Origin of the sequence: Gordonia mangrovi, assembly GCF_024734075.1 — a bacterium.
Classification (GTDB): Bacteria; Actinomycetota; Actinomycetes; order Mycobacteriales; family Mycobacteriaceae; genus Gordonia; species Gordonia mangrovi.
In genome coordinates this window covers 400,473-514,088 of sequence record NZ_CP102850.1, presented here as the reverse complement: position 1 = coordinate 514,088, position 113,616 = coordinate 400,473, and the positions used below count along the sequence as shown (strand labels likewise).

Below are 113,616 nucleotides of genomic sequence, written 5' to 3'. Positions count from 1 at the left end.
GACCCGAAAACACCTCAAGGTGCTCGAGCGGGCCTTCTTCGAGGAGAACCTCGCCACCGACAAGATCAAGCGCAACAAAACGTTCCGCGCCAAGATGAGCGCCCTGGAGATGATCTACCAGCGACCGCGGTCCGAAGAGCGTGACTACGCCTACCGGTCGTTCCGTCGGCGGGAGGGCAAGGGACTGCGCAAGTTCGCCACCTGGTGTGCGCTGGCCGAACACTTCGGCACCGACAGTCCCAAGTGGGCGACGCGCCTGCGTGACCGCGAGTACGTGAAACGCAAACGCCGTGACCTCGCCGATCGCGTCGACTTCTACATGTGGCTGCAGTGGATCTGCGATCAGCAACTCGCGGCCGCCCAGCGCGCCGCCCTGTCGGCGGGGATGCGCATCGGGATCGTCGCCGACCTCGCGGTCGGCGTTGCGCGCCACAGCGCCGACGTGTGGATGCTCGGCGACGTACTCGCCCGCGGCGCGACGGTCGGGGCGCCACCCGACGGCTTCAATCAACAGGGGCAGAACTGGGATCAACCGCCGTGGGATCCGCGCCGCCTGGCCGAGGCCGGCTACGAGCCGTACCGCGACATGCTCCGCACCGTGCTGCGCCACGCCGGCGGGCTGCGGGTCGACCACATCCTGGGTCTGTTCCGACTCTGGTGGATTCCCGACGGCAAGAGCCCGGCCGACGGCACCTACGTGCACTACGACCATGACGCGCTGATCGGCATCCTGGCGTTGGAAGCCGAACGGGCCGGGGCCGTGGTGATCGGTGAGGACCTGGGGGTGTTCGAACCCTATGTGCAGGAGGCGCTCACCGCGCGTGGGATTCTCGGTACGTCCATTCTGTGGTTCGAACACGGTCCCGACGCACCGGTACCGCCGGAGGACTACCGGCAGCTGTGTCTGACGTCGGTGACCACGCACGATCTGCCACCCACGGTGGGCTATCTCGCCGGCGATCACATCGAGTTGCGTTCGCGATTGGGTTTGCTGGAAACCGGTGAGGCAGCCGAGCGGGCCCGCGATGAACGTGACCGTGACGCGGTGCTCGACCTGGCCCGCAGCCGCGGATTGCTGGCACCGGACACCGCGTTGACCGGCCCCGACACCGTCGAGGCGCTCTACCGGCTCATCGCGCAGACGCCGTCGGTGCTGCTGAGTGTCGCGCTCGTCGATGCGGTGGGGGAGCGGCGGATTCAGAACCAGCCGGGCACCGATTCGTCGCAGTATCCGAACTGGTGTATCCCGCTCGCCGACGAGAACGGCGAGGTCGTCCTCGTCGAGGACCTGCCCAGCAACGCCCGCTTCGCGAGTCTGGTGGCCGCGTTGGCGGAGCAGGGTGTCGGGTCGCACTGATCCCATCTTGTGCGGTGCGGTGCGGTGCGGTGGCTACCGCTGGCGTGGTCGCCGCCCGGATCGCACGGCCACCACGGTGAGCACCAGGGCGATGAGGGCGAGTACCCCGACGGCGATGTTGAAGCCGACGCCGGCGGTGCGCAGGCCCCACTGGGCCGCGGCGAATCCCTGGCCGACGATCGGGATCGAGATCGCCACATAGGCGACCACGAAGTATGTCGAGGTGACCTCGGCGCGGCGGTTGGTCGGGGCCGCCGCGACGACGGCGGCCAGGCCCTTGCTGAATGAGAGCCCCTGACCGACACCGCTGATGATCGCGCCGATGAACAGCAGGACCAACGACGCGACCAGCAATCCGACCACCAAGACCGCCATACCGACGACCAGGATCGCGCACCCGACGATCAAGGACCGCTCGGTGGGTTGGGAACGACCGACGATCTGGGTCAATGCCGAGGTCAAAAACAGCACCGCCACCAGGAGGCCGGCGACCGCGTGGCTGCTGATGCCGAGGACCTGCGACACGAATGACGGCGTCACGCCGGTGAAGGTGCCCATCACCGCGAAACCGGCGAAGGCCGCGATGGCGGCTCGGAGGAAGACACCGCGCACCTCGGCGGGAACAGACAGTCGTTGCAGGCTCAGGTGCGCGTCGGCGCGCACGTCGACCGGTTCGGTGATGAACCAGATGCCGACGAGCACCGGCACCAGCAGCACCAGATCCAATGCGAACGGAAGGCGAAGCGGAGCCGGGGCGAACTGGGCGAGCAGGCCGGCGATCAGCGGCCCCATCCCCAAGCCCCCGATGTTGGCGGCGGTGGCGATGGCGGGCGCGCGGCCCTGCCACCGTGGCGGTGCCAGTTCGATCACCGCTGCGGTCGCGGCGCCGGCGTAGATCCCGGCCGACAGGCCGGAGAGGATTCGACCGATCATCAGCTGCCAGACGGGGCCTGCGGTGAGGAACACCACGGCGCTCACCGCCGACAGCAACGCGCCGACGAGCAACAGCGGTCGCCGTCCCACGACATCGGACCAGCGTCCGAAGACGATGAGGGCGAAGATCACCCCCGCCGCATAGATCGCGAAGATCACCGTGGTGGTGAGGACACCGAAACCCAGCTGCTCCGAGTAGATGGCGTAGAGCGGGGTGGGCAGGGTCGTACCGAGCATCACCACCGCGAAGGCGAGGGCGGCCGCGGCGAACGATCGTCCCCGCGAGTCGATTCGTTCATCGGCTGGGGGCGTCTGCATACGGCTGCGCCCGGTCTGCGACATGACTGTGCCAGCGTCGCATCCGCCGGCGGTATTCCCCGCGTCGGCCGAGCCAGACGACGGCGCCGGTAAAGTCCGGTTCTCCCGGTTGTCGGGCGCCCCTTCCCGGCAGCACTCGCGACGACCGGTGGGTAGTCAGGCCGCGCCCGACGTGCCCTCCTCGTCGGGATAGGCCGCCATCATCAACGACGCGACCGCGGTGAGCGCCTCCGTCCAGGCGGCGGTCATCTCCGGTGTCCATCGCGGGCCGCCGATCTCCGACATCGCGGCGATCATGCACTCGGCGACCGCGCCGTACATCGGCCCGGTCACACCCAGTTCGGCGTGCCGACGACCGAGCGTGCCCAGGGTCGACTCCAGCCACTGGGGATCCTCGAGATGATCGATCACCGCGATGATCGCCGTTCGCAACATCGCCGCCTGCGGGCGCATGCCCCGACTGAACATCGGCTGCACCTCGGGATACCGGGCGAACAGCACCTCGTAGAACCGGACGGTGAGCCCGTCGTCGGGAAGGTCGACCAGCGCAAGGCTGCGTTCGAGAAGATTCTTGTCCATGGGCCGATGGTGGTGAACCGCTGTTACCGGGCAATTACCGCAGCGGCACAAGGTGTCGCGGCACGGTAACGCCAACCTCACAGTCGCCGCCGCCCCGATGTGTGCCGGGGCCTGGTCTCGCGCAGCTCCGTCGATTAGTGTTTCCAGCAGTAACACCCACATGGTCACGCCCAGATCGACGACTCGACCCGAGGGGGTGCGGATGGCGGTGGCGGGGACGACGCAGCCCGACCACGACGTGGTGATCGTCGGTGCGGGTTTCGGTGGCCTGGGCGCCGGGATCGAGTTCAAGCGCCTCGGTGTCGAGAACATCGCTATCCTCGAACGCGAACGGGATCTCGGCGGCACCTGGCACGTCAACCACTATCCGGGCCTGGCCGTCGACATCGCCTCGGTCACCTACTCGTACTCGTTCGAACCCAACCCGTACTGGTCACGACTGTTCGCCCCGGGAGCCGAACTCAAGCGGTACGCCGAACATGTCGCCGACACCTACGACCTCAAGCGCCACATGGAGTTCGCCACCGCGGTGACCCACGCGCAGTGGGAGGAGCACGACAATCTGTGGCGGGTGGGCACCGACGACGGTGCGACGCGGACCTGCCGATACCTCGTCACGGCCACCGGATTCCTCTCCCAGCCGCACACCCCCGACTTTCCCGGCCTCGACGCGTTCGGCGGCACGATCATCCACACCGCCGCGTGGGACGACGGCCACGACTTCGCCGGCGAGCGCGTCGCGATCGTCGGTACCGGCGCCACCGCGGTCCAGCTGGTCCCCGAGATCGCTCGCCGAGCAAGAACTCTCACCGTATTCCAGCGCACGCCGATCTGGGTGGTGCCCAAACTCGACTTCCCCATCCCGAGGCCGGTGCAGAGGATCTTCGCCCGGGTGCCGGCCACCCAGCGCATCGCCCGGCTGATCAACACCACAGCCCTCGAGGCGCTGATGGTGTTCGGGGTACTGCACTTCAAGCAGTTCAGGGTCGGCAACCGGGGGGCCGAGATGTTGGCGCGTGCACACCTGCGGGCGCAGGTCCGCGATCGGCGCACCCGGCGCGCCCTGACCCCGAGCTACGATTTCGGCTGCAAACGGCCGACGTTCTCCAACAGCTACCTGCGTGCCTTCAACGATCGGCACGTCTCGCTCGAGACGAGTTCGATCGATCGGTTGGAGCCGGACGCCATCGTCACCGTCGATGGTGAACGCATCGAGGTCGACGCCCTGGTCCTCGCCACCGGCTTCGACCTCTGGGAAGCCAACTTCCCGGCATTCCGCATCGTCGGGCGCGGGGGCCGCGATCTCGGTGAGTGGTGGCGGGCGAACCGATTTCAGGCATACGAGGGCATCGCAATGCCGCGGTTCCCCAACCTGTTGTCGCTCAACAGCCCGTACTCCTACAGCGGGCTGTCGTACTTCACGACGATCGAAGGTCAGATGACGCACATCCGGCGGCTGTTCGGTGAGCTGCGTCGGCGCTCGGCCACGACCTTCGAGGTGACCGAGCAGGCCAACGCAGAATTCCTGGCGCGGGTGACCGAGAAGCTGGGATCGTCGGTGTTCTACAACGGTGACTGTTCGTCGGCGCGCAGCTACTACTTCAATCAGCACGGTGAGGCGGCGCTGTTGCGGCCGAGCTCCACCCTCGCAACGCAACGCGAGATGGATCGGTATCCGCTCGACGACTACGTGTACAGCTGATCTGCTGAGCGGGGATCACCCCACGTAACAGCACGCACGAGACAGCAGAACCGCCATATCCTTGTTCCATGCGTGCGTGGGAAGTGAGCGCTCCGGCGCCGATCGAGGACCGGCCACTACGGTTCGTCGATAAGGACCCGCCGAATGTGGGTGACGACGAACTGCTGGTTCGTGTGCTCGCATGTGGTGTGTGCCGTACCGATCTGCATGTGGCCGAGGGCGATCTGCCGGTGCACCGCGAACGGGTGACACCCGGCCACGAAGTGGTCGGGGAGGTGGCCGGCCTGGGCGGGGACGTCTCGGGCTTCGGCATCGGCGACCGCGTCGGCGTGGCCTGGCTGCACCGCACCGACGGTACCTGTGCCTACTGTCGCCGGGGCGACGAGAACCTCTGCCCGGCTTCGTCATACACGGGGTGGGACCACGACGGCGGCTACGCCGAGTTCACCACGGTGCCCGCGGCGTTCGCCTACCCGCTGCCGTCGGGTCTCGACAGCGTCGACGCGGCGCCGCTGCTGTGTGCCGGCATCATCGGATATCGCGCTCTCAAACGGGCGAGTCGGCCCGATCCCACAGCGGAATTCGGTTTCGCGATCCCGCCCCGCCTGGGTCTCTATGGGTTCGGTGGCAGCGCCCACCTGTGTGCGCAGGTCGCGATCGCGATGGGGGCTCGCGTGCACGTGATGACCCGGGGAGAACAATCCCGGGAGCTGGCGCGGCGCCTGGGGGCGGCGTCGGTGGGCGCCGCCGATGCCGTGCCACCGGAACCGCTGGACGCCGCCATCACGTTCGCGCCGGTGGGGGAACTGGTGCCGGTCGCCATGCGAGCCCTCGACCGCGGTGGCATCCTGTCCATCGCCGGTATCCACCTGAGCGACATCCCGCCGTTGAACTATGAACGAGAAGTGTTCTATGAGAAGGAGATCCGCTCGGTCACCGCGAACACCAGGGGTGATGGCCGGGAGTTCCTCACGCTCGCCGCACGCCACGGCGTCCGCGCGACGACGCACCCCTATCCGCTGTCGGCCGCGGATGAGGCGCTCGCCGACCTGAAGGCGGGCCGGTTCGACGGCGCCGCGGTACTCGTTCCCGACTGATCTGCGGTCGCCGGCTCTGGCTCGGCGGCCGGCGCTCGGTCACACCGGTTCCAGCAGCTCCGGTCCGTTGTTGGCGACCCGGTTGACCAGCGGGGCCACCTCGCGGATGTCGATCGCCTCGGCGATCGCCTCGCTCGGCGGCGAGAACAAATCGTGTGGCGCCGTATGGTCCGGATCGAGCCACGGACCCCAGTTCTCGAACGGCATGATCAACGGCATGCGGTCGTGGACATCGCGCAGATGGCCGACGGCGTCGGTGGTGAGGATAGAGCAGCTGAGCAAGGGCGGGTTGTCCCGCGCAGCGTCCTTGGGTCGCCACACCGACCACAGGCCGGCCATGAACAGGCGTGTCCCGTCGTGCGGGGACATGAAGAAGGGCACCTTGGTCGGTTTGCCCTTGGCGTCGGCGGGACCCTTCTTCCACTCGTACCAGCCGTCCATCGGCACCAGACACCGCTTGGACTTCACCGACGAGCGAAAGGAACTCTTCTCCGCGGCGCTCTCCGCACGGGCGTTGAACAGCAGCGGACCCTTGCCGACTTCTTTGGCCCACGGCGGGACCAGACCCCAGCGCATCGCCCGGATACGCAGCGCCGGGTCGTCGTCGGGGTCGTCGGCCGAGTGGCGCCGGACCACGGTCATCACCGTGGTGGTGGGGGCGACGTTGTAGTTCGGGCCGGGCGATCGACCGGAGGTGCTGCGTTCGGCCGGCACTGGGCGCCCATCCGCGGATTCGTCGTTCGCCGGTTCGTCGCCCGCCGTGCCGTCCTTGGCCGCCGGGTCGAGGGGGACCGGTACCTCGTTGATCGCATCGATCTCCGCGGCGAGTTTCGCCGGGTCGGTGGTCACCGCATATCGTCCGCACATGGTCTCCATGCTGGCACGAACTCTCGACACGGACCCATGACACGACACCGCTGACACAGCCACCCCGGTTCGCCCAACACCACCTTGCATCGGAAGGAAGGTGGTGTCGGCGAACCGGGGTGGCTGTCCCTCATACCGCGATCCCTTACACCGCGATGTCCGCGGTGACCGCTTTCGTGGCTGCGACGAGGTCCCCGGGCGCGAGTCCGATCTCCATCCCTCGCCGACCGGCACTGCAGTACACCGTCGACCAGTCGAGCGCGGATCGATCCACGACCGTGGGCAACGCCGTGCGCTGACCGAGCGGTGACACCCCGCCGAAGACGTAACCGGTCGAGCGGGTGACCGCCTTCTCGGCCGCCATCGCCGCCTTCGACGAGCCCGGTGCGACATCGGCCAATGCCGCCGCCGCCGCTTTCAGCGAGAGGCGCCGTGGTACCGGCACCACAGCGACTGCCAGTTGGCCGCCGAGATCGATCACCAAGGTCTTGAAGACCTGTTCAGGACTGATCCCGAGAGTGTCGGTGAGGGCAGCGACCGCCTCGGCCCCGTACGCGTCGCTGTTCTTGTCGTGTGTGTAGCGGTGCACGCTGTGGGTGATACCTGCGCGTTCGAGCGCGGTCACCGCCGGCGTTGCGGCCATCGTCTCGCTCCGTTCTGCTGACTGTGCTGCGGGATCCTTACATCGCTCGGAACATTTGCCGTGGACACGCTGTTGACGGATGTGACGACGACGCCCGCACCCATCGAGCGCGGCTCGTCACCTGTAGGTTCCCGACTCACACGGAAGGTCGAACAGCCAACATGAGTAGCACCGGTCTGGTCGAACCCACCAACGCGGTTCACGAGTCAGCATCCCAGCCGGGCGCCGCGCCCGCCGCGGCATCGGTAAACTGGTCCGACAGTGGGATCGTCGTCCCGGACACCCGATGGGTGCTGCGGGCACCGACGTGGGCCCCCTCGAATGCCGTCACCGAAGGGATCGTAGTGGCCGAACCCGAGTCGCGGGATCAGTCGCCCGCCGCCGCGTCCGAAGCGAACCCGACGCCTGATTCCGGGGTCGGGTCGCAGGCTCCGCGCCGAGCCGATCCCGCCGAGTCACCAGAGGCGTTGACTGATCGTTTCGAGCGCGATGCGCTGCCGCTGCTCGATCAGATGTACGGTGCCGCCCTGCGGATGACCCGCAATCCGGCCGATGCCGAAGACCTGGTGCAGGAGACCTACGTGAAGGCGTTCTCGGCCTTCTCCTCCTTCCGTGAGGGCACCAACCTCAAGGCGTGGCTGTATCGCATCCTGACCAACACCTACATCAACGGATATCGCAAGAAGCAGCGACAGCCCGCGCAGTATCCCACCGACGAGATCACCGACTGGCAGTTGGCGGCCACCGCCGAGCACTCGTCGACCGGACTGCGTTCGGCGGAGATCGAGGCACTCGAGGCCCTGCCCGACGACGACATCAAGGCCGCCCTGCAGGAACTCCCCGAGGACTTCCGCATGGCGGTGTACTACGCCGACGTCGAAGGGCTGCCCTACAAGGAGATCGCCGAGATCATGGACACGCCGATCGGAACCGTCATGTCCCGTCTGCATCGTGGCCGCCGCCAGTTGCGTGATCTGCTCGCCGACGTCGCCCGCGAACGCGGCTTCAACCGGGCGGCCCGCAACAAGGAGAGCGGGGTGGCCCGATGAGCGACGCACACCGTGGCACGCAGGGGAGCGGAGACATGGACCCGGAGTTCGTCGAACTCGACTGCTCCGCGGTGATCGCCGACGTCTGGCTGCTCCTCGACGACGAATGCGACACCGACGCCCGGTCGCGTCTGCAGGAGCACCTCGACAACTGCCCGTCGTGCTTTGCGCACTACGGCATCGAGCAGCAGATGAAGACCCTGGTCAATCGCAAATGCGGCGGTGACCACGCCCCCGAGGGATTGCGTGAGCGCTTGCGCGTCGAGATCCGGCGCACCGTCATCGTGCGGGAGGCGGGCCCGGAGTAGGCCGCAGGCCCGGTGCCATCCGCGCCGTCACCTGCCCACGGCGGTCGAGAGAACCCGGAAAAACGCCGAGAGCATCCACCCCGCACTGAGAAGTCACTCTCCGTGCCAACAGTGGATGCTCTCGGCGTTTTTCCGGGTTCTCTCGACGCGAAGCCGTCGCCTAACCCTGATCAAGCTCGCTACCCGAGTCGAAACTCAGGAGTTGGGACGCTTGCCGTGGTTGGCAGCGTTCTTCTTACGAGCGCGCTTCTTGCGTCCGCGCTTGCCCATGACGGACCTCCTTCGTACTGTGTGCGGGACCTATTCTCCCATGTGAGGCCTGCGTGATCACAATCGCCTGCCTTCGGCCCCTCGCGCTCGTCGGCTAGGTTATGGGCATGGCTGAAGACGTCGTGGCGGAGATCGTCGCCAGCGTGCTGGAGGTTCGTGCGAGTGCCGGGCAACAGGTCGACGTGGGCGACACCTTGGTTCTGCTCGAGTCGATGAAGATGGAGATCCCGGTACTCGCCGAGGAGCCGGGCATCCTGGCCGACGTCAAGGTCGCCGTCGGCGACGTCATCCAGGCCGGCGACATCATCGCCGTCTACGAGTGACCGGTGCAGACCCCGACCCCCGTCACCGACGTACCGCGCGGCTGAAGAGCGACCGTCATGTCGACGCTGTCCGATCTGCTCGCTGAGCACACCCAGCTCTCCGATGCTGCTGCCGCCCACCTGCAGCGTCTGGTCGCGGAGTGGCAGCTGCTCGCCGACCTGTCGTTCGCGGATCTGCTGATGTCGGTGCGGACCGAGAACGGCGACATGGTGACGGTCGCGCAATGCCGGCCGAACACCGCGTCGACCGTCTTCCCGAGTGACGAGGTCGGTTCGGTGGCCGACCGCTCGATGAATCCGCAACTCGACCGTGCCTTCTCCGCCGACCGGGTGCTACGCGACGAGGACCCGGAGTGGTTCGGTTCGGTCGCGATTCGCCGGGAGGCGGTTCCGGTGGGCTTTGCCGGCGCCGACGGGGCGATCGCGGTGCTCACCCGGGCGGTGGACCTGACCCATCCCCGGTTGCCGTCGCCGCTCGAGTTGGCGTATCAGGACTCGGCGAACGACCTGTGTCAGATGGTCGCCGACGGTACGTTTCCGCATCAGGAGGGCAACCCTCGTGGCCTGTCCACCCCGCGCGCGGGCGACGGCTTCGTCCGGATCGACGAGCATGGGGTGGTGGTCTATGCAAGCCCCAACGCACTCTCGGCGTTCCACCGGATGGGATGGAGCGCCGAACTCACCCAGACGCGATTGTCGGACGTGACCTCGGCGCTGTTGACCGACCGGTTCGAATCCGAGGACGTGGCCACGATGATCGACGCCGCGGCCGGGGTGACCGCGCCGCCGGTGGCGCCGTACCGCGATGTCGGGATGCGGATGGAGGCCGATGCCCGGCGGGCGACCGTGTTGATTCGCGCGGTACCGCTGCGTCCGCGGTCAGTCGACACCGGCGCGGTCGTGTTGATCCGCGACGTCACCGAGGTCAAACGCCGTGATCTCGCGCTGATCAGCAAAGATGCGACGATTCGCGAGATCCATCACCGGGTCAAGAACAATCTGCAGTCGGTGTCGGCGCTGTTGCGCCTGCAGGCAAGACGCACCACCAACCCCGAAGCGCGGGGCGCGCTGACGGAGGCGGTGCGCAGAGTGGCGTCGATCGCCCTCGTGCACGAACTGCTCTCCGGCAGCGTCGACGAAGAGGTCGATCTCGACGAGGTGGTTGACCGACTGGTGCCCATCCTGGTCGACGTCGCCTCGCGAGATGCGAGTGTGCAGGTGCGACACCATGATCGGCTCGGCGTGCTCTCGGCGGAGCTGGCGATGCCGTTGGTGATGGTGCTCACCGAACTGATCCAGAACGCCATCGAGCACGGCTTCGACGATGCCGGCACCGACAACGAGATCGAGATACGAGCGCAACGCGATGTCCGTATACTGCGTATCGCGATACGCGACAACGGTTTCGGCTTACCCGAGCATTTCGACATGACCACCTCGGATCGACTCGGACTGCAGATCGTGCAGACCATGGTGTCGATCGAACTCGGTGGAACCCTCCGTATGGGGGCCAATCCCGTCGGCCGGGGCGCCGAGGTCAGTGTGACGATTCCGCTTCGATGATCGCGGCGGCGCGATGGCCGCCGACATCGAGGACCTCCACAGACGAAGAGACCCGGCCGGGGCCGGGTCTCTTCGATGTCGCTTGTGCGACTCAGGCTGTGGCCCGTCAGACGCTGCTCCGCGTCCGCGTACGCGCGGTGCGCCGCTTGAGCGCGCGCCGCTCGTCTTCGCTCATTCCTCCCCAGACGCCTGCGTCCTGGCCGGACTCCAGGGCCCACGAGAGGCATTCGGCCGTGACGGGGCACCGGGCGCAGACGAGCTTCGCATCAGCGATCTGCGCGATGGCCGGGCCGCTGGTTCCCACCGGGAAGAACAGCTCCGGGTCTTCGTCGCGACAGATTGCTTTGTGACGCCAGTCCATTCCTTCTCCTTCAGGTGCTTGACGCACCACTCGACAACTACCAATGTCTGGTTTGTTGTGGCTGTAACCGCTAGTTCACGCGGACCCACCAAATGTTTCCGCACTGTTGCTTGTGAATACTTTCACGAATCCAGGCGAAGTCAATGGGGTTCCGTTAACACGTGTGCAATATCACTGTTGGGTGATCCTCCCCGAGGGGGGTGGCTGCACTCGGTTGCGCACCGATGTACTAGTCTACTCGGGTTTGCACTTTGGTGGTGTGATTTGCGCTGGTCGTCGAGAATAATCCCTGGTGGTCTTCGAGTCACTGCCAGTAGTCTGTGAGTCATGCCACGACGACGATGTTGATCCTCCTCATGCCGGCACTGCCGGAAACCGCGTACTGACGACTCGGCGCGACTGACCACGGCCGCGTCGGTCGCGGCGTTCGCCGAGGACGCCATACCCCTCTACCCGCTGTATGCGGTCATGTTCGCCGATCCCGACGTCGCCGGCGCCGGTCTCTCACCCGCCGCGATCTCGGTGCTGTTCATCCTCTGGTCGGCCTGCTCGTTCCTGTTCGAGATCCCGACCGGTATTCTCGCCGATCGCGTTCCGCGTCGCCGCCTGCTCGTGATCGGTCCGGTGTTGACCGCGGCGGGATTCGCCCTGTGGACCTGGTGGCCGTCATTTGCCTCATTCGCCACCGGATTCGTGCTCTGGTCGGCGGGATCGGCGTTGCGCTCGGGCACCATGCAGGCGCTGATCTACGACACCCTCTCCGCCCGCGGACACGCCGCACGCTATGCGTCCGTCTCCGGACGGCTGAGGGCCTTCGGCGCCGCCGGCGTGCTGCTGGGCACCGCATCGGCGGTCCCGCTGGCGGCGTGGGCCGGCTATCACGCGGCCGGTGCGGCGAGTGTGGTGGCCTGTCTCGTCTGCGCCGCCGCATCGTGGTCCCTGCCGGAGGACGCACCGCCCGGTGGCGGTGCAAGCGAGGGGGATCACTCGCACGGCGGACCGGCAACCGAGGCGGATGCCGTCTGGGCGGTACCGGCCGTCGCGATCCGCGCGGTGTGCGCCGACCGGGCTCTGTGCGGACTGTTCCTGCTGGTCATCGCGCTGACCTGGGTGTCTGCCCTCGATGAGTACCTCCCGCTGCTCGCCGACGAGATATGGCCGGCGGGTATGTGGGGGTGGGAGCCGGCCAGCGGGGTGGCCGTGCTGATGGTCGTGGTGGCCGTCGGGGATATCGCGGGTGGCTGGGCGGCGCGCCGTACCCGGGTCGAGGTGCTGACCGCGCGGCGGACGGCGCCGTGGCTGATCATCGGGGCGGTGGCGTTGGCGGTCGGTTCCGGGTCTGCCCATCCGGCGGGAATCGTGTTGGTGGCGTGTGCTTTCGCGATCTTCGGTTGGGCGTTCGTGATGACCGAGGCGCTGATGCAGCAGCGGGTGTCCGCCGATGTGCGGGCCACCACATCGTCGGTGGTCGGGGTCGGCGAGGAAGTGGTGGCCGTGGCGGCCTTCGGCTCCTGGGCGCTGGGATCGGGGTGGCTGTCCCCGTCGGTGTTGTTCGCGCTGGCGGCCGTGCCCTATGCGGTGCTGGGTATGGTGCTCGCCGGCGGCGTGGGTGCGACCACGGCCAGGGCGTCGGCGCGATACCCGAAATCCACCGAATGATGGGCGCCGATGTAGTCGCCGTCCATCTGGACGTCGACGGGTTCGTCGGCACGGAAACGCACCCAGGCGACGTCGTCGTCGCGGTGGAGATGGCGCGCCTTCGGGGTGCGATGGGTGAGCAGCCGCGCGGCCAGCGGGATGTTGCGCGCCACTCCCGTCGACGTCGCGGCGAACACTCCGAGTTGGGTGTCGAACCCGGTGGTCGGGTTGGTGCGGATCTCGAAGTCACCCAGATAGGTCCACGGGCTCGTGTTCGACACGAACGCGAACCGGACCCCGCTGATCGGATCGTGGCCGGGCAGGTCCACCGTGAACGATGACCGGTCCATGGCATTGCGCAGGAACGCGGCGACGGTCGTCCACAGATACCGCGTCGGAGTGGCCGGCTTGCCCGCGTGCCGCTTGTCCTCCATCGCATGGACGACGACGGCGTCCATCCCCATACCGGTGTTGAACAAGAACCACCGATCTCGGGTGTGGCCCAGGCCGATGCGCCGACACCGGCCCGATTCGATCAGGCCGCTGAGCTGTGCGGTTGCCGCGAGCGGGTCGGCTTCGATGCCGAGGGTCCGCGCGAACACGTTGGCACTGCCGCCCGGGATCACGCCGAGCGCCGGAAGCCGGTGCGTGGGGTCGGGGGTGGTGTCGGGTGGGCCGAGGATGCCGTTGACCGCCTCGTTGACCGAGCCGTCACCGCCGTGGACGAGCACCACGTCGATACCCTCGGCGACTGCGCGGGCGGCCAACTCCTGGGCATGGCCCCGATGGGTGGTGTGTTCGACGTCGAGGGCGAACCGTGAACTGAGCGTGTGCGCCAGGGCGTCGCGGCCGGCCGGGGTGGTCGCGGTGGCGAACGGATTGACGATGAGCATCATGCGCACGAGACCCCACGATATGGGGTCCGGGCGTGTGACGTGCACCCGCCCATCTCCCCGGCCGCGCGCCACCCATAGTCTGGAGTGGTGAGCAAGAAGCAGGGCGCCGGTCGTGCGGCAGGCGGGGACCGCCGGAGCGGGCCCGACCCGGTTGTGACGCAACGACCGCCGACCACCGTGCGCGCGGCCGGTGCGGTCACCGCGCTGGAGGGAGCCGTCGCCGTGATCGTCGCGGTGGTTCTCGCCATCCGCGAGGCGGCTGGTCATCAGGAAGCGTTCATCAGTGGCTATGGCACGGCCGCCTGGTTCGGCATCATCGGCGGCGGGGTGCTGATCGGCGGGATCGCGTTGCTGACCGGGCGCCGATGGGGCCGCGCGATCGCCGTCGTCGCCCAGATCCTGCTGTTGCCGGTGGCCTATGCGCTGCTGACCGACAGCAACCAGCCGTGGTTCGGCGTTCCGCTGGCGATTGCGGCGCTGGCCGTCCTGGTCCTGATCTTCAGTCCGGCGTCCACGCGGTGGCTGGTGGGCGAATACAGCGCCGACGACACCAGCGCACCGGAGGCCAAGCCGCGGCGGCGACGCTGACGCTCCCGGGAGGTCGGGCCATCGGAAACCCGGGGTGACGCTCGGCTCGGTTCGTGTCGGTCGGTAACGCGGGTAACCACGGACGCGACGGGTGATCGCCCGTACAGTTGAGGCCATGACCCGGATGCTGGCCATCGCGAATCAAAAGGGTGGGGTAGCCAAGACCACCACCGTCGCGTCGTTGGGTGCGGCACTGGCCGACCTCGACGTGTCGGTGCTCGTCGTGGATCTCGATCCGCAAGGCTGTCTTACCTTTTCGCTCGGACATGACCCCGACCAGCTGGAGTCGTCGGTGCACGACGTGTTGCTGGGCGAGGAGGAGATCGCCAACGTGCTGCTCGACACCGACGACAATGTGACGTTGTTGCCGGCGACCATCGATCTCGCGGGCGCGGAGGCGTTGCTGCTGATGCGGCCGGGACGCGAATACGCACTCAAGCGTGCGCTCGCCGAGGTCGCTCAGGACTACGACGTCATCCTGATCGATTGCCCGCCATCGCTGGGCGTGCTCACCCTGAACGGACTCACTGCAGCTGACGAGGTGGTGGTGCCGCTGCAGTGCGAGACGCTTGCCCACCGCGGCGTCGGGCAGCTGCTGCGCACGGTCAACGAGGTGCAGCAGATCACCAACCCTGGGTTGACGACGCTGGGTGCCGTGGCGACCCTGTACGACGCGCGCACCACCCACAGCCGCGACGTGCTCGGCGACGTGTCCGATCGCTATGACCTCCCGGTGCTGGACCCGCCGATTCCGCGGACAGTGCGGTTCGCCGAGGCGTCGGCATCCGGGACGTCGGTGATGCGGGGCCGGAAGAACAAGGGAGCCAACGCCTATCGTGGGCTGGCCGAGAACCTCTGGAAGCACTGGGAGGCCGGCACCCCCGTTCAGACGTTCGACACCGCCTGAGGTCGGGCCGGCTGTGTGTCGGGCGCTTCGCTGAGGTGCTTCTGCCGTGGAGCCCGGCAACTCAGCCGGGGGAGTAGGCCTGCACGATCGATCCCCACTGTTCGACGACGTCGGCTCCCAACACCCGCAGGCTCACCGGCTCGTCGCGCCGTCCGTCCCGCGGCAACGCCATCGCACGTAGCTCGCGCCCCGTGGCCGCGTCGCGCACGCTGACCCCGCCGGGAGTGGGCAGGAGAAGTTGACCGGCCATCACCTCTCCGGTGCCGATCGTGCCGGGGATCTGGTAGATGGGCCGCAGATCGGATGCGTCGAGCACCACGGTCGCCGCACCGGTGTAGAAGCTGGTCAGGCCGCCGCCGGTGACCACGACCCCGTCGCCGGGTGGCGATTGGGCCCCGTTGACGGTGTTGGTGGCGGTGGGCGCGCCGTCGGTGGAGAACTGTCGGATCGTCGGTGTCCGGTTGCCGTCGGGCGCCGGGGTGTCCGAGGAGGGCAGCGGGGGATCGGACCCGCCGTCGTAGACGGCGATGGTGGAACTGGTCATGGCGATCAGAACCGGCGGCGGCCCCGACGAACCGTCGGTGATGATCGAGGAACCGTACTGCTGGACGTCCTCGTCGTCGTCGAGGACGGCGCCGAGCACGGTCAAGCGGTAGCCCGGATCGTTCGCACAGCGCTCGATGACCGCGACGCGGCTGCCGCCGACCGCCGACGACAGCAACCGGCAGTCGGTCCGGCCCGGCTGCACGTCCGGGTTCACCGGCGCATCCACACGGCCGTATTCGATGCCGCGCACCAGATTCGATCCCCAGGTCTCCAACCGGGTCGGCCCCTGGGACACCACGTATCCGGAGTCCGACAGCAGTCGAATCCGATCATCGGCGTCGCTGCTGCGACTGCCCGCACGCTGTCCCGAGGAGGCGTCGAGCGCGGTGATCTCGCCGCAGCCACGGGAGTTGCGGTATGCGGCGAGCACCTTGTTGTTGCTCGCCGGCCACGCCGCAATCGCCCCACACAGGTCCAGGTTTCGGCTGTAGCGCCAGATCTCGCGACCGGTCCCCGGGTCGCGGCCCACCACGGTGCCGCCGTCGGCGGTCACCACGGTCGACTGCGCGACGGCAGGGGTCAGCGTTGCCGATGAGCGCGCCCGCCACGTCGGTGCGAACGCGGCGGGCACCTGGTCCGACGGGGCGACTTCGGGTACCGGCGCCGCGGCCTGCACACTCTCGGTCTGCCGGACCGGGCTGTTGGCCCAGACGAGCACTCCCGCGACGACGGCCACCACGACGATCGCCGCGGTCACCGCCAGATCGACGGGGGTACGACGCTCAGGTCGGATACGGGCCACGTGCCCTCCGGTCGCCGCGCGCCCGTCGACCGGCGCCGGAACGGATCACTCGGCTGCGGCCACGGTCGTGGTCTTCTCCGTCTGCTGCTCGCCGGACGCCGCGCCGCGCTTGGCGCCACCGCGACGGCGACGTCGCCGACGCGGCCGGTCGCCTCCGGCGGTATCGCCGCCGTTGTCGGTGGTGGCGTTCTTTGCCGCGGGCTTCTTGTTCTCGTTTCCGCCGGCGTCCGAGGTCTGCGCCGTGCTGTCGGCGGACTGGCCGCCGCGGGTACGGCGACGCACCCGGTCGGACTTGGGTCGTGACGACCGGCTACGCCGTTCCTCACGTTCGCCGGATGGCTTCGGCGCGGCGATGCGCCCGGTGGCCGATTCCGGGATCGAGAGTTCGGCGCGCAGATGCTCCGAGGTCGAATAGGTCTCCACCGGTTCGGGCACGTCGATACCCAATGCGGAGTTGATCAGCTCCCAGCGGTGCAGTTCGTCCCAGTCGACCAGGGTGATCGCGATGCCGGTACGGCCGGCGCGCCCGGTGCGGCCGATGCGATGCACGTAGGTCTTGTCGTCCTCCGGGCACTGGTAGTTGATGACGTGCGTGACGTCCTCCACGTCGATGCCGCGGGCGGCGACATCGGTGGCGACCAGCACGTCGATGTCGCCGTTGCGGAAGCGCTTCAGTGCCTTCTCCCGCGCCACCTGGCCGAGGTCGCCGTGCACCGCGCCGACCGAGAAACCGCGCTCGCCCAGGTCGTCGGCGACCTTCTGGGCCGTCCGCTTGGTCCGGGTGAAGATCATCGTGGCGCCGCGGCCCTCGGCCTGCAGGATGCGCGCGACGAGTTCCGCCTTGTCCAGGGCATGGGCGCGGTAGATGTACTGGGTGGTCCGTTCGTGCACGGCCGAGTCGTTGGCGTGCTCGGCGCGGATGTGCGTCGGACGATGCAGGAACGTGCGGGCCAGGGTGACGATCGGACCCGGCATCGTGGCCGAGAAGAGCATTGTCTGCCGCGGTGTGGGTAGGGCCGCCATGATCCGTTCGATGTCGGGCAGGAACCCGAGGTCGAGCATCTCGTCGGCTTCGTCGAGTACGAGGACGGCCACCTTGCCGAGGATGAGGTGACCCTGTTGTGCGAGGTCCAGCAGTCGCCCGGGGGTGCCGACGACCAGGTCGACACCGGACTTGAGGTCGGCGATCTGTGAGTCGTAGGGCCGGCCGCCGTAGATCGAGGTGATCTTCAAGGGTCGGGTCGTGCCGTCGGCGAGGGTGACGTCGAGCTTCTTGGCGGCGATCTCGAGATCGCCGGTCACCTGCAGACACAATTCGCGGGTCGGCACGATGACCAGGGCACGCGGAGTGTTGTCCAGCGGCCGCAGACCGGACGCCTCTGCCGTGGCGAGTCGGTGCAGCATCGGCACACCGAACCCGAAGGTCTTGCCCATGCCCGTGCGGGCCTGGCCGATCAGGTCGTCGCCGGACAGTGCCAGCGGCAGGGTGAGTTCCTGGATCGCGAACGTATGGGTCTTGCCGTCGTCGCCGAGTGCCTCGACGATGCTGTCGTGTACGCCGAGTTCGGCGAAGGTCGGGGAGGTGTGGGTTTCGTCGACGATCGTCGTCTGGACGTCGTCTCGGGATTCGGTCCCGGTGGTATTGCTCATGTGAGGTTGTATGCCTTTCTGCATTTCCCGCACGCACGAAAGGCACCACAGTGGGGTCGAGCGGTCTGCGCCGGAAGGACCCTGGTCGGGCCGCGTCGGTGGGTCCGGATGGACCACGCAAACCGCGTTCGGTGACTGTGTGTGGTGGCTCCGCTCGGGCAGCCTCGCCCGGCGACCAGTGCGCGCACATTGTCTGGTGACCGCGCGATGACCCGGACCGTTCCGCCCGGCCGTCGTGATGTCGCGGCAGGTCGGTTCGCCACCGAATCGTCATGAACGCGTCAGTGCACCGTTGTCGAGTGTACTTGGTGAACGCCGAGAGCCCGCATACCATCACCACCATGTCGACTGCGCCGCACCCGTCCGGAGTGTCCCCCGACCCTGCTGAAGCCGCCACGACCAGCGACGACGCGGCCGGCATCGGCAAGTTGTTCGCGGTCCTGCTGGCGGGTGAGTACGCAGCGTTCTACCGCCTCATCGACGAGTCCCGGATGGCGCCCGATGTGGCGAGCAAGGTGGCGATCGCGCGCATGGCGGCCTCGGAGATCAATCACTACGACACCTTGGCGGCACAGGTCACCGCGCACGGCATCGAGCCGACCGCGGCCGTCGAGCGCTACCGGTCGATCTTCGACGACTATCACCGCGTCACCACCCCGAAGACCTGGTACGAGGCGCTGGTGAAGGCCTATGTCGGCGACGGACTCGCGGCCGACTTCTACACCGAGGTCTCCGGGGTGCTGCCCGACCACGCGCAGGGTGTGATCCGCGAGGTGATGGCCGAGACCGCGAACTCCCGGTTCGCCCGCGAGCAGGTGGCGGCGGCGGTCGCCGCGGACCCGGCGCTGAGATCTCCGCTGACCCTGTGGGGGCGGCGACTGCTCGGTGAGGCGGTCACGCACGCCCAGTGGGTGCTGGCCGCCGAGGAGGAGGTCACCGACCTCCTGTTCGCCGGTTCGGCGTCGTTGCACGGGATCGCCGGCTTCTTCGATGCGATCACCTCCGATCACGCGACCCGGATGCGTGAGCTCGGCCTCGGCGAGTGAGACCGATCGCGCTGGACAGTCGGGAGGTTCCGCTGTGAGCGGAGCCGATGTCATCGGCGAATCGGCCTGATCTAGCCTGGATCAGCAGACAAGAAGTGCCGTGCGCGCGGTTGGACGCGGCGCGGCGTGTGACCTTCGGAAGGGTGGCCATGGCCGTTGAAGTGAAGATCGGTATCACCGACAGTCCTCGTGAGCTGTCCATCCAGACCACGCTCACCAGCGACAAGGCGTACTCGGAGGTCGAGGCGGCGCTGTCGGGGAGCGGACAACTGCTCGCGCTGACCGACGACAAGGGCGCGCGCTACCTCGTGCCGGTCACGAAGATCGCCTACGTCGAGGTGGGCAGCACCGAGAACCGGCGGGTCGGCTTCGTGGCCTCCTGACCGCTCGGGTCTGAAGCGCCCCCGAAATGCACCCGAGGGAGAACGGCCGTTGACACCCATGTCGATGCGTCCCCGCTCCGGGATTCATTCCTGGGGCGCTTTTCAGGGGCGCTCGTCGGAGTCGTCCTCACCGGCGGACGTGCCCTGCAGCGGCACATGGGACAGGCCGCCCCACAGCAGGGCGACGGTCGTATCCACCGCGGCCCGCTTGTCGACGGGGCGTTTGGCCTCGAGCCAGTAGCGGGCGTTGACCTGACTGGCGCCCACCAGCCCCGCCGCGAGCATCCGCGATCGGTAAGGATCGAGCCCGGAGTCGTGCATGACGAGTCCGTACACGGCATCCACGCACGCCTCGGTGGCGCCCTCCACCCGGCGGATCACCGCCGGGTCCTTCGCGTCCGAGGAGAAGATCAGTCGGTAGCCGGAGTTGTCCTGGTCGATGAAGTCGAAGAACGCCTCCACCGCGGCCCGTACCCGCTGCTTGTTGTCGGTGGTGGTCAACAGGGCGCGGTTGACATCGCTGACCAGTTTCTCGGCATGGGAGTCGACGACGGCGATGTACAGGTCGAGTTTCGACGGGAAGTGCTGGTACAGCACCGGCTTGCTGACGCCGGCATGCACGGCGATCTCGTCCATGCCGGCGGAGTGGTAGCCGCGCTCCACAAAGATCTCGCTGGCTGCGTCGAGCAGCTGCATGCGCCGGGCGCTACGCGGCAGACGCGTGTTGCGCGCGGCGCCGTTCGACGGGTTTGTGGTGGTCGACATGGGTAGAGCGTACTCGGGACGCAGCCGGCGTCACCGAGCCGTACGGGTGACCGCGACACTCCGTTCCACGTCTACACGTTTACCTGTGAGAAGGTTGAGCTGTGAGTCACCCAGGAGGCGGGCCGCACTCACCGAACCCCGGGGCCGGTGTGCCCGGCGCGAGCGGCGGGGGGATCGGGGACGGGCGCATGCGCACAACGAACATGGGGGCGGGTACGGGGGTTCCGGCGGAGCCGATGCGGACTCGACCGAAACCGGACCAGCCCCTGCGCGCCCGCTGGGATCCCACCGACGACAACGGTCGGATACGCGTCGATCGCGACGCTCAGCCCGAGCGCAAGAAGCAGAGCGCGCTGGGCCGGTTCGTCGCCACCTACGGGTGGCGCGCCTACGCCATCCCGGTGCTGGTCGTGTTGACCGTCGTCCTCGTCGTGGTCACCGTGCGGTCGGGCGATGACACCGCCTTCGTGCCCGCTGCGGACGTCAATCCCGACGCGGCCGCACGCAACACCGATGTGAGCAAGGAGACCGGACCGATCGGGGCGCCCACGGGAACCATCGAACCCGAATCGTTGCCTGCCGGGACCTTGCCCGACGGGGGGGCCTACACCGAACGGGGCCGTGAGGTCTATCACGTGGTGCCCGGAGCCGGGCGGCAGGTGGGCACGGGTGGGGAGGTGTACACGTACACCGTCGAGGTCGAGAACGGGCTCAACGCGCAGGACTTCGGCGGCGACCGGTCGTTCGCGAAGATGGTCGACGCGACGCTGGCCAACCCGCGGAGTTGGACCGGGGACGGGAAGGTCAGTTTCCGGCGGATCGACTCGGGTGAACCCGATTTGCGCATCACCTTGGCGTCGCCGGCCACCACCCGGGAGTTGTGTGGCTATCAGATCCAGCTCGAGACCTCGTGCTTCTACCCGCCGGAGGAGCGGGTGACCCTCAACGAGGCACGATGGGTGCGCGGGGCCATCTCTTATCAGGGTGATGATCTGTTGTATCGGCAGTACCTGATCAACCACGAGACCGGGCACGGCATCGGCTATGAGGCGCACGAGCCGTGTAAGGAGGACGGTGCGCTGGCCCCGGTGATGATGCAGCAGTCCTTCGGTGTGGCCAACAGCGAGATCATGGCGCTCGACCCCGACATGCAGGCAGATCGCGGCTTGGTCTGCAAGCCGAATCCCTGGCCGTTCCCCAACCTGTGAGTCGGCACGGTCGCGGCTGAGGAATGAGCGTGCCGCCGCGGCTGTTGACATCAGCAGATCGCACCCGAAATACGATGTACTGGAGGCGCCCGTGTCGTCCTTGCCCCCGCTGGTCGAACCCGCAGCGGAACTGTCCAATGAGGAGGTGGCCCGCTACAGCCGCCACCTGATCATCCCGGATGTGGGGATGGACGGTCAGAAGCGGCTGAAGAACGCCAAGGTGCTGGTGATCGGTGCGGGTGGTCTGGGATCGCCCACACTGCTGTATCTGGCCGCCGCGGGTGTCGGCACGATCGGCATCGTCGAGTTCGACGTGGTCGACGAGTCCAACCTGCAGCGTCAGGTCATCCACGGGCAGTCCGACATCGGCCGGCCCAAGGCGGAGAGTGCCCGCGACTCGATCCTCGAGATCAACCCGTTCGTCACTGTCAACCTGCACGACGAACGTCTGGAACCCGAGGGTGCCATCGAACTGTTCTCGCAGTACGACCTGATTCTCGACGGCACGGACAACTTCGCCACCCGCTACCTCGTCAACGACGCCGCGGTGCTCGCGCACAAGCCGTATGTGTGGGGATCGATTTTCCGCTTCGAGGGGCAGGCATCGGTGTTCTGGGAGGACGCACCCGACGGACGTGGCCTCAACTATCGCGATCTGTATCCGCAGGCGCCGCCGCCCGGGATGGTGCCCTCGTGCGCCGAGGGCGGCGTACTCGGCATCCTGTGCGCCTCGATCGGCTCGATCATGGGCACCGAGGCCATCAAGTTGATCTGTGGCATCGGCGAGCCGCTGCTCGGTCGGCTGATGGTCTACGACGCGCTCGACATGAGCTACCGCACCATCAAGATCCGCAAGGACCCGGAAGGTGAGCGCGTCACCGAACTCATCGACTACGACGACTTCTGCGGGGTCGTGTCGAACGAGGCCGCCGACGCTGCGGACGGCTCGACGCTGACCGCCGCCGAGCTCAAGGACAAGATCGACGCCGGCGATCGCGTCGCGCTGGTCGACGTCCGGGAGCCGGTGGAGTGGGACATCGTCCACATCGACGGCGCCACATTGATCCCCAAGGACGAGATCCTCTCCGGCGCCGGCCTCGCGAAACTCCCGCAGGACCGGCCGACGGTGCTGTACTGCAAGACCGGCGTCCGCTCCGCGGAGGCGCTCGCCGCGCTCAAACGTGCGGGCTTCGCCGATGCAACGCACCTGCAGGGCGGCGTCACCGCCTGGGCCAATCAGGTGGACAAGACGCTGCCGGTCTACTGAACCGCCGCGCCGTCAGCCCGCGTCGCTGCGGCATTCTGCCTGCAACGCTCGGTAATCTCTGCAGACGTGAACACCGTCGAGCCGCCCGACCACGTGCTGAACACGTTCGGGCTGACCGCGCATCCACCGATCCAGATGGGTGATTCGTGGGTCGGCGGTTGGCGGGTCGGTGAGGTCGTGTTGTCGCTGGTACCCGACCATGCGCGCGCCGCGTGGTCGGCGTCGGTGCGGGAATCGCTGTACGTCGAAGGGTTGCGGATCGCGCGGCCGTTCCGGGCCACCGACGGTCGGTATGTGGTGTCCGGGTGGCGCGCGGACACCTACATCGCGGGCGCACCCGAGCCACGTCACGACGAGGTGGTCCTGGTCGCCGATCGGCTGCATGCGGCCACCGCGACGCTGGAAAGGCCGCGGTTTCTGCTCCAGTCGCCTGCACCGCCGCACACCGACGTCGACGTGTTCACCGCCGCGGATCGTGCGGCATGGGAGGATGTCCCGTTGCGCACCGCGCGCGCGGCCGGCATGGGGGAGCCGACCTCGCCGGATGGCGCCCAGAGCGTCGAGATGCTGAAAACCCTTGCCACCCTTCGCAAGAACGTGTCATTGGAGTCCCAGGTGGTGCACGGTGACCTGTTCGGCACCGTGTTGTTCGCCGGGGCCGCCGCCCCCGGCATCACCGACATCGTGCCGTACTGGCGACCCGCCTCGTGGGCGGCGGCGGTGGTCGTCGTGGATTCGTTGGCCTGGGGTGGCGCCGACGACGACCTCGTGCGACGCTGGGCAGATCAACAGGAATGGCCGCAGATGATGCTGCGTGCGGCGATGTTCCGCCTGGCGGTCCATGCGTTACATCCGCGTGCCACCGCCGGCGCACTGCCGGGTCTGCAACGAGTGGTCGACCTCGTGCGCTTGATGCTGTAGCTGCAGGTCAGCGCATCCTGACTCCTTCTCACACGCGTGCTCGCGCGATGTGAGCACATCGTGACTCTTCGGTCACGCGGGGGAAAATCCCGGCAACACGCGCTGCCTAACTTTGAGTCCAATCGCCCGACGGAGTCGTCGGTCAATCAGCCCCACCACACGATTGGATGACTCATGCCCGTACTGCCCGCCTCGGTGCGGACCGCGCTGGCGCGCGACCACCGGATCACCGACTGGGATCCCGAGGATCGCACCGCCTGGGACAACGGCAACGCCGCCATCGCCAAGCGGAACCTCGTATGGTCGGTGATCTGCGAACACGTCGGATTCTCCGTGTGGTCGCTGTTCTCGGTGATGGCGCTGTTCATGGGGCCGGAGTACGGCATCAGCCTCGATCAGAAGTTCATCATCGCGGCGACCGCCACCTTTGTCGGTTCCTGTCTGCGAATTCCCTACACCCAGGCGACGGCGCGATTCGGCGGACGCAACTGGGCCATCTTCAGCGCCATCGTCCTGCTCATCCCGACCGCGCTGACCATGATGTTGATGTTGAACCCGGGCGACTTCGGGTTCGGCTGGTTCCTCGGGGTCGCGGCGCTCACCGGATTCGGTGGCGGCAACTTCGCCTCGTCGATGACCAACATCAACGCCTTCTACCCGCAGCGCCTCAAGGGCTGGGCGCTCGGTCTCAACGCCGGCGGCGGCAACATCGGTGTGCCGGTGGTGCAGCTCATCGGTCTCGCGGTGATCTGGCTGGCCTCCGATCAGCCCGAGATCGTCTGCGCCATCTACCTGGTCGCGTTGGCCGTGGCCGGAGTCGGCGCGGCGATCTACATGGACAACCTCGATCACCAGACCTCGAGTGGCCGCGCGATGATCGACTGCCTCAAGCACCGCGACACCTGGCTGATCTGCCTGCTCTACATCGGCACCTTCGGCTCGTTCATCGGCTTCGGTTTCGCATTCGCCCAGGTTCTCAACATCAGCTTCACGGAGGCCGGCGCCGCCAAGCCGGCCCTGGCCGCGGCCACGATCGCCTGGATCGGGCCCCTGCTCGGTTCGCTGTCGCGGCCCTATGGTGGCAAGCTCGCCGACCGCGTCGGTGGCGGCAAGGTGACGTTGTACTGCTTCGCCGCGATGACGCTGTCCGCCGCGATCCTCGTGGTCGCCGGCACCGTCGCCGACAGCAGCGGTCAGATCAGCGGCGGCGTGCTCACCGCGTTCGTCGTCGGCTTCATCCTGCTGTTCCTGCTCTCCGGGATCTCCAACGGCTCGGTCTACAAGATCATCCCGACCATCTGGGAGAACAAGTCCAGGGAACTGACCGGCCTCAACGCCCTGGGCAAGACCAAGTGGTCGCGCAGCATGTCCGGTGCGCTGATCGGTATCGCCGGTGCGGCGGGCGGTCTCGGCGGGGTCGGCATCAACCTGGTGCTGCGGGCGAGCTATCAGAGCAATCAATCGGCCACCGTGGCCTTCTGGATCTTCATGGGCTTCTATGTCCTCGCCGGCGTCATCACCTATGTGTTCTACGTGCGTCGTCCGATGGTGATCACCGAGACCACCGACCTGCAGGTCGCCGCCGACACCGTCGCAGCGGGGGACCCGGCAGATGGGGCCGGGACCGTCGACAAGGCCATGGCCTGATCCGAAAACAGACCGGAAACCACCAAGGAGTATCTCAGTGACCAGCGAATCCAAGACCGTAGTCGTGGTCGGCCACGGCATGGTGGGTCACCGCTTCGTGCAGACCCTCCGTACCCGCGACATCGACAACACCTGGCGGATAGAAGTCGTCTCCGAAGAAGCCGACCCCGCCTACGACCGAGTCGGCTTGTCCTCGTATGTCGGCGCCTGGCAGCGGGATTCGCTGGCGTTGGACGGCAACACATATGCCGGGGACAATCGCGTCGTCACCCACCTCGGGGAGACGGTGACCGATGTCGACCGTGCGGGTCGTCGGGTGGTGACTTCGGCCGGCCGCGAGATCGACTACGACGCGCTCGTCCTCGCGACCGGGTCGTATGCGTTTGTGCCGCCGGTACCCGGCCACGACAACGAGAAGTGTTTCGTCTACCGCACACTCGACGACCTGGACGCCATCCGCGCGGCCGCCGACGCCGCCGGACCGGGTGCGCCCGGCATCGTCGTGGGTGGTGGCCTGCTCGGACTCGAGGCCGCCAACGCGCTGAAGTTGATGGGAATGACGCCCCATGTGGTGGAATTCGCGCCCCGGCTCATGCCGATGCAGGTCGATGACGGGGGCGGGTCGGTGCTGGAGAAACTGGTCACCGACCTGGGGTTGACCGTGCACACCGGCGTGGGAACGGCGAATATCGCCGATTCCGCCTCGGGTGGGCTGACCGTCACCCTCAGCGATGACAGCGAGATCGACGCCGCGCTGGTCGTCTTCTCGGCTGGTGTGCGGCCGCGTGATCAGGTGGCCCGCGACGCGGGGTTGCCCGTGGGGGAACGCGGCGGCGTGCTCGTCGACACCTCGTGTCGGACCGACGATCCCGATGTGTTCGCGATCGGCGAGGTGGCTGCGGTCGAGGGTCGGTGCTACGGCCTCGTCGCGCCCGGGTACAGCACCGCCGAGGTCGTCGCCGATCAACTCCTGGGGCAGCAGTCCACGTTCCCCGGTGCGGACATGTCGACCAAACTGAAGCTGCTCGGGGTGGACGTGGCCAGTTTCGGTGATGCGATGGCGACGACCGAGAATGCGCTCGAGATCGTGTACCACGATCCGGTCGCCGGCCGGTACGCGAAGGTCGTCGTGTCCGACGACGCCAAGACCTTGCTCGGCGGCATCCTGGTCGGCGATGCGTCGGCGTATGCGCTGCTCAAACCGATGGTGGGCAGCGAGATCCCGGGCGACCCGGCTGCGCTGATCGCGCCGGCCGCCGGCCCCGCCGTCGGCGTGGACGCGTTGCCCGACGAAGCCGAGATCTGCTCGTGTAACGGGGTTTCCAAGGGAACCATCTGTTCGGCGATCGCCGACGGCGCGTGTGAGATCGCCGACATCAAGAAGACCACCTGCGCCGGCACCACCTGTGGTGGCTGTCTGCCCAGCATCAAGTCGCTGCTGGCGGCCTCGGGCGTGGAATTGTCCAAGGCGCTGTGTGAGCATTTCGAGCAGTCGCGTGCCGAACTGTTCGAGATCATCTCGGTCACCGGCGTCCGCACCTTCTCCGAGATCATCGAACGCCACGGCACCGGCCAGGGCTGCGATATCTGTAAGCCGACGGTGGCCTCGATCCTGGCGTCCACCTCCAGCGACCACATCCTCGACGGCGAGCAGGCATCGCTGCAGGACACCAATGATCATTTCCTGGCGAACATGCAGAAGAACGGTTCGTATTCGGTGGTGCCGCGGATGCCGGGTGGTGAGGTGACCCCCGAGCAACTCATCGTGATCGGCGAGATCGCGCGTGACTTCGGGCTGTACACCAAGGTCACCGGCGGCCAGCGCATCGATCTGTTCGGTGCCCGCGTCGACCAGCTGCCGGAGATCTGGCGCCGGCTGGTGGACGCAGGGATGGAGTCCGGGCATGCCTATGGCAAGAGCCTGCGCACGGTGAAGAGCTGTGTGGGCTCCACTTGGTGCCGCTACGGTGTGCAGGACTCCGTCGGCATGGCCGTGCTGTTGGAGAAGCGCTACCGCGGCCTGCGGTCGCCGCACAAACTGAAGTTCGGCGTCTCGGGATGTGCGCGTGAATGCGCCGAGGCGCGCGGCAAGGACGTCGGCGTGATCGCCACCGAGAACGGCTGGAATCTCTACGTCGCCGGCAACGGCGGGCAGAGCCCGAAGCATGCCCAGCTGCTGGCCAGCGGAGTGGATGACCAGACGCTGGTCGCCTACATTGATCGGTACCTGATGTTCTACATCCGCACCGCCGATCGCCTGCAGCGCACTGCGCCGTGGCTGGAGGCGATGGAGGGCGGTCTCGATCATCTGAAAGCGGTGGTCTGCGACGACAGCCTGGGTCTCGCCGGCGATCTCGAAGAGGCCATGGCTCGTCACGTCGCCGGCTATCGGGACGAATGGGCGGCCGTATTGGAGGATGAGGAGAAGCTCAAGCGCTTCGTGTCCTTCGTCAACGCACCGGAGGTGGTCGACCCGACGATCCAGTTCACCGACGCAGACACCGAACGCAAGGTCCCGGTCCTGCTCGACATGCCGGTGATGCCCGGTCGCGTCGATACCGAGTCAGCCACCAACGAGGCAACAGAACGTGAAGGAGTGCCGACATGACAGTCGCTGCGCGATCGACGGCGAACGAACCCGCCGACGCGACCACGCATCCCGAGGCCGTACCCGGGCAGTGGGTCCGTGCCTGCGCCCTGGCCGATCTCGCCGTCGGACGCGGTGCCGGGGTATTGGGGCCGGACTTCGAACAGGCGGCGCTGTTCCGCATCCCGGCGGTGGAAACCGATCGGGAGGCGGTGGTGGGCCGAACCCGGATCTATGCCATCGGCAACATCGATCCGTTCGCCCGTGCTGCGGTGTTGTCGCGCGGTGTCACCGGCGACCGGGCCGGTGAACCGACGGTTGCCAGCCCGCTGGGCAAGCAGGTGTTCTCGCTGCGGTCCGGCATCTGCCTCGACGACGAGTCGATGTCGGTGCCCAGCTACGCGGTACGGGTCGTCGACGACATCGTCGAGGTGTACTTCCAGCGCCGATGAGCAACAGCACAGACAAGTCCCTCGCCGATGACGCCGAGGCGCTACCCCTGGCCGGATTCACCATCGGGATCACCGCGGCCCGACGCGCAGAGGAATTCGCTGCGCTGCTGGAGCGTCGTGGTGCCGACGTGATGGCTGCGCCGACGATCCGGATCCTGCCGCTCGTCGACGACACCGAACTCGAGCAGGTGACCGAGGCGATCATCGCCGAGCCGCCGGAACTGATGGTCGCCACCACGGGGATCGGCTTTCGTGGCTGGGTCGAGGCCGCGGACGGCTGGGGCAGCGCCGAGCCGTTGATCACCGCGCTCGGCAAGAGCCGGCTCATCGCCCGCGGGCCGAAGGCCAAGGGCGCGATCCGGGCAGCCGGGCTACGTGAGGAATGGTCCCCGGAGAGCGAATCGTCGTCGGAGGTGCTCGACCGCCTGCTCGACGAGGGGGTCGATGGTGTGCGGATCGCGGTGCAGTTGCACGGCGCCACCACCGAGTGGGAGCCGTTGCCGGATTTCTGTGCGGTGCTGCGTGCCGCGGGGGCCCACGTGCTGCCGATTCCGGTGTACCGCTGGAACATGCATCCCGACGTCGACCGGATCGACCGCATGATCGGTGCGGTGGTTCGCGGTGACCTCGACGCGATCACCTTCACCAGCGCGCCGGCGGCGGCCTCGATCCTCACGCGTGCCAAGGAACTGGGCAAGTTGCCGCAGTTCCTGCACGCCATGCGCACCGCCGTGCCGGTGATGTGCGTGGGTTCGGTCACCGCCGGACCGCTCGAGGCGCTGCAGATCCCGACCAGCTATCCCAAACGCTATCGGCTCGGCGCACTGGCGCGGCTGATCACCGACGAGTTACCCCGGAGAAGCCACAACTTGCGAGTTCACGGTCACGACACCGCGATCCGGGGTCAGGCGGTGATCGTCGACGGTCAGGTGCGGGAGATGTCGGCGACCAGCCTGATCATGCTCAAGGCACTGGCCGCCTCGCCCGGGCGGGTGGTGTCACGTCACGAGTTGCTCGCCGGTCTGCCCGGCGACAGCTCCGACACCCACGCGGTGGAGGTGGCGGTGGCCCGCCTGCGCAATGCGCTGGGCGATCCCAAGATGATCCAGACAGTGGTCAAGCGGGGGTACCGACTCGCCGTCGACCTGGAATACGAGGGGGAAGAGGACGCGGAATGAGGCATCGACACACTCGGCAATACCTGCCGTTCGGTGACCGGCTGCGCGACATCAGTCCGGTACTGGTGGCCCACGGCACCCGTAACCCGCACGGCGTCAACGTGATCGCGAAGATCGCCGAGGCCGTCGGGGAGCAGGTGGGTGCCACCCGCACCGCTTTCGTCGATGTGCTCGGTCCCACACCGAGCGAGGTCATCGCCGACGTCGACCGCCCGGCGGTGCTGGTGCCGGCCTTCCTGGCCTCGGGCTACCACGTCCGCAAGGATCTGCCGGAGCACGTCGAGGCCGCGGGACGTTCCGACACGATCGTCACCCGAGCGCTCGGGCCCGACCCGTCCATCGCCGATGTGGCCCGCCTGCGGCTCGTCGAGGCCGGTTGGGAGCCGGGCGATGCGGTGGTCCTGGCAGCGGCCGGGTCGTCTGATGAAAGCGCCTGCGGGCAAGTGCACCTCGCTGCGCGACAGCTCGAGTCGATCATCGGCGGCCGCGTCGAGGTGGGCTTCATCACCACCGCGACGCCGTCGGCGCCGGAGGCGGTCGCACGCGCATCGCGGCACGGACGACGGGTGGTCATCGCGAGTTATCTGCTGGCGCCGGGGCTGTTCCACCAGCGGCTGCACACCTACGGCGCCGATCTCGTTGCCGATCCGCTCGGTGCCGACCGGCGCATCGTCGACCTCATCGTCACGCGCATGCGCGCCGCCATCAGCCCGTACCGTCGCCAGGCGCCGATCCGCGGCTGAGCCGGCGCGCCCCGGGCAAATACATGGGGATCTGACATTCACGTGGGTGATATCCCGTGTATTTGTCAGTTCCCCATGTGAATGCCGAGGATGCTCAGCTCGGCGCCCAGCGGCACTCGCGGAGGACGACCCGCCCGTCTCGGACGGGCACGCCCTCGGCAGCCAGCCTCGCCAATTGTCGCGCGGATAGGTGCGGGGTCGGGCGGCCCGATGCGGGCACCACGCGGTGCCACGGCAGGTCGCCGGAGTCGGTTCGCATGATCCAGCCGACGATCCGCGGGCTGGACAGTCCGGCCGCATGGGCAAGGTCACCGTAGGTGGTCACCAGACCTTCCGGGATCGCGGTGACCAGCCCTCGCACCCGCTCCACGTCGGCGTCGCTGACGGCGCCCATCTCAGCCGCCGCCGACCATCTCGCGGATGAGTGCCGCCGTCAGCTCGGGCGCCAGATACGGCACCATGTGCCCGCAATCGGCGTGTACGACGCGGGTCGACTCGACGCCCACGCAGGACGCGAGGAAGTCGGCACCCACGAACGGCGGCCGAACGCGGTCGGCCACCACCACGGCCGTCGGCAGCCCGGCCGGCGGCAGCACGGCGTCGCGGGCCATCTCGCTCCACGCGGTGGCGGCGGCGGGCGCACTCACCCGCCAGCCCATCCGGCCATTGGCCAGGGGAATCAGGTGCTCATCGATCTCCTTGTCCAACAGCGCCTCCGGGATGTCTGCCCAGCCCTCGTCGCGTTTGGTCGACCGGGCATGGTCGGCGTCGGCGTAGTCCCAGTTCGCGAGGCTGTCGGTGGCGACCTCCAACGCCCAGGGCGGGTCCAGCCCCTGCGCCGGGTCCAGGAGCACCAACCCACCGACCGCGTCGCCGAGACGATGGGCGAGCCGGACGGCCAGTGCGCCACCGAAGGAGTGTCCGACGATGACGAACGGACGCCGGGTGGGCGGGATATACATGTCGACCACCGCGGCCAGCGCGTCGAGATGGTCGTCGAACGACCACGGCGGCGTCCACGGTGAGCGCCCGTGGCCGAGCAGGTCGGGAGCGACGATGCGCAGATCGGCCAGGTGCTCGCGCGCCAGCGCGGCCCAGCGGCGTCCATGGCCGGTCAACCCGTGCAGCGCCAGGATGTGTGCGGTGTCGTCGGCATCGGGTCCGAACACGTGTGTGGTCAACGACATGAGGCCATCCTGCCGTAGTCGCGGTTACCCCGGGTGGCCACGCCATCCCCGGTGGCTGGTCAGCAGCGCTGTCGGCGGCGCGTGCTTCCATGGGGACATGGCCCGACGCAGCGATTCCCACGGCACCGGAGGTACAGCGCTGCGCACCCGGTTGACGGCCGCCCCCGGCGCCGACGACCGTGCGCGGCAGTGGCCGCCCGACGTCACCGCGGTGATCGAGTCGGCGGTGACGCGTGAGTCGTCCCGGTCGTGGTCGCCCATCCGGGTACACGGTGGCCCGGGTACCGGAAAGACGTCGGTCATCGTCGATGCCGCGGTCGCGCGGTTGCTACGTGACGATGTCGACGCCGAGTCCGTTCTGGTGCTCGCGGCGTCCCGGCGGGCCGCGGCCTCGTTGCGGGAGGAGATCACTCGACGGGTGTTGTCGGCGACGTCTGATGGCGGTGACGGCGGCGTCGAGAACCGCGCGCTGCGTGAACCGTTGGTGCGGACCGTGCACTCGTATGCCTTCGCGGTGCTGCGGCTGCAGGCATCGGCGCACGGCAATCCGCCGCCCCGCCTGATCACCGGTTCCGAGCAGGACATGGTGTTGCGTGAACTCCTCGCCGGCGACATCGAGGACGGCGCCCGGTACTGGCCGGAACGGTTGCGGCCGGCCTTGGGTACCGACGGATTCGCCCAGGCGCTGCGCGACCTGATGATGCGGGCGGCCGAACGCGGGGTGGGACCCGAGGAACTGACCGCGCTCGGCCGCGAACACCGCCGCCCGGAATGGGTGGCCGCCGGGCGGGCGTATGCGCAGTACGAACAGAACATGCTGCTGCGCGGCTCGGTCGGTGCCGACGCCCCGGGAGCGTCCGCGCCCGCCGTGGACGCCGCTGAACTGATCGGTTCGGCCCTGTCGGCGTTCGCGACCGATCCCGATCTGCTCGCCGCGCAGCGCCGCCGGATCCGGCATCTGCTGGTCGACGACGCCCAGCACCTCGATCCGCAGGCGGCGGCGCTGGTCACCCTGATCGGGACGGGAGCCGATTCGACGATCATCGCGGCCGACGCCGACCAGTCGGTGTTCGGCTTTCGGGGCGCCAGCCCGCGGTTTGCCGACGAACTCGCTGATATCGGCTCGTCGCGAGATGTCGTGCTGGAGAGTACGTTCCGCAATCATCCCGAGATCGCCGCCGTCGGTGCCGCGCTCACCGCGCGGCTGCCCGGTGCCCGGCCGCATCCGTATCCGACGCCGACCGACGAGGCCGACGGCGACGACCCGAACCCTCTGCCCGGGGGTGCGGAGGTGAAGGTGTTCAGCTCGGCGGCCAAAGAGGCAACCGCCGTGGCCGACCTGTTGCGGCGTGCGCACCTGTTCGGCGGGGTGCCGTGGTCGCGAATGGCCGTGGTCGTGCGGTCGGTGTCGCTGGCGTTGCCCGCACTGCGCCGCGCGTTCCGCTCGGCCGGGGTGCCGGTGACGACCCCCACCAGTGACCTGCCGCTGCATCGGCAGCGGGCCGTCGGCGCGCTGATGGGGGTACTGCGGGTGGTCGCCGCCCGGGAGATCGCCGAACGAGAATCACCAGGACCGGAGCCAGATGACGGGGAATCGCTTGCGGTCCAAGAGTTCACGATCGACGATGCGGTTGCCCTGCTGGGTGGTCCGGTCGGTGGCGCCGATCCCGGAGCGATGCGCCGTCTACGTCGCGGTGTCCGCCGTCTCGATGAGCGCAGCGGGGGAGGTGCGGCCACCGATTCGCTGATCGCGATCCGGCGTGCGCTGCTCGACCGGGAGGTCGCCGCCCGCTACATCGCCGCACTGACCGACGCCGAGGCTCGGCCGCTGGTGCGGACCCTCGATGTCGTCAACGCCGCGGATCGCACCCATCGCGCGCGCCGCGGTGTCGAGGAGACGCTCTGGGCGGCCTGGCAGGCGACCGGCCTGGAGCGGCGCTGGGCGGCGAGCGCGATCCGCGGCGGACCGGCCGGCGAGCAGGCCGATCGCGATCTCGACGCGGTGATGGCGATGTTCGAGGCCGCGGCGAACTTCACCGACACGCTGCCGGCGGCGGGTCCGGCCGGGTTCGTGCGTTACCTTGGCGCGCTGCAGATCCCGCGCGACAGCCGGCTGGCCGGCTCGGGTTCCGATGCGGTCACCGTGCTGTCGGCGCATGCCGCCGCGGGCCGCGAATGGGATGTGGTGGCGGTCGCGGGCGTTCTCGACGGATTGTGGCCGTCGCTGCGCAGTCGGGGCAGCGTGCTGGCGACCGGACAACTCGTCGACCTGCTCGACGGGCTCGACCCCGATGCGCTGGACACCGTCGCGCGCTCGACCACGGCGCTCGCCGACGAACGCCGCCTACTACTGGTGGCGTGCACCCGCGCTCGCCGCCGACTGCTCGTCACCGCCGTGGAAGACGGCGGCGGCGATGCCTCGCCGTCGCGGTTCGTCGCCGAGATCGCGGACGCGATCCGGCGGTTCCGGGGGATCACCCTCCCGGATGCCGACGACCTCGGCGCCGACGGCACCGCCGACATCGCACTCGCGGAGTTCCCACTCGATCCCGGCGTCGGCCGCGTGCTGTCGCTGCCGTCGCTGGTGGCGAGCCTGCGGTCCGAGGTGGTCCTCGGTGCCGGACCGGACGGGCCGGGGGAGAAGGCTCGCGCTGCGGCCGAACTGCTTGCGCAGCTGGCAGATTCCGACATCCCGGGTGCTGCTCCCCGTGACTGGTACGGGCTGGGTGGCCCGAGCACCGACATCGCGCTATGGGCGCCCGACCGGGGTCCGGTGACGCTGTCGCCGTCGAACGTCGAGGCGCTGACCCGCTGTTCGTTGCGGTGGGTCCTGGAACGGCACGGTGGCCGCGACGGGGACGGGACGCCGGCGCTCACCGGCAGCCTCGTGCACACGCTCGTGCAGGCGGTCGCCGGACAGATCGACCCGGCCGAGGTGACCGCGGCGTTGCGTGGCATCTGGGATCGGGTGGACACCGGGGCGGCGTGGTACTCGGTGCGCGAACTCGAACGCGCCGAGGCGATGCTCACCAACTTCCGGGACTGGTTGCGAATGTCGCGCGACGAACTCTCCGAGGCGGGCGTCGAGGCCGACATCGACGCCACCGTGCCGGCCGGGGACGACGGTGACGCCGACATGGCGGTGCGGCTGCGGGGCCGCATCGACCGGTTGGAGTACGACCGCGACGGTCGGCCGGTGGTGGTCGACGTGAAGACGGCCAAGACGGCGATCTCGAAGGCGGATGCACAGGAGCATGCGCAGCTGGCCACCTACCAGCTGGCGCTGGCCCTCGGTGGCAGCACCGCGACCGCACCAGCCGAGCCCGGCGGCGGCCGGCTGGTGTACGTCTCCTCGGCGAACAAGAACACCGGCGCCGCCGAACGGGTCCAGGGGCCATTGACCACCGACCAGGTCGACGAGTGGATCTCGGTGGTGCGCAACGCCGCCCGTGCCAGTGTCGGGCCGATGTTCGCCGCCACCCGCAATCCTGGGTGTGCCCACTGTGCGCTCGCCACGAGCTGCCCGGCCCAGTTGCGCGGAAAGACGGTGACCGATGACTGAGCGGCCCACGATCTCGGCCGTCGCGATCGCCGCCGCCCTGGGTTTACCGACCCCGACGCCCGAACAGGTCGCGGTGATCGAGGCGCCGATGGAGCCGGTGCTGGTGGTGGCGGGCGCCGGTGCGGGCAAGACCGAGACCATGGCCGCCCGGGTGGTGTGGCTGGTCGCCAACGGGCTCGTCGCTCCCGACGAGGTGCTCGGCCTGACGTTCACCCGGAAGGCGGCCAGTGAGCTCGGCGCGCGCATCCGGCGGAGACTGTCGATGCTGGCCGGGTCACCGGCGTTGCGTGGCTGGGATGTCGACGGTGCCATCGCAGCCCGGCTGAGCGGCGGCGATCCCGAGGTCAGTACCTACCACGCCTACGCCGGGCGGCTCATCGCCGACTACGGGTTGCTGCTGCCGGTGGAACCCAACTCCACGCTGCTGTCGGAGACGGAGTTGTGGCAGATGGCGTTCTCGGTGGTGTCCAACTGGACCGGCGAACTGCACACCACCAAGGTGCCGGCCAGCGTCACCGAAGCGGTCCTGAAACTCTACGGCGACATGTCCGAGCACCTGGTCGACATGGACGACCTGCGTCGGGCCGGCGACGACCTGTATCAGCTGATCGACACACTGCCGAAGGGACCGCGTCAGCGGGACACCCCGACCCAGGCACTGCTCAAGGTCAAGGACGTCATCGACGAACGGCGCGAACTCATCCCGATGGTCATCGCGCTGGGGGAGACGATGCGCGCGGCGACCGCACTCGATTTCGGCAGTCAGATGTCCCTGGCCGCGAGGTTGGTCATGCGCAATCCGGAAGTGGTTGCCGCCGAGCGCAGCTCGTTCAAGGCGGTGTTACTCGACGAATACCAGGACACTGGCCACTCGCAGCGAATACTGCTCGCCACACTCTTCGGGGTGGCGCCGGGAGCGCCGAAACGGTCGGCGCGCGGATCGGTCGCGGTGACCGCGGTCGGCGATCCCATCCAGTCGATCTACGGATGGCGCGGCGCGTCGGCGGCCAACCTCCCGAGGTTCACCGACGACTTCCGTCAATCCGACGGTTCGCCCGCGGTGCGCCTGGAATTGTTGACGAGCTGGCGCAATTCGGCGCACGCTCTGCGACTGGCCAACGAGACCTCCGAGGAGTTGCGGCGCCGCGGCATCCCGGTCAGTGTGTTGCGTCCTCGCCCCGACGCGCCGACCGGAAACGTCTCCCTGGCCCTCACCGAGACCGTCGTCGACGAGCGGCGCTGGGTCGGCGAACACGTCGAACGGCTCTACCGGGGCGCCGAGGCGGCCGGCGAGCCGCCACCCACTACTGCCATCCTGGTGCGCCGCAACGACGATTCCGCACCGCTGGCGGCCGAACTGGAAAGCCGCGGCATCCCCGCCGAGGTCGTCGGCATCGGCGGGCTGCTGCACGTACCGGAGATCGAGGACGTCGTGGCGATGCTGCGACTGATCGCCGACCCGATGGCCGGTACCGCGGCGATGCGCCTGCTCACCGGGGCACGCTGGCAACTCGGTGCGGGCGATCTCGCGGCCCTGTGGAAGCGCGCCACCGAACTCGCCGCGGTCGAGTTCAACGCTGCGAAGGGGATCGTTGCCTCCCGTGAGGCCCTCGACGAGGCGTTGGACGCGGTGCTGCCCACCGAGATCGTCGACCGGGCCGGCATCGCCGACGCCCTGGTCGACCCGGGTGAGCCACACCGATACAGCGAGGAGGGATTTCGGCGCGTCCGTGCGTTCGGGGCGCAGCTGGAGTCGCTGCGGCGCCGGATCGGCCAACCGCTGCCCGAACTCGTCGCCGACGTGGAGAACACCATCGGTGTCGCCGTGGAGGCGCAGATCCGCGCGCGCCGGATGCGCGGTGCCATCACGGGCCGTGAACACCTCGATGCGTTCGCCGAATACGTGACCACCTATGCCGAACGGCCGGGCGCGAACCTGCCCGGCCTGCTCGCATTCCTCGATACCGCGGAGACCATCGAGAAGGGCCTGGAGCCGGGGCGGATCGAGGTCGCCGAACAGCGGGTGCAGATCCTCACCGTGCATGCCGCAAAAGGCCTGGAGTGGGATGTCGTGGTGTTGCCCCATCTGTGCCACAACATCTTTCCGGGCGGGCGGGCCGACACCACCTGGTTGGGCAGTGCGAAGGAGTTGCCTGCGCAGTTGCGCGGTGACCTGGCCGATGGAGCGAATGCGGAGGGATTCCCGCCGCTCGATCTGCACGCGGTGGGCGATCGCAAGGAACTCGAACTCGCACTGACCGAGCACAAGGAGGCCGTTGCGCAGCGTCGTCTCGAAGAGGATCGCCGGCTGCTCTATGTCGCGCTCACCCGAGCCAAGGAGACGTTGCTGATCTCCGCCCATCACTGGTCGGAGAGCGGCGACCGACCGCGCGGCGGGTCGGAGTTCTTCGCGGAGATCCGCTCGATCGTGACCGCGGCGATCGACGATCCGACCGTCGACTCGATCGGCATGGCGATCGATGTCGACGCCGACGAGCCGGCGCAGGACGCGACCAATCCGTTGGCCGACGAGATCGTGAGCGCACCGTGGCCCCGGGATGTCCTGGGGGAGCGGCGAGACGCGGTCGACGCGGCGGCCCGACTGGTGGAGGACGCGATCGCCGCGCGCGGCACACCGACGCTCTTCGAGGCGTCGGCCACCGACACCACACTTGGTTCCGGAGCGGCGGTGGCCTCGGAGGCGGACCTGACCGCGTCGGCTCGGGAGATCGCCGCGTGGCGCGCCGAGGTGGACGCCTTGTTGGCCGAGAACCATCGCATCAACACCGCGGAGGTCGACGTGGCGTTGCCGACGCATCTGTCGGTCAGCCAGCTCGTCGAACTCGACGCCGACGAGGCGGCCTTCGCGCGGCGGCTGCGTCGACCCACGCCATTCGCACCCAACCCGACCGCACGCCGCGGCACGGCCTTCCACGCCTGGGTGGAGGGTTGGTTCGGCGCCACCCGGCTCCTCGACATCGACGAACTGCCCGGTGCGGCCGACGCCACCGCGGCCCCCGACACCGACCTCGAGGAGTTGCGCGCGTCATTCCTCGCCTCGCGCTGGGCTCAGCGCAGCCCCACCGAGGTGGAGGTGCCGTTCGAGACGGTGATCGGTCCCACGGTGATCCGCGGCCGGATCGATGCGGTGTTCGCCGAGCCGGACGACGGCTGGCTGGTGGTGGACTGGAAGACCGGAGCGGTACCCGAGCCGGCCCGCCGCGAGTCGTTGTTCGTGCAACTCGCCGCCTACCGGATCGCCTGGGCGCAGTTGGCCGGCGTGCCGCTGGCGAAGGTGCGCGCGGCTTTCCACTACGTCCGTTCCGGCTACACCCTGGAGCCCGACGACCTGCCCGATCGACCTGCACTCGCTGCATTGCTGGCGAAATGAGCTAGATTCGCCTCGTGAGTGAACGGCAGTACGCGTGAGGCGACCGTCCGGTTTCCGGAGACGTCTGCGCTCCGAGCACCTGTCCGAGGGTCCCGACTACGCGCTGGTCGACGTCGTCCGTATCCCCGAGTTGCGGCAGAGTCCGGCGCAGGCCATCGGCAAGCGTGTCGTGTACGCCTTCATCGCACTGTTCTCCACCGCCGTGTTGGTCTACCTCGATCGTGACGGCTACAGCGACACCCAGGGCGATGGGCTCAGCTTCCTGGATGCGATGTACTACTCGGCCGTGAGTCTGTCGACCACCGGGTACGGCGACATCGCCCCGATCACCCCGTTCGCTCGCCTGACCAACCTGTTGATCATCACCCCGCTTCGCGTGCTGTTCCTGATCGTGTTGATCGGCACGACACTGGAGGTGTTGACCAAAGAGTCGCGGCAGGCACTCAAGATCCAACGTTGGAGGAACGCCGTGCGCAACCACACCGTCGTCATCGGGTACGGCACCAAGGGCCGGACTGCCGTGGACGCGATGATCGGCGACGGCACCAAGCCGTCGGAGATCGTGGTGGTCGACGCCGACCCCAACGTGCTCGATGCGGCCGCCGCCGACGGACTCGTCACCGTGCGCGGCGACGCGACGAAGTCCGATGTGTTGCGACTGGCCGGTGTGGCCCACGCAGCGAGCATCGTCGTTGCCGCCAACCGCGACGACACCGCGGTGCTGGCGACGCTCACCGCCCGCGAGATCAACCCGCGCGCCAAGATTGTCGCGTCGATTCGCGAGTCGGAGAACACCCACCTGATGCGTCAGTCCGGTGCGAACTCGGTGGTGGTGTCGTCGGAGACCGCGGGCCGGCTGCTGGGGATCGCCACGTTGACCCCGTCGGTGGTCGAGGTGATCGAGGATCTACTCACCCCCGACGCCGGCTACGCCATCGCCGAACGCGAAGTCGATCCCACGGAGACCGGCGGGTCACCGGCGCACACCCGAGACATCGTGCTCGGGGTGGTGCGCAACGGGATGTTGCACCGCGTGGACGACAGCGAGGTGGAACAGATCGAGGTCGGCGACCGGCTGCTCTACGTGCGCAAGGGTGGCCAGGACTGATGACGCACTTCACGCTCGCCCGCCCGCCGCTGCTGGCGCAGGCGATGTTCGACCGTGCCGACGAGATCCGCGACGACCCGGACCGGATGCGCTCGGGTTGGCCCACGGCGCGGGTGCTGCAGATCGACCGGGCGGGACGCTATCCGGTGACCGACGACGGCGGCCTGCGGTGGGTGCCGGCCGCCGGACTCGGTGACCGACCACCGGAGGACGCCGTCTTCCTCGGGGTCGCCGGCGCCGATCTGTGGACACTGCGCGTCGACGAACTCGACGGCCGGGCCGACGATCCGCGGCGCGGGGCCCACGGGCTGACCGCCGATGAGGCGGGCCTGCTGGTGACCGCCCTGGGCATCCTCAATTGGCATGCCACCGCAGCCTTCTCGCCGGTGGACGGCACACCCACCCGGCCCGCGCGAGGTGGGTGGGTGCGCCGGCATCCGGATACCGGCGTCGATGAATTCCCACGCACCGATCCCGCGATCATCACCGTCGTCCACGACGGTGCCGACCGGGTCCTGCTGGGGCGGCAGTCGGTGTGGCCCGACGGTTGGTACTCCACCCTCGCCGGATTCGTCGAACCCGGCGAATCGCTGGAGCAGTGCGTGTTGCGTGAGGTGTACGAAGAGGTCGGTATCACCGTCCGCGAGCCGCGGTATCTCGGCAGCCAGCCGTGGCCGTTTCCCAGGTCGTTGATGCTTGGTTTCTCCGCGCTCGGCGACCCGGCCACACCGCTGCGGTTCCTGGACGGTGAGATCGGCGACGCGGCCTGGTTCGAGCGTGCCGAGGTCATCGAGGCCCTGGAGAACGGCAGCGAGTGGGTCCGTGGCGACGGCGCGGTGGGCACCAGTGCGGACGGACGCCGACTGCGTCTACCCGGCTCGATCTCCATCGCCCGGTCCCTCATCACCGCCTGGGCGTACGCCGCGGCGTGATCCGTCTCGTCGGCGCGCGGTGACACGGTCGGAGTGGGAACAGCACGGAGTTCCGTGCTGTTATGGGGGACATGAGCAACGTGATCGACGACGACGCCTCGGCCCGGGTCTCCGACACCGGAGAGCTGACCATGTACACCACCAGTTGGTGCGGCTTCTGCGCCCGCCTCAAGACGGGCCTCAAGGGGCTGGGCCTGACCTGGCAGGAAGTCGACATCGAGCTGAATCCTGACGCCGCGGAGTTCGTCGGCAGCGTCAACGGCGGAAACCACGTGGTTCCGACCGTGCTCTACGCCGACGGCACCACGGCGACCAACCCCTCGGTGGCCGAGGTCAAGGCGAAGCTCGGGGTCTGAACCACCAGCCGCCGGCCCGATCGAGGTGTCGGCGCCCGATGGCATAGTGAACCGGTGCCCGATCCTCACCGCATCCTCGACGGTCTCGATCCCGAGCAGCAGCGGGCGGTCCTGGCATCCCGCGGACCGGTGTGCGTGCTGGCCGGTGCCGGCACCGGCAAGACCCGCACCATCACCCGCCGGATCGCCCACCTGATCGACAGCGGTCAGGTGAGTCCGGGACATGTCCTGGCGGTCACCTTCACCACCCGGGCGGCCGGCGAACTGCGGGCGCGGCTGCGTGCGCTGGACATCAGCGGTCCGGGCGCCTCCGTGCAGGCCCAAACCTTCCATGCCGCCGCGCTGCGTCAGCTGCGCTACTTCTGGCCCCGTGGACTGACCTGGGAACTGCTCGACCACAAGCTCCCGGTGGTAGCGCACGCCGCGCGCCGCGTCGGGGTGACGACCACCAGTGAGACGCTGCGCGACCTGGCGTCGGAGATCGAGTGGGCGAAGGGTTCGCTGATCGCCCCGGCCGACTATCCGGCCCGGGCCGCCGAGGCCGCCCGGGATGTGCCGTTCGGCCACGATGTGGTCGCCGCGGTGTTCGACGGTTACGAGGCGGCCAAACGCGATGGCTCGCACCTGCTGCTCGACTTCGACGATCTGATCATCTACGCGGGTGAGATCCTGCGCGAACCGGACGCCGCGAGCAATTTCCGGGCCCGCTACCGCTGTTTCGTCGTCGACGAGTACCAGGACATCACCCCTGTGCAGCAGCGGCTGCTCGATTCCTGGCTCGGCGAACGCGACAACCTGACGGTCGTCGGCGACGCGAACCAGACCATCTACTCCTTCGCCGGCGCCACCGCCGAGTACCTGTTGGGCTTCACCCGGCGCTTCCCCGATGCCACCCTCGTCCGCCTCCAACGGGACTATCGGTCCACACCGGAGGTCGTGGCCGTCGCCAATCAGGTCATCGGCGCGGCCACCGAACGCATCCCCGGCACCCGCCTCGAACTGATCGGTCAGCGCGACCGGGGACCGGCGCCACGTCCGGCCGAGTTCGCCGACGACATGCGTGAGGCGCGTGGTGTCGTCGCGCAGATCAAACACCTCGTCAATGCCGGCACTCCGCCTGCCGAGATCGCGGTCCTGTACCGGGTGAACGCGCAATCCGAACGTTTCGAAGAGGTGCTCGGCGAGGCCGGCATCCCGTATCAGGTCCGGGGCGCGGAGGCGTTCTTCACCCGGACCGAGATCGTGCAGGCCATGCACAAGCTCACCGACGCCGCCGGACGCGACGATCTGCCGGCAGACTCCGATGCCGCCCGGGTGGTGCGTGCGGTCCTCGCGCCGCTCGGGCTCAGCACCGACGAGCCGGTCGGACCGCATGCCAAGGCTCGATGGGAGTCCCTGCGTGCGTTGATGTCCGTGGTGGATGAACTGCTCGCCGACGAGCCGGGCATGTCGCTGCGGCGGCTGGTGAGCGAGCTGACGATCCGTGCCGAGGACCGCCACACCCCCGAACGCACCGGGGTGACGTTGGCGTCGCTGCACGCCGCCAAGGGGCTGGAATGGGATGCGGTCTTCCTCGTCGGCCTCACCGAGGGGTCGGTGCCGATCGCGCAGGCCATCGGGCACGGCCCCCAGGCCATCGAGGAAGAACGTCGACTGTTCTACGTGGGTATCACCCGCGCCCGCGAACATCTCTATCTGTCGTGGAGTCTGTCGCGTACCGGCACCGGCCGTGTCACACGACGCCGGACCCGGTTCCTGGACGGGATCGATCTCGATCCCCGCCGCAGTGGACGGTGCAGCGCATGCGGTGCGGACCTGGTGAGCCCCGAGTCACGGGTACGGGGTCGCTGTGGCAGCTGCCGGATCGAAGAACACGGCGACGAACTGCTGGCGGCGTTGCGCACCTGGCGTCGAGACCACGCCCAGGAGCGCGGAGTGGGCGAGTTGGCCGTGCTCACCGACGCGATGTTGGAGGCGATCGCCGATCGTCGTCCCGCCGACACCGAGTCGTTGGCGGCCATTCCCGGCATCGGACCGGTCAAACTCGATCAGTTCGGTGGCGAGGTTCTGGAGGTCGTCCGGGTTCGCGGGTCCGCCGGCGGCGGGTGAACACGTCCGACGGAACGTGAAACCGCAGGTCAAAAATTGGTTGTGCGATGTGTGTCGCGACACTTACCCTTGATTCGTCAGCACGGGGAGAGATCCGTATGTCCGTATCGGGTTCCCTCACAGGTGGAAGTCTTCGAGCACAGAAAGGAGCGGATCAGTGAACGGAATCAACATCGCGGCAATCGTCAGCGTGCCTGCGGCGCAGCCGGGTATGGCCCCTGCCCTCGATGCATCCCGTCACGCCCGCTTCTGGGTCGACGAGCCCCGCGTGCCGGTGGCCATCCATCCGGTTGCCGATCGGGTAGCGAAGGCACCCGCAGGCGCCGCAACCGCCGCAGCCCGAGCGCCGCAGCGGTTCCCCGTGCAGATTCGAAATCATCGGAGTCACTGACTCCGGACTTTCGGGCCACGGGCGAATCGCAGAGGCGAACCCGTGGCCCCTTGTGAACGACCGTGAACCGCCTCTGGCGACAGCCGTCCGAACCGGACGAGCGTCGGAGTTGTAGTTCCATCGTCGACATCCACATCGGGACGCGGGTGCAACACCCCAAACACGAGCAGATGTGGAGAGCAGAATGACTGTCGATTGCGTTCTCGAATCCTGTCCCACGGCGGACCGCGGGTCGGTCGGCGGCCTGGACCTGCCCTGCCAGGTGACCGACGCCGATCTGTGGTTCGCCGAGGACCCCCGGGATCTCGAGCGGGCCAAGGCCATGTGTGCCGAGTGCCCATTGCAGCGAGCCTGCCTGCAGGCCGCCCTCGACCGCGCCGAGCCCTGGGGGGTCTGGGGCGGCGAGATCTTCGAACGTGGCGCGGTGGTCGCACGCAAGCGGCCGCGTGGCCGCCCACGCAAGAACGCCGCGTGAGGAGTGGGTGTCCGGACTCAGTCCGCGAGGCCGGGCACCCACTCCTCCATGATCGCCCGGTACGGCGCGTCCGCCTCCAGCTGTGACGCGATCCCGACGCATCCGGCGAGCACGCGGAACACCATCACATAGTTCTTGGGCACGTTGAGATTTCGCGACGTCTTGTACACGTCACCGCGAACGTCGGTGGCCTTGCCGGCCGCACGCTGCATCCACTTGCGGGTAAAGTGGAAGGACTCGGTGTAGAGCGGATCGACATACGGCTTCAGATAGGCCTCGATGTCGGCGGCGGTCACCCGATCGGCGCGGGACTCGCGGATGAAATCGGTCCGCACCATCAACTCTTTGAGTTCTTCGTACTGCTTGTCGCGGGCCAGCCGCAGGATCGGCCCGGTCTCGGCGGGCAGTCCGTTGGGGTAGTGCCCGACGGCACCGAAATCCAGTGCGCCGAAACGACCGTCGGCGGTGATGAAGAAGTTGCCCGGATGCGGGTCACCGTGCAGCAACCCGACCCGGAACGGTGAACTCACCTCGAAGGTGGCCATCTTCGCTGCCGCGTCGTTGCGGGTCTCCTGATCACCGGAGACGATGATCTTCGACAGCGGAGTTCCCACAAGCCATTCCGATACGATGACCTTCGGTGCGCTGGCAACCACCTTCGGGATGACGAAATCCGGGTCACCATCGAACGCCTTGGCGAACGCACGCTGGTTGTCGGCTTCACCGAGATAGTCGAGTTCGGCCTCGGTGCGGTCGATGAGTTCGTCCATCATCGCCTTGACATCGGTGCCCGGCGACATCTTCTGGATCACCCCGGACATGCGCGACAAGGTCTTGAGGTCGGCTTTCAGGGCGTGGTCGGCGCCGGGGTACTGGACCTTGACCGCCACCTCGCGACCATCCGACCAGACGCCCTTGTGGACCTGCCCGATGCTCGCCGATGCGGCAGGTTCGTCGGAGAATTCGCGGAAACGTTCCCGCCACTTGGTGCCGAGCTGCTGATCGAGCACCTTGTGCACCTTCGGTGCGGGCAGAGGCGGCGCCTCGGCCTGCAGTTTGGTCAGCGCCTCGCGGAACGGTTCCCCGAATTCGTCGGGGATCGCGGCCTCCATGATGGACATGGCCTGACCGACCTTCATCGCGCCACCCTTCAGTTCTCCGAGAACGGAGAAGAGCTGTTCGGCGGCGCGCTCCAGCATCTCCTGCTGGACCTCATCCTTGTCCCGGCCGGCCATGCGCTTGCCGAGTCCGGCCGCAGCGCGACCGGCCATTCCGATGGGCAATGACGCCAGTCTGGCGTTGCGTCGTCCTTGCCCCCGAGCGATGTCACTCATAGCGTCCTTTCCCCACCACAGGATAGAGGACAGGGTGCGACACCCGGCCGCCGCCACACCTGGCGTTCAGCCCGCCCGCGCCACCATCGGTCGGCATGTGCACAGGGGATGTGGCGGCCAATTGGTCGCTTCCAGTCGAGCCGGTGTCGGATGGAACTCCAATGCCCGGTCGAGCAACTCGGGCGTGGTGTCGGTGCGCTCCGACCACAACGCCCCGGCGAGCTGCTCGATCTGCGACTGGGCGAGTGCCGCCGTGCCGCGGATGACGCCGGCGGTGCCGAACCCGGTCTGCGCCACCATCTGCGCCGCCAGCATCGGCCAGTCCGGTTCGAGGTCGGCGCGATGGTGATCGGCGCAGCGCAGACAGCTCGACAAACCCGGCAACACCAGCGGTCCCACCACTCCCACCCCGTCGCGTACACGTACCGGCAGATGTGCGACGCGGGCGGCGAGCATCGCGCTGACCACCGCCGGATCGTGCACGAGGTAGTCGGTGAGCACCACCAGGTTCGCGGTCCACCCATCGTCGGCGATCGTCGTCGGCGGCCGGGCCGATCGCCGCGGAGCCAGACCCGATTCGGTGAGCGAGGTGATGAGCAGATCGGCCAGCGGGCCGTGGCCGTGCAGAGCGATCCGTAGGCTCGTCGCAGTCGATCCGGGGGCCGCCGACACCGCGAGACCCGCCGCGGTCAGGTGCGCGACGATGTCGGCGAGATCGGCGACGGTCAACCCGATCGCCCGCGCCTTGCGCTGAGTCTCGACGGCCGGCCGGACCACACCGAGTCCACGCAGCAACGCCGCGACGTCGGCGGCCCGCGTCTGCGTGGGCAGTTCGATGACGATGCTGGCGTGCGGGTCACTGCCGACATGGACGCGGTTACCCGGCCGTACCAACACCGGTGTGCCCGGCCGCAACAACGGCAGGGTCAGCGGTGGCGCGGCCGGGGCCGGCGCATCCGGGCCGTCGCCGGCCGGAACGACACGTCGGACAACTCGATTGGCCATGGCGTCACTGTGCCACCTCCGCGTGCGGGTTCCGGGGAGTTGTCCACAGGTGAGACGTGGGTGATCAGTTGTCCAGAGATCTGGTCGCGCCGGTCACCGGTCGCGCGGGTCCGCCTCGCGGCCGTCCGGGCCGTCGGTGTCCGAATCGTCGCTGCCGGCATCCTCGGCCGACTTCTCGGCGCGTTCCTGCGCCAGCGTGGCCTCCAGCTGGGCGATCGGATCATCGAACGAGCTCACACCGCCGCCGATCACACCGTCGATGAATGCCGCGGGGTTGTCGAGGTCCTCGGCGTCGGGGATCAGGTCGGGGTGCGCCCACACCCCGTCGCGGGTCGCGATGTCACCGGCCTCGACGAGCTGGCGCCACAGGGCCGATGCCTCCCGGACCTTGCGCGGCCGCAACTCCATCCCGACGAGCGTGGCGAAGGTCTGCTCGGCGGGACCCCCGGACGCCCGTCGGCGGCGCATGGTCTCCGTCAGCGCGCCGACGCTGGGGATGCGGTCGGCCAGGGCCGTCGACACCACCTGCTCCACCCACCCCTCGATGAGGGCGAGCAATGTCTCGAGTCGCGCGAGTGCGGCTTGCTGCTCCGGTGTGGTGGTCGGTTCGAAGGACGCCGACGATCCGATGAGCTCCTCGAGTTTGGCCGGGTTCGACAGCAGTTCCTGTGGGTCGACTCCCTCGGTCATGCCGGCGATGCCGCTGAAATCGATGCTGATACCGCGGGCGTACTCCTCGACCGTTGACAGCAATCGTTGGCGCAACCACGGGACGTGGGTGAACAGCCGTACGTGCGCCGCCTCACGTGCCGCGAGGAAGACGACGATTTCCTGCGCCGGTTGCTCGAGCCCCTCGGCGAACTTCGCGATCGCCTCGGGAAGCAGGACCGCCTCTCCTTCGGGCGCCAACGGCAACCCGACGTCGGTGGAGGTCAGCACCTCTTTGGCGAGTTGGCCCAGGCCCTGGCCGAGTTGAGTGCCGAACGCCATGCCGCTCATCTGGGTGAGCATGCCCATCATCGGTCCGGCGAACTGGGCGGCCTCGGGCGGAAGGTTCTGTTCCCAGGTGCGCGACAGTTGCTCGGCGACCGGATCGCACAGCCGTTTCCAGGTGGGCATCGACTCCTCGAGCCACGTCACCGGGGTCCAGGCCACCGATTGGCGCACCCCGCTGGGAAAGGTGGTGACGTCGTCGAGCCAGACCTCGGCCAGTCGGACCGCGTCGGTGACGGCGCTGGTCTCCTTGTCCAGGACCGGCGTGAAATTGCCGATCTGTTGGCGCGCCAGATTGGTCGCGACCTGGTAATTCACTGGGCCGCCACCACCGCCGGATCCGGGAGTCATGCCGGCGCCCATGCCGCTGAACATGCTGCCCAGTTGAGAGAACATCTGGCCCAACTGCGACGGGTCGAACGAGCCGGGATCGAATCCCTCACCACCGGGGGCGAATCCGAAGGGATTCTGGGCGCCGCCGGCCGACCCGCCGGACCCGGACTGATCCTTGCGCTCATTCTTGCGGCGCTCGTTCTCTGCGCGGCGCTCGTCGTCTCCGTCACCGGACGGGGAGAACCCGAAGGGCAGATCATTCATGCCCTCCACGGTACCGCCCGGGCATCGATGTGGCGTTCGCCTTGAGCGTAGGCCGCTCACCGCCCAGTCGGTGCGGTGGCGGTCGTCGCCTGGCAACGGCGGTGAGCGGCACGGATCGCCGTCGGGCAGGTCAACTACTGTGAGCGGAATGAGTCTGAAGCCCGGCCATCGTCGCATTGCGACTGTCGCCGTGACGGCGATGGTGTTCGTGGCCCTGCTGTTCATCGGTACGTCCGTGCAGGTGCCGTTCGTCGCTCTGGGGCCGGGTCCCACCGTCAACACGCTCGGTGAGCTCGACGACAAACCGGTGGTCGACATCACCGGCGTCCCCACCGATCCCACCACCGGAAATCTCAATCTCACCACCGTCTCGGTCACCGACGGGATGTCGCTGTTCCAGGCGCTCGGGATGTGGATGTCAGGGACGTACAGTCTCGAACCGCGCGACCGACTGTTCCCCCCCGATCAGACCCCCGACCAGGTCCGCGAGCAGAACCAGCAGGAGATGACGGGTTCGGAGGACAGCGCCACCGCGGCCGCGTTGCGCTATCTCGACCGCCCCACCAAGCTGGTGCTCACCTCGGTCGCCGACGACGGACCGGCCGCCCCGGAACTCGAGGTGGACGATCAGGTCCTCAGTGTCGACGGTCGTGCGGTGTCGACAACCGCCGAGATGCAGGATGCGGTCATGGCGCATGCGCCCGGCGAGTCGGTGCCGATCGAGATCGAGCGCGGCGGACAGCGGCGATCGGTGACGATAACCCTGGCGGCCCGGCCCGACGACCCGGAGGTCGGCTACCTCGGTGTCACGCCGGAGGTGGTCAACGCCGATCCCGCACTGAAGATCTCCTACAACGTCGGGGACATCGGCGGTCCGTCGGCCGGAATGATGCTGACCCTGGCCGTGATCGACCGGCTCAGCCCGGGGGAGCTGACCCACGGCGACTTCATCGCGGGTACCGGCACCATCACCGAGGACGGGGTGGTGGGGCCGATCGGGGGTATCACCCACAAGACCCGGGCGGCGCGCGATGCCGGCGCCACAGTGTTCCTGGTGCCCGAACGCAATTGCGTCGAAGCGGTTTCCGATGCCCCCGAGGGGCTGACCCTGGTGAAGGTGGGCGACCTGGACGGGGCCGTCGACGCGCTCGACGCGCTCGGCGACGGCCGGCCCGCTCCACGCTGCTGAACAGCACACGGCGGTCGATCACACCGATCGTCGATCACACCGCAGAGCGACCGCGCGATCGCGCCGGCATCCGTGCCGGGCGTTCAGTCGCTCTCGTCGAACGTGTGCGCGAGCGCCGCACGAAGGTCGGCGGCGAGGTCGTGACGGGTGAGCAACTCGATGTTCCCGTCATCGGCCCCATCGGCCCCATCGGCGTCGTCGGGGCGTAGCCGGAGCAGACCCAGGGTGGTCCCGGTCCGCAGGGCGCCGACGATCAGGCGCGCGCTCCGGCGATCGGGGTGCGTGGCCGCGGCCGCGACGTCTTCGGTCCCATCCGCCTCGGGCGGCAGGACGACGATCTCCTGGATCAATGCCGCGCCCGCGACCGCCGAGGGCCACGTCGTGGTGGCCAGGACCCGTTCGATCTCTGCCCCGGCGCCGTGGGCCGATGCGGGGAGTGGTTCCTGGGCGACCGGACTGAGCGCGGAGTCGTCCTCGGGATCGATCAATCCCGGTTGTGACGCTGCCAGGACCGCGGTGGGCACCAGCGCGAACAGCATCGGCGGTTGCCCCCATCCCGCGGTGTCGACGAATTCGACGACCTCACGCAGCGCGGCGCCCAGGTCGTCGACGGACAGATCGGTGGGGTCGGTTGGCGGGCGGCCCAGGTCGTCGTCGGTCACGGTGTCATCTTGCCGCCTCGCGTCGGTGTGACATGGAACTCACCGCGGCGACCGATCGTTGCCGGTTCGTCGTACACCACCCGACAGCACAGCCGATGCCCTGTTCGACGCGCCGGATCACGGTCGCACCCGCGGCCGGTACGGCACCGTCGATCCCATCGCGGGCCGACCAGTACAGTTGGGTGCACGAGTCAGGCGGGCGTCCACGCCGGTCGGGCCGATGTCCGGATTGAGAACTTTGGAGAGTGGGTCAGGTGGGCGTTCGCGGGCCGGCTGGTATGCCGACACTGTCGCGCAGAAGCAAGATCGCCATCGGGGTCGGCGTCGGCATCCTGGTGCTGCTGCTGGTCGGGCCCCGGCTGGTCGGGCTGATCACGGACTGGCTGTGGATGTCCGATGTCGGTTACACGCGGGTGTTCTCCACCGTGATGTGGACCCGGGTGATCCTGTTCCTCATCACCACCGTGGTGGTGGGTCTGCTCATCTTCGGCGCCATCGCGATGGCGTACCGGACGCGGCCGGTGTTCGTGCCGGCCTCGGGTCCGAATGATCCGCTCGCGCGCTACCGGACCACCGTGATGGGCCGCACCCGGTGGTTCGCCATCGTCCCGGCGATCATCATCGGGGTCCTGGCCGGTCTGGTCACGCAGGGCTCCTGGGCGACGGTGCAGACCTTCCTGCACGGCGAGCAGTTCGGAATCACCGATCCGCAGTTCGGCATCGACGTGAGCTTCTACGCCTTCGATCTGCCCTTCATCAGGCTGGTGTTGAACCTGCTGTTCGTGGTCGTGGTGATCGCCTTCCTGGCGAACCTGCTGACGCACTACCTGTTCGGGGGCATTCGGCTGACCGGCGGTGGCTCCAACGGCAACGGACCGTCGTTCTCCACCGCCGCGCGCATCCAGCTGGCCGCGCTGGCCGGCACCTTCCTGCTGCTCAAGGCAGCCGCGTATTGGCTTGACCGGTATTCCTTGCTGTCGAGCCAGCGCAAGCAGGACATCTTCACCGGCGCGAGCTACACCGACATCAATGCGGTCCTGCCCTCGAAACTGATCCTGATGGCGATCGCGATCATCTGTGCGGTCGCCTTCTTCGCCGGCATCGTGCTGCGGGATCTGCGGGTGCCGGCTCTGGCGACCGCGTTGATGTTGCTGTCGGCGCTGGTGATCGGCGTCGGGTGGCCGCTGGCGATGGAGCAGTTCTCGGTCAAGCCGAACGCGGCGCAGAAGGAATCCGAATACATCTCCCGCAACATCACGGCGACCGAACAGGCCTACGGTATCGGTCCAGAACAGGTCACCACCCAACCGAACTGGACGGCCGAACCGGTCAACCAGGCCTCGGTCGACGCCGACGTCCCGACGTTGTCGAATATCCGCATCCTCGACCCGAACATCGTGTCGCCGGCGTTCACGCAGCTACAGCAGCGGCAGAACTTCTACGGATTCCCCACCCAGCTGGCGTTGGACCGCTATGACATCGATGGTGAGATGCGCGATTTCGTGGTCGCGGTCCGTGAGATCGACCCCGCGCGACTGGTCGGCAACCAGACGAACTGGCTCAACAAGCACCTCGTCTACACCCACGGCAACGGATTCGTCGCCGCGCCGGCCAACCGGGTCAACCAACCCGCCTCCGACGACGTCGAGGGCGGCGGTTCGCCGGTCTTCTTCGTCAGCGACCTGTCGAACTACCAGTCCGAGGAGTACCAGGCCGAGGCGCCGATCAAGGTCACCCAGCCGCGCATCTACTTCGGTGAGCTGATCTCGCAGGTCGATCCCGACTACGCGATCGTCGGCTCCAACAACGATGAATCCCGCGAGTACGACACCCAGGACTCGACCTACACCTACCAGGGTGACGCGGGCGTCTCGCTGGGCAACTACTTCAACCGGCTGCTGTATTCGATCCGGTTCGCCGAGCGCAACTTCCTGCTCTCCGGTGAGATCAACGAGAACTCGAAGCTGCTCTACGACCGCGACCCACGCGACCGCGTGAAGAAGGCGGCGCCGTGGCTGACAGTCGACTCCAAGACGTATCCGGCAGTGATGGCCGACGGTTCGATCAAATGGATCGTGGACGGTTACACGACACTGGACAATTACCCGTACGCGCAGCGGACCTCGCTGCAGGCGGCAACGGCCGACGCGCAGGAACTGAACCAGGGCCAGACTGGGCGGACCCAGGTCAACCGGAGCGTCTCCTATGTGCGGAACTCGGTGAAGGCCACGGTCGACGCCTACACCGGCGAGGTCACGCTCTACCAGTTCGACGACCAGGACCCGGTGCTGCGGACGTGGATGAACGTCTTTCCCGGAACGGTGAAATCGCGTGGCGAATTCGACCAGCAGGAATCGCTCGCCGATCACGTCCGATACCCGGAAGATCTGTTCAAGATCCAGCGCTCGTTGCTGACGAAGTACCACGTCACCAATCCGCAGCAGTTCTTCGAGGGCAGTGACTTCTGGTCGGTGCCGTCGGACCCGACCAACGAGGACGCCGATGCACAGGGCCTCGACCAACCGCCCTACTACTTCGTGGCGTCTTCGCCGGAGAACGCGCTGCCGTCGTTCCAGCTGACCTCGGTGCTGACACGTCTGAACCGGCCCATCCTGGGTGCCTACATGACGGTGTCGTCGGATCCCGCGGACTACGGTCAGATCACCGTCAAGACCATCCCGACCAACATCCAGCGAGATGGTCCTCGGCAGGCGTTCAACCCGATGCAGCAGGACGATCGGGTGGCCGAGAGCCGACGAAATTTCCAGGGCAACGTCGACGTCATGTTCGGCAACTTGTTGACGTTGCCGGTGGGCAACAGCGGCATCCTCTATGTGGTGCCGATGTACGCCCAGGCACGCGGTGAGGGCACGTATCCGCGCCTGTTCCGGGTGATCACCCGGTACGAGAATCAGGTCGGTTATGCGCCCACCACGGCGGGTGCGCTGTCGCAGGTGGGTATCAATCCGCAGGGGGCCGCACTGGTTCCCGGTGAGACCCCGGCACAGCCGGAAACGCCTGAGCAGACCGAGCAACCGCCGGCCGGCGAACAGCAGCAGGTGACGCCGCCCGCGACGGGGTCGACACAGGAGCGCGACGCCGCGTTGCAGGCGATCAGCGAAGCGCTGGACGCTCTGGCGGAGGCGCAGAGTTCGGGGAACTTCACCGCCTACGGCGAAGCCCTCGACCGGCTGAACCAAGCGGTGCAGCAGTACGAGTCGCTGCCCAACTAGCGAAGTGAGAACCGAACAGGCCCGCGTGAGCGATGCTCACGCGGGCCAGTTCGGTTGACGGGGGTCGTCGACTGGCGGCGGGAACCGAGTCCGACCGCGGGAAACCGAGTCGGACCGCGTCAGCACGCGGACTTGCGGGACGCGCCAATCACCTGCGATAGCGCTGCCGGTACCGGCCGAGCTCGGCTTCGGTGTTGTCCGGCAGTACCGGGCTGTGATGGTGGGTGTGCGTGAGGGTCATGAAGATGGCGGTCGCGCCCGCGAACGCGCCGATCATCAACAGACCGAACACGATGGCCGGGGCGACATGGCCGCCGGCCATCGACACCAACCACAGCGCGGCGCTGGCGAAGCCGCCGAGCACCAGTAGATATCCGAGAACGCTCATCGGATGATTGCCGTGGCTCTCGTGGTGGGGCAGGTGATGAGATGCCATCGTTCCTCCTCGGTCGATCTGAGCGGTAGCCGTGAGGCCAGGATACCGTGCTGTGATATTTATCACATCGACGAAGATATTTTGGCTGTCACCGACCGTGTTCTGCGAGGTAGCGCTGCTTCTCGGCATCGCTGTCATCCGGGATCAGCGGGCTGTGCCCGAGACGCCGGGCCAGCGTGGCGTAGATGGCGCCGGCGCCGATGAGAGACGCCGCACCGGCGATTGCCGCGACCACCGCGCCACCCGTGTTGCCCTCGGCGGAGAACGTCAGCGCCAACCCGAGTGCCGGGATGATGAGCAACACCAGGAGATGGGCAACGATGCTCATCGGGTGACGATGCTCGGTGGTGCTGTGGGTGTTGCCCGAGGCGAGGCTGGTCACGGTCGGTTCTCCTTTGCTGACTCATGCCATGTGGTCCGGTCCTCACGATGCGCCCGTGGGGCAGCGTCTATCAGGGGCTTTGGGCCCAGAGCGGGTGGGTCCTCGGATGCCGGTCCGGTGGTGGCCGACCCGGGTCGATAGGGCCGTGCCGCGGTGCCGAGGATTCGGCCGATGAGCGAAGTGCTCTGTGTCAAGTGTCCTGTGTCACAGCGCAATTCGAGCGCGTCTGTGGCCCGGCGGATGGCCACCGGGGGCGATTTGCACCGGCCGCATACCGGTGTGTAACGTGGTGTTCACCAACGCGGGGTGGAGCAGCTCGGTAGCTCGCTGGGCTCATAACCCAGAGGTCGCAGGTTCAAATCCTGTCCCCGCTACCACGTCGAGAACCCCACCCGGGTACGCCCGGGTGGGGTTCTTGCTCGTTCGGTGGCACTCTCGCTCCCTCTGGCCGCCATCGATGGGCGCGAGCGGGAGTGCAACGACGGGGCTGGCAGCGTTGGTATCCGCTGGTGGGGGAGGCGATTTCGTGTCGCACCGGCGAATGTGTACAGTGGTGTCCGCAGCGCGGGGTGGAGCAGCTCGGTAGCTCGCTGGGCTCATAACCCAGAGGTCGCAGGTTCAAATCCTGTCCCCGCTACCACATCGGGAAGGCCCCGGAAGCCATGCTTCCGGGGCCTTCCGTTATCTGGGGATCATCCCGGCTGCGGGCCCGTCAGTCCCGGTAGTCGTGAAGGTAGTGGCCGACCTCGCCGGTGGTGTTCTCGGGAACCAGTGGGTCGTGGTGCATCTTCTTGGTCATCACGGTGAGAATCGCCGCCGCGGCCACGAAGAAGCCGAGCGCCGCGACACCGGTCGCCAGTGCGCCGGCCGTCGTCTCGGCGAGCAGGACGATCCATATGCCGCCCAGGGCGAAGCCGAGGAGCATGAACAGATAACCGAGTACTGCGACCTCGTGAAAACCGTGGTCGGTGTGATGGAGGGTGAACATCGCCGTCATCTCCTTCGTGAGACTTCCTTCCGCTCCACTTCCGACTATACCCCTATGGGTATATGCCGAAGCTGTTCTGTGCGACACAACAGCGGGAGGTGCTCTGTGCCAGAAAGGCGTTCGCGCTACCGTTGCGCACCAACGCGAGCCGGCGGAGAACTCGCACCTGGACTACCGACACGGTGAACGCCACGCCCGACGTCAGTGATCTCGGGAGCGACCTCGGCCGGTAGCGACAGCCGGAATCACGAATTGCCGGGAGACCAGGTAGGCCATGCGCCGGCCGGCACTCGTCGCGCCGCCGAGGTCGTCGCGGTCTTGGATCGCCACCCACCACAGTCCGAGCAGGGGGAAGTTCGTCGCGGCGACGACGCCGTAGAACGCGGACTGATCCATGTGCTGACGATAGTCGCCTCGCTGTTCGGTGCGTGGCATCGTGTGCACTGCTCACCACAGGTTTCTGCCGTTATGGCCGTTCCGTGGCCTCGACTCAGTCGGTCCGCTCGAGCGCCGCTTTTGATCCGACGCAGGTCCTTGGTGTTGGCGCGGCGCATCGCAGCGCCCAGGAACGGGGCGACGACGGCTCCGAAGCCCGTCGGCGCCCCGCGGTTGCGCAGCGACATTCGTGTGGAGTCCGGCGCCACCGGCTCCCACTCGTAGATGGTCTCCATCTCGAACGGCCCGTCACTGGTGCGCATGACGAAGCGCCGGTCGGCCACCAGCTCGACCACGTCGTAGGTGTACTCGAGTCGGCGGCCGAGGAAGTGCGCGACGAAGGCGATCCTCGACCCGACCGCCAGCGGCGGCGCGGTGAGCAGTCGGGACGATTCGATGTTGGCGTACCACCGTGTGGCGTTCGCCGGGTCCCGGGCAAAAGCCGCGACCGTGTGGACCGGCCGGCGAATGGTGATGTGAGTGGTGACGTCGACCATTGCGCACCTGCCGTACGAACTCATCGAATGATCTGCCCACCATGGTCGCAGGCCGTGACGTGGTTCAGGCGCGGATCGCCGCAACCGAGTAGACGCCGGCGTCGGGGCAGGTGCACCTCCACCTGAGAACTGTCGACGCCGGCGGCACGGAGGATCTCCTCGACAGCGCCGATCACCTCCTGCGCGCCGACGGACCCGCCCGGCCGCAGCTCCTGACGCACATCGACGACTTTCTGACCTGATGGGAGCCCGGTGCCGTCGGTGGCACTGTGCGGCCCGAACCGGACGGGCAGGATGGAGGTCATGACTCGGACCGAGCGCTTCACCTTCACCGGATCCACGGGCACGCAACTGGCCGCCCGGCTCGACCGACCGGAGGACGATCCCCGCGCCTATGCATTGTTCGCACACTGCTTCACCTGTTCGAAGGATGTGATGGCCGCATCCCGGATCAGTCGACGTCTGGTGGAGCGTGGTTTCGGGGTGCTGCGGTTCGACTTCACCGGCCTGGGGGCCAGCGACGGGGAGTTCGCCAACACCACGTTCACCTCCAACGTCGAAGACCTCGTCCTCGCGTCAGAGGCGCTCGGCGCCCGACACGCGGCGCCGCGGCTGCTGATCGGACACAGTTTCGGTGGTGCCGCCGCGTTGGCCGCGGCCCCGCGTCTGCCCGACATCACCGCCGTCGTCACGATCGCCGCGCCGTTCGACCCGGGGCAGATCCGGCACGTCTTCTCCGACGACGCGCTGCGGCAGATCCGCGAGCAGGGCAAGGCGGAAGTGACCCTGGCCGGGCGGACCTTCACGGTGGGTGCCGAGCTGCTCGCCGACGCCGACGAACAACACCTCGAGGCCACGTTGCCCGACCTCGGCCGCGCATTGTTGGTGATGCATGCGCCCCTCGACAAGGTTGTCGACATCGACAACGCCCGACGGATCTACACCGCGGCGCGGCATCCGAAGAGCTTCGTCGCCCTCGACGGCGCCGACCACCTGCTCAGCAAGCACGCGGACGCCGAATATGCCGCCGACGTATTGGCCGCGTGGGCGTCGCGCTACCTCCCCGAGGTTCAGGCGCCGGAGTCCGAATCACCACCCGGCGGGAGCGTGCTCGTCGAGGAGTCCGATCGCGGACACCTCACCCAGAGCATCCAGGCCGGCCGGCATTTCTGGGTCGCCGACGAACCCCTCGGCGTGGGTGACGACCTCGGACCGACTCCCTACGACCTGTTGTTGGCCGCGGTGGGCACGTGTACGTCGATGACGTTGCGGATGTATGCCGACCGCAAGAACCTGCCGCTCGACCATGTCTCTGTGCAGCTGCGGCACCGCCGCAGCCACGCCGAGGACTGTGCCGACGCCCAGGGTCGACCCTGCCGGATCGAACACATCGACCGGGAGATCCGCCTGACCGGTCCGCTCGACGACGATCAGACCAGGCGCCTGGGGGAGATCGCCGACCGGTGCCCGGTGCACCGGACCGTCACCGGACAGCTCGAGGTGAAGACCAACGTCACCAGAAAGGACTCGACGACACCGTAGCGCGGTCGATCGACGCCGCCTTTGAGGTCCGTCACCAGGGTGCGACCATGGTGAATGTGCAGATAACCAGCGAGCAGCAGTTGCGCGAGATCGTCGGGCACCCGCACCAGAAGGTGATCGACAAGGTGCGTCCCACGCTGCATCAGGTACACGTGTCGTGGCTGGCGGCCTGTCCGATGGTCTTCCTGGCCACCGCCGACGCGTCCGGACGGATGGACGTCTCTCCGAAGGGCGACCCGGCCGGCAAGATCGTGCACGTCATCGACTCCCACCGCGTCGCGATCCCCGAACGGCCCGGCAACCGCCGCATCGACGGCTACCTCAACGTCCTGCAGAATCCACACGTGGGTCTGGTCGCGTTGATCCCCGGCCGGGGAGACACGCTGCGCATCAACGGGGCCGCCCGCATCGTCGACGACGGCGACTACTTCGATGCCCTGGCAGTCAAGCAGATCCGGCCGCTGCTGGCGCTGGAAGTCGACGTCGAGGAGGTGTTCTTTCACTGCGCCAAGGCGTTCCTCCGCTCCGACCTGTGGCGTCCGGAGACCTGGGAACCCGATGCGCTGCCGAGCACGGCCAAGATCACCAAAGCGCTGATGCCGGAACTGGACGAGACCGAACTCGAGAAAGCCTATGCCGAGCCCGAGTTCCGGAAGTGGCTGTATTGAATCCGAGATCGAATCCGAGCCCCGGGGTCTGCCCAGGCGGCGGCGACCTTTCGGCGCAGCGTGCCGACCGCTGAGCGCGCAGTCGCTGAACCAACGCCGTGGCAACGGTCACATCGATAACCTCGAAGCGGAACCGCGCACCCCGCGTGCGCTGGACGAGCAGAGAGGGATGACACGGCTATGGGGCGATACAGCGACGCGTTCGCAGCTGCGCGAGACGACCGGGAGACGTTCTGGCTCGATGCCGCCGGCGCCGTCGACTGGGTGAGTGCTCCGACTCATGCCCTCGACGATGCCGACGCGCCGCTGTACCGATGGTTCCCGGATGCCACGCTGAACACGTCCTACAACGCGCTCGACCGGCATGTCGACGCAGGTCACGGCGATCGCACCGCCCTGATCTGGGATTCGGCGATGGTGGGGGAGGTGCGGACATTCACCTACGCCGAGTTGCTCGACGAGGTGTCGCGCTTCGCCGGCGTGCTGTCGGCCGCCGACGTATCGGCAGGTGACCGGGTGGTGATCTACATGCCGATGATCCCGGAGGCTGCGATCGCGATGCTCGCCTGTGCCCGCATCGGTGCGGTGCACTCGGTGGTGTTCGGCGGCTTCGCCGCGCCGGAACTCGCGACCCGCATCGACGACGCCGAACCGGTGGCCATCGTGACCGCGTCCGGGGGCCTCGAGCCCGGGCGGACCGTCGAGTACCTGCCGATGGTGGAAAAGGCCGTCGAACTCGCTGCCTCACCTCCGGCGACGGTGATCGTGAAGGATCGCGACGAGATCACCGGAAGCGCGGCCGACCACGCCGGCTGGTTGGACTGGGACGCCGAGATGGCCGATGCCGCGCCGGCGGGTCCGACCACAGTGGCGGCGACCGACCCGCTCTACATCCTCTACACCTCGGGCACCACCGGAAAGCCGAAAGGCGTGGTCCGCGACAACGGCGGACACGCGGTCGCGCTGACCTGGTCGATGCGCAACATCTACGACATCGGCGCCGGCGATGTGTGGTGGACCGCGTCGGATGTCGGCTGGGTCGTCGGCCACTCCTACATCGTGTACGGACCGCTGCTGGTCGGCGCGACGACCGTCATGTACGAGGGCAAACCGGTGGGCACTCCCGACGCCGGCGCGTTCTGGCGGGTCGTCGCCGACCACAAGGTCGCTGCGCTGTTCACCGCGCCGACCGCGATCCGGGCCATTCGCAAGGCCGACCCGGACGCCCTCGAACTCGGAAAGTACGACACGTCCACGCTGCGTACGTTGTTCGCCGCGGGTGAGCGTCTGGACCCGGACACCTTCGAATGGGCCGGCGCCACACTCGGTGTGCCGGTGGTCGATCACTGGTGGCAGACCGAGACCGGCTGGGCGATCGCCGCGAATCTCCGTGGGCTGGAACCCATGCCGATCAAGGCGGGCTCGCCGACGGTGCCGGTTCCCGGGTACCACGTCGGCATCGTCGACGCCGAGGGAAAGCAGCTCGGTCCGGGGGAGGAGGGCAACATCGTCATCGAGTTGCCCCTGCCGCCGGGAACACTTGCCGGCCTGTGGCGCGACGAGGAGCGCTACCGGAAGTCCTATCTCTCCGCATTCGACGGCTACTACCTGACCGGCGACTCCGGGTACGTCGATGCCGACGGTTATGTCGTCGTCCTGGGCCGCTCCGACGACGTGATCAACGTTGCCGGACACCGGTTGTCGACAGGCAGCATCGAGGCGGTCGTCGCGTCGCACCCGGCGGTGGCGGAGTGTGCGGTGATCGGCATCCACGACGACCTGAAGGGGCAACGGCCGAGCGGTTACGTGGTCCTCAAGGCCGGTGCCGACATCGAGGCCGACACGCTCCGTGGCGAATTGGTGGCGCTGGTCCGCAATGAGATCGGTGCCGTCGCGACGTTCCGCGACGTGACCGTGGTGCCCGCGCTGCCCAAGACCCGCTCGGGCAAGATCCTGCGCAAGACGATGCGGCAGATCGCCGACCACGAGGAGTACACCGTGCCGTCGACGATCGAGGATCCCGACGTGCTGGCAGACCTGGCCAAGCAACTCGGCGGCTGAGCGCCGACGCTGACGGCGCCTGCCAGGTGCCTGCCACGGTACCCGCAGACCTAGTGCTCCCACCCCGGTCAGGGACCGCACGGGGCCGGCCCCACGAATGAGTGGGCCGGCCTTTGGCCGTTCTGAACGCCCGACCATGGAAGCGCTCCCACATCCGCTGACCGTGATCTTCTCGGGGGTTGACATCCGGTTGTGATGTACACCATAGTGATTGTGCAGCGGGAGTGGAAGCGCTCTCACAACCAGGAGGGCGGACGACATCGTCCGGTCCTGACAGTCACCAACCCGTCGGTCAGAGGAGCAATCACGTGCAACGGAAATCCAAGCTGCGGTCCCGGACAGCGGCGCTCGGCGCGACCGCGGTCGTCGTCGGTGGCCTGATTGCCGCCTGTGGGGGTGGGGATCAGGGGCAGTCGACGCTCGGCAAGGATGACACCCTGACCATCACCACGTTCGGCGATTTCGGCTATGCGGACGCAATCGATCAGTGGAATTCGGACCCGGACAGTCCGTTCCAGGTCGAGGAGACGCGCATCTCGCAGTGGGACACCTGGAAGCAGACGCTCACCTCGAACCTGCAGGCCGGCACCGGACTCACCGACATCGTCGCCATCGAGGGGGATGCGATGCCGCAATTCCTCACCGATGGTGCGTCGGAGCAATTCGTCGACCTCACCGATCCATCCCTCGACGACCGATGGGTGTCGTACAAATACGAGGACGGTCAGACGGCCGACGGCAAGCAGATCGGATACCCGACCGACGCCGGACCGGAAGCCATCTGCTACCGAGCCGACCTGTTCCGTCAGGCAGGGTTCCCATCCGATCGGGACTCGGTTGCGCAAATGTTCGGGACCTGGGACAGCTACTTCGATTACGGAGAGCAATTCGTCCAGCAGGTGCCCACGTCGAAGTGGTACGACTCCAGCGGATCGATCGCCCAGGCGATGCTCAACCAGGTCGAGTATCCATTCCAGACCAGCGACAACGACGTCGACGTCGACAACCCGGGTCTCAAGGATGTGTACACGACGGTCGCCGAGTACTCGCCGACCCTGTCGACGCGTGCCGTGCAGTGGAGTGATGACTGGAAGTCCAACTTCACCAACAACGGCTTCGCGACGATGCCGTGTCCGGGGTGGATGTTCGCCAACATCAAGGAGTCTGCGCCCTCGGTGACCGGATGGGACATCGCCAACGTGTTCCCCGGAGGGGGCGGCAACTGGGGTGGATCGTTCCTCGCGGTGCCCGTCCAGTCTCAGCATCACGAGCAGGCACAGCAATTCGCCAACTGGCTCACCGACACCCAGCAACAGGTGAGTGCGTTCAACGTCGCCGGCGCCTATCCCGCGAACCTGGCCGCCGAGGAGCAACTGAGCGCGACCAACACGCCTGATCCGTATTTCTCCGATGCGCCGACGTCGCAGATCCTCGCTGATCGTGCGCAAGCGGTGCCGGTGGGTGTTCCCTACAAGGGTGACAAGTACTCCGACATCTTGGGTCTGCTGCAATCGGCCATCCAGCGCGTGGACGAAGGTCAGTCACCTGAGGCGTCCTGGCAGACCTTCACCCAGGCCGTCGGAAATCTGGATTGATGACATGACTGTGCTCCCCAACGAGATTCGACGTCCCGCCGGGGGCGCGGAGGGCCCGGCCTCGGCTCCAAGCCCCTCCGGCCGATCCGGCCGATCGTCGAAGATCACTCGCCGGCAACGTCTCACCCGCCTCGACCGGTCGGTCTCTCCCTATCTGTACATCCTCCCGTTCTTCCTGGTGTTCGCCGTGATCGGGCTGTACCCCATGCTGTACACGGGGTACCTCTCGTTTTTCTCCTGGCCGCGGTTCGCGGCCGAACACGGGAGCGCGGTGGGGTTCGACAACTATCGCCACGTGTTGACCGACCCGGTGTTCCACAAGGCGCTGGTGAACACGATCGGCATCTTCGCGCTGTCGTCGATCCCGCAGATCGTCATCGCGACGATCATCGCCGCACTGCTCGACACCGGCTTGCGCGGCAGGTCGTGGTGGCGGATGAGCGTACTCATCCCGTTTGTGGTCGCACCGGCCGCTGTCGCGCTGATCTTCGGCTCGCTGTTCGCCGACAAGTCGGGTCTGGTGAACGATGTGCTGACCGGTGTCGGGTTGCCGGCGGTGTCCTGGCACGGTGACCGGATGGCCAGTTGGACTGCGATCGCCACGATGATCAACTGGCGCTGGACCGGCTACAACACACTCATCCTGCTGGCCGCCATGCAGGCCATACCTCGTGATCTGTACGAGGCCGCCTCGATCGATGGTGCCGGCAGCGTCCGGAAGTTCGTGCACGTCACCCTGCCCTCGATCCGGGCGACGATGATCTTCGTCATCGTCACCTCGACGATCGGTGGGCTGCAGATCTTCACCGAACCAAGACTTTTCGACACCAACCTGCAGCATCAGGGGGGCGCGAACCATGAGTATCTGACGCTTGCGATGTACGTGTTCAACACCGCCAACAGTGCGACCGACCCGTATCCTCGTGCAGCGTCGGCGGCCTGGCTGCTGTTCGGGTTGATCGTGGCGTTCGCGCTGGTGAACTTCTTCATCACCCGTGCCGTGCACAGGAGGTCCGCACGATGACCCGCCGTCCCGGATTTCTCGTCTACGGTCTGCTCGGAGCCTTTGTGCTCGGTTCGGTGTTCCCGCTCTACTGGTCGTTCGTCATCGGCTCGGTGACGTCGCAACGTGCCGCCGAGACACCGCCGCCGCTGTATCCCGGCGGGCATTTCCTGGAGAACGCCCAACGCGTCTTCACCCGCATCGACTTCTGGTCGGCGCTGGCCAACTCGATCATCGTCTCCGCGGTTGCGGCCGTCTCGGTGGTGGCGTTCTGCACCCTCGCGGGCTACTCGTTCGCCAAACTGAGCTTCCGCGGCAGCAACGCCCTGATGGTGTTCGTGGTGCTCACCATGGCCATCCCGCCGCAACTCGCGCTCATCCCGATGCTCAAGGAGTTCAGCAATCTCGGGTTGACCGGCACCCGCCTCGCGGTGGTGTTGCCATGGTTGGTCACCGCCTTCGGCGTGTTCTTCATGCGGCAGTACCTCAGCACCGCGATCCCCGATGAACTCATGGACGCCGCCCGCGTCGACGGGTGCTCCATGCTGCGCACGTTCTGGACGGTCGCCGTCCCGGCGGCCCGTCCCGCGATGGCGATCCTCGCACTGTTCACCTTCATGCAGGCGTGGACCGATTTCATGTGGCCGTTGCTGATCTTGCAGGGTTCGGATGTTCAGACCCTGCAGACCGCGCTCGACCAGCTGAAGATCGCGCCGGGACAGGGACTGAGCGACATGGCGTTACTGCAAGCCGGCACCATCCTGGCGACGGTGCCGCTGCTACTCCTGTTCATCGCGACCGGACGCCACCTGGTGACCGGCATCATGCAAGGGGCCGTCAAAGGATGACCACGACACTGCACTTTCCCGACGGGTTCCTCTGGGGCTCGGCCACCGCGTCCTACCAGATCGAGGGCGCCCACGACATCGACGGTCGCACACCGTCGATCTGGGACACGTTCACGCGCGTCCCCGGAGCAATCCTGAACGGCGACAACGGCGACGTGGCCTGCGACCACTACCACCGGATGCCCGCCGACATCGCCCTGTGCACGCAGCTCAATCTGAATGCCTACCGTTTCTCGGTGGCATGGCCACGCGTGCGGCCCGATGCGGGGCCGGCGAACCAGAAGGGACTCGACTTCTATGCCCGCCTGGCCGACGAACTGCTCGACGTCGGCATCACCCCGTGGTTGACCCTGTACCACTGGGATCTGCCGCAGGTTCTCGAGGACGCCGGAGGGTGGACCAACCGTGACACCGCCTACCGCTTCGTCGACTACGCCTTGACGGTGTTCGACGCCCTGGCGGACCGGGTGGATCACTGGACCACCCTCAACGAACCGTGGTGCTCGGCGTTCCTCGGCTACACCAGTGGCCAGCACGCGCCCGGCCGACAAGAGGGCGTGGCCGGCCTCGTGGCCGCCCACCACCTGATGCTGGGTCACGGTCTGGTCGTCGACGAACTCCGCCGGCGCGGTGCGACACCGGACAACGGCAAGCAGGTGGGGATCACGCTGAACCTCACGGTTCCCACACCCATCAACCCAGGCGACCCCGACGACCTCGACGCGGCACGTCGGCTCGACGCCTTCAGCAACCGGGTCTTCTGCGACCCGCTGTTCGCCGGCCGCTATCCCGACGACATCGCCGCTGATGTATCAGGGCTGACCTTTCAGGGCAGGCCATGGACCGACGCGATTGCCGACGGCGACCTCGAGGTCATCGCACAACCCATCGACGCCCTGGGGGTGAACTTCTACCACGGAGACGGCGCAAGTGCCTCTGCCCGCACCGATCTGCTCGGCGACGAGGTGTTGACACCCCCTCGGGCCGCATCGCCGGCCCAACCGGACGGACGACGTATCACCTTCCCGCGGAGGGGGTTGCCCGTCACCGGCATGGGATGGGAGGTGCAGCCCGCGGCGCTGACCGAGTTGCTGCTGCGGCTGCGCGACGAGTACGCGGTGCCGCCGATCTACATCACCGAGAACGGGGCGGCGTACCCGGACGTGGTGACGCCCGATGGTGCGGTGCACGATGAGCAACGCAGGTCGTTCATCGATCTGCACGTTCGTGCCCTGCATGACGCCATCGCCCGCGGCGTGGACGTTCGGGGGTACTTCGTGTGGACGCTGCTCGACAACTTCGAGTGGGCATGGGGTTACTCGCAGCGCTTCGGCATCGTCCATGTCGACTACGCGACGCAGCAGCGGACACCCAAGGACAGTGCGTTGTGGTTTGCCGGCGTGGCCGCCGCGAACGCGTTGCCCGAGAGCCGGGGAGGCGACACATGACCGGCGCCGAATCGCGTGACGCGTCACCCACGCTCGATGAGGTGGCACGGTTGGCCGGTGTGAGCCGAGCAACTGCTTCCCGTGCAGTCAACGGTGGCAGCCGGGTGAGTCCGCGCGCCCAGCAGGCGGTTGCCGAGGCCGTGCACCGGCTCGGCTACACACCCAACCAGGCCGCGCGGTCTCTGGTGACCAGGCGAACGCAGTCCGTGGCGCTGGTGGTCCCCGAACCCGACGAGCGAGTCTTCGCCGACCCGTTCTTCGCCCGAACCGTGCACATCGTCACGCGGGAGCTCTCCGCACACGATTACCAGGTGGTCCTGTTGCTCGCGGGCGGGGACGACCAGGAGTCGCGCATGTTGCGGTTCCTGGGCAACAGGCAGGTCGACGGTGCCATCGTCGTCTCCCACCACCGTGGCGACAGCCTGCCCGACCACCTGTCCGATCTCGGACTGCCGAGCGCGTTCATCGGCCGTCCGTGGAGCAACAGCGACCGGCTCTCGTGGGTGGACACCGACAACGTGGCGGGCGGCCTCGAGGCCACTCGGCTGCTCATCGACCGGGGGTGTCGCCGTATCGCGACCATCGCCGGACCGACCGACATGACTGCTGGCGTCGATCGCCTCGACGGATGGAAACAGGCGATGCAATCGGCGGGACGCCGCCCCGACGCCATCGGGTACGGCGACTTCACTCCGGAGGGCGGAGCGTATGCGTGTCGTCAGCTGCTCGAGGCTCATCCTGACCTCGACGGCATCGTCGTCGCATCGGATCTGATGGCGGTCGGCGCGATGGAGGTCCTGGCCGCCGCCGGTAAGCAGATCCCGCGCGACATCGCGATCACCGGCGCCGACGACCTCGGAGTCGCCGAACGCACCGACCCGCCGCTGACCACCTTGCGCAACCCATTGTCGGAGATGGCGGCCGAGGCGGTCACCTTGCTGCTCGGCCAGCTCGACGGCGGCTCGGCCGCACCCCGTCGAGTCGTCTTCGCCCCTACCTTGATCCGCCGGGCCTCCGCGTGAGACCGGCCCGAAACCGACTGGAGCACATCACATGGCCACCGTTACCTTCGAGAACGTCCGACGTAGCTATCCCGGTAGTGACCGGCCCGCGGTCGACCGCCTCGACCTCGACATCGCAGACGGCGAACTGTTGGTACTCGTCGGACCCTCCGGCTGCGGGAAGTCGACCACCCTGCGCATGCTCGCCGGACTCGACGACAACGACGACGGCCGCATCTTCATCGGCGACCGCGATGTCACTTCTGTACCGCCCAAGGACCGCGATATCGCGATGGTCTTCCAGAACTACGCGCTGTACCCGCACATGACGGTTGCCGAGAACATGGGGTTCGCACTGCGTCTGGCGAAGATCGGCAAGGCCGAGCGGGCGAGTCGGGTGGCCCGGGCGGCGGAGATGCTGGATCTGACCGCGTACCTCGACCGCAAACCCAAGGCGTTGTCCGGCGGACAACGGCAGCGGGTCGCGATGGGCCGGGCCATCGTTCGCTCACCCCAGGTGTTCTGCATGGACGAACCGTTGTCCAACCTGGACGCGAAGATGCGGGTACGTACCCGCACCGACATTGCGGCGCTACAGGCCGAGCTCGGCGTCACCACGGTGTACGTCACGCATGACCAGGTCGAGGCGATGACGCTCGGCTCCCGGGTGGCGGTGATGCGGGACGGGGTGATCCAGCAGGTCGACACACCGCTGGCCCTCTACGACCGCCCCGCCAACGAGTTCGTGGCAGGATTCATCGGCTCGCCGCAGATGAATCTGCTGCCGGGAGTCGCAACCGACGGCGGAGTTCGCCTCGCGGATGACGTGATACCGCTACGGACGGGGGTACGCGGGCCGGTCACCGTGGGGATCCGGCCCGAGGACTGGACGGTAACGAGCGACCCGTCGCGCGGACTCGGCGCACAGGTGACGCTTGTCGAAAAGCTCGGGTCCGACAGTTACGTGTACGCCGCCACCGAGATCGACGGACGTCGGCAGACCGTGGTGGTCCGTGCGCCCGCTCGCGGGACCACCGCCACAGGGGACCTCATCCGACTCACCGCCGACCCCGAACGAGTGCACCTCTTCGACTCGGTGACGGGTCGGCGAGTCGACTGAGCTTGTCGGTGCCACCGGCCCGACAGCGGTAGGCGAACCCGGCCAAGCAATTCGGCGGTTGAGCGAGGGTCAGCGCACGTGTCGCGGCGCCCACGGCGGTGAGTCGGCGAACTGCTGCAAGCCGTCTGTCACGGCGGTGATCTGAGCTCGGATCGGTGCGGGTGCGTCGGCGGTCGTGGCCATCTCGGCGACCTGAGCGGCGACCTGCTTGGCCGTCGATTCGACACCGGAACCGACGGCCTCGCCGACCTGCAAGGCTGCCTTCTGTGCCCGTTCGACGGTCGGCAGGACGTCGGGTGCCGCCAATGCGGCGCGGTGACGGCCTCGGCTCTGCGCCGAAGGCGTGGCCGTGCGGAGCTTCTGGTCGTGGATCTTGATCGCCTTGTCGACGCCACCCGCGATGGCGCCGATGATCGGCGGACCCCAGATCAAGGGGATGCCGGTCACCAGAGTGCCGACGGCGCCGCCGATGGCGATACCGATCAGGGCTCCGCCGAACGCCGGCAGCGGCCCGCCCGCGAACCCGATGGCGGCCCCGATCACACCGCCGACAAGCCCAGTCGCGACGCCGATCGGGAAGGCGACGAACACTCCGAGTGCTGTCCCGATCGGGACGCCGATCAGACCGCCGATGGCTGCGGCCTCGGCGATCTGTGCTTGTTCCGTCGGGGTGAACGTCCATTGATCGGCGGCCGGCGCCGCCGCGAGTGTGCGCGAGGACAGCAGCGATCTCGGTACCCACGCGACGTCGGGCACACCTGGCGCCGCAGTGAACGACCGGACCGGAACCGGGACCAGTCCGGGTGCCGGTGCGCTCTGCGACACCGACGCCACCGGGGCAATGTCCGCCGGCAGCATGGCGTTCGCCGCGGTTGCCTGGCCGGCGCCGCTGAACGACACGGCAGCGCTCACCGAAACGGCAGCAGCGAGCCCCTTGACCGACATGATGCCGACACGTTCCATCCCCACAAGATCCCCCGACCTCTGTTCTATCGACGCCCGTTGCCACGGATGACCCGGCGGCGATCGCTTCTCACATGACGCGGTGACGGTACCGATCGCGCGGGGCCCAGACCAGCCGGGTCGTTCACGCAGACGACGGCCGGTGAGCGGTAGGGTGTCGACGGGTGATGGATCTCGCCCGGACCGGATCGGCATGCCCACCGGGTCCGAACCGCCGCCGGCTGATAGTTCCTGGTCCGACAGACGGATGGGCTGATGCATGGGTCACGACCACGGTGCGGGCGACACCTCGCCCGATCAGCTGCCCGATCAGCTGCCCGATCAGCTGCCCGATCAGCTGCCCGCCGAACCGTCTGACGACGCGCACGCCGAGCTGCCCGTCGATCCCGACACCGTGCGGCCACTGCACCTGCGACCGGCGGCCATCCTCTGGGTCCTGCTGGGTGGTGCGTGCGGAACGGGACTGCGTTACTGGGTGGAAGAACTGCTCCCACACCACGACACCGGCTGGCCGTGGGGGACGTTCACGGTCAATCTCATCGGCGCGTTCGCGCTCGGTGTCCTCCTCGAAGGGCTTGCGCTGTCCGGCGAGGACGCCGGCTGGCGTCGGCGGTGGCGCCTGCTGCTCGGCACGGGGTTGTGCGGCTCCTTCACCACCTACAGCAGCTTCGCGTTGGAGATGTCGCTGCTCTCGCATCGGGGAGCGGTCCCGCTCGCAGTGGGATATGGGCTCGCGAGCGTGATCGCCGGTGTCGCCTGCGCGTGGGTGGGGATCGCGGTCGCCGGTGCGGTGCTACGCCGACGGGCGGGTGAGGTGTCGTGATCGTCCTCGCGGTGATGGCCGCCGGTGCGCTGGGTGCGGGCGCGCGGTTCGTGCTCGACGGTGTCATCAAGAGCCGGCGATCGACAACCCTTCCGTGGGCGACGCTGGCGATCAACATCAGTGGCTCGTTCCTGCTGGGGCTGATCGCCGGCGCCGTCATGTTCGGCACCCTCGACGCGGATATCCAGACGGTGGTGGGTACCGGATTCTGTGGTGGATACACCACTTTCAGCACCGCGAGCTTCGAAACCGTTCGCCTGGCGGAGCAACGGCGGTCGGTGGTGGCGGTGGCCAACGCCCTGGCCTCGGTGCTGGGCAGTGCGGTGGCGTGCGCTTCGGGTCTGATACTTGCGTGGGCGGTGTGATCGATGTCGAGCGAGAGGGATGGCGATGAGTGACGATGGCATCGACTACGGGCTGCGGCCGGGTGATCCGCCGCTGCGTCGCCGCCTCCGAGGGCCGGAAGCGAGCCGGCCCGCGCAGGCGAGTCTGGTGATCGGCTGGGATCGGTCGCCCGCGAGCGTCGCCGCCGTGCGCTACACCGCCGATCTGGCCCGTCGGCTCGACGCCCATGTGCACGTGGTCCATGTGGTCGACATCGACGATCTCCCCATCGATCCGGATGCCCCCGACTGGGGTGAGCAGCTCCGTGCGACGGTGGATGCGGACGCTGCCGATGCCAAAGACCTTCTCGACAGCCTCGCGGCGTCGTGGACCTATCACAGCGGTCACGGCGATCCGGCGCAGTTGCTGGCCACCGTGGCCGATCGCTACAGCGCGCTGATGGTGGTCATCGGCAGCCCGCGCGGCGGACTGCTGTCGTATCTGGATTCGATGCTGCGGCAGTCGGTGTCGCGGCAGATGATCGGCAACCGAAAGACACCGCTGCTGCTGGTGCCCGCCGACTTCGCGCCGCTACGCGGGCAGGGCGAGTGAGTGCGCAGCCACCGCAGGTGAGTAACCGCTGCTGTCGTGTAAGAATTGCTGGTCGAGTAGGTCCGAGCCGCTAGGCGAGGATCGTATCGAGACCCCAGGACGTCCACCGTCTACTTCAGCTCGGCGCTGCTCTTGTTCAGCACCCGACGGGCGATGATGAGGTTTTGGATCTGCTGGGTGCCCTCGAAGATGTCCAGGATCTTCGAGTCGCGGGCCCACTTCTCCACCAGCAGTCGCTCCGAATAGCCGAGCGTGCCGGTCAGTTCCACCACCTTGTTGGTGATATCGGTGCCGGTGCGGCCGGCCTTGGCCTTCGACATCGACGCCTCGAGCGAATTCGGCTCGGAGTTGTCGGCCATCCACGCCGCGCGCATCGTATGCAGATACGCGGCCTCGAAATCCGACTCCATCCGGATGAATTCGGCTGCGGCGGCATGCTGGTCGGCGGCGGGGCGATCGTAGTCGATCTCGACGCCGGCCTCCTCGAGAATGCGGCGCAGTTCCTCGAGCGCCGCACGTGCCACGCCGACCGCCATACCCGCGACCATCGGACGCGTGTTGTCGAAGGTCTGCATGACACCGCCGAAGCCCTTCTTGGTGTCGACCTCCGGCGAGCCGAGCAGGTTGTCCTTCGGGATGCGGCAGTTCTCGAAGCGGATCACCGCGGTGTCGGAGACACGGATGCCGAGTTTGTGTTCGAGGCGCACCACTTCGACGCCCGGGTGTTCGCGCGGCACCACGAAACTCTTGATCGCCGCACGCCCGAGGCTCTTGTCGACCGAGGCCCACACCACGATGTGGGTGGCCCGCGAACCGGCGGTGACGAAGATCTTCTCGCCGTTGAGGACGTACTCGTCACCGTCGAGCGTGGCTGTGGTCGACACCGCCGCGGAGTCGGATCCGAAGCTCGGTTCGGTGATGGCCATCGCGGCCCACACCTTGCCGAACCGCTTGAGTTGCTCGTCGGTGGCGACGGCGGCGATCGCGGCGTTGCCCAGGCCCTGATACGGGATGGTCAGCATGAGACCGACATCGCCCCAGGACGTTTCCATCGTGTTGATGACCGACTGCATGTTGCCGCCGTTGACCACCGCACCCTCGGGGCGTGACTTGGCCGACTTCTGCTGGCTACGACCACCGTCGGCGCCGGCGCCGGCCTGACCCGCCTCGGCCAGGCCGTCGTAGAGGCTGGCGAGCGTGTCGAGCTCGACGGGGTAATCATGTTCGCGCAGATCGTATTTCCGCGAGATCGGACGGAAGATCTCGGCGGCGGCCTGATGGGCCTGATCGATCGTCGCGTTCAGCTTCTTGGGAAGTTCGAGATTGATGCTCATGTCGTTGGTGTCCTCACCGATCGTCGCGTCCTAGAGGACGACGATGCCCTCGCCGATACCTGCGCCACGTAGATCGCGGTACCACCGCTCCACCGGATGCTCCTTGGTGAACCCGTGGCCGCCGAGCAACTGCACGCCGTCGAGGCCGATCTGCAGACCTTTGTCGATGGTCAGCTTGCGGGCCAACGCCGCCTCGCGTGCATAGGACAAGCCCTGTTCGGCGCGGGCCGCGCCGCGTAGCGTCACCAGGCGGATGGAGTCGACCTCGGTGGCGATGTTGGCGACCATGAACGCCACTGCCTGCCGGTTGGAGATCGGCTCGCCGAACGCCTCACGCTCGTTCACGTACGGGATCACGTAGTCGAGCACGGCCTTCGCCGTCCCGGCGGCCAGCGCCGACCAGCCCAGCCGTGACAGCCGTACCACGTCGCGGTAGGCCGAGAACGCGGCCTCGCCGTCGGCTCCGCCGAGCAGGGCCGACTCGGGGACGGCCACGTCCTGCAGCAACAGTCGGCCCATCCCGGCGGCGCGCACACCCATGCCGGGATCGGCTTCGACGATCAGGCCCTTGCTGTCGGATTCGACGATGAACAGCGCGGGACGTCCGTCGAGCTGTGCGCCGACGAGGAACAGCTCCGAGGACCCGGCGGCCGGGACGAACGACTTCACGCCATTGAGACGGTATCCGCTCGGCACACGGGTGGCCTTGGTGCCGAGGTCGAAGGCGTCGAACAGCGGCCGGGGTTCGGCGATGACGACCGCCGACTGCGGAACGTTCTCACCGGCGAAGTCGGGCAGGTAGGTGCGCTGCTGCTCGTCGGTGCCGAAGTTGGTCAGGGTGGTGGCCACGCCGCTCGGTGCGAGCAGTGGCAACGCGAGACCCATGTCGCCGTAGGCCATCGCCTCGGCGACCAGGGCGTTGGTGACCACCCCGCGCTCGGAGGCCGCGCCGTCGAGATCCTCCGGCACGTTGATCATGGTGATGCCGAGCTCGGCGCAGCGCTTGAGGATGTCGTCCGGTGCGGATGCCGCGTTGTCGGCGTCGTAGGCGGCCGGACGCAGGATCTCGGTGGCGAATTCCTTCACCGTCTCGGCGATCATCTGCTGTTCGTCGTCGGGGTTGAGGTTGAAGTACCCCTTGGGGGAGGTGGTCAGACGCTTCGCCTGCCCCGATCCGCCCTGTGCGGCCTTGAACGCGCGGTTCGCGGCGCCCAGCGTCTGGAACCCGGTCTTGGTGCCCTGGTAGGCGATGCGATTGAGGGGTTCGCGGATGTTGTACTTCTCGGCGAACTCCGATCCGGTCACCGTCGTCAGCACGCGCATCGCGGTGCCGATGAAGTTGCGGGGATGCGGGTTCTTCCCGACGGCGGAGGTGTCGCGGGGTTCGGTGTGCCGCGCTTCGGTTTGTGAGGTCATGGTGCACCAGCCTGTTCTCGGGCGGTCGGGGTCGTGCCGGGTGTGGCGTCGACCCCTATCTTACTCGATAGTAAGTCCAGACCTTACTCCTCGGTAAGGAACTTGTCACGCACTACGCTGGTCGGGTGACCGTTCGCCCCGACAGTTCGTCCCCCGGGTCTGGCCTCGTCCCCCCACGGCCGCAGGGGGATGAAGCGATACGCGGGGGAGGAACCGAGTGGGGGCGCGGGACGGCCGCGGCGGTGTCCCTGGCGGGAGCGGCGGCGGTGGGGGCGGCCGTCGGGGTGTCGCCGGAGGCGCTCGCCGACGGGCCCGGACTGTGTCCGTTTGCGCACCTCACCGGTCTGCCCTGTCCGGGCTGTGGCCTGACGCGTAGTTGGGTCGCCCTCGGGCACGGCGACGTGGTCGGCGCGTTCGGCCTCAACTGGTTCGGACCGCTGTTCCTGACAGTGGCGGTGGTGGTGACGGGGGTGGCGTTGTGGACGGCACTCGCCGGTGGTGGCGCGCTGAACCGGGCGCAGCGAGTCCTGACCGGCCGTGTCGCGCTCGTCGTACTCGTCATGTGGGTCGGCTACGGACTCGCGCGGATGCTCGACGCCGGATTCGGTTGGGGCTTCTTCGCTCTCGTGGTGTGAATCGCCCATGCCCATGCCCGTGCCCGTCGCGGCGACGTGACGTCGGCGCCGTCGGAGAGCAGAGTGGAGATCATGCAGCTCACACATTTCGGTCACTCATGCGTTCTGGTGGAGATCGACGGCACCAAGATCCTGTTCGACCCGGGCAGCTTCTCTCACGGATTCGAGGGTCTCACCGATCTCGATGCCGTCTTCATCACCCATCAGCACCCGGACCACTGTGACGTCACCCGGCTTCCCGACCTGATCGCAGCCAACCCACAGGCGGTGCGTTTCGCCGATCCACAGACGGCCACTCAACTCAACGACGACAACGTCGCCGGCCCGTGGACCATCGCCAACGCCGGTTCACACACCCAGGTCGGTCCGGTCACCGCTCGCTTCACCGGCGGCCGGCATGCGGTGATCCATCCCGAGATCCCGGTGGTCGACAACGTCGCCTACGTCCTGGACACCAAGTCGATGACCGGGCGGTTCATGCATCCCGGCGACTCGTTCTACATCCCGTTCGAGAAGATCGACGTGCTGGCCCTGCCGTCGGCTGCGCCATGGATGAAACTCAGCGAATCCGTGGACTACCTGCGGGCGATGGCCCCGCGGGTGGCCGTGCCGATCCACCAGGCGATCCTGTCCGACGCCGGCTCCGGCGTGCACTACGGACGACTGTCGGAGATGAAGGCCGCCGCCACCGACTTCGTCGTTCTCGACGAGGAGTCGGCGACCGACCTCTGACGCCCGGTGCGGTCACCAACCGAGTCCGACGGGTCAGTTGCCGGGTGTCAGGGCGCCGAGGACCGCATCGTGCAGCGATCCGTTGGTGGCGACCGCGCTCCCGCCGGACGGACCGTCGGAGCCGTTGAGTGCGGTGAACCGCCCACCGGCCTCCCGGACGATGACGTCGAGGGCGGCCAGGTCCCACAGCGACACCTCCGGCTCGGCGGCGATGTCGACGGCGCCTTCGGCGACGAGACAGTAGTTGTAGAAGTCGCCGTACCCGCGGACCCGCCACACCGAGTCCGTCAGGGCGACGAATTCGTCGCGGATACCGCGATCGCGCCACCCGGACAGGCTGGAGAAGGCCAGGCTCGCCGACGACAGCTCGGACACACCGGACACCGACAGGCGGCGCGGGAACTCCTGCCCGTCGAACACGCTGAACGCGCCGAGTCCCTCCGCCGCCCACCAGCGTCGTCGCAGTGCCGGGGCCGAGACCACCCCGACCCGCGGGACACCGTCGTCGAGCAACGCGATGAGGGTGGCCCACACCGGCACACCGCGGACGAAATTCTTGGTGCCGTCGATCGGGTCCACCACCCACTGGCGGCCGGTGAGCGCCGCGTCGCCGCCGAACTCCTCGCCGAGAACCGCGTCGTCGGTACGACGGGCAGCGAGTCGCTGCCGCACCATCGTCTCGCAGGCGAGGTCGGCATCGGACACGGGCGTCAGGTCCGGTTTGTCGTCGACGCGCAGGTCCACCGCCCCGAACCGCTGCATGGTCAACGCGTCGGCCGAATCGGCGAGCGACAACGCGAGTTCGAGATCGTCGGAGCGCTCGTGACCGGTCGCGACGCTGTCAAATGGCATGCGGGTAGGTTAGCGCCACGCGGGCCGGGGTCCGTGACGTCCCGGCGTGCCCACGAGAGGCCTCCACGGCCCGCGAACGCCCGGTGTGCCGGCGCCCGACCGGTAGGGTGACCGGCATGTGGCTTGCGGTCGGATTCACTGTGATCATCGCGGCGGTACTCGTGGCGCTCGTCGTGCAATGGCAGCGCGGCCGCAACCCACGTCCGCTGTCGGGCGCGCGTGCCGCGCAGTTCGTGCAGGGCACCTTCACGGTCACCGGGGTCAGCGAACGTCCCGACCAGGGCGACGCCAAAGGTGAGCGGTTCTGCACCGTGTCCGGCACGATCGTGGGTCCGCAGACCGACCCGGCCGAGGTGTACGGGACGCTGGTGCTCGGCGAGACCGATCCGTGGCCGCAGATCGGCGCGGACCTTCCGGTGGTGTACAAGCCCGGCAAGGCCACGTCGTCGTGGCGGTTCGGCGAGCTGCCGCCCGCCGATCCGGGTTCGATCCCACCCGCCTGACCGCGTCGGGACCGCTCGACGGACAGGGGGCAGCCCTGGTCGGTTTCGCGACGGTAGTCTTGATGATCGTGCAACCCGACGTAACCGCAGACCTCGAATCCATCGGCACCACCTTGACCACGGTCGAGAAGGTGCTCGACCTCGACGAGCTGCGCCGTCGGATCGACGAGCTCGAGATGCAGGCCTCCGATCCTGACCTGTGGAACGACCAGGACCACGCCCAGCGCGTGACCAGCGAACTCTCCCACGCGCAGGCCGAGTATCGGCGAGTGACCGAGCTGCGGCAGCGGCTCGACGACCTGCCGGTGCACTATGAGCTCGCCGAGGCCGAAGAAGGAGACGACCGGACCACGGCCTTGGCCGACGCCGATGCCGAGCGTGCGTCGCTGAAGGCCGACGTCGAGGCCATGGAGGTCAAGACGATGCTGGCCGGCGAATACGACCAGCGTGACGCACTGGTCAACATCCGCTCCGGTGCGGGCGGCGTCGATGCCGCCGACTGGGCGCAGATGCTGATGCGCATGTACATCCGGTGGGCGGAGAAGCACAACTACGGTGTGGAGGTCTACGACACCTCGTACGCCGAAGAGGCCGGCATCAAGAGCGCCACCTTCACGGTGAAGGCGCCCTACATGTACGGGACCCTCTCGGTGGAGCAGGGCACCCACCGGCTGGTGCGGATCAGCCCGTTCGACAACCAGGGTCGGCGACAGACGTCGTTCGCCGAGGTCGAGGTGCTGCCGGTGGTCGAGACGACCGACCACATCGACGTCGACGAGAACGACGTGAAGGTCGACGTGTACCGCTCGTCGGGTCCCGGCGGGCAGTCGGTCAACACCACCGACTCCGCAGTTCGGCTGACACACATCCCCACCGGCATCGTCGTAACCTGTCAGAACGAGAAGAGTCAGCTGCAGAACAAGGCATCGGCCATGCGCGTGCTGCAGGCGAAACTTCTCGAACGCAAGCGCCAGGAAGAGCGTGCAGAACTCGACGCGCTCAAGGGCGACGGCGGTTCGAGCTGGGGGAATCAGATGCGTTCCTATGTGTTGCACCCGTACCAGATGGTCAAGGACCTGCGTACCAACGTCGAGGACAACAACCCGACGGCGATCCTCGACGGCGAGATCGACAAGTTCATCGAGGCCGGCATCCGCTGGCGTATGGCCGCCGCCGACGCCTGACATGGCGGCCGAACTGACGCCGCTGGCCTTTGCCCCCGGCGCTACCCAGGCCGTCATCGGGCGGCTCTATGTCTGGATGGCCACCGACGGCCTCGAGATCCTCATCTGGATCCTCGGTGGTCTGCTGGTCATGCGGTTCATCAGATGGGGCGCCGACGCCTACGCCGCCCGCCTCAAGGTGCAGTTCGACACCAGCGATCTGATCGTCCAGACCGAGGACGCCAAACATCGGCGGGCGCTCGTCGATGTGGTCGCATGGACACTCATCGTGGTGGTCGGGATCATGGTGCTGATCAGGATTCTGGTGATCTTCGGTATACCGCTCACCGGTTTGGCCGGCCCCGGCGCGGTGCTGGGTGCCGCACTCGGCTTCGGTGCGCAGCGCATCGTGCAGGACATCCTGGCCGGGTTCTTCGTGGTCGCCGAGAAGCAGTACGGATATGGCGACGTGGTGGTCCTGACCGTGTCGGCCAACGGCCAGGCCGAGGGCACGGTGGAGGACGTCACGTTGCGCGTCACCAAACTGCGGACGAGTGAGGGTGAGGTGATCACGGTTCCCAACGGTCAGATCGTGAAGGCCACCAACCTGTCCAAGGACTGGGCGCGCGCCGTCGTGGACGTACCGATCCCCGCCGACGCCGACATCGCCCTGGTCAACGAGACCCTCGACCGGGTCGGCGACTCCTTCTACGAACAGCGCCGATGGCATGACCTCCTGCTGGACTCGCCGTCACCGCTCGGGGTGATCAACCTCGAGCTCGACTCGATCACCGTCCGCATGGTCGCCCGGACGCTGCCCGGCAAACAGTTCGACGTCAGCCGCGCCCTACGGATCGACATCGTGCGCGCATTGGCGCGCGAGGGCATCACGGTCGCACCGGGACGCGACGTGCAGGCGGGCAGCGGGCCGCCCGCCACAATGGCCGACGAGGTCGGAAAGGCACGCGACCGCGATGGCTGAGGAGACACAGGATCGGCCCGAGGCCCGCGACGGCACCGACGAGGACGGGCGGATCCTCCCCAGGCGGCTGCACGATTGGGGGCACGTCTACAAGACGCCGATCCGGACCACGACGGCGGTGCTGCTGATCGCGTTCTTCGGGTGCAGCACGCTCTACGGCTACACCTCGCAGCGATATGGGGTCGTGCAGCCACCCCCGGCGCAGGTGGCCCCGTCCTCCACCACCACCAGTGAGCCCAGCTTCAGCTCGACGCCGTCGAGTGCCTCACTGACGACGACGGCCCCCACGGACTCGACCGAGACCGGCACCGTGGGTGATACGCAGACGGGAACCGACAGCGGCGACACCCAGACCACCACACGCAGCACCGTGCCCGGTCTGCCCGGCGTGCCGGTTCCGAACTTCGGACGCACGCAGGAGACCACCACAATCCCGGAGCGCTGACCAGCCACGACGCGAACGCGGCAAACCTGAGCGTTCATCTCAGCGGCCGTGGCTACACTGGCATCTCGTGATCAAGCTGGAGAACGTCACGATGAAGTACAAGGCGTCCAGTCGGCCCGCCTTGACCGACCTCACCCTCGAGGTCGACAAGGGGGAGTTCGCCTTCTTGATCGGCCCGTCGGGTTCGGGGAAGTCGACCTTCTTCCGGCTGCTGCTCAAGGAGGACAAGCCCACGTCGGGCGATGTGTATGTGGGGGACTTCCACGTCAACACCCTCAAGGGTCGGATGGTGCCCAAGCTGCGACAGTCGATTGGCTGCGTCTTCCAGGACTTCCGCCTGCTGCAGCAGAAGTCGGTGGCCGACAACGTCGCGTTCGCGTTGGAGGTGATCGGCAAGAGCCCGTCCACGACTCGGCGCATCGTGCCGGAGGTCCTCGACTACGTCGGCCTGTCCGGCAAGGCCGACCGCATGCCCAACGAGTTGTCCGGCGGCGAGATGCAGCGCGTCGCGATCGCCCGGGCGATCGTCAATCGGCCGCTGCTGCTGCTGGCAGACGAACCGACCGGCAACCTCGACCCGGAGACCAGCGAGGAGATCGTCGACGTCCTCGACCGGGTGAACCGCCGCGGCACCACAGTGATCATGGCCACCCACGATCGGCACATCGTCGACGCCATGCGCCGGCGCGTACTCGAGTTCGACAACGGCCACCTGGTCCGCAACGATCCGCAAGGGGTCTATGGAATCGGCTGACCGAGGGCATCGGCCGACCGCCGTTGCCCCGCCCGTGACCCGCCCGTGTGGGGTAGCGCCTCACACCCTCGACTTCTGTTAGGACTGCGCACAGACCCATGCGAGCGAACTTCATCATCAGCGAGGTCCTCAACGGTTTCCGACGCAACGTGACCATGACCATCGCCATGGTCCTGACCACGGCGATCACGCTGGGCATGTTCGGCGGCGGACTGTTGGTCATCCAGATGGCCGACAAGAGTCAGCAGATCTTCCTCGACCGGGTCGAGATGCAGTTCTTCGTCAACGACGCCGTCTCCGATGCCGACCCGAACTGCCAGGAATCGCCGTGCGCGGAGCTGCGGACCGACATTGAGAACGAGCCGGGGGTGGGTTCGGTCACCTTCATCGACCGCGAGGAGGCTTTCGAGGCGGCCAAACAGACCTTCAAGGACAATCCCGACATCGCCAACAACATCCGGGAAGGCACGATCCCGGCGTCGCTGAAGGTGCGGATGTCGGACCCGGCGCAGTTCGGCGCGGTGCTCGACAAATACAAGGACCGCAAAGATCTCGGTGTCGACGGCGCGCTCGACCAACGCGAACTCGTCCAACGCATCTTCAGCGTGCTCGACGGGACCCGTAATGCGGCGTTCGCGGTAGCGATGGTCCTCGCGGTGGCCGCCATCCTGCTGATCGTGAACACCGTGCAGATCGCGGCGTTCACCCGGCGCACCGAGGTGTCGATCATGCGGCTGGTGGGCGCCACCCGCTGGTACACCCAGCTCCCGTTCCTGCTCGAGGCGGTGGTCGCCGCCCTCGCCGGTGCATTCCTGGCGATCGGCGGGCTGTTCGCGGCCAAGGTTTTCTTCTTCGACAACGCTCTACGCGATCTGTACGGTGTGAACATCCTGGCGCGTATCGGGATCTCCGACGTGCTGTTCGTGTCGCCGTGGTTGATCCTGGCGGGAATCCTGTTGTCGGGTGTCACCGCCTACGTGACGTTGCGGGTCTATGTGCGCGAGTGATCGGGGCCGACGAGATCGGCACGACGAGATGGGAACGAGGAGGTGCAGCAATGGCGAAGGAGAAAGGTCGCAACGTGATCGCGACCAACCGTAAGGCACGCCACAACTACGCCATCCTCGACACCTATGAGGCGGGTATCGCCCTGCTGGGCACCGAGGTGAAGAGTCTGCGTGAGGGCAAGGCCTCCCTCGCGGACGCATTCGCGACGGTCGATGACGGCGAGATCTGGCTGCGCGCGGTCCACATCCCCGAGTACGGCAGCGGGTCGTGGACCAATCACGCGCCGCGCCGCAATCGGAAACTGCTGATGCATCGTCGAGAGATCGACAACCTGATCGGCAAGATCCGCGACGGCAACCTCACGTTGGTGCCGCTGTCGTTGTACTTCAGCGACGGCAAGGTGAAGGTGGAGCTGGCGCTGGCCCGAGGCAAGCAGGCACACGACAAACGCCAGGACATCGCGCGCCGGACCGCGCAACGTGAGGTGGAGCGCGAGATCGGTCGGCGCGTCAAGGGGATGTGAGCAGGTGCCCCGACACCCGGCGCATCGCCACCTAGCGCGTCGCCGTGGCCTCGCCGTGCTGGCGGCGGTGCTGGTGACGCTCGGCTTCGTCGCGTGCACACCCGACCCGGAGGGCCGCATCGGTGGCGACGGTGTCGCGATCGACGGTCTGCCGGCCACCCCGCCGATGGGCTGGAACAGCTGGAACACCTTCGGCTGCAACATCACCGAGCAAATCGTCCGCGAGCAGGCCGACGCGCTGGTGCTCACCGGGCTACGTGACGCCGGGTATCGCTACGTTGTCGTCGACGACTGCTGGGCCGCGCCTGAGCGCGCCGACGACGGGTCGCTGCAGGCCGATCCGGGTCGGTTCCCCTCCGGCATGGCTGCGCTCGGGCGGTATCTGCACGACCGCGGTCTGAAGTTCGGGTTGTACGCAGCCGCCGACGAGAAGACCTGCACCCAGTTCCTCGGTACGTATCCGGGCGCCACCGGCAGCCGTGGCCACGAGGACGCCGACGCCCAGACGTTCGCCGACTGGCAGGTCGACTATCTGAAATACGATTGGTGCTCGAGCAATTCCGACCATGACGCCCAGGTGTCCGCGTTCACCGCGATGCGTGACGCGATCCGTGACACCGGTCGGCCCATGGTGTACAGCATCAACCCCAACAGCGGTGTCGCGGACTCGGTTCCGGGTGCCGAATTCGACTGGGGGGGCGTTGCGACGATGACGCGGGTCACCAATGACATCACCCCGGTGTGGTCGACCAACGCCGACGATTCCGGGGCGCAGGGGGTGATCGACATCGTCGACGCGGTCGCGCCGCTCGCGTCGCGGGTCGAGCCCTCGGCGTTCAACGACCCGGACATGCTCGTGGTGGGGGTGGACGGCAACCCTGGTCTCACCCTGGCCCAGCAACGCACGCAGATGTCGATGTGGGCGATGATGGCCGCGCCGCTCATCGCCGGCAACGATCTCACGCGCATGTCGACGCAGACCCTGGACCTGCTGCGCAACCGTGCGGTCATCGCGATCGATCAGGACGGTCGAGTCAGTGCCGGCGCGCCCGTCGACGACGACCCGGAGGTCTGGGCGCGTGCGGTCGGCGACAAAGGTCTCGTCGTGTCGTTGACGAACCGGTCGGATCATCCGCGGGCCATCTCGGTGTCGCTGGGCAGTCTCGGGCTGGTCGGCGACGACACCGTCGGTGCCGTCGACGCCTGGACGGGGCGTCGGTACCAGGCCGCCGACGGTCAACTCACCGTCGACGTCGCGGTCAACGACACGGTGCTGCTACAGATCGTGTGACGTCTCATGGATTCCTCGATCTGCTCGGCGAGCGTGGCATGGTCGATATGATCCGAAGCGGCCCCAAGGTCAGCTGATCGCGGACGCGGGGTGAGGCATCCAGTGATTCATCGATTCGCCACCTCAGGAGCAGACGATGACCGACCGCACACACACCAATGCCCGCAACACGACCAACATCGGCGCGAATCTGACTCTCAACCCGGTGTTCGTCCGCCCCGGCGAGGCCACCGAGCTGCCGAAGTTCACCATTCCCGACCAGATGAGCCTGCCCGCGACCGCCTACCAGATCGTGCACGACGAGGCGATGCTCGACGGCAACGCGCGGCTGAATCTGGCGACCTTCGTGTCGACGTGGATGGACGACGAGGCACGCCGGCTCTACGCCGAGACCTACGACAAGAACATGATCGACAAGGACGAGTACCCGCAGACCGCGGCAATCGAGGATCGGTGCTGGAAGATCATCGCCGATCTGTGGAATGTGCCGGATGTGGAGAACGCGATCGGGACCTCGACGATCGGGTCCTCGGAGGCGGCGATGCTGGGTGGCCTGGCGCTCAAGCGGCATTGGCAGACGCGCCGCAAAGCCGAGGGCAAGTCGATCGAGAAGCCGAATCTGGTGCTGTCCACCGCTGTTCAGGTGTGTTGGGAGAAGTTCCTCAACTACTTCGAGGTGGAGCCGCGGTGGGTGCCGGTGAGCGAGGAGCATTTCGTCTTCGACGGCCACGAACTCGAGAAGTATGTGGATGAGAACACGATCGGTGTGGTGGCGATCGTCGGGGTGACCTACAACGGGTTGTACGAGCCGGTGAAGGAGATCTCCGCGAAACTCGACGAGATCCAGGCCGCCACCGGACTCGACGTGAAGATCCATGTGGACGGCGCATCGGGGGCGATGATCGCGCCGTTCTGTCAGCCGGATCTGGAATGGGATTTCCGGGTGCCGCGAGTGGTGTCGATCAACACCTCCGGCCACAAGTACGGCCTGGTGTATCCGGGGTTGGGCTGGATCGTCTGGCGCGACGCCGAGGCGCTGCCGGAGAGCATGGTGTTCCACTGCAGCTATCTCGGCGGTGACATGCCGACACTCGCATTGAACTTCTCGCGTCCCGGTGCGCAGGTGTTGTTGCAGTACTACAACTTCCTGCGGTTGGGTCGCGAGGGCTATCGGCAGGTGCAGCAGGAGTCGCTCGACGTCGCGCAGTATCTGTCGGCAGCGATCGGCGAGATGGGTCCGTTCGATCTCGTCAGCAGGGGTGACACCATCCCGGTGTTCGCGTGGAAGCTCAAGGCCGGGTACACGGACAAATGGACGCTCTACGATCTGTCCGACCGACTGCGGATGAAGGGATGGCTGGTACCGGCGTATCCGATGGCCGACGACCTCGCCGACATGACATTGCAGCGCATCGTGGTGCGGACCGGTCTCAGTCGCGATCTCGGCGCCGCGTTGCTGCGAGACATGGAGAGTGAGATCGCCTTCCTCGACAATCTACAGTCGCCGATGCCGCGCGAGGGTACGGGCTCACACTTCCATCACTGACCGATACCGGGATGAAACGCGCATCAGCCGTTGTTACACTGAAGTACTCGCCGAGTTTCGGCGGGACTACCTCGGGGCTGATCGGTTTCGACTGCGTGCGTCGAGGTAGGGGAAGCGTGTCGGTGCAGGCTAGAGACCACCGTTAAGCGTCGTAGCAACCAATTAAGCGCCGATAAGAATCAGCGCGACTACGCACTCGCTGCCTGATCAGCGAGGCTAGTCTGTCGGCCCGGGTCTGCTCCCGCACCCGGATGCCGGCATCATCTCAGGGAGCTCACCGCTGTCGCCGGTCGCGGACGGCAGCGGGACATCAAACAGCGACTGGGATCGTCATCTCGGCTTGTTCGCGTGACCGGGAGATCCAAGTAGAGGCATAGCGAACTGCACACGGAGAAGCCCTACCGAAGCGACGGAGGACCCGGGTTCAATTCCCGGCAGCTCCACCGACGAGGCCCCCGACCGGTGGTCGGGGGTTTCGTGCTTGAGTGTGGCTCTCGACCTCCGTGCCGGGCGCGTTGGGTGCGTGAGGGCGGTGGGTTACCGGGGGAGCGCGGTGCCGACGAAATCGAGTGCGCTGCGCTGCCACAGGGGCACGTGATCGAGCATCGCGTGCCCGCCGTCGTGCACCGGCAGGAAGGTCGCGTCGAGCCCGCGCTCGCCCAGTTCGCGGATGCCCTTCTCGGTACGATGCGCGAAGGTGCGTGTGTCGCTCGTGCCATGGACAGCGACGACACGCACATCGTCGTGGATGAACCGCCAGTCCGCGTGTTGCCACCAGGGAGCGAGTGCGAGGAGGCCGGTCACCCGCCGATCGGCCGCGAGGTGTGCGCCGACTCGGCCACCCATCGAATGGCCCACCAGCACCACCGGGACTCCCGGGTGTTTGCGGGTCAGGTCGTCGAGGGCTTTTCGTGCGTCGGGCACCGGGCAGTTCTGCTGTCCGTTCCATCCATAGAACCGGTAGCGCACCTGGTGCACGCGGACCCGCCGCCCGTAGCGCGCGCGGATGGACCACGTGAATGGATACATCCGCAGAGCCGAGGGCTGGCGCGTGCTGAACGGGCGGTAGCTGCGGTCGGTTCCACCGGGAAGCACCAGTACGAGAAGGTCCGCGCGAACCGGGACGCGCATCAGCATGAGCCCTCGCCCACCCGCACCGGCGCGAGAACCGTCCGCCGCGGCCCGCGCCGGACGTTGCGGCTGCCGAGCGACTGTCTGCAGTGCATCGTCGGATCCTCCTCGATTCCGTGAATCGGTGCCCACAGTAACCATTCGTTGGTTGCCGACGTTCGGATCGGTTCCGGTGGCACAATTGCGCCTATGGCACATCCGAGAGCAGGAACCACGGCGCTCCCCGAGGATCTGATCGACGTCGATACAGTCGAACGGGCCTACTACGACCGGGTGCCCGATCCCGACGATCCCATGCAGCAGGTGGTGTTCGGCACCTCGGGTCATCGTGGATCGAGCCTCGACGGGGCGTTCAACGAAGCGCACATCCTGGCGACCACACAGGCGATCGTGGAGTACCGGAAGTCGGCGGGGATCACCGGGCCGTTGTTCATCGGTTTCGACACCCACGCACTCTCGATCCCGGCATGGCGCAGCGCACTCGAGGTGCTGACCGCCAACGAGGTCACCGTGTACATCGCCGAGAACGAGAAGTTCACCCCCACGCCGGCCGTGAGCTTCGCCATCCTGCGGTTCAACCAGGCCAATCCCGGGGTGCTCGCCGACGGCATCGTCGTGACCCCGTCGCACAATCCACCCCGCGACGGTGGTTTCAAGTACAACCCGCCGAGCGGTGGCCCGGCCGACACGAACATCACGTCGGTGGTGGCGCGTCGCGCCAACGAGTTGCTCGCCGACAAACTTGCCGGGGTCAACCGGATTCCGTTCGAACGAGCTCGCCGCAGTGAGTTCATTCATGAATATCCCTACACGGCAACCTATGTGGACCATCTACACGAGGTTGTCGACATGGCGGCCATCCGTGACGCCGGTATCCACATCGGTGCCGATCCGCTGGGCGGCGCGTCGGTCGGCTATTGGGCCGAGATCGGGGCCCGATACAACCTGACGAACCTGACCGTGGTGAACCCGACGGTCGATCCCACGTTCCGATTCATGACACTCGACACCGACGGCAAGATCCGGATGGACTGCTCGTCGCCGAATGCGATGGCGTCGCTGATCTCGGCACGCGACAGCTATGACATCGCCACCGGAAACGACGCCGACTCCGACCGGCACGGCATCGTGACGCCCGACGGCGGATTGATGAACCCCAATCACTATCTGGCGGTGGCGATCGACTACCTGTTCACGCACCGCCCCGGGTGGCGAGCCGAGGCTGCGGTGGGTAAGACCCTGGTCAGTTCGTCGTTGATCGACCGTGTCGTCGCCGGGATCGACCGCAAGCTTCTCGAGGTCCCGGTCGGCTTCAAGTGGTTCGTCGACGGACTGCTCGACGGCAGCATCGCCTTCGGGGGGGAAGAGAGCGCGGGCGCCTCGTTCCTCACCTTCGACGGCAAGCCGTGGTCGACGGACAAGGACGGCATCATCCTGGCGCTGTTGGCCTCGGAGATGCTCGCCACGACCGGCAAGACGCCATCGCAGCGCTATCGTGAACTGGCCGACCGCTACGGCGAGAGCGCCTATGCGCGCATCGATGCGCCCGCCTCCCGCGCACAAAAGGCTCTGCTCGGCAAGCTCTCGGCCGACCAGGTCAAGGCGACCGAACTGGCCGGGGAGCCGATCACGGCTGTGCTCACCGAAGCACCCGGCAACGGGGCGCCGATCGGTGGGCTCAAGGTGACCACGGAGAATGCGTGGTTCGCCGCCCGCCCATCGGGAACCGAGGACGTCTACAAGATCTACGCGGAGTCGTTCAAGGGCGCCGATCACCTGGCCACGGTGCAGGCCCAGGCCCAGGAACTGGTCGACTCCGTGCTGGTGTGATCGCCGAGCGTAGACGGACGGCGCCGATCCGGGGGCGGCGCGGTCTGCTCTCATCGCTGCCGCATTAGAGTCGGCACGGTGAGCGACAAGCGCAAGCCCCCACCATCGACGGCCAAATCGAAGTATCAGCCGAGCGCGACGTCGAGCCGCACCACTTATATCCTCGGCGGGCTGGCGGTGGTGATCATCCTCGCCCTCATCGTCGGCGGTGTGATCTGGAACCGCAGCCAGCGTGACACCGGCGGTGTGGACGAAGCCGTGCTCAGCGAGAACGCGGCACTGATCATCGGGGAGCCTTCCGCGCCGCAGACGATCGACGTGTTCGAGGACTTCATGTGCCCGGTGTGCCAGGAGTTCGAGGAGCAGTCCGGTCCGGCGATCACCCGAGCGATCAATGACGGCTCGCTGCGCGTGCGCTACCACGTGCTCACCTTCCTCGACGACCGGTCGGCCTCCGGCGACTATTCGACCCGCGCCGCCGGTGCCGCCCAGTGTGTCGGGGCCGGGGAGGACAAGGAGGTCTTCGAGAAGTTCCACAGTGCCCTGTTCGCCGATCAGCCGGAGGAAGGCGGCGAGTCCGACCTCAGCAATGCGGACATGGCGCGGCTGGCCGGCGCGCAGGGCGCATCTGCGCACACCCAGCAGTGCGTCGCGGATGGAGCCAAGTTGGCCGAGGCGACGGCTGCATCCGAGCAGTCGCGGACCCAGCTCGCCAAGGCCACCGGTGGCCAGGTGGCGACCCCGACCGTGTTGTCCGGCGGCGAACCGGTGAACGGCATCATGGACGGGACCGATTGGCTGGACCAACTGCTGACCGAGCAGGGGTGAGGGCGGTCCGCGCCCACCGTCCAGGCGATTTGGTCGGAGTCGGAACGATGGTGTAGTTTCGCCTTTGCCCTTGAAACGGGGTGAACAACAGAACACGGGGCTATGGCGCAGCTGGTAGCGCACCACACTGGCAGTGTGGGGGTCAGGGGTTCGAGTCCCCTTAGCTCCACCGACAGAGAAGCCTCCTCCGATCTGCATCGGAGGAGGCTTGTCTGTGTCTGGCCGGTGGTCGGATGGCCGGACGGATGTGTCGTCGTACACGATCGATGGCCCGTAGCGCACTCAACAAATCTCGTGCGTGTCGCTCTCCTCGACCGGATCCTGTCGACGAATCCTGCGCCATCGGCACGGGATTCGTCGAAGGTGTGAACGCAGCGGAACGATCGAGCAGAGTCAGTTTCCGGGTGGCCCGCCGGGTCCGCCGGGGCCGTTTGCTCCGCCGGGTCCGCCGCCCATTCCGGACGCTTCCTGCTGCGTCACGCTGCCGGCGTAGTCGTTGGTCGGGTCGCGATAGATGGTGTGGATGTGGCCCCATCCGGAAGTCGTGTAGCCGTCGACGTCGGCGCCCGCCGATCCCTGCTGGTTCGAGAACTCGATGTAGACGTCGGGGCCGGAGATCTGGAAGTAGATGCCGTTTCCTTGGGACATGTCGTACTCGGTGGCGCCCGACCAGTTCACGTACGTCTGATCGAGCGTGGCCTCGATCTCCGACAATGCTGCCGCGGTGGTCTCCGGGTCGGACATCCCCACCCAGTTGGCGACCACGTCCAACAGCAACTCCTTCTGCTCATCTGTCAGATCCGCGCCGGCGATCCCCGTGCCGGAGGGGTAATCGCAGGTGTCGCCGGCACCGCACACCAGGTTCGACACGTTGCTTCCCTGGTAGAGCTGCGCCCGCTGTTCCTCGGTGAGGCTGTCATAAAAGGCGAATGCCGTTTCGTACATTCCCGAGAGCGACTGCACCTCGTTGCCGTCGGCATCCGTGTAGACCGCGGGCTGCGCGCCGAGGTGCGTCGGTGCGAACGTGATCGACGCGTCGGCGCCGTTCAACGTGGCGTTGATCCCGAGGTGGTGGCCGCCGAATTGGACCTGCCAGGCCTGCGAATCGGACGGGTCGCCGAAGAAGGCGATGTAGTACTGCCCCAATGAATCCTCGGACGAGCTGCTGTTGTCGAGGAGGAACTGGTCACCGCCGATGATGCCGGTCACGGTGTCGTACCCGTCGTCGCTGAGCAACGCTTCGAGTACCGCCATCGCGGCACGCCGCTGTTCGGAGTCGAGGTCGGTCAGATTCAGCCCGGCGCGGTCGACAAATGTGACCGGGAAATTGGACCACGACGTCGTCTTGGTCTCGTCGTCATAGGCGTACACGACCGCTTCGCGCTGCTCGTCTGTCAGAGTGTCCAGGAATTGCTCAGCAGCGTCGGCTGTAGCGGTTATCGTCCCGGCGGAGGTCTCCGAATCCGGGCTCGTCAGGCTGGAATCGTCGACAGTCGCCGCCGATGTCGTGCTCGCCGATGTCGTGGAGGTGGCGTCCTCGGTGCCCGACGCGCACCCGGACAGCGTGAGACCACCGGCGAGAACCAATGATGCCACGATCGTCGCGGCACGATGCGAGGGTGAGATGTTCATGTCTTGAACGGTAGAACTCGAATCTGGAAAGTCGCTGTCAGCACGCTGTGAGGTCACCAACGTCGATGGTGGGACGCGGAATGTCCGATCGCACAACGGCGTTTGCCGATCATGGCCGCAATTGACTTGTCGCCCTGCGGTCTCGGTCGGTTCGAGACCACTTCCTGGTGTTCGGCAGGCCCGACACCGCCAAAGTACGCCACGACGGTGCCGAGCCCGCTGTCACGCTCAGCACCAGCTCGGACGACCACGGCGGGCACGTCTCGGTGTTCGCGGTCGCAGAACTACCAGGAGATCTCGATCTCGATCTCGGATTCCTCGCCGCGCTCGATCTCGACCTTGAGCTGCACGGTCGGCGGGATGTCGACGCGCACGGTCTTGTTGTTCTCCACGTAGGACACCTCGTTGTGGCGCGCGATCGCGTCCGCGAGGTCGCGAAGTCGCTGCGCGGCTTCTTCTCGGCTCAACTCGGTCTTCGTCTTGTGCTCGAACAACTCGTCGCTCATGCACGCCATCGTCAGTAGTCGGGAACTGTGTCGTCAAGCAGTGGGACGCCGACGCTTCGGGAAACATCTGGTGCCAACGGTCAATGGATGCACCTCACCATCTTCCACGGCGTGGCTGGTCTCTTCGCGGCCCGTACGAGTTCCTCGTGCAGCCGGTCCTCGCGGGATATGGGCCGACGGTGTTCGCCGGTCGGTCTGCGGGAGCGCATCCAGCTCGAGCTCATCGTTTGCCGCGAGTTGGGGTCGGGCGCGGTCGCCCTACGCTACCGGCACGCCCGGTCAGTGATCGGCTGAACCGGATGGGTCGGCCGCCGGTGACGGTTGGGTGACGGTGTACGACAACAACCCGGGAAGTGCGTGCTGCACGTCCCGCGCGGAGATGGTCGGAAGTCCCTCGTGCCCGTGGATGTAGCCGATTCCGGCGTAGACCAGTAGTCCGGCGAGGAGCCGCGCCTGGTCCGGGCTCATCTCGAGCTCTCGCAGTGTGGCATCAACGGCGTCGAAGATCTCTCCGTCGATGTTGCGGACCGTCTCGGCGACCTTGTCGTTGCTACGCGCCCGGCTCCGGATGGCTCTCTCCACCGCCAGATGGTCATCGCTGATCAACATGGTCGACAACGTGGCGAGCCGGGCGTCGGGGGGCATCTCGGAAAGCCCGTCCAGGTCCGCGACGCGGCGACGGTTCATCGTCTGCCAGCGCACCGCCATCGCCTCCCACAGGGCGTCGAGATCCGTGAAATGCCAGTAGAAGCTGCCCTTCGTGACCCCCAGCGAGGTGCACAGCCGGGCGATGGTGACTCCAGGCACTCCCTCGGAGGTGACAAGTGTCAACGCAGCGTCGACCCAGTCGGTGGCATTGAGTCGTCTGGTGGGGCGCGATCTGGTCATCGGCAGTCGATTCTCCCAGACCGCTGCAGGCGTTGGACCTCGACGGCGCCTGGCGAGGGAGAACCGAGCCAACCATACTGGTGGTATGGTGCACCGGTGGCGAAGGGCCGAGTAGGGGGGACCGAGTGGGCCAGAGCGTGAATCGTCGGCAATTCCTATGGGGGACAGCCACAGCTGCCGCCGCAGGTGCAATAGCGGGGCGCCTCGGGACCCCGTCGGCCGGTGCAGATCCGGCGATTCCGGTGCCCACCATCTTCCACTCGCCGGACATGGCCCCGTACGTCGACGAACTGCCGGTGCCGGGCACCAGCACCTCGTCGCCGACGACGCCGATCGAGATCGTCGCGCGCACCACGAGCACCAGATTCCACCGGGATCAGCCGAAGGTGCCGACGATGGCCTACAACAACGAGCCCTATCTGGGCCCCACCATCGAGGCGTATGTCGGTGAGCAGACCACCGTGCACTATCGCAGTGAACTCGGTGAACACATCTTTGCCGCGGATCTGGACACCTCACTGCACGGGGTATCCGAACGCTACCGGGGTCAACCGGTCACCTCCATGCACCTGCATGGCGGCGCGACCCCACCGGAGTTCGACGGCAACCCGGAACGGCTGATGCTGCCGCACCACGGCACCGCGTTGTTCGAATTCCCCAATCGCCAGGAAGCCGGCCACCTCTGGTATCACGACCACGCGATGGGGATCACGCGCGCCAACGTCTACGCAGGCCTGGCCGGGATGTATTTCCTGCGCGACGACCACGACACCGGGGTGCCGGACAACCCACTCGGGCTACCGGCCGGTGCGTACGAAGTCCCGTTGATCTTGCAGGAGAAGATCTTCGGCGAGGACGGCCGCCAGTCGCTGCGCTCGACCCCGCTGGTCCCGCAGGGTCTGTGGGAGGGGGGCGCGGTCGGTGACCGTGGTCTGGTCAACGGCAAGGTGTGGCCGAAGATGACGGTCGATCGCGGGCTGTACCGATTCCGGCTGATCAACGCGGCATCGACCTCGGTCTGGCATCTGTTCTTCTCCAACCGCATGCCGTTCTGGGTGATCGGCAACGAGGGTGGCCTGCTCAACGCGCCGGTCCGAACCCGCTCGTTCATGGCGGCACCGGCCGAGCGCTTCGACCTGCTCGTCGACTTCAGCTCGTTGGCCCCGGGTGAGACCGTGGATCTGTGCAACGATCTCGCGCCGCCGTTCCAGGCGGCGGTGATCGGTGAGGGGGCCGTGCCCCGGTTCTGTCGGTTCATCGCAGGCACCGACCGCGGTGACCGACGCCCAGTGCCGACGACACTGCGGGGCGGTCGGACACGACCCGCTCGCATACCGCCGATCGCGACACCGCAGCGGATACGGCGGGTCAGCGTCTCGCAGCCATACGAACTACGTCTGCCGCCGGCCATCATGTCGCTGAACAATCTGCGCTACGCCGATCCCCAGATCGAGAAGCCGCGAGCGGGTACCACCGAGCGTTGGGACATCATCAACATCACACCCGACTCGCATCCGATTCACCTGCACCTCGTGATGTTTCGCATCCTCGGACGTCGGCCCTTGCGCACCGTCGACTATCAGGTGGCGAACCCGCAGCCGCCGATCGGTACCCGCTGGGCGCCTGACCCGAGTGACTTCTACGCCGGGCCGATGCGCGGCCCGGCCGCCTGGGAGGCCGGCTGGAAGGACACCGTGCGCGCGGTCGGCGGGCACGTCACCTCGATCGTCGTGCGGTTCCCGACCGCCGACGAACTCGGCTTCGATCCGGACGCGGTCTTCTCCTCCGATCCGACGCAGTCGTGGACTCGTCCGTCGGGCGCCCACGAGGTGGCCCCACCCTCATCATCGGGACACGCCCACCACGCCCGGGCCACACCGGTTCACGGGCTGGCCACCAAAGACCTGCAGGGGTACGTCTGGCACTGCCACATCCTCGATCACGAGGATCACGACATGATGCTGCGGTACCGAGTGGTGCCGTGACGGCCCCGGGGAGGTGCGACGATGGGTTTCATGACCGCCACACTTGTCGCCAAGGACGTCGCCGGTGGCTATGCGGACCGCGTCCTGTTCGACCATCTCGACCTGACGGTCGCGCCCGGCGATGTGGTCGGTGTCGTCGGAGCCAACGGTTCGGGAAAGTCGACGCTGCTTCGGATCCTGGCGGGTGAACTCGCCCCGCTGGAGGGGTCGGTCACCCGATCCCCGGCCGATGCCTTCGTCGGCTGGTTGCCGCAGGAACACGAACGGGTCCCCGGAGAGACCGTCGGCCAGTACGTGGCCCGGCGGACCGGCTGCGCGGCGGCGACCGCGGCGATGGACGCGGCCGCCGCGGTCCTCGCCGATCCGCAACCGCCGGCTGGAGGTGACGACCCCGCCGCCGTGTACGCCGCGGCGCTCGATCATTGGATGGCGACCGGGGCCGCGGACCTCGAGGACCGGCTGCCGGGCGTGCTGGCCGACCTCGGGCTCGACGTCGGGGTTGTGGAACCCGAATCGGCGTCGATGACCGGTCTGTCCGGGGGCCAGGCCGCTCGCGTCGGTCTGGCCGCGCTGCTGTGTTCGAGATTCGACATCGTGTTGCTCGACGAACCGACCAACGATCTCGACCTCGACGGACTGATGCGCCTGGAGAACCTGGTTCGCGGGATGCGCGGTGGTGTCGTGCTGGTCAGCCACGATCGAGAGTTTCTGGCGCGCAGCGTCACCCGCGTCGTCGAGTTGGATCTGGCACAGCACACCAACACCGTGTTCGGCGGCGGATACGAGAGCTACCTCGAAGAGCGTGCGGTCGCGCGCCGGCACCGGCGCGAAGAGTACGAAGAATTCGCCGCGAAGAAGGCGGATCTGGTGGCGCGGGCGCGGACCCAACGCGAGTGGTCGAGTCAGGGTGTGCGCAACGCGATCCGCAAGGCCCCGGACAACGACAAGATCCGACGCCGCGCCGCAATGGAATCGAGCGAGAAGCAGGCGCAGAAGGTCCGCCAGATGGAGAGCCGGATCGCCCGCCTCGACGAGGTCGTCGAACCCCGCAAGGAATGGGTCCTCGAGTTCACGATCGGGTCCGCGCCCCGATCGAGTTCGGTTGTCGCGACGCTCAACAATGCTGTCGTGCGGCACGGTGATTTCACTCTTGGTCCGCTGTCACTGCAGGTGAACGCCGGCGACCGGATCGGCATCACCGGCCCCAACGGGGTCGGCAAGTCGACGTTGCTCGGGCTGCTCCTCGGGCGGATCATGCCCGACGACGGGACCGCACAACTCGGTGCCAACGTCGCGATCGGCGAAATCGATCAGGCACGTGGGCAATTCACCGGAACACGGCCCTTGGCCGATCGATTCGGCGACCTGGTTCCGGACTTCGCCCCGGCTGAGATCAGGACTCTGCTTGCGAAGTTCGGGCTGCGAGCCGCTCATGTCGAGCGCGCGGTGGGGGATCTTTCGCCGGGGGAGCGGACGCGGGCGGCGCTGGCACTGTTGCAGGCACGCGGCACCAACGTCCTCGTGCTCGACGAGCCCACCAACCACCTTGACCTGCCCGCCATCGAGCAACTCGAATCGGCGCTGCAATCCTACGACGGGGCTCTGTTGCTGGTCACCCACGATCGCCGGATGCTGGCGACGGTGCGGACGAATCGGTCATGGCACGTCGACGGTGGTCACGTCACCGAGTTGTGACTATCGCCCACTCGACGGGGACCTGTCGCGGTCGAGGTACTTCCTGGTCTTTCGGTCCTCGAGTTGCCGCCCGTCGATCAGGTACGCGAGCACATGGAAGGCGAGCGCGAACCCCCAGATGGCGGTGATCCAGCCGGCCCACTGCGCACCGGGTGCACCGAGTGCGAGATCGAGGGCCCAGAAGGCGGCGTTGATGATGACGAAGACGCCGATGTGCCAGAGCAGGCCGGTCAGATAGCGCGCGCGTCGACGAGCCAGGACCACGGGGGATGCGTCATCCTGCGGGTTCATGCCACCTCCTCATCTCTCTTCCAGACTCGCCGCTGCGGCGGATGCCCACAAGAGTCCTTCGTCGCTGCGTTCCGCGGAACGCGGTGCGCGTCGGCAGCCCCGAAAGTCGGCAGATGTCGGTGTCTGATCGGCCGCCGGCCGCCCGGCCTCGCGGCAGGCCGATCACCCGCTCAGGTCATCGCGCGCCGGCGGCCCGGGCCGCGGCCTGGCTGAGGCGGAGAATGCGCAGGTCACCGATCGGTGTTCCGGCGCCGCGGTTGCACACCATCGCCAAGGCCAGGTCGTGCTGCGGATCGGCCCAGGCGCCCGAACCGCCGAACCCGAAGTGGCCGTAGGCCTGGGGGAGCTGGCTGTCGACGAGCGGCAGTCGGTGATAGCCGAGTCGCCACTGCATCCGCATCACGATGACGCGGTCGGGTTTGTTGTTCTGCACCTCGGCGGCGGTGCGGACGGTGTCCTCCGACAGCAGGCGCACCTCGCCGAGACGACCGCGACCGGCCAGCATCGCGTACATCGCGGCCAGGGACACGGCGTCGAAGTGGCCGTTCAGTGCCGGGACGGCGGCATCGAGGAGGCGTGGGTCGACGAAGACGTCCTCCATACCGCGTGCCGACAGGCTGTTGTACATCCGATGCGGATTGACCGGTGATCGTGCGGCGCGCAGTCCCCGCGACATCAGACATCATGTTGAAGGCGAGTCCGACGCCTGCGCCCACCAATCTGTTCGATGGCATCGACATCGGTCGCAGCGGTGCGATGCGGTGCCGCTGCTCGGGCGGGCAGCCGATGAACAGGCCACCGAGGTCCAGCGGTGCGGCGATCTCCTTCTGGAGGAACACTTCGATCGGCATTCCGGAGATCCGCCGTACCAGTTCGCCGACGAGCCAACCGAACGTCAGCGCGTGGTACCCGACCGCAGTGCCAGGTGCGTAGGCGGGTTCGGCCCGGGCCAGCGCATCGGTCATGTGCTCCCAGTCGAGCAGGCGTGACGCGTGATCGACGATGCTGCCGAAGCGATGCAGGCCGGCGGAGTGGCTCAAGACCTGCCGGACGGTGATGTCGGCCTTGCCGTTCTGCGCGAACTCCGGCCAGTACGTGGCGACCCGCTCGTCATAGTCGAGTTCACCGCGGTCGGCGAGCACATGCGCGCACGTCGCGGCGACACCCTTGGTGGTGGAGAAGCACATGGCCAGCGTGTCACGTTGCCAGCGGTCGCCCTCCGGCGTCCGGGCCCCACCCCACAGGTCGACGACCAGTCGGCCACGGTGGTAGATGGCCACGGCGGCACCGCCGTCGGAATGGGCGATCTGCTTGCCGAAGACGTCGGCCACCTCATCGAATCGTGTGTCGCAGTGGCCGGCGACGAGATCTGTTGGGACGTTCACCTGTCGGACCTTCCGCTGAGCGGTGCGTTCACCGCGTCGGAGCCCTACCGAGGGTAGTCGCCGAATGCGTGCAGATGGTCACGATCAGGACAAATCCGCCACAGACCCAGGAGTAGATGACGGCGGAGTGGACCGCTCAGGCGTCGGTCGTCTGATCCAGTACGTAGATCGTCGTGCCACCGGGATCTCGGTACGCCGCCATGAATCCGCCCGGAATCTCGGCGGGTTCGTCCACCACGGTCAGCCCCGACGGCAGCGCGGCATGGAAGTCGGCGAGGCTCGCGACCGAGAAGACCGGACCGGGTGGCGCGTCGGGATCAGTGGCATCGACCATGAGCGTCACCGCACTCCCCGGAATCACCAGGGTGACCGTGGGTGAACTCGCTGCCGCGGCGGACGTCACCACCGGCGCCCTCTATCACCATTTCCGGAACAAGATGGGGCTCTACCTGTTCGTCCGCGCCGACGTGGAGCAGCGCCTCCTGGACCGCATGGCCGGTGCCGCGGCGGCATCGGGACGAATCAGCGACGTACTCCTGGTCGGCTTCGACTATGCGATCCGTGAGCAGTTCACCTACCTCCTCGGCCAGACGCCACCCGATGGGCGAAGCGACCCGGTGACCGACTTCGTCGCCGAGCTGCTGGACTCGTTGGCGATCGATGCGGAAGCGGGCATCGTGGTGGCCGCCTGGCGCGCCGCCCTGCTGGCCGACGCCGATGGGGCGGAGCGGATTCGCATACGGACCACGCTTCGACGCATTGTCGGTGGACTCGACCACGACCCGGCCTCGCCGGGGGGAGTCGGTCACTGATCGTTTCCGGCCACGAAAATCGGGCGCGGGCCAGGGCGGCGCGACGAGGATCGTAGGGGAGAGGAGGGCCATGATCGCCACACTCAATGCGCTGGTGGATCTCGTCGACCGACACGCCGACGTGACCATCGATGTCGCGCGCTTCGCGCGTGCGCACGGCACCACCGAGTATCACCTGCGGAGGATGTTCGCCGCCTTGGCGATGATGCCGTTGTCGGAGTATGTGCGTCGCCGCAGGATGACTCTTGCCGCAACGGATCTGGTCAGTACCGAGGCCGGTCTGTTGGACATCGCCATCCGCTACGGATACTCCTCCACCGAGGCCTTCGGGCGCGCGTTCCGGTCGGTGCACGGAGTAAGTGCCGCTGATGTGCGCCGGGATGGTGGCCCGCTCAGAACACAACCGATGCTCAGGTTCCGTCTGAGCGTGGAAGGGAGTACCCCCATGGATGTCACCATCACCGAGCGCCCCGCACTCGTCCTTGCCGGGTGTGCGGCGCAGGTGCCGCTCATCCACCGCGGCGTGAATCCACACATCCAGGAACACATCGCCTCGATTCCGCCGGCGGAGCATGCACGACTGAAGGCGCTCGGCGACACCGATCCCGCCGGTATCCTCGCGGTCACCGCGGGTCAGGAACCGGATGCGCCCGAAGGAACGCCCGTCACCTACCTGCACGGCGTGGCAGTACGTGCGGACTCGACGGTCCCCGACGATCTCGACACCGTGTCAGTGGATGCGGGCGCCTGGGCGACGTTCCATTCGAGCGGCCCGTTCCCGGACGCCCTGCAACAGACGTGGGCGGCCACCGCGACGGAGTGGTTTCCGTCCAACCCCTGGCGGTTGCGACCCGGGCCGTCGATTCTGCGCTACCTCGAACTGACCGAGACCCACGCCGTCTGCGAGATCTGGCTACCCATCGAACGGGCATGACATCGCTCGGGGCATTGCTGCTCAGATCAGTGCTGGCGGGTCGTATTTCGGTTCGTAGATCGTGATCTCGCCGGCACCGGGGACCTTCACACCGACGGTGACACCCCACGGTTCCTCGACCGGCGAGCCGGAGAATTCGGCGCCTTTGGCCGCGAGCTCGGCCATCGTCGCGCTGAGGTCATCGCACATGAACGACACGTCGAAGCGTTGATCGGTTCCTCCGGTCGTCCCCTCGTACTCCCACGAGCTCGGATGGGCGCCCAGCTCGCTGGGGCCGGTCGCGAAGATCAGCCATCCGCCACCGGTGTCGACATGGGGGAACCCGAGAACATCGCGGAAGAAGGCGCGCGCGGAATCGGGGTCGTCGCAGTAGATCAGCGTGTGCAGTGCGGTGATCATGGGTCCAGGGTAGAACGGGTTCCTCGCCGCGGTGGCTCCTCGCCCAAGTCCGAAGAGAGCGACCGATAACGGCTACGCATCCGCTGCCGAGACTTGATCCCGACGGCGCCAAACAATAGACGGTGCTGAACCCGGCACCGGCACCGCTTCGCGATCCCGCCCGCTGACGCGGACCGACGCCGGTGGGTGGTTCCGGCGTGCGTACCGCACACGTGATGGCGCCGTGCCGAAGCGGCCGGCGAGGTAGGATTTGGTCCGTTGGTTGATTCGAAAGCCAACACAGCACTGGGAGTGCCTCATGGATACCGACGGCCCGCCAGACGGTCCCACGCCCGATGCTGACGGCCTACTCGCCGTGGCGCGCAATCTCTCTCGCTTTCATCGTGAACACGAGAAGTACTATTCCGAGGCGCCGTTGTCGGATGCGATCGCATTGCAACGCATCGCCCGCACCATCACCGCGCTGGCCGAGCGGTGGTCGACGGTCGAGCGCGCCACACAGACTTCACCGAGCCCGTTCGCGGGCGCGCCGGATCTGAACGACGAGCGTGCGATCGAGACCTCGGGTGTCCTGTTCATGGAAGGCGCCGGGGAGCCGGTCGAGATCGGTCGGATCGAATACGAACTCGAAACCCAGGCGGGCCGCAGCGAGCAGAGTGGCGAGTGGCTCGCGGCCGCCATGCAGACCTCGTGGGAGGTGTCAGAGGCCTTGTTGTCCTACCCGGAGCTCGCCGACCTGCTCGCCGAGCGGCACCGCATCATCGGCAACAACTGGCGCAATGCGGCCACCTCGCAGCTGATCGCGCGCTACCTGCGGCGCGCTGTTGCGATGATCCGGCGAGTCGACTTCACGCCGGCGGCGTTGCGAGCGAACCTGGCCGGCGAGCGGATAGCGGCCAAGTACCTGTATGCGGCCGCCGAGATGATCGCCCATGCGGCCGATCTCGGGGTGGAGAGCGCGGTGCTCACCCACGAGGACGAACGGCGCTGGCGGATCTTCAACGAACGGCTCGGCGCGGTGTCCGGCGCGGAACACCGCTGACTCGCGGGCGTGACGTCATGATGAGGCGACGGTGGCAGACGGCTACGGCGGGTTTGGTGGCCGCGGCACTGCTGTTCACCGCGTGCGGTGGCGGTTCGGGCGAAGATGTCGCGAGCAGGTTTTCGTCGTGCTCGGTAACCGCCGGGATCGCGGACGCGAGTGCGGAGCCGGTGGGGGAGCCCAACATCATCATCGGCGCGTTCGTCGGCTGGGACGAATCGACGGCGGCGGCCCACCTGATGAAGAACATCCTCGCCACCAATGGATACGACGCCCAGGTGAAGACCCTCGATGTGCGCGCGGGGTTCTCGGCGACGGCGAATGGCGAGATCGACGTCATACCCGATGTCTGGCTGCCCACGACACACAGCTCCTACATCGACCGGTACGGATCACGGATGGACCCGTTGGGCTGCTGGTACGACAACGCCCAGTTGACCATCGCGGTGAACAGTTCATCGCCGGCACGGTCGATCGCCGATCTGGCGACCATGGGGGGCGCCTATGACAACACACTCGTCGGAATCGAACCCGGCGCCGGTGAGACATCCGTGGTCATCAACCGGGTCATCCCTGAGTACGGTCTGGCGGATCTGACCTTCCGAAGCTCGTCGACGGCCGACATGCTCGGGTCGCTCCAGCAGGCGACCGACGACCAACGGAACATCGCGGTGACCCTGTGGAGACCGCACTGGGCGTACACCGAGTTCGACATCCGGGATCTCGAGGATCCGAAAGGCGCCATGGGCGGGGAGGAAGGAATCTGGAACTTCGCCACCAAGGGCTTCGGTGACAGCGCACCCAAAGCGGCGCAGATGTTCACCAATCTCATCTTGCCGGATGCGGGCCTTGCCGAGCTCGAGTACCTGATGGTCCAGCGGTACGATCGTGCCGATCCGGATGGTGCCGTCGTCGAATGGCTCAGCGCGCACCCCGACTTCGCCGATCGGCTCGTCGCTGGGACCCTGGGTGAGTAACCCCGGACGGCGAGCACTCCGAACAGCGAGCAGTCCAGACGGCCCACCCCAGCTGCACCACCACAGCAACAGAAGGAGTTCATGTGGACACCATCGGACCGATCCTGATCACCGGGTGCTCGAGCGGTATCGGCGCGGCCACCGCTGCCGAACTCGTCGGCGCGGGCAACCTCGTGTACGCCACGGCGCGCAATCCCGACTCCCTGGCCGAACTCGCCGCCGCCGATTGCCACGTGCTCGCGCTCGACGTCACCGACGAGGAATCGATGCGCGCCGCGGTCGATGAGATCGAGCACGCACACGGCACGGTCGGTGCGTTGGTCAACAATGCCGGATATTCGCAATCGGGTGCCGTGGAATCGATCTCGCTCGATGACATCCGTCGTCAGTTCGAGACCAATGTGTTCGGGCTCGTCCGGATGAGTCAGTTGGTGTTGCCGGGGATGCGGCGGGCCGGGCAGGGGCGCATCGTCAATATCGGCTCGATGGGTGGGAAGCTCACCTTTCCCGGTGGCGGTGCCTACCACGCCACGAAGTATGCGGTGGAAGCACTCTCGGATGCGCTGCGATTCGAGGTAGCCGGTTTCGGAATCCAGGTGGTGCTCATCGAACCCGGGCTCATCGTCACCGACTTCGCGACGGCGGCATCATCGTCGATGTCCGGCCTCGACGACGACGGGCCGTACGGAGAGTTCAATGCGGGCCTCGACGCGACGATGAAGGAGATCTATTCCGGGCCCGTCGCCAAGGTGTTGGGTGCCGGTCCGGATGCGGTGGCGAGAACGGTTCGCAAGGCGCTGACCGCCGACCGGCCCAAAGCGCGCTACACCGTCACCGCATCGGCGAAACTGGGGATCGCCCAACGCCGGATCACTCCGGACCGGCTGTGGGATCGTGCCATGCGCATCCCGTTCTCGGTTCCGCGGGCCGAGCGTGACCGGTGATCGAGCACGGGTCAGTTCAGGGCGACGAAAGCGTCGTACACCATGAAGGCAGGCCAGAGTAGGCCCTGGATGATCGCCCACACGTACTCCCAGAACCCGTCAGCCTGCTGCCAGAAGTAGACCCACCCACCGAGGATTCCCAAACCGTAGACGGCCCCACCGCCGGCCGCGCCGGCGTTGCTGTCACTCATCTCGCCCCGACCTCCTGCTCGACATGATCCCGGGGATGGCACGGGACCGTGACGTCAATTGTGTCCGCGAACAGGGGTGGTGTACCAGGGACTTTTGGCACGGGACCCGCGCACGGCAACCGCCGGGGACCCTCTGCACGACATTCGGCGCCGCGGTGTGCGGCGCCGAATGTTGTTCGTTTGTTGGGTGGACAGGGTCAGTGGGCGGCCTCGAAGGCCTCGATCACATTGAGCGGGATGCGACCGCGATCGCTGACCTCGTAACCGTTCTGGGTGGCCCAGTCGCGGATTGCCTTCGTCTGTTCCTTGCTGCGGCCGGCGGATACCGGTGCGGCGCGCTTCACGCCGCGTGCTGCCGATGTGACCCGCGAAACCGAGATGTATTTCGCGAGCGAATCACGAAACTGTGCAGCGTGCTTTGCGGAGGTATCGAATTCGTAGGTCTTTCCGTCCAGTGACCACCGGACGGTCTCGTAGTCCTCGAGAACCTTACCGTCGATGTCGTCGATGACCTGGACGATTTCTTTCTTCGCCATAGTGAACTCCGTCTTTCCTCGTCGTGACAATCTGTTCTCGGGCGGATTGGATTGACCAACGCGCCGATGCCTCTCCCCATGCAGCATTGTTGCGATTTCTTCGATGGTTCACATACTAGCTGTCAGGAAATAAGTGGTCGCTGAGAAACGCCCACTTTCTCGGATGTATGTGAATAGTTCGTTGCGGAGATTACCACCAGGGCGCTCAGGAGGTCGGGACTGTGTCAGGGGTCATTGTCGAGGTTTGGGCCGAGCCGGCGTTGTCGTCGAGTCCGTCCGATGACGACTCGGTTCGCGAAGCGGGAATTCCGAGAAGTTCTGCCGGTGCTCGATCGGATGCCTCGATCTCCTGCAAACCCGTTGGGGTGATTGCGAATCCGTCATCCGATCGCGATTCGAGACAGAACATGCCGGCCGTCTCGACGAGGCAGGAAAACCTCGAAATCGAAATCGTGTGGCCGTAGTCGACGATTGTGCTGCGGTATAGAACGGGGTAGTGATCGGCACAGACCCCTTGATCTGTCCCTTCCGCACTGAGTGTGACCAGATTGTTCTTGCCGTCGCATCCACCGGGCGCGTCCGGCGATGTGGACATCGAAATGTCTGCATTGACTCGGCACGCCAGAGTGGTGATGTCCGCGGTTGCCGTCGAACAGTTCACACCGCGATCCGGCGGTGAGAAGTGAAAACCGGAAGTGTCCTCGAGTGTGGAATCCGGTGTTTGGGATCCCTGATGATACTTGGCATTGTCCACGCGTGGCGCAAGGGCGATGAGTCGGCCGATCGTCCAATTCGGCAAGGGTGGGTCGGCGGTGTCCTCGAGAGACGAGTCGATGTTGGTCGACGCGCTGGTTTCCGTCTGGGTCGATAGCACGTCGGTCGGCGGTAGCACGATCTCAGAAGGTGCGGTGTCGGTCGAAATCGCGCATGCGGTCGCCGATGCGCAGAAGAATGCGCCGAGAACCAGGCTCGCGGACCGGCGCAGTGAGTGGCGGCGCAGGCATCCGTACCCTTGCACTGTGTCAACCCCCAAGATCGTGTTGTTCTACCAGTTCACCCCGCTCGCCGACCCCGAGGCCATCCGGCTCTGGCAGCAGGCGCTGTGTGAGCAACACGGCCTGCGCGGCAGGATCATCGTGTCACCCCACGGCATCAACGGCACCGTCGGCGGTGACATCAGACAGGTCAAACGCTACGTCAGGGCCACCCGCTCCTATCCGGCCTTCGCCACAACCGACGTCAAATGGTCCGACGGTACCGGCGACGACTTTCCTCGACTCAACGTCCGCGTCCGGCCGGAGATCGTCACCTTCGGTGTCCCCGACGAGGTTCATGTGGACCACGACGGCGTCGTCGGCGGTGGTGCCCGTCTTTCTCCGCAGGATGTCCATGACCTGGTGGCCGAACGTGGTGAGCAGGTGGTGTTCTTCGACGGCCGCAACCGCATCGAGGCGGAGGTCGGTCGCTTCTCCGGCGCGGTGGTCACCGACGCGCGCACGACTCGCGATTTCGTGCCCCTGCTCGACAGCGGCCGGTTCGATCACCTCAAGGATCGTCCTGTCGTCACCTACTGCACCGGGGGTGTGCGCTGCGAGGTGTTGAGTGGACTGATGCGGGCGCGCGGGTTCCGTGAGGTGTATCAGCTCGACGGTGGGATCGTCCGGTACGGGGAGGAATTCGGTGACGACGGACTGTGGCAGGGCTCCCTCTACGTGTTCGACAGCCGCATGACCGTCGACTTCTCCGAGCACGCCGCGGTGGTGGGGACGTGTGCGCGGTGTGCGTCACCGACGAACGACGTGGCGAACTACCCTGACGCACTCGGTCGCGACCTCGCAGTCCTGTGTGCCGATTGCCGACAGGAGCTGGATACCGACGACGCCGAGCGTGTGCGGTCGTGACCCGACCGACGGTGCCCGTGATCGTGGTGGCAGGCTTCCTCGGATCCGGCAAGACCACACTTCTCAACCACCTGTTGCGTAACGCTGCCGGCGCGCGAATCGGCGTGCTGGTCAACGACTTCGGCTCGATCAACATCGACGCCATGCTGATCGCCGGGCAGGCCGAAAGCACGGTCAGCCTGTCCAACGGATGTATGTGCTGCGCGGTCGATGCCGACGGCGCGCAGGATGCCCTGGTGCGGCTGCTGCGGCCGAAGGCGGCAATCGATGCGATCGTCATCGAGGCCAGTGGTATCGCGGAACCGCGCGCCCTGGTTCGGATGGTGACCGCATTCGACGACCCACGGATGCGGTACGGCGGATTGGTCTACCTCGTCGACGCCGCCACCGGAAGTCAACTGCGGGTGCGCCACCCGGAGATCGACCGGCACGTCGAGATCGCCGATCTCGTGGTGGTCAACAAGGCGGATCTCGCGGGCGAGGACGAACTCGCCCGGGTGCGGGCCGATGTGCGCGCGGTCAACGACACCGCGCCGCTGGTCGTCACCGCCGATGGCGTGATCGATCCCGCCGCGTTGTTCGACGTGGTTCCACGAGCCGACGAGGTCGGCGGAACGCGCAGCCGGCAGCTGACTCTGGACGAACTGCTCGAGGAGTGCGCGCACGAGTCGGGGGACCACGGGCCGGGGGACCACGACCGTGCCGATCGTCGGCACGACCACCTGCACGACGGCTTCACGTCGGTGGACTTCGTCTCCGACCGGCCGCTGAATCCGCGCCGGCTCGCCGAGTTCCTGGAGCGACCGCCTGCCGGCTGCTACCGGATCAAAGGCGTGGTCGCCTTCGATGTGCCCGGGCATCGGCAGCGGTTCGTCGTCCACGCCGTGGGCGGGTTCGTGCGGGTACAGCGAGAGCCGTGGGGTGGGCGGCTGCGGACGTCGACGTTGGTCGCGATCGGCGTCGGGATGGATGCCGACATCGTCGACCGTCGTCTGGCGGAACTCGTCGATGACGGAGAGCCTGACCCCAACGGTGTGCTCAGCATCACGCGGTACCTGGTCACAGCTCCCTAACGGTTTGTCTCAGCTCAGGTCCCGGATTTCTCATCTGGACGACGGGCTGTTTCACTTGTTACAACTGTGACTGATGTGGCCAGTGTTGCGTTTCGGAAGGAGTGTGGCGGCAGCAGCCGATCGCGGCTGACCGACGCCCGAACAGCGATGACCCAGCGACGCACGACATATACCGAGATCACGTCCCGCCCGTTCGGTGGCCGACACACGATGCCCGGTCGCCGGCGCCGATTGATCGTCGCCGCGATGTCGGCGCTGGCGCTGACCGCCGGCGCGGTGTCGGCGACGACAGAGGCGTCTGCGGTGCCGGCTCCCGCACCGACCGGCAACACCCTGGCCGGCAAGACCGTCTTCCTCGACCCCGGGCACCAGGGCAGCGCCGCTGGACACGACATGAACGCTCAGGTCCCCGACGGTCGAGGCGGCAAGAAAGCCTGCCAGACCAGCGGTGCCACGTCGGTCAACGGCGTCGGAGAGCACACCGTCAACTGGGATATCGCCCAACTGGTCAAAGCCGGCCTGGAGAGCCAGGGTGCGCGCGTGGTGTTGAGCCGCGTCGACGACACGGGCTGGGGAGGCTGTATCGACGAGCGCGCCGCTGCAGCGAGCAGGTCGGGCGCGGCCGTGGCGGTCAGCCTGCACGCGGACTCCACGACGGCCGGCGCGGACGACGCCAAGAAGGGTTTCCACATGATCGTGCCGACGCTGCCGGTCCCGGACGCCACGGTCAGCCGGGTGCAGGGCGGCGAAGGTCGTAAGGCGTCGGAGATCATGCGTGACGCCTTCGTCAAGGCCGGCTTCCCGGCGGCCAACTACGCCGGGGTCGACAACGGTCTGCAGACCCGGCCCGACATCGCGGCGGTCAACCTGACCACGGTGCCGGCTGTGTTCGTCGAGATGGGCAACCTGTCCAACCCGCAAGAGGCCGCGGCACTGACGGCCAAGGACGGACAGCTCAAGTACGCGATGGCGATCACCGACGGCATCCTGAACTATGTGCGCGGTGTCACCACGCCGACTGATCCGCCGGCGGCGACCGGCCCTCTGCCGGACGCGGCCCCGGCGCCGACCAGCAGCACCCCGGCGCCGCAGAGCGGCAGTGAGCAGGGATTGGAGATCGTGATCCCGTTCGTGCAGCAGTTGCTCGCCACCGAGGATCCCGCCGAGGTCGTGCAACTGTTGCTCGGCGAAGGCCAGGACGTCTCCGCGCAGGTGCTCAAGGCGATGTTGACCATCATCTACGGCCTCTTCGACGGCGACCTGCCGATCGGCTGACGCCCCCCAGGCCCATCGTCGCGGTCCCACCACAGCACGTGTAGCCCCACTATCGTGGGGTCATGGGGATCAAGGACCTGCTCGTGATGAAGACGCCGGTGCCGTCACTCGATGGCCGGACGGTCCTGATCACCGGCGCGGCCAGCGGCATCGGCCGCGCCACGGCCGAAGCGGCCGCCCGCGAAGGGGCGCAGTTGGTGTTGACGGATCTGCACGCCGATGCGCTCGACGAGGTTGTCGCAGCCATCAATGATTCCGGCGGCGAGGTCGGCTATCACCAGGCCGGCGACATCTCCGATTTCGAGTGGGTCGCCGCATTCGCGCGACAGGTCGACGCGGAGGTCGGCGTGATGGACGTGGTGATGAACATCGCCGGCGTCTCGGCGTGGGGCACGGTCGACAAACTCGAACACCGCCACTGGCGCACCATGGTCGACGTCAACCTGATGGGTCCGATCCATGTGATCGAGAGTTTTGTGCCGCAGATGATCCGGCGCGGTGATGGCGGACACCTGGTGAACGTGTCGTCGGCGGCGGGCCTGCTGGCCCTGCCGTGGCATGCGGCCTACAGCGCCAGCAAGTTCGGGGTACGGGGCGTGTCGGAGGTACTGCGCTTCGATCTGCGACGACACGGCATCGGCGTGTCACTGGTCTGTCCGGGTGGTGTCGACACACCGCTGGTGGACACCGTCGACATCGTGGGCGTCGATCGCGATGATCCCCGGGTCAAAGCGCAGGTGGCGAATTTTCACAAGGTCGCCGTCAGTCCGGAGAAAGCTGCGCAGGCGATCCTGGCCGGGGTGCGACACAACAGATTCCTCGTCTACACCTCGTTCGACGTCCGGTTCGGTTACTGGTGGGCGCGCAAGTTCGCACTACCCTACGAGATCGTCATGCGCGTGGCCAACGACCGCTTCGACCGACTGGCCCGATTCAGTTCGACCGGGTCGAGCGTGCACACGACCACTCCCGACGGCTCCGACGCGACACCGTAGATGGCACCGAGTCACCGGAAGCGACGCGCCGACGTCGACCCCGACTTCTTCCGCGCGGAGGCGGCGGGACTGCGCTGGCTCCGGGACGGCGGGGGTCCGGTCGTCGAGGTTCTGGACGTGGGCGACGAGTTCATCGAACTGCGACGACTCGATGCTGTTCGGCCCACCGCGGAGGCCGCCCGCGAGTTCGGCGCGGCGCTGGCCCGGATGCATGACGCCGGGGCGCCGCAGTTCGGCAGCCCGCCGGCAGGCCACGCCGGGAAGCAGTACATCGGCGAGCGTCGGTTGAGCTCGCGCACGCATGATCGGTGGGGCGAGTTCTATGCCGCCGAACGGGTGCTGCCGTACCTGCCACCGGCCATCGACGCCGGTTATCTGATGCCCGAGGACGCCGCAGCGACCCGGCAGGCCTGCGCGTTGGTCGCCGGCGGCGCGTTCGACGATGCGGATCCGCCGGCCCGCATCCACGGAGACCTGTGGAACGGCAACGTCCTCTGGACACCGTCGGGGGTGGTGCTGATCGATCCGGCCGCACATGGCGGGCACCGGGAAACCGATCTGGCAATGCTCGCGCTCTTCGGTTGCCCCCGTCTTGACGACGTCCTGGCGGGTTATCAGACCGAACATCCGCTTCGTCCCGGATGGGAAGCGCGGGTGCCGCTACACCAACTGCACCCCCTCGCGGTGCACGCAGCTGGGCACGGACCCTCCTACGGCGCGGCGCTGGGCCGGGCCGCGCGGACCTGTGTCGCGCTCACGCGGCCGGCCCGCTGACTTCTGCCTGGCCTCGGGGGACACCTTTGTCGCCGACCCGGTGCGGCGCGACAATCCCGGCTCGGACAATCCCAGCTCCGGGGCAGCCGAAGTCAGGCGCGGTTGCGGGTGCGGGTCGACTGATACTGAGCGGTGGACGCTCGGTGGGTGGCCGACTCGTACCGCGGACGCTCCTCGGCAAGCGGTGCGACGCGACGGTCCGACGCCGGCGGCGCATGCACGTCCTCGGCGGCATCGATCTGCTCGCCGGCGCCGGCACGGAAGACGGCGCCGGCGGTCGAACGCCGTCCGTGTGCGGTGCCGTTGGAAGCGGCCCGGGCAGTGGCCCCCGCGGCTCGTGAGGCCTTCTCGGCTCGGGCGGGGGAGTCGGTCCGGTCGGCGGCGCCGTCTCCGGCCGAATCGGCCGGACGCGCGCCGGGCTTCTTCGGGCGCGCGGATCTACCGGCGCCGGGCTTTTCCGGCCGCGCGGAGCCGTCCGTGCGGGACGTGCGGGGGTGGGACTCACCGGGTTGGGGCGCCCGGGACCGGTCGCTGCCGGGCGTACCGGTCTTCGGGCCACCCGACTTCGCCGCCGCGGCATCCGTCGATGACTTCGCCGGCTTTTTCCGGGTCTCGTCCGGCGCGCGCGTGGCCGTCTTCTTCTTCTTCTTCTTCTTCGCACCATTCGCCGCGCTCGCCCGGGCTGGGCCGCCCGGGCGCTTCTTGTCGCCGCCGGACGGGTCGCGGGTGAGGTACCAACGGGCCACCACCAGGCCCAATGTGACGAAGAAGGTCAACGCCATCCACGGGAAGTCGTTGGCAATCGGCAGCAGCACCTGGAAGATCAAGCTCTTGGCGCCCGACGAGGCCTGGTCGGCGTTCAGGCCGTACAGCGTGATGACCCCGACGAGAAACGCGATCAACGGCGGCTGGGCGGCTGCGGTGAAGAGCGCGCGTCGCCGGACCGCCAGCGCAGCGGTCACACACCCGACCAGGTAGCAGAACTTGAACACGCCACCGAGTCCGTCGGTGTTGCTCGCGTCGATCGCCGCGCCGATGCCGGTGATGGCTGTTGCCACCAGCACGGCACCCCACCAGGGGACGCCGCGGACCGTGGGCAGCACGGACTGCTGATCCAGCGGCACCGCTGAACGCTGTTGGGCAGAAGGCACATCTAGACGGTACCGGGTCGAACCCAGAAATCCGCTAACCGCCGGGTGATGTTGCCCATTGGTCGTCGACGGGGGAGTCTGCGCTGGTCCGGATACCTCCGGCACTACGGATCGTGATGTCGATGGGTGCCGCGCCGGTGTGCTCGGGCTCACCCTGCAGGGCGTCGAGTTCGGCCAACTTGCGGGCGGTGACCCCCACGCGCGCGTCCACCGCGCCGATCGTCGAGTTGAACGACTCCACCGCCCGGCGCAGTGAGCCGCCCAGCCGGTCGAGGTGTCCGAGCACGCCACCCAGCCGATGATGCAGTTCTGTTCCGAGCTGGTGGATGGTCGCCGCATCGCGGGCCATCGCGTCATGACGCCAACCGAGGGCCACGGTGCGCAGCAGCGCCACGAGTGTGGCGGGAGTGGTCAAGACCACGTTCTTGGTGAAGCCGAACTCGATGAGGTCCGGATCGGCTCGGACGGCGGCCTCCAGCACCGGGTCGCTCGGCACGAACAGCACCACCATCTCCGGGGTGTTGTCGAATGCAGACCAGTACGCCTTGCCGCCCAGCTGGGTGATGTGGCTGCGCAGCGCACGAGCGTGTTCGGTGTGCAGCCGCGCCACCTCACCGGAGTCGTCGGTCTCGATGGCGCGCAGATAGGCGTGCAGCGGCACCTTCGCATCCACGACGATGTCGCGGCCCCCGGCGAGATGGACCACCATGTCCGGGCGCACGGCACCGGCAGTCCCGTCGGCACCGACCTGTGTGGAGAAGTCGCAATGGCGCGACATACCCGCGAGTTCCACCACCCGTTCGAGCTGCAGTTCTCCCCAGCGGCCGCGGACCTGCGGCGTGTGCAGCGCATTTGTCAGCGCCCGCGTCTGGTCGGTGAGCTGGGTGGAGGCCGCATGCATGCCGCGCACCTGTTCGCTGAGACCGGCGTAGGCGTTGATCCGATGATGTTCGGTGCGCCGCAACTCGTCGGAGAGTTGCGAAAGCAGACCCCGCAGCGGATCGACGATGTGGGCCACCTGGCTGCCGATGGCGGTGGACTGGCGGCGTGCGGCGTCCTCGGACGCCGAGGACAACGAGCGGGCCGTCAGATCATGGGCGGCCCGGACGGAGTCGAGCTCGGCCCGGGCGGCGGCAAGTGCTGCGGTGAACCGCGACGCACTCGCCAACCATCCGATCACGAGCCCGGCGACCAGGCCGGCGATGACGCCGGCGACCACGGAGATGTTCATGGCCGCCATCGTGGCCCAGGGGTACGACAAACAGATCAGGCCAGTGCATATCCCTCGCGACGGAGCAACGAGCGCTTGATGGGTAGCCCGTAGCGGAACCCGCCGAGCGACCCGTCGCTGCGCAGCACCCGATGGCAGGGGACGAACAGTGCCGCGGCATTGCGTGAACAGGCCGCCGCGGCGCCCCGGATCGCGGTGGGCTGGCCGGCCAGGTCGGCGAGTTGTGCGTAGCTCACCGGTTCACCGGGGACGACGCCACGCAGGACAGGCCAGGCCCGGCCCAGGAACGGCCCCGACCGCTGGTGGACCTCGATGGCGTCGAGTGCTGCCGGCTCTCCCGCGTAGTACGAGGCGACGGCGTCGGTCAATGCCCCGAGCGAATCGGCGGGCCGGGTGATGTCGGGGCGGATGGATCGGTGGACCAGGGCGATCAGGTACCCCGGGTCGTCGGTCCATCCGGACGCCAACACCCGATCGGCGTCGTCGGCGATGACCGTGAAGGTGCCGTCGGGGGTGGGGATCGAGGCCCACCGTGCCGTGGTCGACGTGGTGTGGGCCGAGGACATCGTGGCGGTCATGGTGCTCCTTGGAGAGTGTCGACCGGGTGGCCCGGTCGGGAGGGAATCGATCGCGAGGTCCGCGATCTCGGTGAAAGGGCCCGCGTGGAACTTCTCGGCGACAGGGGAGTGTCCGACATCTGGTCAGCCAGTATCGGCTCGGACACCGACAAGCGGGCGCGCCACAGGTGCATCGACGCGTAGGACCGCCATGGGGACCAGCCGGCCTGCCGGTCGGCGAGGTCAAGGCCGAGGTCGGCGGCGGCGCGACGCACCACCAGATCCTGGTCGAGCATGACGTCGGGATGTCCGGTGACGCGCATGGCCACGTAGTCGGCGGTCCAGCGGCCGACCCCGGGCAGCGTCAGCAATTCGGCCCTCAGGTCGGCGGCGGTGCGGCCCGGATGCATGTCGATGCGTCCGTCCGCCACGGCCGTGGCCGTCGAGATGATGGCATCGATGCGGCGCTTGGGGCCCGCCAGCACGGAACGGCCGTGCGCGGCGATCGCCGCCGGGGTGGGGAACAGGAGCCACCTGGTCGCTGCGTCGTCGTCCCCGCCCGGTGGCGAGTGGTCGCAGTCTGCCGCCCTCACCCATGGCGCGGGCCGGCCGAGCGCCTGGGTCAGCCGGTCCACATGGTGGCGGGCAGCCTTCATGCTGATCTGTTGGCCGATCATCGTTCGGATGAGCGTCTCGGCGGGGTCCATCGTGCCCGGGACACGCAATCCCGGCGCGGCGCGTACCAGGTGGGCCAGAACGGGATCCCCGCACAGGGCCTCGTCCGTGCTGAACGGGTCGGCGTCGAGGTCGAGCAGTCGCCGCACACGGTTGACCGCGACCCCGAGATCGCGCATGTCGAGATGCTCGAGTCGCGCGTTGACATGCGTGGATGCCGGCTCGATGGTGACCAGCGCGGGTCCGTGGGGAAGGTCGACGGTTCGGCTGAACCGCCAGTTGTGGGGCTCGACGCCACCGGTCAGCTCCTCGGCTCCGGACACGCGGTGGGCGCCGAGAAACCAGCGCAGCCAGGGCAGGTGCAGCGGCTGCCGATGGGCGAGCCGCAGCGACACCTCGCCGATCGAGGTGGGTCGTGCGGCAGCGGTGGGTGCGCCGAGTGACCGCATGCGCGAGGGGGTGAGGCCGAACACGTCGCGGATGGTGTCGTTGAACTGCCGGACGCTGCGAAAGCCGGCGGCGAAGGCGATGTCGGTCATCGGCATCCCGGTGCGCTGGATGAGCACACGCGCTGTTCCCGCCCGGTGGGCGCGTGCCAGGGCCAAGGGGCCGGCGCCCAGTTCGGCGGTCAGAACACGCGTGAGGTGCCGGGGTGTGTAACCCAGACGAGCGGCCAGCTCGTCGACGCCGCCGTGCTCGAGCGCCCCGTCGGCGATGAGCCGCATGGCCCGCGCAGACAGGTCGGCACCGGTGTTCCACTGCGGTGAGCCCGGGACCGCGTCGGGCGCGCACCGCCGGCAGGCGCGGAAGCCCTGCTGCTGGGCGGCGGCTGCGGTCAACACGAAGTGCAGGTTCTGTCGGTGCGGGGTCCGGGCCGGACACGACGGTCGGCAGTAGATCCCGGTGGTGTGTACAGCGACGAAGAACTGACCGTCGAACCGGGCGTCGCGCGAGGAGACCGCGCGATAGCAGCTGTCGAAGTCCAGCAGGCTCGCCACCGTGGATGTGGATGTCACGTGATCCACTCTGGCACGCTCGGCGTCTGATTCCTGGCGGGAATCGGACATCGCGATCGTGGGGCGAAAATGAGCCGAATGTAGTGACGCAGATAACAATGTGCGGCACCATGTGGCATATGACCGCATTGTTCGGTGGCCGTCAACGGCGACGCGACCACGAACCGACCCTGTCGGAACTACCTGCATGGGGCCTCGAGATCATGATGGGTCTCTACGGGCCGGAGACCATCCAACGCGAACGCGCACAGGAGGAGGTGTCCGGCATCCGAGTATCCGACCCCGATCAACGCCCGGGGTCGGATGTCAACGACGCGCATCCCGAACCGGCGCGCGACGAGCGAGTCGACCCCGGTGCCGCGGCGGTTGCGCCGTCGCCACTGGTCGTGGAACTCGAGGCGATGAACGAACTCGTCAAGTACCTCGAGCGCAAGTTCAAGCGGCACTGACCGATCGCGCCCGGACGGGCATGAGTCGACCGTGACGCGACTCGTCGACGTCGGTTCATCTCTTGTGCCCGACAAGTATGTGACGATTTGGGCGTGACAGATGAATCGGGCGTGCCCGATCCCGACGCAACGCGATCCGCCACGTCGACGCCGGCCGCGGACCGGTCGCATCCGACCCGGGTCCAGGTGGTGCTGGCGGGCCTGCGCTCCACCGCGATCGTCAGCCTGCAATTCGTTTTGGTGGTGGCGGCCTTCTGGGTGTTGCTGTGGCTGATCGGCAGGCTCTGGGTGATCCTGCTGCCGGTGCTGTTCGCCATCATCGTCTCGACCGTGCTGTGGCCGCCGGCGCGGTGGATGCGCAACCACGGGTTGCCCGGAGCCGCGGCCTCTCTGGTGATGATGTTGCTGGGGCTCGGCGTGCTGGCCGGGGTGATCAGCCTGATCGTGCCATCGATCGTGAACCAGGCGCCCGAATTCGCAGCCCGCGCCACCGACGGTGTGCGGCAACTGCAGGAGTGGATTCAGGGGCCGCCGTTCAATGTGCGGGACGAGCAGCTCAACAACATCGTCAACACGGTCACCGATCGGCTGCAGTCGAGCGCGTCGACGATCGCGGCCGGCGTGTTCAGCGGTGTCGGGACCGCGACGTCGATCGTGGTCACCCTGTTCACCACCTTGATCCTGGTGTTCTTCTTCCTCAAAGACGGGCCCAAGTTCTTGCCATGGCTGGACCGCACCGTCGGCAGGCCGTCGGGTGCCCACATCGGTGAGGTCCTGCTACGCATGTGGAACACCCTGGGCGGCTTCATCCGCACCCAGGCGATCGTCAGTTTCGTCGATGCGGCGTTGATCGGCGCGGGTCTTTTCATCCTCGGCGTGCCACTGGCCGCGGTGCTGATGGTGATCACCTTCCTCGGCGGGTTCATCCCGATCGTCGGTGCGTTCGTCGCCGGCGCGCTGGCGGTGTTGATCGCGTTGGTGTCCAACGGGTTGACCACCGCGCTGATCGTGCTGGGCATCATCCTGGCGGTGCAGCAGTTGGAGGGGAATGTTCTGCAACCGTGGTTGCAGGCGAAGTCGATGGATCTGCACGCCGTGATCGTGCTGCTGTCGGTGACGTTGGGCGGCACGTTGTTCGGTATCACCGGCGCCTTCCTCGCGGTGCCTGCCGCCGCAGCCCTCGCGGTGGTGCTGCGCTATCTCAATGAGCAGATCGCCGAACAGGCCGGGGAGACCCTGCCGCCGCACAGCACGCCGGTGTCCGCGCACGTGGGTGTGCCCGACGACGAGCCGGATGACGACGCACCGAGCGACGACCCGGGCACGGCATCCGACCGCTGACCGCCGACGGCACCCCCGATCCCGCCGACGGCACCCCCGATCCCGCCGACGGCAACCTCGATCCCGCCGACGGCACCCCCGATCTCGCCGACGGCAACCTCGAGCACCCGGCCGGCCGGTGCCG

The 113,616-nt window shown here is 67.4% G+C and carries 108 protein-coding genes, 3 tRNA genes, 1 other RNA gene and 1 pseudogene (1 of these 113 cut by a window edge); 72 read left to right on the top strand and 41 right to left on the bottom strand.

Annotation, left to right across the window (positions count from 1 at the left end; translation table 11 throughout):
• On the top strand, positions 1 to 1,357 hold the 3' portion of the coding sequence (malQ, locus tag NWF22_RS02480) for a 4-alpha-glucanotransferase (protein WP_160900783.1). The gene continues 800 nt to the left of window position 1, outside the view; only the last 1,357 of its 2,157 coding nucleotides appear in the window; its start codon lies beyond the left edge, outside the window; its stop codon occupies positions 1,355 to 1,357.
• A gap of 33 nt (positions 1,358 to 1,390) precedes the next feature.
• Here malQ and NWF22_RS02475 read toward each other — a convergent pair whose 3' ends face one another.
• Positions 1,391 to 2,608 (bottom strand): MFS transporter, encoded by a 1,218-nt coding sequence (locus NWF22_RS02475; protein WP_202398326.1) that lies wholly within the window; start codon positions 2,606 to 2,608, stop codon positions 1,391 to 1,393.
• 156 nt (positions 2,609 to 2,764) lie between these two features.
• Entirely contained in the window at positions 2,765 to 3,187 is a 423-nt protein-coding gene (locus NWF22_RS02470; RefSeq protein ID WP_160900785.1) for a globin domain-containing protein, read from the bottom strand.
• A gap of 202 nt (positions 3,188 to 3,389) precedes the next feature.
• Here NWF22_RS02470 and NWF22_RS02465 point away from each other — a divergent pair, with 202 nt between their 5' ends.
• Positions 3,390 to 4,889: a flavin-containing monooxygenase gene (locus tag NWF22_RS02465; RefSeq protein WP_160901411.1), complete on the top strand. Its 1,500-nt coding sequence runs from the start codon at positions 3,390 to 3,392 to the stop codon at positions 4,887 to 4,889.
• A gap of 68 nt (positions 4,890 to 4,957) precedes the next feature.
• Positions 4,958 to 5,986: a zinc-binding alcohol dehydrogenase family protein gene (locus NWF22_RS02460; RefSeq protein ID WP_160900786.1), complete on the top strand. Its 1,029-nt coding sequence runs from the start codon at positions 4,958 to 4,960 to the stop codon at positions 5,984 to 5,986.
• Between the two features lie 39 nt (positions 5,987 to 6,025).
• On the opposite strand, the gene NWF22_RS02455 is transcribed toward NWF22_RS02460, so the two are convergent.
• Both NWF22_RS02455 and NWF22_RS02450 read right to left on the bottom strand, forming a co-directional pair.
• Positions 6,026 to 6,853 carry an SOS response-associated peptidase gene (locus tag NWF22_RS02455; RefSeq protein ID WP_202398327.1) on the bottom strand — a complete coding sequence of 276 codons (828 nt, stop codon included), beginning with the start codon at positions 6,851 to 6,853 and terminating at the stop codon, positions 6,026 to 6,028.
• A 145-nt stretch (positions 6,854 to 6,998) separates the two neighbouring features.
• Positions 6,999 to 7,496 (bottom strand): aminoacyl-tRNA deacylase, encoded by a 498-nt coding sequence (locus NWF22_RS02450; protein WP_160900787.1) that lies wholly within the window; start codon positions 7,494 to 7,496, stop codon positions 6,999 to 7,001.
• Between the two features lie 161 nt (positions 7,497 to 7,657).
• On the opposite strand from NWF22_RS02450, the gene NWF22_RS02445 reads away from it, so the two are divergent.
• Positions 7,658 to 8,545, top strand: a complete 888-nt coding sequence (locus tag NWF22_RS02445) for a sigma-70 family RNA polymerase sigma factor (RefSeq protein WP_160900788.1) — start codon at positions 7,658 to 7,660, stop codon at positions 8,543 to 8,545.
• Positions 8,542 to 8,853, top strand: coding sequence for a mycothiol system anti-sigma-R factor (gene rsrA / locus NWF22_RS02440; protein WP_160900789.1), 312 nt, complete (start codon positions 8,542 to 8,544; stop codon positions 8,851 to 8,853). The genes NWF22_RS02445 and rsrA overlap by 4 nt, the downstream gene beginning before the upstream one ends.
• Positions 8,854 to 9,048: 195 nt before the next feature.
• On the opposite strand, the gene NWF22_RS24535 is transcribed toward rsrA, so the two are convergent.
• Positions 9,049 to 9,123 (bottom strand): 50S ribosomal protein bL37, encoded by a 75-nt coding sequence (locus NWF22_RS24535; RefSeq protein WP_370452957.1) that lies wholly within the window; start codon positions 9,121 to 9,123, stop codon positions 9,049 to 9,051.
• Positions 9,124 to 9,230: 107 nt separating this feature from the next.
• On the opposite strand from NWF22_RS24535, the gene NWF22_RS02435 reads away from it, so the two are divergent.
• Positions 9,231 to 9,446 carry a biotin/lipoyl-binding carrier protein gene (locus NWF22_RS02435; RefSeq protein ID WP_160900790.1) on the top strand — a complete coding sequence of 72 codons (216 nt, stop codon included), beginning with the start codon at positions 9,231 to 9,233 and terminating at the stop codon, positions 9,444 to 9,446.
• A gap of 57 nt (positions 9,447 to 9,503) precedes the next feature.
• Positions 9,504 to 11,009 carry a sensor histidine kinase gene (locus NWF22_RS02430; protein WP_160900791.1) on the top strand — a complete coding sequence of 502 codons (1,506 nt, stop codon included), beginning with the start codon at positions 9,504 to 9,506 and terminating at the stop codon, positions 11,007 to 11,009.
• Between the two features lie 106 nt (positions 11,010 to 11,115).
• Here NWF22_RS02430 and NWF22_RS02425 read toward each other — a convergent pair whose 3' ends face one another.
• The gene (locus NWF22_RS02425; protein WP_005170735.1) at positions 11,116 to 11,370 is read right to left on the bottom strand and encodes a WhiB family transcriptional regulator; all 255 of its coding nucleotides are present in this window, start codon (positions 11,368 to 11,370) and stop codon (positions 11,116 to 11,118) included.
• A 468-nt stretch (positions 11,371 to 11,838) separates the two neighbouring features.
• Here NWF22_RS02425 and NWF22_RS02420 point away from each other — a divergent pair, with 468 nt between their 5' ends.
• The gene (locus NWF22_RS02420; RefSeq protein ID WP_160900792.1) at positions 11,839 to 13,029 is read left to right on the top strand and encodes an MFS transporter; all 1,191 of its coding nucleotides are present in this window, start codon (positions 11,839 to 11,841) and stop codon (positions 13,027 to 13,029) included.
• Here the strand turns inward: NWF22_RS02420 and NWF22_RS02415 are convergent.
• The gene (locus NWF22_RS02415) at positions 12,942 to 13,910 is read right to left on the bottom strand and encodes a diacylglycerol/lipid kinase family protein (protein WP_160900793.1); all 969 of its coding nucleotides are present in this window, start codon (positions 13,908 to 13,910) and stop codon (positions 12,942 to 12,944) included. The two genes, NWF22_RS02420 and NWF22_RS02415, sit on opposite strands and share 88 nt — an antisense overlap.
• Before the next feature lie 81 nt (positions 13,911 to 13,991).
• Here NWF22_RS02415 and NWF22_RS02410 point away from each other — a divergent pair, with 81 nt between their 5' ends.
• Complete coding sequence (locus NWF22_RS02410; protein WP_373691977.1) at positions 13,992 to 14,492, top strand: hypothetical protein; 501 nt, start codon at positions 13,992 to 13,994, stop codon at positions 14,490 to 14,492.
• 115 nt (positions 14,493 to 14,607) lie between these two features.
• Positions 14,608 to 15,399 carry a ParA family protein gene (locus tag NWF22_RS02405; protein WP_160900794.1) on the top strand — a complete coding sequence of 264 codons (792 nt, stop codon included), beginning with the start codon at positions 14,608 to 14,610 and terminating at the stop codon, positions 15,397 to 15,399.
• 61 nt (positions 15,400 to 15,460) lie between these two features.
• Here NWF22_RS02405 and NWF22_RS02400 read toward each other — a convergent pair whose 3' ends face one another.
• Positions 15,461 to 16,747 carry an Rv3212 family protein gene (locus NWF22_RS02400; protein WP_160900795.1) on the bottom strand — a complete coding sequence of 429 codons (1,287 nt, stop codon included), beginning with the start codon at positions 16,745 to 16,747 and terminating at the stop codon, positions 15,461 to 15,463.
• Between the two features lie 45 nt (positions 16,748 to 16,792).
• Positions 16,793 to 18,397, bottom strand: coding sequence for a DEAD/DEAH box helicase (locus tag NWF22_RS02395; RefSeq protein WP_160900796.1), 1,605 nt, complete (start codon positions 18,395 to 18,397; stop codon positions 16,793 to 16,795).
• A gap of 341 nt (positions 18,398 to 18,738) precedes the next feature.
• Between NWF22_RS02395 and NWF22_RS02390 the strand changes: the two genes are divergently transcribed.
• Positions 18,739 to 19,443, top strand: coding sequence for a ferritin-like fold-containing protein (locus tag NWF22_RS02390; RefSeq protein WP_160900797.1), 705 nt, complete (start codon positions 18,739 to 18,741; stop codon positions 19,441 to 19,443).
• 149 nt (positions 19,444 to 19,592) lie between these two features.
• Positions 19,593 to 19,826: a DUF3107 domain-containing protein gene (locus NWF22_RS02385; protein WP_160900798.1), complete on the top strand. Its 234-nt coding sequence runs from the start codon at positions 19,593 to 19,595 to the stop codon at positions 19,824 to 19,826.
• A 102-nt stretch (positions 19,827 to 19,928) separates the two neighbouring features.
• Here NWF22_RS02385 and fasR read toward each other — a convergent pair whose 3' ends face one another.
• Entirely contained in the window at positions 19,929 to 20,591 is a 663-nt protein-coding gene (gene fasR / locus NWF22_RS02380; protein ID WP_160900799.1) for an HTH-type transcriptional activator FasR, read from the bottom strand.
• Positions 20,592 to 20,779: 188 nt separating this feature from the next.
• On the opposite strand from fasR, the gene NWF22_RS02375 reads away from it, so the two are divergent.
• From NWF22_RS02375 to NWF22_RS02340, 8 genes are all read left to right on the top strand, one after another.
• On the top strand, positions 20,780 to 21,799 hold the full coding sequence (locus NWF22_RS02375) for a DUF3152 domain-containing protein (RefSeq protein ID WP_160900800.1): 1,020 nt from the start codon (positions 20,780 to 20,782) through the stop codon (positions 21,797 to 21,799).
• A gap of 91 nt (positions 21,800 to 21,890) precedes the next feature.
• A complete protein-coding gene (moeZ, locus tag NWF22_RS02370; protein ID WP_160900801.1) occupies positions 21,891 to 23,066 on the top strand; it encodes an adenylyltransferase/sulfurtransferase MoeZ in 1,176 nt (391 codons plus the stop codon).
• Between the two features lie 66 nt (positions 23,067 to 23,132).
• On the top strand, positions 23,133 to 23,987 hold the full coding sequence (locus tag NWF22_RS02365) for a TIGR02569 family protein (protein ID WP_160900802.1): 855 nt from the start codon (positions 23,133 to 23,135) through the stop codon (positions 23,985 to 23,987).
• 174 nt (positions 23,988 to 24,161) lie between these two features.
• Entirely contained in the window at positions 24,162 to 25,634 is a 1,473-nt protein-coding gene (locus NWF22_RS02360; protein ID WP_160900803.1) for an MFS transporter, read from the top strand.
• Positions 25,635 to 25,713: 79 nt separating this feature from the next.
• Positions 25,714 to 28,242: a nitrite reductase large subunit NirB gene (gene nirB / locus NWF22_RS02355; protein WP_233750971.1), complete on the top strand. Its 2,529-nt coding sequence runs from the start codon at positions 25,714 to 25,716 to the stop codon at positions 28,240 to 28,242.
• On the top strand, positions 28,239 to 28,673 hold the full coding sequence (nirD, locus tag NWF22_RS02350) for a nitrite reductase small subunit NirD (protein WP_160900805.1): 435 nt from the start codon (positions 28,239 to 28,241) through the stop codon (positions 28,671 to 28,673). Before nirB ends, nirD begins: the two co-directional genes overlap by 4 nt.
• Positions 28,670 to 29,851 (top strand): uroporphyrinogen-III synthase, encoded by a 1,182-nt coding sequence (locus NWF22_RS02345; protein ID WP_160900806.1) that lies wholly within the window; start codon positions 28,670 to 28,672, stop codon positions 29,849 to 29,851. The genes nirD and NWF22_RS02345 overlap by 4 nt, the downstream gene beginning before the upstream one ends.
• Positions 29,848 to 30,594, top strand: coding sequence for a sirohydrochlorin chelatase (locus NWF22_RS02340; RefSeq protein WP_160900807.1), 747 nt, complete (start codon positions 29,848 to 29,850; stop codon positions 30,592 to 30,594). Before NWF22_RS02345 ends, NWF22_RS02340 begins: the two co-directional genes overlap by 4 nt.
• A 94-nt stretch (positions 30,595 to 30,688) precedes the next feature.
• Here NWF22_RS02340 and NWF22_RS02335 read toward each other — a convergent pair whose 3' ends face one another.
• Together NWF22_RS02335 and NWF22_RS02330 are read right to left on the bottom strand one after the other, a co-directional pair.
• Complete coding sequence (locus NWF22_RS02335; protein ID WP_160900808.1) at positions 30,689 to 30,988, bottom strand: MGMT family protein; 300 nt, start codon at positions 30,986 to 30,988, stop codon at positions 30,689 to 30,691.
• A gap of 1 nt (position 30,989) precedes the next feature.
• Complete coding sequence (locus tag NWF22_RS02330; protein ID WP_160900809.1) at positions 30,990 to 31,781, bottom strand: alpha/beta hydrolase; 792 nt, start codon at positions 31,779 to 31,781, stop codon at positions 30,990 to 30,992.
• Between the two features lie 97 nt (positions 31,782 to 31,878).
• Between NWF22_RS02330 and NWF22_RS02325 the strand changes: the two genes are divergently transcribed.
• The 7 genes from NWF22_RS02325 (at position 31,879) to NWF22_RS02295 (ending at position 44,105) form a co-directional block, all read left to right on the top strand.
• Positions 31,879 to 35,343, top strand: a complete 3,465-nt coding sequence (locus NWF22_RS02325) for an ATP-dependent helicase (RefSeq protein ID WP_160900810.1) — start codon at positions 31,879 to 31,881, stop codon at positions 35,341 to 35,343.
• A complete protein-coding gene (locus tag NWF22_RS02320; RefSeq protein ID WP_160900811.1) occupies positions 35,336 to 38,734 on the top strand; it encodes an ATP-dependent helicase in 3,399 nt (1,132 codons plus the stop codon). Before NWF22_RS02325 ends, NWF22_RS02320 begins: the two co-directional genes overlap by 8 nt.
• A 34-nt stretch (positions 38,735 to 38,768) precedes the next feature.
• Positions 38,769 to 39,842 carry a potassium channel family protein gene (locus NWF22_RS02315; protein WP_160900812.1) on the top strand — a complete coding sequence of 358 codons (1,074 nt, stop codon included), beginning with the start codon at positions 38,769 to 38,771 and terminating at the stop codon, positions 39,840 to 39,842.
• Positions 39,842 to 40,774 (top strand): NAD(+) diphosphatase, encoded by a 933-nt coding sequence (gene nudC, locus NWF22_RS02310; RefSeq protein WP_160900813.1) that lies wholly within the window; start codon positions 39,842 to 39,844, stop codon positions 40,772 to 40,774. The genes NWF22_RS02315 and nudC overlap by 1 nt, the downstream gene beginning before the upstream one ends.
• A 71-nt stretch (positions 40,775 to 40,845) precedes the next feature.
• Entirely contained in the window at positions 40,846 to 41,130 is a 285-nt protein-coding gene (locus tag NWF22_RS02305) for a mycoredoxin (protein ID WP_160900814.1), read from the top strand.
• Between the two features lie 54 nt (positions 41,131 to 41,184).
• Positions 41,185 to 43,239, top strand: coding sequence for an ATP-dependent DNA helicase UvrD2 (locus NWF22_RS02300; RefSeq protein ID WP_160900815.1), 2,055 nt, complete (start codon positions 41,185 to 41,187; stop codon positions 43,237 to 43,239).
• Between the two features lie 575 nt (positions 43,240 to 43,814).
• Positions 43,815 to 44,105 (top strand): WhiB family transcriptional regulator, encoded by a 291-nt coding sequence (locus tag NWF22_RS02295; RefSeq protein WP_160900816.1) that lies wholly within the window; start codon positions 43,815 to 43,817, stop codon positions 44,103 to 44,105.
• Positions 44,106 to 44,122: 17 nt separating this feature from the next.
• Here NWF22_RS02295 and NWF22_RS02290 read toward each other — a convergent pair whose 3' ends face one another.
• The 3 genes from NWF22_RS02290 to NWF22_RS02280 form a co-directional block, all read right to left on the bottom strand.
• A complete protein-coding gene (locus NWF22_RS02290) occupies positions 44,123 to 45,439 on the bottom strand; it encodes an ABC1 kinase family protein (RefSeq protein WP_160900817.1) in 1,317 nt (438 codons plus the stop codon).
• Positions 45,440 to 45,505: 66 nt separating this feature from the next.
• Positions 45,506 to 46,444: a hypothetical protein gene (locus NWF22_RS02285; protein ID WP_233750878.1), complete on the bottom strand. Its 939-nt coding sequence runs from the start codon at positions 46,442 to 46,444 to the stop codon at positions 45,506 to 45,508.
• A gap of 93 nt (positions 46,445 to 46,537) precedes the next feature.
• The gene (locus tag NWF22_RS02280) at positions 46,538 to 48,034 is read right to left on the bottom strand and encodes a zinc-dependent metalloprotease (RefSeq protein WP_160900818.1); all 1,497 of its coding nucleotides are present in this window, start codon (positions 48,032 to 48,034) and stop codon (positions 46,538 to 46,540) included.
• Positions 48,035 to 48,182: 148 nt separating this feature from the next.
• Here NWF22_RS02280 and NWF22_RS02275 point away from each other — a divergent pair, with 148 nt between their 5' ends.
• Positions 48,183 to 49,223, top strand: coding sequence for a YlbL family protein (locus NWF22_RS02275; protein WP_160900819.1), 1,041 nt, complete (start codon positions 48,183 to 48,185; stop codon positions 49,221 to 49,223).
• An 83-nt stretch (positions 49,224 to 49,306) separates the two neighbouring features.
• Here the strand turns inward: NWF22_RS02275 and NWF22_RS02270 are convergent, their stop codons facing one another.
• Positions 49,307 to 49,885, bottom strand: coding sequence for a PPA1309 family protein (locus NWF22_RS02270; protein WP_258321305.1), 579 nt, complete (start codon positions 49,883 to 49,885; stop codon positions 49,307 to 49,309).
• A 278-nt stretch (positions 49,886 to 50,163) separates the two neighbouring features.
• Between NWF22_RS02270 and NWF22_RS02265 the strand changes: the two genes are divergently transcribed.
• Positions 50,164 to 53,118 (top strand): UPF0182 family protein, encoded by a 2,955-nt coding sequence (locus NWF22_RS02265; RefSeq protein ID WP_202398335.1) that lies wholly within the window; start codon positions 50,164 to 50,166, stop codon positions 53,116 to 53,118.
• Positions 53,119 to 53,266: 148 nt separating this feature from the next.
• Here the strand turns inward: NWF22_RS02265 and NWF22_RS02260 are convergent, their stop codons facing one another.
• The gene (locus tag NWF22_RS02260; RefSeq protein WP_160900821.1) at positions 53,267 to 53,554 is read right to left on the bottom strand and encodes a hypothetical protein; all 288 of its coding nucleotides are present in this window, start codon (positions 53,552 to 53,554) and stop codon (positions 53,267 to 53,269) included.
• 88 nt (positions 53,555 to 53,642) lie between these two features.
• Positions 53,643 to 53,936 (bottom strand): hypothetical protein, encoded by a 294-nt coding sequence (locus NWF22_RS02255; protein WP_160900822.1) that lies wholly within the window; start codon positions 53,934 to 53,936, stop codon positions 53,643 to 53,645.
• Between the two features lie 300 nt (positions 53,937 to 54,236).
• On the opposite strand from NWF22_RS02255, the gene NWF22_RS02250 reads away from it, so the two are divergent.
• Positions 54,237 to 54,313 (top strand) — tRNA-Met (locus NWF22_RS02250).
• Between the two features lie 186 nt (positions 54,314 to 54,499).
• Positions 54,500 to 54,576, top strand: a tRNA-Met gene (locus tag NWF22_RS02245).
• 72 nt (positions 54,577 to 54,648) lie between these two features.
• Here NWF22_RS02245 and NWF22_RS02240 read toward each other — a convergent pair.
• The 3 genes from NWF22_RS02240 to NWF22_RS02230 form a co-directional block, all read right to left on the bottom strand.
• Positions 54,649 to 54,924, bottom strand: a complete 276-nt coding sequence (locus NWF22_RS02240; RefSeq protein ID WP_160900823.1) for a hypothetical protein — start codon at positions 54,922 to 54,924, stop codon at positions 54,649 to 54,651.
• A 245-nt stretch (positions 54,925 to 55,169) separates the two neighbouring features.
• Entirely contained in the window at positions 55,170 to 55,856 is a 687-nt protein-coding gene (locus NWF22_RS02235) for an SRPBCC family protein (protein WP_202398170.1), read from the bottom strand.
• A 20-nt stretch (positions 55,857 to 55,876) separates the two neighbouring features.
• Positions 55,877 to 56,161 (bottom strand): hypothetical protein, encoded by a 285-nt coding sequence (locus tag NWF22_RS02230; RefSeq protein WP_160900824.1) that lies wholly within the window; start codon positions 56,159 to 56,161, stop codon positions 55,877 to 55,879.
• Here NWF22_RS02230 and NWF22_RS02225 point away from each other — a divergent pair.
• The 9 genes from NWF22_RS02225 (at position 56,160) to NWF22_RS02185 (ending at position 67,142) form a co-directional block, all read left to right on the top strand.
• Entirely contained in the window at positions 56,160 to 57,398 is a 1,239-nt protein-coding gene (locus NWF22_RS02225; protein ID WP_160900825.1) for a bifunctional alpha/beta hydrolase/OsmC family protein, read from the top strand. The two genes, NWF22_RS02230 and NWF22_RS02225, sit on opposite strands and share 2 nt — an antisense overlap.
• Positions 57,399 to 57,454: 56 nt before the next feature.
• A complete protein-coding gene (locus NWF22_RS02220) occupies positions 57,455 to 58,066 on the top strand; it encodes an MSMEG_1061 family FMN-dependent PPOX-type flavoprotein (protein ID WP_160901416.1) in 612 nt (203 codons plus the stop codon).
• 180 nt (positions 58,067 to 58,246) lie between these two features.
• Positions 58,247 to 60,127, top strand: coding sequence for a propionyl-CoA synthetase (locus NWF22_RS02215; RefSeq protein ID WP_160900826.1), 1,881 nt, complete (start codon positions 58,247 to 58,249; stop codon positions 60,125 to 60,127).
• A gap of 308 nt (positions 60,128 to 60,435) precedes the next feature.
• Complete coding sequence (locus NWF22_RS02210; RefSeq protein ID WP_160900827.1) at positions 60,436 to 61,722, top strand: ABC transporter substrate-binding protein; 1,287 nt, start codon at positions 60,436 to 60,438, stop codon at positions 61,720 to 61,722.
• Between the two features lie 4 nt (positions 61,723 to 61,726).
• Positions 61,727 to 62,746 (top strand): carbohydrate ABC transporter permease, encoded by a 1,020-nt coding sequence (locus tag NWF22_RS02205; RefSeq protein ID WP_160900828.1) that lies wholly within the window; start codon positions 61,727 to 61,729, stop codon positions 62,744 to 62,746.
• Positions 62,743 to 63,573 carry a carbohydrate ABC transporter permease gene (locus NWF22_RS02200; protein WP_160900829.1) on the top strand — a complete coding sequence of 277 codons (831 nt, stop codon included), beginning with the start codon at positions 62,743 to 62,745 and terminating at the stop codon, positions 63,571 to 63,573. The genes NWF22_RS02205 and NWF22_RS02200 overlap by 4 nt, the downstream gene beginning before the upstream one ends.
• On the top strand, positions 63,570 to 65,021 hold the full coding sequence (locus NWF22_RS02195; protein WP_160900830.1) for a GH1 family beta-glucosidase: 1,452 nt from the start codon (positions 63,570 to 63,572) through the stop codon (positions 65,019 to 65,021). The genes NWF22_RS02200 and NWF22_RS02195 overlap by 4 nt, the downstream gene beginning before the upstream one ends.
• A complete protein-coding gene (locus NWF22_RS02190; protein ID WP_160900831.1) occupies positions 65,018 to 66,043 on the top strand; it encodes a LacI family DNA-binding transcriptional regulator in 1,026 nt (341 codons plus the stop codon). The genes NWF22_RS02195 and NWF22_RS02190 overlap by 4 nt, the downstream gene beginning before the upstream one ends.
• 31 nt (positions 66,044 to 66,074) lie before the next feature.
• A complete protein-coding gene (locus NWF22_RS02185; RefSeq protein ID WP_160900832.1) occupies positions 66,075 to 67,142 on the top strand; it encodes an ABC transporter ATP-binding protein in 1,068 nt (355 codons plus the stop codon).
• Between the two features lie 69 nt (positions 67,143 to 67,211).
• On the opposite strand, the gene NWF22_RS02180 is transcribed toward NWF22_RS02185, so the two are convergent.
• Positions 67,212 to 68,105 carry a hypothetical protein gene (locus NWF22_RS02180; protein WP_160900833.1) on the bottom strand — a complete coding sequence of 298 codons (894 nt, stop codon included), beginning with the start codon at positions 68,103 to 68,105 and terminating at the stop codon, positions 67,212 to 67,214.
• 259 nt (positions 68,106 to 68,364) lie between these two features.
• Here NWF22_RS02180 and crcB (NWF22_RS02175) point away from each other — a divergent pair, with 259 nt between their 5' ends.
• The 3 genes from crcB (NWF22_RS02175) to NWF22_RS02165 are packed head-to-tail and all read left to right on the top strand — an operon-like array spanning position 68,365 to position 69,864.
• Positions 68,365 to 68,928: a fluoride efflux transporter CrcB gene (gene crcB / locus NWF22_RS02175; protein WP_160900834.1), complete on the top strand. Its 564-nt coding sequence runs from the start codon at positions 68,365 to 68,367 to the stop codon at positions 68,926 to 68,928.
• On the top strand, positions 68,925 to 69,293 hold the full coding sequence (gene crcB, locus NWF22_RS02170) for a fluoride efflux transporter CrcB (protein WP_160900835.1): 369 nt from the start codon (positions 68,925 to 68,927) through the stop codon (positions 69,291 to 69,293). The genes crcB (NWF22_RS02175) and crcB (NWF22_RS02170) overlap by 4 nt, the downstream gene beginning before the upstream one ends.
• Positions 69,294 to 69,318: 25 nt before the next feature.
• Positions 69,319 to 69,864, top strand: coding sequence for a universal stress protein (locus tag NWF22_RS02165; protein WP_160900836.1), 546 nt, complete (start codon positions 69,319 to 69,321; stop codon positions 69,862 to 69,864).
• 110 nt (positions 69,865 to 69,974) lie between these two features.
• Here NWF22_RS02165 and NWF22_RS02160 read toward each other — a convergent pair whose 3' ends face one another.
• Both NWF22_RS02160 and NWF22_RS02155 read right to left on the bottom strand, forming a co-directional pair.
• Positions 69,975 to 71,198 (bottom strand): acyl-CoA dehydrogenase family protein, encoded by a 1,224-nt coding sequence (locus NWF22_RS02160; protein WP_160900837.1) that lies wholly within the window; start codon positions 71,196 to 71,198, stop codon positions 69,975 to 69,977.
• A 30-nt stretch (positions 71,199 to 71,228) separates the two neighbouring features.
• Entirely contained in the window at positions 71,229 to 72,614 is a 1,386-nt protein-coding gene (locus NWF22_RS02155) for an acyl-CoA dehydrogenase family protein (protein WP_160900838.1), read from the bottom strand.
• 242 nt (positions 72,615 to 72,856) lie between these two features.
• On the opposite strand from NWF22_RS02155, the gene NWF22_RS02150 reads away from it, so the two are divergent.
• Positions 72,857 to 73,249: a DUF2752 domain-containing protein gene (locus NWF22_RS02150; RefSeq protein ID WP_258321304.1), complete on the top strand. Its 393-nt coding sequence runs from the start codon at positions 72,857 to 72,859 to the stop codon at positions 73,247 to 73,249.
• 72 nt (positions 73,250 to 73,321) lie between these two features.
• Positions 73,322 to 73,981, top strand: coding sequence for an MBL fold metallo-hydrolase (locus NWF22_RS02145; protein ID WP_160900839.1), 660 nt, complete (start codon positions 73,322 to 73,324; stop codon positions 73,979 to 73,981).
• Between the two features lie 33 nt (positions 73,982 to 74,014).
• On the opposite strand, the gene hisN is transcribed toward NWF22_RS02145, so the two are convergent.
• Positions 74,015 to 74,833, bottom strand: a complete 819-nt coding sequence (hisN, locus tag NWF22_RS02140) for a histidinol-phosphatase (RefSeq protein WP_160900840.1) — start codon at positions 74,831 to 74,833, stop codon at positions 74,015 to 74,017.
• A 116-nt stretch (positions 74,834 to 74,949) separates the two neighbouring features.
• Between hisN and NWF22_RS02135 the strand changes: the two genes are divergently transcribed.
• The 10 genes from NWF22_RS02135 to ssrA all read left to right on the top strand — a co-directional run bounded on the left by NWF22_RS02135 (position 74,950) and on the right by ssrA (position 83,494).
• Positions 74,950 to 75,336, top strand: coding sequence for a hypothetical protein (locus NWF22_RS02135; protein WP_160900841.1), 387 nt, complete (start codon positions 74,950 to 74,952; stop codon positions 75,334 to 75,336).
• Between the two features lie 68 nt (positions 75,337 to 75,404).
• Entirely contained in the window at positions 75,405 to 76,520 is a 1,116-nt protein-coding gene (gene prfB, locus NWF22_RS02130) for a peptide chain release factor 2 (protein WP_160901418.1), read from the top strand.
• A 1-nt stretch (position 76,521) separates the two neighbouring features.
• Positions 76,522 to 77,481, top strand: a complete 960-nt coding sequence (locus NWF22_RS02125; RefSeq protein ID WP_160900842.1) for a mechanosensitive ion channel family protein — start codon at positions 76,522 to 76,524, stop codon at positions 77,479 to 77,481.
• Complete coding sequence (locus tag NWF22_RS02120; RefSeq protein WP_160900843.1) at positions 77,474 to 77,926, top strand: Rv3103c transmembrane domain-containing protein; 453 nt, start codon at positions 77,474 to 77,476, stop codon at positions 77,924 to 77,926. Before NWF22_RS02125 ends, NWF22_RS02120 begins: the two co-directional genes overlap by 8 nt.
• Before the next feature lie 67 nt (positions 77,927 to 77,993).
• Positions 77,994 to 78,680, top strand: coding sequence for a cell division ATP-binding protein FtsE (gene ftsE, locus NWF22_RS02115; protein ID WP_160900844.1), 687 nt, complete (start codon positions 77,994 to 77,996; stop codon positions 78,678 to 78,680).
• 98 nt (positions 78,681 to 78,778) lie between these two features.
• Positions 78,779 to 79,687: a permease-like cell division protein FtsX gene (gene ftsX / locus NWF22_RS02110; RefSeq protein ID WP_160900845.1), complete on the top strand. Its 909-nt coding sequence runs from the start codon at positions 78,779 to 78,781 to the stop codon at positions 79,685 to 79,687.
• Positions 79,688 to 79,737: 50 nt separating this feature from the next.
• Positions 79,738 to 80,211: an SsrA-binding protein SmpB gene (gene smpB, locus NWF22_RS02105; protein WP_160900846.1), complete on the top strand. Its 474-nt coding sequence runs from the start codon at positions 79,738 to 79,740 to the stop codon at positions 80,209 to 80,211.
• A 4-nt stretch (positions 80,212 to 80,215) separates the two neighbouring features.
• Positions 80,216 to 81,502: a glycoside hydrolase family 27 protein gene (locus NWF22_RS02100; RefSeq protein WP_373691976.1), complete on the top strand. Its 1,287-nt coding sequence runs from the start codon at positions 80,216 to 80,218 to the stop codon at positions 81,500 to 81,502.
• A 136-nt stretch (positions 81,503 to 81,638) separates the two neighbouring features.
• The gene (gene gad / locus NWF22_RS02095) at positions 81,639 to 83,048 is read left to right on the top strand and encodes a glutamate decarboxylase (RefSeq protein WP_160900847.1); all 1,410 of its coding nucleotides are present in this window, start codon (positions 81,639 to 81,641) and stop codon (positions 83,046 to 83,048) included.
• Positions 83,049 to 83,121: 73 nt separating this feature from the next.
• Positions 83,122 to 83,494, top strand: a transfer-messenger RNA (tmRNA) gene (gene ssrA / locus NWF22_RS02090).
• 91 nt (positions 83,495 to 83,585) lie between these two features.
• On the opposite strand, the gene NWF22_RS02085 is transcribed toward ssrA, so the two are convergent.
• Positions 83,586 to 84,185, bottom strand: coding sequence for an alpha/beta hydrolase (locus NWF22_RS02085; protein WP_160900848.1), 600 nt, complete (start codon positions 84,183 to 84,185; stop codon positions 83,586 to 83,588).
• A 183-nt stretch (positions 84,186 to 84,368) separates the two neighbouring features.
• Here NWF22_RS02085 and pgm point away from each other — a divergent pair, with 183 nt between their 5' ends.
• The 3 genes from pgm (at position 84,369) to NWF22_RS02070 (ending at position 87,006) form a co-directional block, all read left to right on the top strand.
• Entirely contained in the window at positions 84,369 to 86,009 is a 1,641-nt protein-coding gene (pgm, locus tag NWF22_RS02080; RefSeq protein WP_160900849.1) for a phosphoglucomutase (alpha-D-glucose-1,6-bisphosphate-dependent), read from the top strand.
• Between the two features lie 78 nt (positions 86,010 to 86,087).
• The gene (locus NWF22_RS02075; RefSeq protein ID WP_258321303.1) at positions 86,088 to 86,837 is read left to right on the top strand and encodes a DsbA family protein; all 750 of its coding nucleotides are present in this window, start codon (positions 86,088 to 86,090) and stop codon (positions 86,835 to 86,837) included.
• A gap of 96 nt (positions 86,838 to 86,933) precedes the next feature.
• A tRNA-Ala gene (locus tag NWF22_RS02070) sits at positions 86,934 to 87,006 on the top strand.
• Between the two features lie 224 nt (positions 87,007 to 87,230).
• Here NWF22_RS02070 and NWF22_RS02065 read toward each other — a convergent pair.
• The 3 genes from NWF22_RS02065 to NWF22_RS02055 form a co-directional block, all read right to left on the bottom strand.
• Complete coding sequence (locus tag NWF22_RS02065; protein WP_160900850.1) at positions 87,231 to 88,469, bottom strand: DUF3500 domain-containing protein; 1,239 nt, start codon at positions 88,467 to 88,469, stop codon at positions 87,231 to 87,233.
• 284 nt (positions 88,470 to 88,753) lie between these two features.
• The gene (locus tag NWF22_RS02060) at positions 88,754 to 88,975 is read right to left on the bottom strand and encodes an amphi-Trp domain-containing protein (protein WP_160900851.1); all 222 of its coding nucleotides are present in this window, start codon (positions 88,973 to 88,975) and stop codon (positions 88,754 to 88,756) included.
• A 279-nt stretch (positions 88,976 to 89,254) separates the two neighbouring features.
• Positions 89,255 to 89,863: a TetR/AcrR family transcriptional regulator gene (locus NWF22_RS02055; RefSeq protein WP_160900852.1), complete on the bottom strand. Its 609-nt coding sequence runs from the start codon at positions 89,861 to 89,863 to the stop codon at positions 89,255 to 89,257.
• A 125-nt stretch (positions 89,864 to 89,988) separates the two neighbouring features.
• On the opposite strand from NWF22_RS02055, the gene NWF22_RS02050 reads away from it, so the two are divergent.
• Together NWF22_RS02050 and NWF22_RS02045 are read left to right on the top strand one after the other, a co-directional pair.
• A complete protein-coding gene (locus NWF22_RS02050) occupies positions 89,989 to 91,848 on the top strand; it encodes a multicopper oxidase family protein (protein WP_373691975.1) in 1,860 nt (619 codons plus the stop codon).
• Positions 91,849 to 91,878: 30 nt separating this feature from the next.
• The gene (locus tag NWF22_RS02045; RefSeq protein WP_160900853.1) at positions 91,879 to 93,543 is read left to right on the top strand and encodes an ABC-F family ATP-binding cassette domain-containing protein; all 1,665 of its coding nucleotides are present in this window, start codon (positions 91,879 to 91,881) and stop codon (positions 93,541 to 93,543) included.
• Here the strand turns inward: NWF22_RS02045 and NWF22_RS02040 are convergent, their stop codons facing one another.
• From NWF22_RS02040 to NWF22_RS02025, 4 genes and pseudogenes are all read right to left on the bottom strand, one after another.
• Positions 93,544 to 93,834, bottom strand: coding sequence for a 2TM domain-containing protein (locus NWF22_RS02040; protein WP_160900854.1), 291 nt, complete (start codon positions 93,832 to 93,834; stop codon positions 93,544 to 93,546). It lies immediately after the preceding gene.
• Between the two features lie 175 nt (positions 93,835 to 94,009).
• Entirely contained in the window at positions 94,010 to 94,510 is a 501-nt protein-coding gene (locus NWF22_RS02035; RefSeq protein WP_160900855.1) for a serine hydrolase, read from the bottom strand.
• Between the two features lie 97 nt (positions 94,511 to 94,607).
• Positions 94,608 to 95,114, bottom strand: a pseudogene (locus NWF22_RS24530) (serine hydrolase domain-containing protein); the annotation flags it as partial.
• 241 nt (positions 95,115 to 95,355) lie between these two features.
• Complete coding sequence (locus tag NWF22_RS02025; protein ID WP_160900856.1) at positions 95,356 to 95,553, bottom strand: VOC family protein; 198 nt, start codon at positions 95,551 to 95,553, stop codon at positions 95,356 to 95,358.
• On the opposite strand from NWF22_RS02025, the gene NWF22_RS02020 reads away from it, so the two are divergent.
• Positions 95,552 to 96,031, top strand: coding sequence for a TetR/AcrR family transcriptional regulator (locus NWF22_RS02020; RefSeq protein WP_160900857.1), 480 nt, complete (start codon positions 95,552 to 95,554; stop codon positions 96,029 to 96,031). The genes NWF22_RS02025 and NWF22_RS02020 overlap by 2 nt on opposite strands.
• A gap of 70 nt (positions 96,032 to 96,101) precedes the next feature.
• On the top strand, positions 96,102 to 96,965 hold the full coding sequence (locus tag NWF22_RS02015; protein ID WP_160900858.1) for an AraC family transcriptional regulator: 864 nt from the start codon (positions 96,102 to 96,104) through the stop codon (positions 96,963 to 96,965).
• 21 nt (positions 96,966 to 96,986) lie between these two features.
• Here the strand turns inward: NWF22_RS02015 and NWF22_RS02010 are convergent, their stop codons facing one another.
• Positions 96,987 to 97,364: a VOC family protein gene (locus tag NWF22_RS02010; RefSeq protein ID WP_160900859.1), complete on the bottom strand. Its 378-nt coding sequence runs from the start codon at positions 97,362 to 97,364 to the stop codon at positions 96,987 to 96,989.
• Between the two features lie 298 nt (positions 97,365 to 97,662).
• Between NWF22_RS02010 and NWF22_RS02005 the strand changes: the two genes are divergently transcribed.
• From NWF22_RS02005 to NWF22_RS01995, 3 genes are all read left to right on the top strand, one after another.
• Positions 97,663 to 98,406 (top strand): hypothetical protein, encoded by a 744-nt coding sequence (locus NWF22_RS02005; protein ID WP_202398173.1) that lies wholly within the window; start codon positions 97,663 to 97,665, stop codon positions 98,404 to 98,406.
• Positions 98,407 to 98,462: 56 nt separating this feature from the next.
• Entirely contained in the window at positions 98,463 to 99,383 is a 921-nt protein-coding gene (locus NWF22_RS02000; protein WP_258321301.1) for a glycine betaine ABC transporter substrate-binding protein, read from the top strand.
• 83 nt (positions 99,384 to 99,466) lie between these two features.
• Positions 99,467 to 100,327, top strand: coding sequence for an SDR family NAD(P)-dependent oxidoreductase (locus tag NWF22_RS01995; protein ID WP_160900860.1), 861 nt, complete (start codon positions 99,467 to 99,469; stop codon positions 100,325 to 100,327).
• An 11-nt stretch (positions 100,328 to 100,338) separates the two neighbouring features.
• Here NWF22_RS01995 and NWF22_RS01990 read toward each other — a convergent pair whose 3' ends face one another.
• The 3 genes from NWF22_RS01990 to NWF22_RS01980 form a co-directional block, all read right to left on the bottom strand.
• A complete protein-coding gene (locus tag NWF22_RS01990; protein WP_160900861.1) occupies positions 100,339 to 100,518 on the bottom strand; it encodes a hypothetical protein in 180 nt (59 codons plus the stop codon).
• Positions 100,519 to 100,715: 197 nt separating this feature from the next.
• Positions 100,716 to 101,054 carry a histone-like nucleoid-structuring protein Lsr2 gene (locus NWF22_RS01985; protein WP_160900862.1) on the bottom strand — a complete coding sequence of 113 codons (339 nt, stop codon included), beginning with the start codon at positions 101,052 to 101,054 and terminating at the stop codon, positions 100,716 to 100,718.
• Between the two features lie 205 nt (positions 101,055 to 101,259).
• Positions 101,260 to 102,072, bottom strand: a complete 813-nt coding sequence (locus NWF22_RS01980; protein ID WP_258321300.1) for a hypothetical protein — start codon at positions 102,070 to 102,072, stop codon at positions 101,260 to 101,262.
• Between the two features lies 1 nt (position 102,073).
• On the opposite strand from NWF22_RS01980, the gene trhO reads away from it, so the two are divergent.
• The 5 genes from trhO (at position 102,074) to NWF22_RS01955 (ending at position 107,072) form a co-directional block, all read left to right on the top strand.
• Positions 102,074 to 102,955: an oxygen-dependent tRNA uridine(34) hydroxylase TrhO gene (gene trhO, locus NWF22_RS01975; protein ID WP_160900864.1), complete on the top strand. Its 882-nt coding sequence runs from the start codon at positions 102,074 to 102,076 to the stop codon at positions 102,953 to 102,955.
• Positions 102,952 to 104,028, top strand: coding sequence for a CobW family GTP-binding protein (locus NWF22_RS01970; RefSeq protein ID WP_160900865.1), 1,077 nt, complete (start codon positions 102,952 to 102,954; stop codon positions 104,026 to 104,028). Before trhO ends, NWF22_RS01970 begins: the two co-directional genes overlap by 4 nt.
• A gap of 210 nt (positions 104,029 to 104,238) precedes the next feature.
• Positions 104,239 to 105,303, top strand: a complete 1,065-nt coding sequence (locus NWF22_RS01965) for an N-acetylmuramoyl-L-alanine amidase family protein (protein WP_202398344.1) — start codon at positions 104,239 to 104,241, stop codon at positions 105,301 to 105,303.
• A gap of 62 nt (positions 105,304 to 105,365) precedes the next feature.
• Positions 105,366 to 106,298, top strand: coding sequence for an SDR family oxidoreductase (locus NWF22_RS01960; RefSeq protein ID WP_160900866.1), 933 nt, complete (start codon positions 105,366 to 105,368; stop codon positions 106,296 to 106,298).
• Entirely contained in the window at positions 106,299 to 107,072 is a 774-nt protein-coding gene (locus tag NWF22_RS01955; protein ID WP_160900867.1) for a fructosamine kinase family protein, read from the top strand.
• 92 nt (positions 107,073 to 107,164) lie between these two features.
• Here NWF22_RS01955 and NWF22_RS01950 read toward each other — a convergent pair whose 3' ends face one another.
• From NWF22_RS01950 to NWF22_RS01935, 4 genes are read right to left on the bottom strand one after another with little or no spacing between them, the layout of a single operon-like run.
• Complete coding sequence (locus NWF22_RS01950; protein WP_258321299.1) at positions 107,165 to 108,223, bottom strand: DUF6542 domain-containing protein; 1,059 nt, start codon at positions 108,221 to 108,223, stop codon at positions 107,165 to 107,167.
• Positions 108,224 to 108,257: 34 nt separating this feature from the next.
• A complete protein-coding gene (locus tag NWF22_RS01945) occupies positions 108,258 to 109,463 on the bottom strand; it encodes a DNA recombination protein RmuC (protein WP_160900868.1) in 1,206 nt (401 codons plus the stop codon).
• A 26-nt stretch (positions 109,464 to 109,489) separates the two neighbouring features.
• Positions 109,490 to 110,032 carry a methylated-DNA--[protein]-cysteine S-methyltransferase gene (locus NWF22_RS01940; RefSeq protein ID WP_160900869.1) on the bottom strand — a complete coding sequence of 181 codons (543 nt, stop codon included), beginning with the start codon at positions 110,030 to 110,032 and terminating at the stop codon, positions 109,490 to 109,492.
• Positions 110,029 to 111,702: an Ada metal-binding domain-containing protein gene (locus NWF22_RS01935; protein WP_258321298.1), complete on the bottom strand. Its 1,674-nt coding sequence runs from the start codon at positions 111,700 to 111,702 to the stop codon at positions 110,029 to 110,031. Before NWF22_RS01935 ends, NWF22_RS01940 begins: the two co-directional genes overlap by 4 nt.
• 119 nt (positions 111,703 to 111,821) lie before the next feature.
• Here NWF22_RS01935 and NWF22_RS01930 point away from each other — a divergent pair, with 119 nt between their 5' ends.
• Together NWF22_RS01930 and NWF22_RS01925 are read left to right on the top strand one after the other, a co-directional pair.
• Positions 111,822 to 112,151 (top strand): hypothetical protein, encoded by a 330-nt coding sequence (locus NWF22_RS01930; protein WP_160900871.1) that lies wholly within the window; start codon positions 111,822 to 111,824, stop codon positions 112,149 to 112,151.
• A gap of 111 nt (positions 112,152 to 112,262) precedes the next feature.
• Positions 112,263 to 113,492, top strand: a complete 1,230-nt coding sequence (locus NWF22_RS01925; RefSeq protein ID WP_258321410.1) for an AI-2E family transporter — start codon at positions 112,263 to 112,265, stop codon at positions 113,490 to 113,492.
• Positions 113,493 to 113,616: the final 124 nt, after the last annotated feature.

Excerpts from the sequence above, each read along its gene's own strand:
- NWF22_RS02475 (WP_202398326.1), bottom strand. The coding sequence starts at position 2,608 with ATGCAGACGCCCCCAGCCGATGAACGAATCGACTCGCGGGGACGATCG.
- NWF22_RS02470 (WP_160900785.1), bottom strand. The coding sequence starts at position 3,187 with ATGGACAAGAATCTTCTCGAACGCAGCCTTGCGCTGGTCGACCTTCCC.
- NWF22_RS02465 (WP_160901411.1), top strand. The coding sequence starts at position 3,390 with ATGGCGGTGGCGGGGACGACGCAGCCCGACCACGACGTGGTGATCGTC.
- NWF22_RS02460 (WP_160900786.1), top strand. The coding sequence starts at position 4,958 with ATGCGTGCGTGGGAAGTGAGCGCTCCGGCGCCGATCGAGGACCGGCCA.
- NWF22_RS02455 (WP_202398327.1), bottom strand. The coding sequence starts at position 6,853 with ATGTGCGGACGATATGCGGTGACCACCGACCCGGCGAAACTCGCCGCG.
- NWF22_RS02450 (WP_160900787.1), bottom strand. The coding sequence starts at position 7,496 with ATGGCCGCAACGCCGGCGGTGACCGCGCTCGAACGCGCAGGTATCACC.
- NWF22_RS02445 (WP_160900788.1), top strand. The coding sequence starts at position 7,658 with ATGAGTAGCACCGGTCTGGTCGAACCCACCAACGCGGTTCACGAGTCA.
- rsrA (WP_160900789.1), top strand. The coding sequence starts at position 8,542 with ATGAGCGACGCACACCGTGGCACGCAGGGGAGCGGAGACATGGACCCG.
- NWF22_RS02435 (WP_160900790.1), top strand. The coding sequence starts at position 9,231 with ATGGCTGAAGACGTCGTGGCGGAGATCGTCGCCAGCGTGCTGGAGGTT.
- NWF22_RS02430 (WP_160900791.1), top strand. The coding sequence starts at position 9,504 with ATGTCGACGCTGTCCGATCTGCTCGCTGAGCACACCCAGCTCTCCGAT.
- NWF22_RS02425 (WP_005170735.1), bottom strand. The coding sequence starts at position 11,370 with ATGGACTGGCGTCACAAAGCAATCTGTCGCGACGAAGACCCGGAGCTG.
- NWF22_RS02420 (WP_160900792.1), top strand. The coding sequence starts at position 11,839 with ATGTTCGCCGATCCCGACGTCGCCGGCGCCGGTCTCTCACCCGCCGCG.
- NWF22_RS02405 (WP_160900794.1), top strand. The coding sequence starts at position 14,608 with ATGACCCGGATGCTGGCCATCGCGAATCAAAAGGGTGGGGTAGCCAAG.
- NWF22_RS02395 (WP_160900796.1), bottom strand. The coding sequence starts at position 18,397 with ATGAGCAATACCACCGGGACCGAATCCCGAGACGACGTCCAGACGACG.
- NWF22_RS02390 (WP_160900797.1), top strand. The coding sequence starts at position 18,739 with ATGTCGACTGCGCCGCACCCGTCCGGAGTGTCCCCCGACCCTGCTGAA.
- NWF22_RS02385 (WP_160900798.1), top strand. The coding sequence starts at position 19,593 with ATGGCCGTTGAAGTGAAGATCGGTATCACCGACAGTCCTCGTGAGCTG.
- fasR (WP_160900799.1), bottom strand. The coding sequence starts at position 20,591 with ATGTCGACCACCACAAACCCGTCGAACGGCGCCGCGCGCAACACGCGT.
- NWF22_RS02375 (WP_160900800.1), top strand. The coding sequence starts at position 20,780 with ATGCGCACAACGAACATGGGGGCGGGTACGGGGGTTCCGGCGGAGCCG.
- NWF22_RS02360 (WP_160900803.1), top strand. The coding sequence starts at position 24,162 with ATGCCCGTACTGCCCGCCTCGGTGCGGACCGCGCTGGCGCGCGACCAC.
- nirB (WP_233750971.1), top strand. The coding sequence starts at position 25,714 with ATGGTGGGTCACCGCTTCGTGCAGACCCTCCGTACCCGCGACATCGAC.
- nirD (WP_160900805.1), top strand. The coding sequence starts at position 28,239 with ATGACAGTCGCTGCGCGATCGACGGCGAACGAACCCGCCGACGCGACC.
- NWF22_RS02345 (WP_160900806.1), top strand. The coding sequence starts at position 28,670 with ATGAGCAACAGCACAGACAAGTCCCTCGCCGATGACGCCGAGGCGCTA.
- NWF22_RS02340 (WP_160900807.1), top strand. The coding sequence starts at position 29,848 with ATGAGGCATCGACACACTCGGCAATACCTGCCGTTCGGTGACCGGCTG.
- NWF22_RS02335 (WP_160900808.1), bottom strand. The coding sequence starts at position 30,988 with ATGGGCGCCGTCAGCGACGCCGACGTGGAGCGGGTGCGAGGGCTGGTC.
- NWF22_RS02330 (WP_160900809.1), bottom strand. The coding sequence starts at position 31,781 with ATGTCGTTGACCACACACGTGTTCGGACCCGATGCCGACGACACCGCA.
- NWF22_RS02325 (WP_160900810.1), top strand. The coding sequence starts at position 31,879 with ATGGCCCGACGCAGCGATTCCCACGGCACCGGAGGTACAGCGCTGCGC.
- NWF22_RS02320 (WP_160900811.1), top strand. The coding sequence starts at position 35,336 with ATGACTGAGCGGCCCACGATCTCGGCCGTCGCGATCGCCGCCGCCCTG.
- nudC (WP_160900813.1), top strand. The coding sequence starts at position 39,842 with ATGACGCACTTCACGCTCGCCCGCCCGCCGCTGCTGGCGCAGGCGATG.
- NWF22_RS02305 (WP_160900814.1), top strand. The coding sequence starts at position 40,846 with ATGAGCAACGTGATCGACGACGACGCCTCGGCCCGGGTCTCCGACACC.
- NWF22_RS02295 (WP_160900816.1), top strand. The coding sequence starts at position 43,815 with ATGACTGTCGATTGCGTTCTCGAATCCTGTCCCACGGCGGACCGCGGG.
- NWF22_RS02290 (WP_160900817.1), bottom strand. The coding sequence starts at position 45,439 with ATGAGTGACATCGCTCGGGGGCAAGGACGACGCAACGCCAGACTGGCG.
- NWF22_RS02285 (WP_233750878.1), bottom strand. The coding sequence starts at position 46,444 with ATGGCCAATCGAGTTGTCCGACGTGTCGTTCCGGCCGGCGACGGCCCG.
- NWF22_RS02280 (WP_160900818.1), bottom strand. The coding sequence starts at position 48,034 with ATGAATGATCTGCCCTTCGGGTTCTCCCCGTCCGGTGACGGAGACGAC.
- NWF22_RS02275 (WP_160900819.1), top strand. The coding sequence starts at position 48,183 with ATGAGTCTGAAGCCCGGCCATCGTCGCATTGCGACTGTCGCCGTGACG.
- NWF22_RS02265 (WP_202398335.1), top strand. The coding sequence starts at position 50,164 with ATGCCGACACTGTCGCGCAGAAGCAAGATCGCCATCGGGGTCGGCGTC.
- NWF22_RS02260 (WP_160900821.1), bottom strand. The coding sequence starts at position 53,554 with ATGGCATCTCATCACCTGCCCCACCACGAGAGCCACGGCAATCATCCG.
- NWF22_RS02240 (WP_160900823.1), bottom strand. The coding sequence starts at position 54,924 with ATGTTCACCCTCCATCACACCGACCACGGTTTTCACGAGGTCGCAGTA.
- NWF22_RS02235 (WP_202398170.1), bottom strand. The coding sequence starts at position 55,856 with ATGGTCGACGTCACCACTCACATCACCATTCGCCGGCCGGTCCACACG.
- NWF22_RS02225 (WP_160900825.1), top strand. The coding sequence starts at position 56,160 with ATGACTCGGACCGAGCGCTTCACCTTCACCGGATCCACGGGCACGCAA.
- NWF22_RS02230 (WP_160900824.1), bottom strand. The coding sequence starts at position 56,161 with ATGACCTCCATCCTGCCCGTCCGGTTCGGGCCGCACAGTGCCACCGAC.
- NWF22_RS02215 (WP_160900826.1), top strand. The coding sequence starts at position 58,247 with ATGGGGCGATACAGCGACGCGTTCGCAGCTGCGCGAGACGACCGGGAG.
- NWF22_RS02205 (WP_160900828.1), top strand. The coding sequence starts at position 61,727 with ATGACTGTGCTCCCCAACGAGATTCGACGTCCCGCCGGGGGCGCGGAG.
- NWF22_RS02200 (WP_160900829.1), top strand. The coding sequence starts at position 62,743 with ATGACCCGCCGTCCCGGATTTCTCGTCTACGGTCTGCTCGGAGCCTTT.
- NWF22_RS02195 (WP_160900830.1), top strand. The coding sequence starts at position 63,570 with ATGACCACGACACTGCACTTTCCCGACGGGTTCCTCTGGGGCTCGGCC.
- NWF22_RS02190 (WP_160900831.1), top strand. The coding sequence starts at position 65,018 with ATGACCGGCGCCGAATCGCGTGACGCGTCACCCACGCTCGATGAGGTG.
- NWF22_RS02185 (WP_160900832.1), top strand. The coding sequence starts at position 66,075 with ATGGCCACCGTTACCTTCGAGAACGTCCGACGTAGCTATCCCGGTAGT.
- NWF22_RS02180 (WP_160900833.1), bottom strand. The coding sequence starts at position 68,105 with ATGGAACGTGTCGGCATCATGTCGGTCAAGGGGCTCGCTGCTGCCGTT.
- crcB (WP_160900834.1), top strand. The coding sequence starts at position 68,365 with ATGGGTCACGACCACGGTGCGGGCGACACCTCGCCCGATCAGCTGCCC.
- NWF22_RS02165 (WP_160900836.1), top strand. The coding sequence starts at position 69,319 with ATGAGTGACGATGGCATCGACTACGGGCTGCGGCCGGGTGATCCGCCG.
- NWF22_RS02160 (WP_160900837.1), bottom strand. The coding sequence starts at position 71,198 with ATGAGCATCAATCTCGAACTTCCCAAGAAGCTGAACGCGACGATCGAT.
- NWF22_RS02155 (WP_160900838.1), bottom strand. The coding sequence starts at position 72,614 with ATGACCTCACAAACCGAAGCGCGGCACACCGAACCCCGCGACACCTCC.
- NWF22_RS02145 (WP_160900839.1), top strand. The coding sequence starts at position 73,322 with ATGCAGCTCACACATTTCGGTCACTCATGCGTTCTGGTGGAGATCGAC.
- hisN (WP_160900840.1), bottom strand. The coding sequence starts at position 74,833 with ATGCCATTTGACAGCGTCGCGACCGGTCACGAGCGCTCCGACGATCTC.
- NWF22_RS02135 (WP_160900841.1), top strand. The coding sequence starts at position 74,950 with ATGTGGCTTGCGGTCGGATTCACTGTGATCATCGCGGCGGTACTCGTG.
- NWF22_RS02125 (WP_160900842.1), top strand. The coding sequence starts at position 76,522 with ATGGCGGCCGAACTGACGCCGCTGGCCTTTGCCCCCGGCGCTACCCAG.
- NWF22_RS02120 (WP_160900843.1), top strand. The coding sequence starts at position 77,474 with ATGGCTGAGGAGACACAGGATCGGCCCGAGGCCCGCGACGGCACCGAC.
- ftsX (WP_160900845.1), top strand. The coding sequence starts at position 78,779 with ATGCGAGCGAACTTCATCATCAGCGAGGTCCTCAACGGTTTCCGACGC.
- smpB (WP_160900846.1), top strand. The coding sequence starts at position 79,738 with ATGGCGAAGGAGAAAGGTCGCAACGTGATCGCGACCAACCGTAAGGCA.
- gad (WP_160900847.1), top strand. The coding sequence starts at position 81,639 with ATGACCGACCGCACACACACCAATGCCCGCAACACGACCAACATCGGC.
- NWF22_RS02085 (WP_160900848.1), bottom strand. The coding sequence starts at position 84,185 with ATGCTGATGCGCGTCCCGGTTCGCGCGGACCTTCTCGTACTGGTGCTT.
- pgm (WP_160900849.1), top strand. The coding sequence starts at position 84,369 with ATGGCACATCCGAGAGCAGGAACCACGGCGCTCCCCGAGGATCTGATC.
- NWF22_RS02065 (WP_160900850.1), bottom strand. The coding sequence starts at position 88,469 with ATGAACATCTCACCCTCGCATCGTGCCGCGACGATCGTGGCATCATTG.
- NWF22_RS02060 (WP_160900851.1), bottom strand. The coding sequence starts at position 88,975 with ATGAGCGACGAGTTGTTCGAGCACAAGACGAAGACCGAGTTGAGCCGA.
- NWF22_RS02055 (WP_160900852.1), bottom strand. The coding sequence starts at position 89,863 with ATGACCAGATCGCGCCCCACCAGACGACTCAATGCCACCGACTGGGTC.
- NWF22_RS02045 (WP_160900853.1), top strand. The coding sequence starts at position 91,879 with ATGACCGCCACACTTGTCGCCAAGGACGTCGCCGGTGGCTATGCGGAC.
- NWF22_RS02040 (WP_160900854.1), bottom strand. The coding sequence starts at position 93,834 with ATGAACCCGCAGGATGACGCATCCCCCGTGGTCCTGGCTCGTCGACGC.
- NWF22_RS02035 (WP_160900855.1), bottom strand. The coding sequence starts at position 94,510 with ATGTCGCGGGGACTGCGCGCCGCACGATCACCGGTCAATCCGCATCGG.
- NWF22_RS02020 (WP_160900857.1), top strand. The coding sequence starts at position 95,552 with ATGAGCGTCACCGCACTCCCCGGAATCACCAGGGTGACCGTGGGTGAA.
- NWF22_RS02025 (WP_160900856.1), bottom strand. The coding sequence starts at position 95,553 with ATGGTCGATGCCACTGATCCCGACGCGCCACCCGGTCCGGTCTTCTCG.
- NWF22_RS02015 (WP_160900858.1), top strand. The coding sequence starts at position 96,102 with ATGATCGCCACACTCAATGCGCTGGTGGATCTCGTCGACCGACACGCC.
- NWF22_RS02010 (WP_160900859.1), bottom strand. The coding sequence starts at position 97,364 with ATGATCACCGCACTGCACACGCTGATCTACTGCGACGACCCCGATTCC.
- NWF22_RS02005 (WP_202398173.1), top strand. The coding sequence starts at position 97,663 with ATGGATACCGACGGCCCGCCAGACGGTCCCACGCCCGATGCTGACGGC.
- NWF22_RS01990 (WP_160900861.1), bottom strand. The coding sequence starts at position 100,518 with ATGAGTGACAGCAACGCCGGCGCGGCCGGCGGTGGGGCCGTCTACGGT.
- NWF22_RS01985 (WP_160900862.1), bottom strand. The coding sequence starts at position 101,054 with ATGGCGAAGAAAGAAATCGTCCAGGTCATCGACGACATCGACGGTAAG.
- NWF22_RS01965 (WP_202398344.1), top strand. The coding sequence starts at position 104,239 with ATGCCCGGTCGCCGGCGCCGATTGATCGTCGCCGCGATGTCGGCGCTG.
- NWF22_RS01960 (WP_160900866.1), top strand. The coding sequence starts at position 105,366 with ATGGGGATCAAGGACCTGCTCGTGATGAAGACGCCGGTGCCGTCACTC.
- NWF22_RS01955 (WP_160900867.1), top strand. The coding sequence starts at position 106,299 with ATGGCACCGAGTCACCGGAAGCGACGCGCCGACGTCGACCCCGACTTC.
- NWF22_RS01945 (WP_160900868.1), bottom strand. The coding sequence starts at position 109,463 with ATGGCGGCCATGAACATCTCCGTGGTCGCCGGCGTCATCGCCGGCCTG.
- NWF22_RS01940 (WP_160900869.1), bottom strand. The coding sequence starts at position 110,032 with ATGACCGCCACGATGTCCTCGGCCCACACCACGTCGACCACGGCACGG.
- NWF22_RS01930 (WP_160900871.1), top strand. The coding sequence starts at position 111,822 with ATGACCGCATTGTTCGGTGGCCGTCAACGGCGACGCGACCACGAACCG.